An 83,993-nucleotide genomic window follows, 5' to 3' on the forward strand; every position below is an offset into this window, starting at 1 on the left:
GCAGCTCTACATCGCCGCCGGCATCTCGGGCGCCATCCAGCACCTGGCGGGCATGAAGGACTCCAAGGTGATCGTGGCCATCAACAAGGACCCCGAGGCCCCCATCTTCAGCGTGGCCGACTACGGCCTGGAGGCCGACCTCTTCGAGGCCGTGCCCGAGCTGGTCAAGGCGCTCTGACACCGGGGCCCGCCATGAAGGTCTTCATCGTTCACGCCCACCCCGAGCCCCGCTCCTTCGGGCAGGCCTTGCTGCAGCGCGCGGTGCAGACCCTGCGCGAGACCGGCCACCAGGTGGTGGTGTCCGACCTCTACGCCATGGGCTTCCAGCCCGTGGCCACGGGCGATGATTTCAGCGAGCGCCGCTTTCCCGACGCGCTGCAGTACGACCGCGAGCAGAAGCAGGCTTCGCAGCGCCAGACCTTCCGCGCGGACATCCAGGCCGAGCTCGACAAGCTCATGGCCTGCGATCTGCTGATCCTGCAGTTTCCGCTCTGGTGGTTCTCGGTGCCCGCGATCATGAAGGGCTGGATCGACCGCGTGTTCGCCAACGGCACGGTGTACGGCGCGGGCGGCAAGCGCTTCGACCAGGGCGGACTGAAGGGCCGCAAGGCCATGCTGGCCTTCACGACCGGCTGCTTCCCCGAGATGATGGCGCCCGACGGCCTGCTGGGCCAGCGCGACGTGATCCTCTGGCACCTGCAGCACGGCACCTTCGGCTACTCGGGGCTGCAGGTGCTGCAGCCCTTCGTGGGCTGGTCCATCCAGTACACCGACCCCGGGCAGCGCGGGGCCTACCTCGACGCCTACGCGGCGCGCTTGCGCGGCATCGAGCACGAGGCGGCGATGCCCTCGCACCCGCTGTCGGACTTCGGGCCCGACTGGCGCCTCAAGCCCGGAATCGCCCCGCGCACCGCGGGCCACCGGCGGCCCGGAGACGGGGCCTGAGCGCGGCGCCGCCAACGGCGCCTGGGCTCTTGGGCGCTAGTCGGTCCAGCTCACCAGGCAGTCCTGGGTGGCGGTGGCGACGTGCCGCTCGGCTTCGTCGTGGTAGTGCGCGAGCGCCAGGCCGCGGCCCTGGGCCGCGTGCGCGCTGTGCGTCTGCACATGGACCCACCGGTCGGCGCGCAGCGGCGCGTGCAGCCACAGGGCGTGGTTGAGGCTGGAGATGTACATGCCGCGCTCGCCGGCGCGCGCCAGGTGTGGCCGCAGGATGCAGAAGTTGAGCCACCAGTCGGACAGGTAGGCGAAGGCGGCGGCGTGCAGGGGCGCTTCGTCGGGCAGGGCCTGCGGCACCTTCATCCAGTAGCGGAACCCGCGCCCGGCGTCCACGCCGCCGAGCTGGCGCTCCACGTCGGGAATGCGGAAGTGAATCGCGGCATTGCAGTCGCGGCCGTAGCCGCCCATGAGCGCGATGCGCTCGCGCCAGGGCCCGGGCACCTCGTTCAGCGTGGGCAGGTCCTCGGGCCGCTCGCCAGGAGGCACCGGCGAGGCCTCGGCGTGCGAGGGACCCGACAAGGGCAAGGCACAGCTCACCTGGGCGTCGAGCACGGTGCGTTCGCCCTGCACGCCACGCACCTGGCGCGAGCTGAAGCGCTTGCCCTCCTGCAAGCGCCGCACCTCGAACACGATGGGCTGGTCTGGCATGGCGCCTTGCAGGAACAGGAACTGCATCATGGTCGGCGCGCGCGCGTCGGGCACGTCCATCAGCGCGGCCCGCATGGCCTGGCCCAGCAACTGACCGCCGTAGGAGCGGCCGTTCTGGTTGGCGTCGCCGTGCAGGCTGCGCCAGCGGCCCGGGCCGGCGGGTTGCAGTTGCAGGCGCTCGGTCAGCGGGGTGTCGGTCGGGGTCAGGGGCATCGGGTCTCCCGTTCAGGCGCGCCGGTCCCGGGGGCCAGCGCGGATGGCCCCAATAATAAACCGTCTCGTCGGTTTGTTATTTGAATCCCCCACCCGCCGGTGCGCGGGACGCGGCATGCCAGCGGTCGACGTCCCATAATCGGCGCGACCTCACGCGGCCCCGACCAGACCCCCATGACGCTTCAGCAACTGCGCACCTTCCTGGCCATCGTCGAGTTCGGCAGCTTCCGCCGCGCGGCGCGGGAGCTGGAGGTGTCGCAGGCGGGCCTCACGAGCAGCATCCAGGCGCTGGAGAACGCGCTCAAGCTGCGCCTCATCGAACGCTCCACGAGCGGCATCAGCCTCACGGCGGAGGGCCGCCAGATCTACGAGCGCGCCCAGCTCATCGACCGCGAATCCCGCCAGATCCTGATCGACGCCGAGCAGCTGCGCGGCGCGGGCGTCAGCAGCCTGAGCATCGGGCTGGGCCCGACGCCGACGGCCACGCTGCTCCACCTGGTGGTGCCCGACTTCCACAAGCGCTTTCCGGACGTGCGGCTGAACCTCATCAGCGGCGTGTTCGAGCACCTGGAGTCGGCGCTGCAGCAGGGCAAGATTGAACTGGCGATCACCGCGATTCCCCCGAAGGGCCTCGCGTCCAACCTGGCCTGCGTCGAGCTGTTCAGCTCGAACCTGACGGTGGTCGCGCGCGAGGGCCATCCGCTGGCGGGCGTGGCCTCGCTGGCCGACCTGCGCCACACGGAATGGGTGCTGCTCGGCTCGCCCGGCGGCCCGGGCGGCACCGTGGCGCGCTACTTCACCGACCACGGCTTCGCCGCGCCGCCGGTGGCGGCCACCTGCGAGGCCATCACGCAGATGGTGGCGCTGGTGCGCAGCACGGACTGGATGTGCATGATCCCCGCCGTCCTCATCGAGAAAGACCTGATGGGCCGCGGGCTGGTGACGCTGAAGCTGCGCGAGGCGATGCCGCAGTACGTCAATACCGTGCTGCACCGGCGCGAGCCCCAGCTGTCGTCGGCGGCGCAGGCCTTCCTGGCCATGAGCCAGTCCTGCGCGCGCGTGCTGTCGCGCGGCAGCCGGCGGCTGTAGCCGCCGGGCCGCGGTTCCGCGGCGCCCGGCCTACTCCTTGATGCCCCGGGCCTTGACGACCGCGCCGTAGCGCTCGCTGTCGCGCTGGATCTGGGCGGCGAAGGCCGCCGGCGCCATCGGCGTCGGCTCGGCGCCCTGCGCCTGGATGCCCGCCGCCACCGGCGCCGTCTTCAGCAGGCGGTTGATCTCCGCGTTCAGCCGCGCGACCACCGGCGGGGGCGTGCCCGCCGGGCCATACAGCCCGTGCGTCGTGCCGCCGTCGAAGTCCTTGACACCGAGTTCCCTCAGGGTGGGCGCGTCGGGGAACAGCGGCGAGCGCTCGTTCGAGGCCACCGCCAGCAGGTGGAGCCTGCCGGCCCGCACGTGCTCGAAGGCAATGCCCGGGTCGAACAGCACGTCGACCGATCCGCCCAGCAGGTCCTGCAAGGCCGGGGCCGCGCCCCGGTAAGGGATGTGCACGGCCGTGAGGCCGGTCTGCGCTTTCAGCATTTCCATCGCCACGTGCGGCGCGCTGCCATTGCCGGGCGAACCGTAGGTCAGGCGGCCGGGGTGCTGCCTGGCGTAGGCCTGCAGGTCCGAAAACGTCTTGAACGGCAGCTTGGCGTTGCCCACCAGGAACAACGAAACGCGCGCGAACGCCGCGATGGGCACCAGGTCGGTCCTGGGGTTGAGCGGCAGCCGCTCGAGCGTGTGGACCGAGATCGACATCGAGCTGCCGGTGGTCATCAGGAAGGTGTGGCCATCCGCGGATTTCGCCACCGCGTCGGCGGCCAGCATGCCGGTCACACCGGACTTGTTCTCGATCACCACCGCTTGGCCCAGCGCTTCCGACAGGCCCGGGGCGAGGCTGCGCACCATCACGTCGGGCCCGCCCCCCGCGGGAAAGCCCACGATGATGCGGACGGGTCGGGTCGGCCAGGCGCTGGCCTGCGCGGCGGCGCCGCCCGAGGCCAGGGCCAGCAGCCCGCCCAGGGCCGCCGTCAGCGCCCGCCGGCGCGTGGCGCGGTGACTGCGCGGGTCTTTGGTCGTCATGGCTGGTCTCCTTGCGCCGTGGAAGGCAACAGCGATTGCGATGTGATGGGGGCGAGCTGCACGTTCACCACGGCGCTGCGGCCCCCGCGCACGGCCTCCAGGGCCGAGCGCAGCGTCGACGCCAGCTCGGCCCGGTCCTGCACGGCGAAGCCGAGCGCGGCGCCCGTGGCCTCGGCCAGGGCTTCGAACTTCACGCCCTGCCCGGACGCCACCCAGTAGCGGTCGTGCCGTTCGGCCGGGCCGTCGGGGTGCACGAGCGCCGTCGAGTGCCGCGGCGATTTCCAGCCGCCGTTGTTGTAGACCACGGTCAGCGTGGCGGCCCCGCAGGCCCCCGCGACCCAGAAGGCGCTGCCCGGCACGCCGAACAGGTAGCAGCCGTCGCCGACCAGGGCGATGACCTCCGACTCGGGCGACGCGAGCTTCACGCCGATGGCGGCGTTGATGCCCCAGCCCAGCCCGGCGCCATGGTTCAGGTAGCAGCCGCCCGGCCGGTCGGTCTTGAGCACGGACGCGATCAGCGTGGCGTGCGACGGCGCCTCGACCAGCACCACGGTCTTGTCGTTCACCAGCTCGCGCACGGCCCGGGTCAGCTCGGCCGGCGTGATCGGCCCTTGCGTGGGCGCCGGCGGGATCCGCAAGGCGACCCGCTCTTTCGCCGCCGCGACCCATTCGAGGCGCTGCGCCCGCCCCGCCAGGGCCGGCGCGGCGTCCAGGGACAGCAGCTGCGCCAGCACCTGCGCCGCGCTGGCCTGGAAGCGGCCCTGCGCGGGGAAGTGCCAGTAGCCCAGGTCCGTCTTGAGTGGGTCGACGTCGATGTGGAACAGCGTGGCGTCCGCGTGCGGCGTGACCTGCGAGGCCAGCCAGGGCACGTCCACGTCGAGCAGCAGGATGAGGTCCGCCTCGTCGACGAGGACGTTGCGCTGGTAGCCCAGGTGGCAGGGGTGGCTGCCCGGAAAGCTCACGTATTGCGGGCCGAGCTCCAGCACGCCCAGGCCATAGCGGTCCGCCGCGTCCACCAAGCGGGGCGGCACGCCCGGGTCCATGCCCGCGTAGCTGGTGATCACCAGCGGCCGCTTCGCGCGGCACAGCGCCTCGTGCAGGGCCAGCGCCTCGGCGGGTGGCAGCCCGCCCAGCGCCGACGGCCGCCAGTGGTCGGGCTGCTCGCGCACCGCGGGCGCGGGCGCGTCCCAGACCTCGCGCGCGCCCGTCAGATAGACGGGACCGCGCGGCGACGAGGACGCGATCTGCAGCGCCCGCCGCACCACGGGCTCGACCATGTCGGGCGCGCGCAGCTCGTACATCCATTTCATGTACGGCGCGACGATGTCGCTCTGGCGGCTGGTGTCCTGCGTGTAGTGGATGTACTCGTTGCGGTGGCCGAGCACGGACGGGTCGCAGGAGACGGGCGACAGGCCGGCGACCACGATGGCCGGGATGCGGCCGCGCGCCGCGTTGTGCACGCTGGCGCCCAGGTTCTGCGTGCCCACGTCGACGTGGACCAGCACCAGCTGGGGCTGGCGGGTGACCATCGCGTAGCCGTCGGCCGCGCTCAGGGTCGTCATCTCGTGCGGGCAGACGACCACCTCGGGCATGGGCAGGCCGGCCTGCTGGAGCCGCGCGAACGCGCTGATGAAGGCCGGGTGGTCGCTGCCGAGGTTGCTGAAGATGTACCTGACGCCAGCGTCGGCGCACAGGCGCAGCAACTGCTCGGCCACGGTGGGCGCCGGGACCAGGGGGGATTCGGTGTTCATGCCTTGTGGAGCCAGCCCGCGGGGGCGGAGATGCTGTGGGGGGAGAGGAAGCCTTCGATGCCCTGGAAGCCCAGGTTGCGGCCGAAGCCGCTGTCCTTGAAGCCGCCGAAAGGCGCGCGGTTGTCCTGCGCCAGCGGTCCGTGGCCGTTGAGGTAGGTGTAGCCAGCCTCCAGCTGACGGGCGACCGCCATCGCGCGCTCGGGGTCGGCCGTCCAGACCGAGGAACACAGCGCGAAGCGCGAGTCGTTCGCCAGCGCGATCCCCTGCTCCTGCGTGTCGACGGGAAGGATCGGCAGCACCGGACCGAATTGCTCTTCGCGGACCACGTCGAGCGAGGGGTCGGGGTCGAGCACCAGGGTCGGCCGCTGGAAGTGGCCCTGGCGGTACAGCGCCGGGTCGGGCACCGCGCCGAATTCCCGCACGTCCGCGCCGCGCTCGCGGGCCTGCTGGATCATGTCCCGCACGACCTGGAGCTGACGCGGGTTGTTCAACGGTCCCATGGTGGTGTCCGGCAGGAGGCCGTCGCCCACGACCTGTTCGGCGGCAACGGCCGACAGCCCCTGCACCAGCTCGTCGTAGCGCGAGCGGTGGACGTAGAGCCGCTTCATCGCCATGCAGATCTGGCCCGCCGTCATGAACGCCCCCTGGTACAGCCGCCGCAAGGCGGCCGCGTCCAGTTCCGCGTCCTGCAGCACCAGGGCCGCGTCGTTGCCGCCCAGCTCCAGGGTCACCGGGGTCAGCCGCTCGGCGGCCAGGCGCATGACGTGCTTGCCCACGCCGACGCTGCCCGTGAAGTTGATCGCGGCGGCCAGCGGGTGCGTGAGCATGGCGTCGCCGATTTCAGCGGCCTCGCCGGTGATGAGGTTGACCACGCCCGGCGGGAGCATCTCCGCGATCATCGCGACGGTCTGCGCCGGCGCGATGGCCGACTGCTGCGGCAGTTTGATGACCACCGTGCTGCCCGCCAGCAGCGCCTGTGGCAGCTTGGCGCCGAGGATCGACAGCGGCCAGTTCCACGGGACGATGAGCAGCGCCACGCCGCGCGGCTTGCGCGCGATGACGGTGTCGAACGGCGGGCCGGACAGGCGCTCGTCGGCCATCAGCCGCGGCGCGTTGTCCGCCACGTCGGTGAACCGCGAGCCCAGGCGACCCATTTCGGTGGCGGCCTCCTTCAGGACCTTGCCGTGCTCGCGGGTGAACAGGCGCGTGCGGCGCTCCAGGTCGACGGCATCGGCCGTCAGGTGCTCGGCCACGCGGCGCAGCAGCGCCGCGCGCTCGGCGGGGCTGCGCGCCGACCAGGCGGGAAAGGCCCGGTGCGCGGCCTGGAACGCGCGGTCCACGTCCTCGACCGAGGCCAGCGCGGCCTGGCCCACGCGCTCGGCGGGACGCGCCGGGTTGTGGATCGGGTAGCGGCGGCCGCCGCTGGCCTCGACCCGCTGGCCATCGATGTACAAGCCCGATTGGGCGGTGTCGGTCATGGCGGCTCCCGGCTTCAGAAAACGTGGCGCATGCCCACCTGGAAGCCGCGCACGTCGGCACCGGCGGCGGGGCCGCCGCCGGCTTCCGTGCGCGAGGGCCACAGGCCGAAGGCCGCGTTGCCCTTGTTGCTCTGGTGGCCCACGCTGGTGTAGACCGAGGTGCGCTTGGACAGCGGGTGCATGTACTGCACCGCGAACAGGCGCGCGTCCGAGTTGGCCGCATCGTCCACGTTGCGCACCTGGTAGACGGCGTTGATCTCGCCGACGCCCGCGGGCACCTTGACGCCCAGGTAGCCGCCACGCATGCCGGGCGCGCCGTCCACATCGGCCTTGACCAGGTAGCCGTACAGCTTCACCACCTTCAGGTCGTAGCTCGCGCCCAGGCTGGTCACCTGGTTCTTCACCGACGCGAGCGCGGGCTGGCCGGCGGCGGCGCCGGTGGAGTTCAGGCGGTCGTGGACGAGCCCGAGGTAGAGCGCCTTGTTGCTGTACTCCAGCGCCAGGCTGGAGGGGTTGCCGAAGGGCGAGGCGCCTTCGTTGCTGGCCACCATCAGCTTGCCGACGACACCGCCGAAGCTGGGCGAGATGTACTGGACCGCGTTGTTGTGCATCGCCGGGTAGCCCAGCAGGCCGGCCGCGCCGCCGCGCTGGAACAGCGTGAGGCTGGCGCCCATGCCCGAGCGCTGGAACGGGTCCACGCGCAGCGACATGGCGATGTTGGGCGTGAACTGGCTGCCCAGGATCAGCGTGCCGTAGCGCTGATCGCGCAGGCCGACCACGGTTTCGCGGTTGAAGTACGCGGCCGGGTTGGACTGGGCACCGGTGTCGACGTTGAAGCCGCTCTCCAGCTTGAAGAAGGCCTGCAGGCCGGCGCCCAGGTCTTCGCTGCCGCGGATGCCCCAGCGCGAGGTGTCGCTCGACAGGAAGCTGTTCTGCCGCGAGGGCGCCGCGCCGGTGGCCGAGTAGCGCACCGAGTTGATGGACGCGTCCAGGCGCCCGTACAGCTGCACGGACGAGGCCGCCGGGGCGCCGCCTTGCGCCAGGGCCAGGGCGGGCGCCAGCAGGCCGGCGCCGATCAGGCTGATCTTCTTCATCTTGCTTGTCTCCTTCTGTTGTTCGCTCGGGGGCGAGCGGTTGGGGTGGCGGCGGGTGCCGCCTCGCTTACAGGTCCAGCACCACCTCCCCGTCCGCCTGCGCGGCGCGGGAGCAGCACAACACCATCCGGGACTTGCGCTGTTCCTTGCTGAGCACGAAGTCGCGGTGATCGACGTCGCCTTCGAGGTAGGAAACCGCGCACACGCCGCACAGCCCGTCGCTGCACTTGACGTCCACCTGCAGGCCGCCAGCGGCCAGGGCCTGCACCGCCGACTGGTCGGCGGCCACGGCGATGCATTGGCCCGAGCGGGCCAGCTTGAGCCGAAAGGGCAGGCGCTCGCGCGCCTCGGTCTCGGGCACGGAGAAGTACTCGCGGTGCAGGGCCTCCTCCGGCCAGCCGAAGCCCGTGGCGGTGTCGAACACCGCGTCCATGAAGGCCGCGGGACCGCAGGTGTACACGTGGTGGCCGTCGCGGTAGTCGCGCAGCACGTCGGCGATGTCGAGCCGGCGCTCGTCGCTGAAGTGGAAGTGCACCCTGTCGGCCCAGGGCATGGCCTGCAGCTCGGGGATGAAGGCGGCCTGGGCGCGCGTGCGCGACTTGTAGTACAGATCAAAGTCCGCGCCCGCGGCGTGCAGCTCGTGGGCCATGGCGATCAGCGGGGTGACGCCGATGCCACCGGCCAGCAGCACGTGCCGCTTCGCCGTGGCGATCACGGGGAAGTGGTTGCGCGGCTGGGAGATCACCACCTGCGCGTCCTGGCGCAGCATCTGGTGGATCTTCAGCGAGCCGCCGCGGCCCTGGTCCTCGCGCAGGATGCCGAGCAGGTAGCGGCCGCGGTCGGCCGGGTCACCGGCCAGGCTGAACTGGCGGATGAACTCGGGCGTGATGGTGATGTCGATGTGCGCGCCCGCCTGCCAGGCCGGCAGCGGCTGGCCGTCGCTGGCCACGATCTCGAACAGGTCGATCTTGCCGTCGGCCGAGCTGGTCCAGCGGCGGCCGATGCGGGCCACCCGCACCGGCGGCTCGTCCGTCAGGCGGCGCAGGGGCGGCACCAGGTTCTCCGTCTGGCCCTCGCGGATGCGCGCCTGGTACTGCGCCGGGCTCAGCAGGTTCCGGTAGGCCTCGATGCCGGCCTCGCGGTCCACCGGGCTGGGCATGGGCAGCGGCAGCGGCGCCAGCGGCGCGGGGTAGGCCGCGAGCGTCTGGTCCTCGTGCTTGATCTTGATGTGCTTGTTGAGGCCGCGCGTGTTCACCTCCTTGGCCGCCACCACCTTGCCGGTGCCGTCGTTGGTGATGTCCCACCACCACTTCTTGCGCGGGTTGATGACGCCGCGGTTGAGCGCGTCGTCCAGGCGCGCGAGCCACTGCGCGGCCACGGGCAGGTTCATCGCGGCCCAGCGGAAGGGCTTCTCCTGCACCAGGCCCGGCAGGTTCCAGGGGCAGGCCTTCATGCAGCGCCCGCACATGGAGCCGCCGAGGTTGGTCATGCGGTAGCGCGTGCATTTCTCGACGTCGGCCTTCCAGATCTCGTAGCCGTTGAACATCACTTTGGGGCCGGCAGAGATCGCGCCCGATGGGCATTCGCGCGCGCACTTGTTGCACGACTCGCAGAAGTTCTGCAGGCCGAAGTCGATGGGCTTGTCGGGCTGGATCGGGAAGTCCGTGGTCATCACCCCGGTCTTGCTGCGCGGGCCCAGGAAGGGGTTGAGGATGGTCTCGCCGATGCGGCTGACCTCGCCCAGCCCCGCGAGCAGCACCAGCGGCGTCTGGATGACGTCGCTGTCGGCGGCGGAGTGGGCGGTGGCGCTGAAGCCCAGGCCGCGCAGGTGGTCGCCCAGCACACCGCAGACCAGGCCGGCGCGCATGTAGGTGCGCATCGACTGGGCGCTGGAGATCCAGTCGTCGCCCGAGGTGCCCTCCATGGTGTCGAAGCCCTGGTCGATCATCACCGTGGCCGCGAAGGGGTGGGCCACCGGCATCTCCGTGCCGTCCTGCCGATGCGAATACCAGACCCAGGCCGGCGCGCGCGACAGACCGGCGATGTCGGCGCCCAGGTAGTGCAACGTGGCCTTCACCAGGTCGGCGTTGCGGGCCGGGTCGGCGTAGCTGGCCTTGTGCGCCGCGGGCTCGCCCCGCTGCAGCACGGAATAGACGTTCAGGGCCAGGCGCAGCGCGGCGGCCAGCGGGGCCTTGGCCACCGAGTAGCCGTCCTTGGAGGCCTCCTGCGGCGCCTTGCCCAGGTCGCCGAAGGCCGCGCGCAGGAAGAACTCGCTGCTCTTGGGCACGCGCGGGATGCGGTCCTCGTCGATGAAGGTCGTGGTCTCGTCGACCCGCTTGAGCGTTTCCACCGGGTGCAGGCTGTCGCGGTAGTGGCGCTTGGCGAAGTCCACCGCATTGGAGGCGTTCTTCTGGCTGGACGCGCCCAGCCACCAGCTCGGCCCGCGCGCGCGCCAGCGCTCGTTCAGGGTGGCCGGTGCCAGGGCTTCGTCGGGCTTGAGCGCGAGCGTGGTGGTGACCACGGCCAGGCCGAAGCGCGTGCCCACGAAGGGGTTGGTGAGCGCGCCGTCCTCCAGCCGCGCCAGTCCGGCGGAGACGGCCAGGCGGTTGAGGTGCACGTCGGTGGTGGTGGCCGTGTGGCTGCGCGCCTCGTGGCCCAGGATGCGCAGGTAGTTGGCCAGCACGGCCGCGGTCTCGGCGGCGCGCAGCGCGGCGCGCCAGTCCTGCATGCCGACGATCCACTCCGCGCCCGGTTCGTCCGCGGAGGGGTCGCGCGGGTGGGCCACCATCAGCACCAGGGCGTGGGTGTGGTGCTCGACGCCGCGCGCGCACAGGTCCATGGAGCGCTTCATCTGGCGCAGCACCGCGTTCGGGTTGAAGCGCAGGCGCAGCTTGGTCTCCGACTGCTCGTAGGTGGCGGTGCGAAAGGCCGGGTGCTCCACGCGCTCGGCCAGCCGGTGGTCCGGCCCCAGCGCGCAGACGCCGGCGATGGAGGTGTCGAGGAAGTAGGCCGCCGACTTCAGGTGCTCGCTGCGCAGGCCCGGGCTGCCCGGGATCTCGGCGAGGTGGGGGTTGTGGTCGCCTTCGCGCACCTGGTCGAGCGCGCACATGAAGCGGCTGATGGAGCGCGCCAGCGTGGGCGCGGCGCCTTCGTCCGCGGGCGGACGCAGCACGCCGGTGTCGACGATGCGGGACAGGTCCGGCTCGCCGGACAGGCGGCGCAGGCGCTCACTGGGGAAGGCGCCCAGGTGCACCGGGCGGTCGTGGTGGGTAAAAAGGCGCATGGCGGGTCCTCGGCCGCGCCCGGGCGCGGCCGTTCTGGGGAGACGGAAGGGCTTACTCTTTGATGCCGCGTTCGCGGACGATCGCGCCGTAGCGCGCGCTGTCGCGGCGGATCAGGGCGCCGAACTCGGCCGCGCTCATGGGCGTGGCCTCGGCGCCGATGGCGGTGAACTGCTGCGCCACCTGGGGCTGGGCCAGCAGCTTGTTGATCTCGGCGTTCAGCCGGTTGACGATGGCCGGCGGGGTGCCGGCCGCCGCGTAGATGCCGTGCGTGGTGCCGGCGTCGAAGTCGGCCAGGCCCAGCTCCTGGATGGTGGGCGTGTCGGGAAACAGGGGCGAGCGCTTGGTGCTGCCCACAGCCAGCAGGCGCAGCCGGCCGGCGCGCACATGCTCCAGGGCGATGCCGGGGTCGAACAGGAACTGCGTGGTGCCGCCAAGCAGGTCCTGCAGGGCCGGCGAGGCGCCGCGGTAGGGCACGTGCACCACGTTGATGCCGCTCTGCGCGCGCAGCATCTCGGTGGCCACATGCGGTGCGCTGCCGGTGCCGGGCGAGCCGTAGGTCAGCTTGCCCGGGTTCGCCTTGGCGAACGCCATGAACTCGCTGAAGTTGCGAAAGCCCTGGCGCGCGTCGGACACCAGGAACAGCTCGATGCGCGCGGCGGCGGCCACCGGCACCAGCTCCTTGTCGGGGTTGATGGGCACGCGCGGCAGCGTGTGCACCGAGATCGACATGGAGCTGCCCGAGGTCACCAGGAAGGTGTAGCCGTCGTTGGGCGCGCGCGCCACGGCCTCGGCCGCGATCATGCCGGTGACCCCGGCCCGGTTCTCCACCACCACGGGCTGGCGCAGGGCCTGCGTGAGGCCGGGCGACAGCGCGCGGGCCACCACGTCGGGCGAGCTGCCGGGCGGAAAGCCGACGATGAAGCGGATGGGCTTGGCCGGCCAGTCGCCCTGCGCCAGGGCCGAGGCCATCGCGGCGCAGCCCAGCAGGGCGGCCGCGGCGAGCTGACGGCCCAGGCGGCGCAGGAGCCCGTGTCGGGCGCGCGGCGCGGTGGGGGGATTCGTTGGCAGCATGTCTTGTCTCCTTGTTTGTTCGTGGGGTCCGCGGGAGGGCGGGCGTCTAGGTGGCGGGCGCTGGCGCGCGCTGCGCGTCCTCCAGCACCAGCAGGCCGTAGGCCGTGTTCGAGGCGGGCACGTGGTAGAAGCGGTGCACCACCTCGACCTGCGGGCGCAGGGCGCCGCGCATCACCAGCCACATCACGCACTCCAGGCCCTCCGAGCCCGCTTCGCGCAGCAGTTCCAGGTGGTCGTGGGCCGCGGCCTGGTCGGGCGCGTCGACGAATTCGTCGAGCCAGCGGTTGTCGAACTCGGCGTTGATGAGGCCCGCGCGCTCGCCCTGCAGCTGGTGCGACAGGCCGCCGGTGCCGATGACCGCCACGCGCAGGTTTCCAGGGAAGGACTCGACCGCGCGGCGGATGGCCTGGCCCAGCTTGAGGCAGCGCCGACCGGTGGGCGGTGGGTACTGGATGACGTTCACGCACAGCGGGATGACGCGGCAGGGCCAGGCCTCGGGCTGGCCGAACAGCACCGACAGCGGCACCGTCAGGCCGTGGTCCACCGTCATGTTCGAGGCGATGGTGATGTCGAACTCGTCCAGGATCAGCGACTCGGCCAGGTGCCAGGACAGCTCGGGCGCGCCCTCCACGCGCGGCACCGGCCGCGGGCCGTAGCCCTCGTCGTGCGGCTCGTAGTGCGGGGCCACGCCCAGCGCGAAGGTGGGCGTGAGCTCCAGCGAGAAGCAGGAGGCGTGGTCGTTGTAGACCACGATGCAGACGTCGGGCCTGGCGCGCGCGATCCAGTCCCTGGCCGCCTGCATGCCGTCAAAGACGGGCTTCCAGTAGGCGTCCTGCGTCCTGCCGTGGTCGACCGCGGCGCCGATCGCGGGCACGTGCGAGGTGCCCACGCCACCGATGAGCTCAGCCATGGCCCACCTCCGCGTTCTGGCGCAGGCTGCGCATGCCCTCGGCCGGGCGGCCGCCGGAGACCATCATGCGGCGGAAGTCCTCCACCGTCATGCCGGTGCCCGACATCGCGGCACCCACGTGCTGCATGCTCAGGCCGTCGAAGATGGCGAGCTTGAAGGTGTAGTAGATGTTGCCGCCCAGGCGCAGCAGGCCGAGCCAGTCGCGCATCAGCACGGCCTCGCGCTGGGCCTCGCTCATGGGGAAGCGCGCCAGGTAGTCGTTGGGGTGGGCGCGGAACTGGTCGCGGTGGGCCGCCACGTCCAGCGACTTGCAAAACATATTGAGCCAGTAGCCCTTGCGCTGGTGGGCGCCGTCGAACACGTAGGTGCCGGGAATGTCGTGGTAATCGCGCGTGGCGGGGGTCATCAGGTCTGCTCCAGGGGAAGGCCGGCGTACTGTTCGGCGAGCGCCACTTGCGCGCTGTGCGAGGACTTCAGGAATTCGAGCTCGTACTCCTGGGTGCGCTGGTCGAAGGCGGTGGTGCTCGGGAAGCGGTGCAGCAGGTTGGTGAGGTACCAGGAGGTGCGCACCGAGTGCCAGACGCGCCGCAGGGCGGTGTCGCTGTAGCGCTCCAGCAGGTCCGAGCGGCCCGTCTCGTAGCGGCTGGCCAGGGCCCGACTGAGGTAGTGCACGTCGGAGAAGGCCAGGTTCAGGCCCTTGGCGCCGGTGGGCGGCACGATGTGCGCGGCGTCGCCGGCCAGGAACAGGCGACCGTGGCTCATGGGCTCGGCCACGTAGCTGCGCAGCGGCGCGATGGACTTCTCGATCGAGGGGCCTTCCACGATCGCGGCGGCCAGGTCGGCGGGGTAACGCGCCTTGAGCTCTTCCCAGAAGCGCTCGTCGGACCAGTCCTCGATCCGGGTGTCCAGCGGCACCTGGATGTAGTAGCGGCTCATGGTCGGGCTGCGCATGGACGCCAGCGCGAAGCCGCGCGGGTGGTTGGCGTAGACGATGTCGGGCAGCGGCGGGCGCGGCGTGAGGATGCCCAGCCAGCCGAAGGGATAGACCTTCTCGAACTCCTTGAGCACGGTGGCCGGAATGGCCTTGCGCGACACGCCATGGAAGCCGTCGCAGCCGGCGATGTAGTCGCACTCGATGGTGGTGGTCTGGCCGTCGGCTTCGAAGCTCACGCGTGGCCGGTCGGTGTCGATGCCGTGCAGGGCCACGTTGGCCGCGCCGAAGACGAGGCGGGCCTGGCGGCGGTCGGCGGCCGCAAACAGGTCTTCCTGGATGCTGGTCTGGCCATAGGCCACGAAGCGTTTGCCGACGTGCTGGCGCACGTCGATGAAAAAGCTGCTGCGGCCGGCCCAGACGATCTTCATGCCGTCGTGCGCGTGGCCCTCGCGCTCCATGCGATCGGCCAGGCCGTACTGGCGCAGCATGTCCACGGTGGTCTGTTCCAGCACGCCGGCGCGGATGCGCGACTGCACGTACTGGCGGGTCTGGCGTTCCACGACGATGCTGTCGATGCCGTGGTGGTGAAGGATCTCGGAAAGCAGCATGCCCGCCGGGCCTGCCCCGACGATGGCGACTTGGGTTTTCATGAACGGTGGTGGGTGCCCTGTTGAAGTCGGCGGATGGTAGGAAGGCCCCCATGCCCCAACAAGGCAGCGCCAAGCGATAGCAATCGCTTGGCGCGATCACCCCGGCGCCCGTGGCGGGCCGCGGGGCTCAGCGGACGGCGTCGCTCAGGCCGGGTCCGGCCGGCGCAGCAGGCCTTCGAGCATGCGGCGAAAGCCCGCCACGGCCTTCTTCGACGCCGCCTCGGGATCGGGCGAGCTGGCGATCCAGATCGCGGCGTGGCTGCTGGCGCCGTTGATCAGCCGGGCCATCGCCTCCGGGTCGGCGTCGATGAGCACACCGTCTTCCTTGAGCGCCGCCAGGCTGGCCGTCAGGGCCTCGATGCAGCTTTGGGCGCTGGGGCATTGCGACTGATCTCCCAGCACGGCGGGCGCGTCGCGGAAAAGGATGCGCTGGATCTCGGGCTCCAGCGCCATCTCGATGTAGGCGATCCACTCGTCCACCACGGCCTGCCAGCGGTTGGGCGCGCGCGCGGCGATGGCCTTCAGCCGCACCGACATCTCGGCGTCGATCTGGTCCACCACGGCCTGCAGCAGGCCCTTCTTGTCGCCGAAGTGGTGGTACAGCGCGCCGCGCGTGAGGCCCACGGCGGAGGTGAAATCGTCCATGGACGCCTGGGCGTAGCCCACGCTGCCGAAGGCCTGGCGCGCGGCGGCGATCAGCTTGCCGCGGGTCTCGGCAATCATGTCCTGGCGGGCTCTTCGCATGGCTGGCTCCAATCAAACACATACAGAACGTACGTGAATTGACGTACGCAGCGTACGTCAATAACATGCATACGCCACGTATCTTATTGCCGTTCACCCCCGATCCAGGAGCTTTCCCGTGTCCAACCCCTATGCAAGGATATTCAGCGAGCCCGGCGCCAAGGGCTTTTCCATCGCCGCCTTCTTCGGCCGGCTGCCGCTGGCCATGGCGCCCATCGGCATCGTCGCCATGCTGTCCCAGACCCTGGGCGAGTACTGGCTGGCGGGCGCCGTCGCGGCCACGTACGGCCTGGGCAATGCCTTCCTGGCGCCGCAGATTTCGCGCTGGATCGACCGCTACGGCCAGACCGCGGTGGCGGCGCCGGCCGCTGCCGTGTCGGCCGCCGCCTTCGTGCTGCTGATCCTGGCCAGCCACTGGAACTGGCCGGCCTGGACGCTGTTCGCCACCGCCCTCGGCGCGGCCACGCTGCCCAGCATGTCGGCCATGGTGCGCGCCCGCTGGAGCGAGCTGTTCCGAGACCGGCCCGAGCTCAACACCGCCTTTGCCTTCGAATCCGCGGCCGACGAGCTGATCTACATCTCGGGGGCCTCGCTCTCGGTCGGCCTGGCCGCGGCCTGGTTCCCCGAGGCCGGCATGCTGGCCTCGACCCTGTTCATGGTCGGCGGCACGGCGGCCTTCCTGCTGCAGCGCAAGACCGAGCCCGCGGTGCGCGCGCCGCAGGCCGACGGCCCCGCGGGCTCGGCGATCCGCCAGCGCCCGGTGCAGATCATCACCCTCGCCCTGGTCTTCGTCGGCGCCACCTTCGCCACGGCCGAGGTCAGCGCCATCGCCATCACCACGGCGCTGGGCCAGCCCGGCGCCGCCAGCCTGGTGATCGGCGTCTACGCGGTCGGCTCCTTCGTCTTGGGGCTGGTGCTGGGCGCGCTCAACCCGCGCCTGGCCCTGCACCGCCAATTGCTCATCGCCGTGGGCGTGCTGGCCCTGACCTCGCTGCCGCTGCTGGTGGCGGGCTCGTCGGTCGCCCTGCTCGCGGCCGCCGTGTTCCTCAGTGGCGTGGCGATCTCGCCCACCTTCATCACCGCCTTCGGCCTGATCGAGCGCCGCGTGCCGGCGTCCATGCTGACCGAGGGCGTGACCTGGGTGATGACGGGCATCGGCATCGGCATGTCCCTGGGCGCGTTCGTGTCGGGCTGGGTGGTCGACCACTTCGGCCCGCAGAACGGCTTTTGGGTGTCGGTGGTCGCCAGCCTCGCCGCGGCCCTGACCATCGCGCTGGGGCAGCGCGCGCTGGCGGGCGAGCGCGCGGCGCCCGGGCGGCTCGCGGTGTCTTGACCCACGCGCCCTTCACTCCATGCGCTCGCGGATCCACCGCGCCAGCTGGCGCACGTCGTCGCGCAGGCGCTCGTGCGGCGCGATCCACAGGTTGAGCGTGTACGGGCTCTGGATGAAACCGAAGGGCGCCACCAGCTGGCCCGACTCAAGCTCCTTCTCCACCAGGTAGCGCGGCACGAGCGCCACGCCCAGCTGGGACACCGCCGCCTCGATCACCAGGTAGAAGTGCTCGTAGCGCTCGTGCGGCGTGAGGCCGATGTCCTCGCAGTTCATCAGCGCCACCCACTCCTTCCAGGCGTAGGTGCGCGTCGCGGTTTCCAGGATGCGGGCGCGCGCCAGCGACGCGATGGAGGAGATGCCGATGCGCGCCAGGTACTCGGGATGGCACACCGGGCCGATCTGCTCGTGCTGCAGCGGCTCGATCACCACGTCCTGCGGCGGGCGGTTCATGCTGGTGCGGATCGCCAGGCTGATCTGGTCCTGGATGAAGTCCACCTCGCCGTGGCTCATGTTGAGCCGGATTTCCACGCTGGGGTTGGCGCGCTTGAATTCGCTCAGCCGCGGGATCAGCCACTTCATCATGATGGTGGCGGAGCACGACAGCGTGAGCGGCCCGGGCGCCAGCCGCGCCACGGCCTCGCGCATCAGGCGAAAGGCCTCCGTCAGCTGCCCCGCCAGGGCCGCGCCCTCCGGCGTGGGCGCCACGGAGCGCGGCAGGCGCACCAGCAGGGGCACACCGAACTGGTCTTCGAGCAGGTGCACGTGCCGGCTGATCGCGCCGTGCGTGACGAACAGCTCGTCCGCCGCGGCCGTCATGGAGCCCAGGCGGGCCGCCGCCTCGAAGGCGCGCAGGGAGGTCAAGGGCAGGCGCTGGCGGGCATCGCCCCCGGCCGCAAGCGGTTGAGCTGTCATAAAAACTCACAGGTAGGGACGAACAAATGGAAGGTCAGCCGCGGCGAGTCTGACTAGACTGCCGTCAATTTCCCAGCATTTGCCGTTAACGCAATGGGAAATCTCAGGGTTTACCCTGAACATCGAGCGCGCAGCTGTCAGATTTTGACCGCAGAAACCCGGCGCCCGGGCCGCGCGTGTGCATCCCATTCCGCAGGCCATCCGGCCTCAACGACCAGGAGACAAAACATGAACATCCACCGCCGTCACGCCAGCGCCCTCGTCGCGGCCCTGGGCCTCGCGCTCGCCCTGCCCGCCAGCGCGGACGTTCTGGCCAACATCAACAGCCGCAAGAAGCTGCGCGTCGCCACCGACATGGGCATCCCGCCCTTCGGCATGCTCGACGGGTCGCTGCAACCCACCGGTTCCGACGTCGAGGTGGCGCGTGCGCTGGCCGCCGACTGGGGCGTGGAGGTGGAATTCATCAACACCACCGGCCCCACGCGCATTCCCAACGTCAACACCGACAAGGCCGATGTGGTGATCTCCTCGCTCTCCGTGACCGAAGAGCGCGCCAAGGTGGTGGACTTCACCAAGCCGTATTCCTTCATCCGCACCACGGTGATCGCGCCGGTGGCCGACAAGAGCGTGAGGGACTGGGGCGACCTGAAGGGCAAGTCCATCGCGGTGGTGCGCAGCACCATGCAGGACGTGGAGCTGACCGCCCGTGCCTCGGCCCTGGGCATCAACGTGGTGCGTTTCGACGACGATGCCACCGTCATCACGGCGGCCCTGTCGGGCCAGGCCACCTACGTGGGCCTGGGCGACCCGCAGATGAAGGCCATCAACCAGCGCGCGGGCGCCAAGCCCTTCGAGGCCAAGCTGGTGATCAAGCAGTTCCCGATCGCCATGGGCGTGAAGAAGGGCGAGCCCGCGCTGCTGGCCAAGCTCAACGAGTGGATCGCGGTCAACGCCAAGAGCGGCAAGCTCAACGCGCTCTACCGCAAGCACCACGGCGTCGACGTGCCCGCCGAGCTCCTGCAGCCCTGAGCCACGCGCCCGTGTGCGGGCCGGGCCCCGCACACGCCCCGCCGATTCTTCCTTGTTCCTGGCGCCCGCGCACGCACGCGCGGGCGCGCCATGGGCCTTCGCCCGGCACGCCATCCGACCCACCCCTGGAAACGCCATGCAGCAGCACCGTATTGAAGCGGACTACCTCCTCGAGACACCGGACGACCCGGAGCGCGTGGCGGCCACCATCGCCGGGGAGCAGTCCAGCGGCACCTTCGTCCGCGTGCCGGGCGAAACGCCCGAGCTGCTCGAGCGCGCGGCGGCGCGGGTGGAGAAGCTGGAGGTCATCGAGCGCTTCACCGGCGCGCGCGCGCTGCCCACCTCGACACCGACGCCCGCGGGCGAGTCCCTGGTCCGCGCCCGGCTCACGCTTTCCTGGCCGCTGGCCACGCTGGGGCCTTCCCTGCCCAACCTGATGGCCACGGTGGCGGGCAACCTGTTCGAGCTGCGCCAGGTGAGCGGCCTGCGCCTGCTCGACATCCGCCTGCCCCAGCCCTTCGCCGCCGCTTACCCGGGGCCCAAGTTCGGCGCCGAGGGCACGCGCCGGCTGACCGGGGTGAAGGGGCGCCCCCTCATCGGTACCATCATCAAGCCCAGTGTCGGCTTCTCCGCCGAGGACACGGCGGCCCTGGTGGCCCAGCTCTGCGCCGCCGGCATCGATTTCATCAAGGACGACGAACTGCAGGCCGACGGACCCAACTGCCCGTTCAACGAGCGCGTGGCCGCGGTGATGCGCGAGGTGAACGCCAGCGCGGACCGCACCGGCAAAAAGCCCATGTACGCCTTCAACCTCACCGGCGACGTCGAGGAGATGAAGCGCCGCCACGACGTGCTGCTCGCGCACGGCGCGACCTGCCTGATGGCCAGCATCAACTCCGTGGGCCTGGCGGGCATGATCGAATTGGCGAAGTTCTCGCAGCTGCCCATCCACGCGCACCGCAACGGCTGGGGCTACCTGTCGCGCCACCCGCTGCTGGGCTGGTCGTTCACCGCGTGGAGCAAGATCTGGCGCCTGGCCGGCGCCGACCACATGCACGTCAACGGCCTGGCCAACAAGTTCTCCGAGCCCGACGACAGCGTGATCGCGTCGGCGCGCGCCTGCCTCGAACCGCTGTTCGCGGACAAGCCCTGCACCGTGATGCCCGTGTTCTCCTCGGGCCAGGGCGTCACGCAGGTGCCGGGCACCTACGCGGCCGTCAACACCACCGACCTGATCGTCACCGCTGGCGGCGGCATCCTGGCCCACCCGCAAGGCCCGGGCGCCGGCGTGAGCGCCCTGCGCGAAGCCTGGGACGCGGCGCTGCAGGGCGTGCCGCAGGCCGACTACGCGCGCACCCACCCGGCGCTGCAATCGGCGATGGAGGCCGCTGCGTGAGCGGCGCCCGTCCGCTCCCCCCGGGGCCGCTGATCGCCTTCTATGGCGACGACTTCACGGGCTCGTCGGCGGCCATGGAGGTGCTGGCCTTCGCCGGGCTCGAGACCATCCTGTTCCTCGCGCCGCCCACGCCCGAGCGCCTGGCCCGTTTCGCGCACTACCGCGCCATCGGCGTGGCGGGCGTGGCGCGCTCGCGACCGCCCGAGTGGATGGAGCAGCACCTGCCCGCGGTCTTCGAGCAGCTCGCCGGCATCGGCGCGCCCGTCGTCCACTACAAGGTGTGCTCGACCTTCGACTCGGCGCCCCACATCGGCAACATCGGCCGCGCGGCCGAGATCGCCCGGCGGCGCTTCGCGGGGTGGATCCCGCTCGTGGTGTCGGACCCCGGCATGGGCCGTTTCCAGGCCTTCGGCAACCTGTTCGCGCACGCCAACGGCGTGGGCTACCGGCTCGACCGCCACCCCACCATGGCGGCCCACCCCACCACGCCCATGCACGAGGCCGACCTGGGCCGCCACCTGGCCGCGCAGACCGATCTGCGCGTGGGCCTGGTGGATTTCGCCAGCATGAAACGCGGCCGGGCCGATGCGCTGCTGGCGCAGGAGATCGAACGCGGCGCGGCCATCGTCTCGGTGGACGTGCTGGACCCGGAAACCCTGCGCGAGGCCGGTCGTCTGATCTGGGAACGGGGCGCGGCGCCGCAGTTTGTCCTGGGCTCGCAAGGCGTCGAGCAGGCGCTGGTGGCGCACTGGCGCGCGGCCGGGCTGATGCCGTCCGCCTCCGCCAGCGCCGGCTGCGCCCGCGCGGAGCGCCTCGCGGCCGTGTCGGGCTCGGTGTCGCCGATCACGGCGGCGCAGATCGAGCACGCCTGCGCGCGGGGCTTCGAGCCCATCGTGCTGGACGCGCGGCTGGCGGTCCACGAGGACCTGCTGGCCGCCGAGGTGCGGCGCGTGAGCGCGCTCGGCCGCGAGGCCATCGCGCGGGGTCGCGACCCGCTGGTCTTCACCGCCACCGGCCCCGACGATCCGCGCGTGGCCGCGTTCCGCGACGCCGTGCGGGCCAGCGGCACGCCGATCGCCACCGTCAACGACCGGCTCGGTGCCGCCCTCGGCGACGTCCTCAACGCCCTGGTGCGCCAGTGCGGCCTGCGGCGCGCCGTCATCTCCGGCGGCGACACCTCCAGCCACGCGGCCTCGCGCCTGGGCATCGACGCGCTGACCGCCATCGCGCCGCTGTCGCCGGGCGTGCCGCTGTGCCGCGCCCATTCGACCGACCCCGCCATCGACGGCCTGGAGATCGCCCTCAAGGGCGGCCAGACCGGCGCCCCCGACTTTTTCACGGCGGTCAGAGACCCACACTGAACCGCCGCACGCCCTCACCACCACAGGACCCTTCATGAGACTGCAAGCAAAGATCGCCCTCATCACCGGCGGTGCCCGCGGCATCGGCTTCGCCATCGCCACGGCCCTCGCGCGCCAGGGCGCCGTCATCGCCATCGCCGACATCAACCCCCAGGGCGCCAACGCGGCGGCCGCCAAACTGCGCGAGGCCGGCGCCCAGGCGCACGGCTTCGTGGTCGACGTGGCCGATCCGCGCTCGGTGGAGACGCTGCTCAAGGACGTCACCACCCAGCTCGGCCGGCTCGACATCCTCATCAACAACGCCGGCATCGGCGGCAACACCCCGTTCCTGGACATCACGCTGGAGAACTGGAACCGCACCATCGCCATCAACCTCACCGGCGCCTTCATCGTGGCGCAGGCCTGCGCCCGGCGCATGGTGGCGCAGGGCCACGGCGGCAAGATCATCAACATCGCCTCGCTCTCGGGCCAGCGCGGCGGCAACGGCCGCGGCGCCTACGGCGCGGCCAAGGCCGGCCTGGAGCTGCTCACCAAGGTGATGGCGGTCGAGCTGTCGCCGCACGGCATCAACGTGAACAACATCGCGCCCGGCGCCATCGAGACCGAGATGGCCGCGACCGCACACGACGCCGCCACGCGCAGCGCCTACAACTACCTCGTGCCCATGGTGCGCTATGGCACGCCCGAGGAAATCGGCGACGCGGCCGTGTTCCTCTGCTCGGACGAAGCGCGCTACGTGCAGGGCCACACGCTCAACGTCGACGGCGGCTTCCGTGCCGCCGGCCTGATGTTCGGCGACCGCAAGGCGCCCCCAGTCTCGGCTTGATCCCGCGCGCGCGGGCAACCCCATCGGAGGCACGACGGTGACCCTGGACTTCACTCCCATCCTCGAACGATGGCCGATGCTGCTGGACGGTGCGCTGGTGACGCTGCAGCTGGCCGCCGCCGCCACCCTGCTGGGGTTCGTGATCGGCACGCTCTGCGCCATCGGCCGCAATTCGAGCGTGCGCTGGCTGTCGGCGCTGTGCGCGGGCTACGTGGAAGGCATCCGCAATACCCCGTTCCTGGTGCAGATCTTCCTCGTCTTCTTCGGCCTGTCCTCGATCGGCATCACGATGAGCGCCTTCTCGGTGGCCATCATCGCGCTCACCATCAACGTGGGCGCGTACACGGGCGAGATCATGCGCGCCGGCTTCAACTCGGTACATGCCGGCCAATGGGAAGCGGCCGAGTGCCTGGGCCTGTCGCGCGCCCAGGTGTACTGGCACGTGGTGCTGCGCCCGGCCGTGGAGCGCGTCTACCCCTCGCTCACCAGCCAGTTCATCCTGCTGATGCTGGCCTCCTCCATCACCTCGCAGATCTCGGTGGCCGAGCTCACCGGCAACGCCAACTACATCCAGGGCGTCTCGTTCCGGCCAATGGAGACCTACATCACGATCGGCTTCATGTACTTCGGCCTGGCGCTGGTCATGCGGCTGGGGTTCTGGCTGCTCGGCCTGGTGATCTTTCCGCGCCGCCGCCGCCTCGGCACGCCGCTTTGAAGGGAGAGCGAACGATGCCCACCTTTGGTCTTGTCCACGTTCAATTCCTGCTCCAGGGCGCCCTGTGGACGGTCGCGCTGTCGGCCTGCGCCTTCATCGGCGGTGGCCTGATGGGGCTGCTGATCGCGCTGTGCCGCGTCTCTCGCTTCGCCTGGCTGCGCGCCATCGCGGCGGCCTACATCCAGGTGGTCCAGGGCGTGCCGCTGCTGGTCATCATGTTCGCGGGCTACTTCGGCCTGCCGGCGCTGGGCCTGGCGGTGTCGCCGCTGATGGCGGCGACGCTGTCCATGACGATCTGGGTCGGCGCCTACCTCGGCGAGTTCTGGCGCGGCAGCATCCAGTCGGTGCCCAAGGCGCAGTGGGAGGCGGCCGAGTGCCTGGCGCTGAGCCGCACGCAGCGCATGTTCAAGGTGATCATTCCGCAGGCCATCCGCAACGCCACGCCGGGCACCGTCGGCTTCATGGTGCAGATCGTCAAGAACACCTCGCTGGCGTCGGCGGTGAGCTTCGTCGACCTGACGCGGGCGGGCCAGCTGATCAACAACTCCACCTTCCAGCCCTTCATCACCTTCGTGGTCGTGGCGCTGATCTACTTTCTGCTCTGCTATCCGCTGTCGGCCCTGAGCCGGCGGCTGGAGCAACGCATGGCGCGCGGCATGCGCAGCGCGTGAGCCTCTCCATGAAAGAAGACCTTATGAATGACCTTGTCCCGACCGCCGCCGGCACCGCCGATTCCGCGAACGACATCGTGGTGCTGCGCGATGTGCACAAGAGCTTCGGCCAGATCGAAGTCCTCAAGGGCGTGAGCTTTCAGGTCAAGCGCGGCGAGGTCACGGTGCTCATCGGCAAGTCCGGCTCCGGCAAGAGCACCGCGCTGCGCTGCATCGACCGGCTCGAGAAGGTGAACCGCGGCCACATCCAGGTGTGCGGCCACGTGCTCACCGACCCCACGCTGGACCTGCGGCAGCTGCGCCTGGACGTGGGCATCGTGTTCCAGAGCTACAACCTGTTCCCGCACCTGACGATCGGCGAGAACATCATGCTCGCGCCGCGCAGCGTGAAAAAGCTGGGCAAGGCGCAGGCCATCGCGCTGGCCCAGCAGTGCCTGAGTCAGGTGGGCCTGTCGGAGAAGTTCGACGCCTACCCCGAGCAGCTGTCGGGCGGCCAGCAGCAGCGCGCGGCCATCGCCCGCTCGCTCGCGATGCAACCCAAGGTGATGCTGTTCGATGAAGTGACCTCCGCGCTCGACCCGCAGCTCACCGGCGAGGTGCTGCGCGTCATCGAAGGCCTGGCGGACCAGGGCATGACCATGGTGATGGTCACGCACGAGATGAACTTCGCCCGCAAGATCGCGGACCAGCTCGTCTTCATGCACCAGGGCAAGGTCTGGGAGGTGGGCCCGGCGGACGTGCTCGACCACCCCCAGACCGAGGAGCTGCGGGACTTCCTGGGGCACGACCTCTGAGCCGGCGGCGTTCGCCCGCGTCCCTGGACGCGGTGGCCGACGCGGTCCGCCGCGGTGGCGTGGTCGCCTACCCCACCGAAGCGGTGTTCGGCCTGGGCTGCGACCCCTTCAACGCGGCGGCGGTGCAGCGCATCTACCGGCTCAAGCGACGCCCCACCACGCAGGGCTTCCTGCTCATCGCCGCGAGCGAGGCGCAGCTCGACCCCTTCGTGGACTGGGCGCGGCTGGCCCCCGAGGCGCTGGCCGAGGTGCGCGCCAGCTGGCCCGGCCCCCACACCTGGGTGCTGCCGCGCGCGGCGAGCGCGCCCGCGGTGGTGGCGGGTGCGCACCAGGGCATCGCGGTGCGCGTCACCGCCCATGGCCCGGCGGCCGGGCTGTGCCGGGCCGCCGGCGGCGCGCTGGTGTCCACCAGCGCGAACCGGCACGGCCAGCCCGCGGCCCGCAGCGTGGCCGAGCTGTGGCAACAGTTCGCCGGCGCGGACCTCGACGCCCTTCTCGACCTCCCCCTGGGTGGCCTCGAGCGGCCCACCCCGATCCGCGACGCCCTGAGCGGACGCAGCCTGCGCGGCGCCTAGCGCCAGCGGCCCGCCGCCTTGGCGCTGCTCGGCCATCCGGCCCCGCGCCCGGGTAGAGGACAATGCGGGGCGCTCGCGCCCCCATTCATCCGCCTGTTGACCCCCGCGCCCCCGAAGGCGCCACCGACCGTTTTGCGCAGCCGATCCCACCGCTCCGCCCTGGTGCGCCAGCTCGCCGGGTACCTGCCCGCGCCGGCCGAGGCCCCCCGGCGGGACCTTGCCGAGCGCCTGGCCGAATGGCTGGACGTGCGCGACGCCATCGCCTTGCACGCCACCCACCAGGCCTTGCCGTCGGCGGCTGCACCACGGCAGCCGACCGGCCGGTCCCACGCCGCCCAGCTGCGGGCCGGGCTGCAGGGCCTGCGCGCCACGCTGGAGCAGGGCATCGCCACGCCGCCCCGGCAGCCGATCGGCGCGGACGACAGCCACTTCGGCGCCATCCACCAGCGCTGCCTCGACCAGCAGCGCCGCATGGACACCGCCATCGGCGCCTTTCGCGCCCACGTTCGCCAGGCGCTGGCCGCCACCTCGCCCCGGCTGGCGCAGCTGGCCGCGCTGGACGCCACCCTGGACCAGCTGATCGGCGGGCGCGAGCAGCGGCTGCTGTCCGGCGTGCCCGCCTTCCTCAAGGCGCGCTTCGAGCAGCTGCGCCAGACCCCGTCCGACGCCTGGCCCGAGGTGTTCGAGCAGGAGCTGCGGCAGGCCCTGCTCGCCGAACTCGATCTGCGCCTGCAGCCGGTGACCGGCATGATCGAAGCGCTGGGCCCGTCCCATGCTTCCCCCTCCATCGACACCCCGTGAACCGCCTTTCCGTGAACCGACTGTTCTTCGTCTCCGCCTTCGTCCTTGGCCTGCTGTCCGTCGTCTGGATCGGCGCGGGCTTCGTGGGGTCCAGCGGCCTGGCCCTGGCCATGACCGCGCTCATCGGCGGCGTGTACCTCATGGGCGCGCAGGAGATCCGGCGCTACCGGCAGGCCAGCGCGGCGCTGTCCCAGGCGCTGGCCCAGGTGCCCCAGCCCCTGGCCGCGCTCGAGGACTGGCTGGCCAGCGTGCCGCCCCCCCTGCGCGACGCGGTGCGCCAGCGCATCGAAAGCGAGCGCGGCGCCCTGCCCGGCCTGGCGCTCACGCCCTACCTCATCGGCCTGCTGGTGATGCTGGGCATGCTCGGCACCTTCCTCGGCATGGTCCTCACCTTCAAGGGCGTGGTGTTCACGCTCGAGGGCTCGGCCGACCTGCAGGCCATCCGCTCGGCGCTGGCCGCGCCCATCAAGGGCCTGGGCCTGGCCTTCGGCACCTCGGTGGTGGGCGTGGCCACCTCGGCCATGCTGGGCCTGATGTCGGCCATCGCCCGGCGCGAGCGCGCCGAGGCGGCGCGCCAGCTCGACGCGCGCGTGGCCACGGTGTTCCGCCCGTTCTCGCTCGCGCACCAGCGCCAGGCCACGGTCGACGCCCTGCAGCAGCAGGCCAGCGCCCTGCCCGCGGTGGCGGACCGGCTGCAGGTGCTCATGGAGCGGATCGAGCAGCGCAGCCAGCAGCTCGACGAGCAGCTGCTGGCGCGGCAGGCCCAGTTCCTGTCGGCGTCGGGCGACGCCTATGGCGGGCTGGCCCGCTCGGTGGAGCAATCGCTGCAGCACAGCCTGGACGCCAGCGCGCGGGCCGCGGGCGAAGGCCTGCAGGCTGCGGTGGACAAGGCCATGAATGCCCTCACCCAGGAAGCCACGCGGCAACACGAGCGCGTCGACGCCCTGGTGCGCACGCAGCTGCAGGGCCTGGACCAGGCGCTGGTCGCCTTCACCACCACCTTCGAGCAGCGCAGTGGCGCCCTGCTCGCCCAGGTGCAGGACACGCTGGGCCGCTCGCAGGCCGAGCACAGCGCGGCAGAACGCGAGCGCCAGGCCGCCTGGGCCGCCGCCCTGCAGGACACGGCCGCGGCCCTGCAGGACGAATGGCGCCGGCTCGGGGCGCAGACCCTGGCGCAGCAGCAGGCCGTGGCGCAGACCCTGCAGGACACGGCGACCCGCTGGCGCGAGGAACTCGCCGGCCTGCGCGGCGAAGAGGCGGCGCGCGGCGAGGCCGCCGTGCAGCGGCTGGGCGAACTGCAGGCCTCGCTGAACCAGCAGCTGTCCACGCAACTCGCCAGCCTGGCCCTCGCGCTCGAAGCCCCCATGGCGCGCCTGATCGAGACGGCCGCCGAAGCGCCCCGGGCCGCCGCCGAGGTGATCGCGCGGCTGCGCCAGGACATGAGCCAGCTCACCGAGCGCGACAACAGCGCCCTGCAGGAGCGCGCCACGCTGATGCAGCACATCGACGCCCTCCTGCAGTCCGTTCAGCAGGCCACCGCCGAGCAGCGCGCGGCCATCGAATCGCTGGTCGGCTCGGCCGGCGCCGTGCTCGACCGGGTGGGCCGCCAGTTCGCCGACACCGTAGGCGCGCAGGCCGTGCGCGCCGACGAAGTGGCCGCGCAGGTCGGCGCCAGCGCCATCGAACTGGCCAGCCTGGGCGAGGCCTTCAACCACGGCGTGGCGCTGTTCAGCCGCTCGCAGGAGGCGCTCATCGACAGCCTGCAGCGCGTCGAAGGCGCCGTCACGCAATCGGTCGCGCGCAGCGACGAACAGCTCGCCTACTACGTGGCCCAGGCCCGAGAGGTGATCGACCTCAGCATCAGCTCGCAGCAGGGCATCGTGGAAGACCTGCGCCGCCTGCGCGCGCCGCCCGGGGGGACGGCCGCATGATGGCCGGCCTGGACGAACGCCCCGACGACACCGAGGGCGGCGGGCACGGCGCGCCGGTGTGGGCGGTGTTCGGCGACCTGATGTCCGGCCTCGTGGGCGCCTTTGTGCTCATCCTCGTCGGCGTGCTCGTGGTGCAGATGGACCTGGTGAACAGCCTGCAGGCCGAGGTGCGCAAGCGCGAACAGGAGGAGCAGCGCCGCATGGCCCTGGAGAAGGCCCTGGCCATTCCGCTGCAGAACGGCCGCGTGACCCTGGACAACGGCCGCATCGGCATCAGCGGCAGCGTGCTGTTCGCGCTCAACTCCGACGAACTGCGGCCCGAGGGACGGCAGATCCTGCAAAGCCTGGTGCCGCCGCTGCAGGTCTACCTGGGCGAGCGCGACGAGATGCTGATGGTCAGCGGCTTCACCGACGACCGGCCGGTGCAGTCGGGCAACCAGCGCTTCGCCGACAACCTGGAGCTCTCGGCGCAGCGCGCGCTCACGGTCACGCGCGCCCTCATCCAGGAAGGCATGCCGCCGCAGCGCGTGTTCAGCGCCGCCTTCGGCGCCGAACAACCCGTGGCCTCCAACGCCGACGAGAAGGGCCGCGCGCTCAACCGCCGCGTGGAAATGGCGCCGGTGCCCAAGGCCGGCCATGGCGCCCGGGGGGCCCAGCGTGACTGACGCCGAGGCCGTGCGCGCCCACTACCGGGCGGCGCTGGCGCGCCGCATGCAGACCGCGCCCGAGGCCGTGCAGCGCCGGCTGATGGCGACGCTGGCCTCGCTGCCACCGGCCGAGGCCGCGGCGAGCGAGCCGGCGCCGGTCGAGCGCGCGCTTCGCCCGCGGTCGAAGCCGCCGCTCACGCCCCTGGCCCAGCTCAACCAGCACATCGGGCAACGCACCCAGCCGGCCGGCACGGCACGGCCCGAGCTGCGCAGCGCGCAGGCCTTCCACGACAGCTGGGCGCGCCTCTGCGCCGAAGACGAAGTGGCGCAGGCCGTGCAACGCGGCCCCGAGGCCGCCGGCCCGCTCAATTCGCACATGCTCGTGCTGCGCACCCTGAGCCTGCTGAGCGAACTCTCGCCCGACTACCTGCACCGCTTCATGGTGCACACCGACACGCTGTTGTGGCTCGACGAAGCGAGCGCCCGGCCCAAGCCCGCTGCCGCGGCCAAGGCCAGGAAGGCCCGTTGAAGCGGGGGGTATCGAGCGGCGCTGCGAGGCGGCCCGGGTGGGTTCGGCCGCGGCGCGACCACCACCGTTCTTGACCAGCGTCAAGGCGCGCCGGTCACCACCGGCCAAGAATGCCCCGAGCGCCAGGCGACTCCCTTGCCATCCGGCAGGGCACACATGGGCGCACAAGGAGGCAACACCATGGCCAACCAGGCAGAGCCCATCGCGGGCGCGGCCCCCGTCCCCCTGCCCTCCGCGCAGGACCGGTTCCCCACCGCCTACACCATCCTGTTCGCGCTGATCGTGCTGATGGCCGCGCTCACCTGGCTGCTGCCGGCGGGCCAGTACGAACGCGTGGCCAATGAGGCCCTGGGCAAGGACACCCCGGTGCCGGGCACGTACCAGGTCGTCGACGCCGCGCCGCAAGGCGCGCTCGACGTGCTGATGGCCCCCATCACGGGCTTCTACAACCAGGCCACGGGCGTGGCCAACGCCATCGACGTCTCCCTGTTCGTGCTCGTGGTCGGCGGCTTCCTGGGCGTGGTCAACGCCAGCGGCGCCATCAACACCGGCATCGAACGCGTCATGCTGCGCATGCAGGGCCGCGAGAAATGGATGATTCCGGTGCTGATGCTGCTGTTCGCCGCGGGCGGCACCACCTACGGCATGGCGGAAGAGACCCTCGCCTTCTATGTGCTGCTGCTGCCGCTGATGATCGCGGTGGGCTACGACGCGCTCACGGGCGTGGCCGTGATCATGGTGGGGGCCGGGGTCGGCGTGCTCGGCTCCACCATCAACCCCTTCTCGACCGCCATCGCCTCCAACGCCGCCGGCATCCCCTTCACCCAGGGCATGGCCTTGCGGCTGGTGATCCTGGCGCTGGGTTGGCTGATCTGCGTGGCCTACGTGATGCGCTACGCGGAGCGCGTCCGCCAGGACCCGTCCCGCTCGCTGGTGGCCGATCTCAAGGCGTCCAACGAAGCCCACTTCCTGCGCCACCGCGAGAGCCACCGCGACCAGGTGCTCACCGGACGGCAACAGATCATCCTGGTCCTGTTCGGCGCGACCTTCGTCGCCATGGTCTGGGGCGTGGCGCTGCGCGGCTGGTGGATGGCCGAGATGTCGGCGCTCTTCCTGGCGTCGGCCATCGCCGTGGGCCTGGTGGCCTGGATGGGGGAGAAGCCGTTCACCAACGCCTTCGTCGACGGCGCGCGTGACTTGCTCGGTGTGGCCCTGGTGATCGGCCTGGCGCGCGGCATCGTGGTGATCATGGACCAGGGAAAAATCACCGACACCATCCTGCACGCGCTGGAGGGCTGGATCGGCGGCATGTCCAACGTGGCCTTCGTGAACGCGCTCTTTGCCACCGAGGGTCTGCTGAGCCTGCTGGTGCCGTCCACCTCGGGGCTGGCGGTGCTGAGCATGCCGATCCTGGCGCCCCTGTCGGATTTCGCCGGCGTGCCGCGCGACCTCGCCGTCACCGCGTTCCAGACCGCGATCGGCATCACCAACCTGGTCACGCCCACCTACGCGGTGGTGGTCGGCGCGCTGGCCATCGGGCGCGTGCCCTACCAGCGCTGGCTGCGCTTCATCTGGCCGCTGATGCTGATGCTGGCCTTGCTCAGCATGGCCTCGCTGAGCGCGGCGGTCCTGCTGTGAACGCGCCCCCTTCGCCCGTGTCGAGCCCGGCCCGCTTCGGCGTGCATTCCGAGGTCGGCAAGCTGCGCCGCGTGCTGGTCGGCTCGCCCGGGCTGGCCCACGAACGCCTCACCCCCGCCAACCGCGAGGCGATGCTGTTCGACGACGTCTTCTGGGTGCAGCAGGCGCGCACCGACCACTTCGACTTCGTCACCAAGATGCAGGACCGCGGCGTCGAGGTGCTGGAGATGGGCCAGCTCCTGAGCGAGACCCTGGCCATCCCCAGCGCGCGCGACTGGGTGCTGCAGCGCCGGATCACGCCGAACCACGTGGGCGTGGGCATGCTCGACGAACTCAGGGGCTGGCTGTGGGAACTGCCCCCCGCGCAGCTGGCGCGCCACCTGGTGGGCGGCCTTGCGGTGCACGAGCTGCCCTTCAAGCCCGAAGGCATGTTCGGCCCCTACCTCGGCCCCGACGGTTTCGTGCTGCCGCCGCTGCCCAACCTGATGTTCACCCGCGACACCAGCGCGTGGATCTGCGGTGGCGTGAGCCTCAACCCCATGCACTGGCCGGCCCGCCGCCAGGAAACGCTGCTGACGGCCGCCGTGTACCGATTCCACCCCCTGTTCGCGCAGGCCGGCTTCCCCGTGTGGTGGGGCGACCCCGATACCGACCACGGACCGGCCACGCTGGAAGGCGGCGACATCATGCCCATCGGCCACGGGGTGGTGCTGGTGGGCATGGGCGAGCGCAGCACCCCGCAGGCCGTGGGGCAACTGGCCCAGGCCCTGTTCGCCGCCGGCGCCGTGCAGCGCGTGGTGGCCTGCCAGATGCCGCGCTCGCGCGCGGCCATGCACCTGGACACCGTGTTCTCGTTCTGCGACCGCGACACCGTGACCAGCTTCGTTGAGGTGGCGATGCAGATCGTCTGCCACAGCCTTTACCCGAACGACCGCGGCGGCATTCAATGCCGCACCGAGAAGCAGCCGCTGTTCGACGTGGTGGCGCAATGCCTGGGTCTGAAGGCGCTGCGCGTCATTCCCACCGGGGGAGACGGCTACGAGCAGGCGCGCGAGCAATGGGACGACGGCAACAACGTGGTCGCCCTCGAACCCGGCGTGGTCATCGGCTACGACCGCAACACCCACACCAACACCCTGCTGCGCAAGGCGGGCATCGAGGTCATCACCATCCGCGGCGGCGAACTCGGCCGGGGCCGCGGCGGGGCGCACTGCATGACCTGCCCGCTGTGGCGTGAGGCCTGAGGCCGCCGCCGCGACAGCCCGACACCACCGAAAGGCGCGCCATGGCCATCAACCTGCGCAACCGCAGCTTCCTCACGCTGAGCGACTATTCGGCGGCCGAGATCGGCTTTCTGCTCAAGCTCGCCGCCGACCTGAAGACGGCCAAGTACGCTGGCACCGAACAGGCCCTGCTGCGCGGCAAGGAGATCGCCCTGATCTTCGAGAAGGACTCGACGCGCACGCGCGTCGGCTTCGAAGTGGCGGCGCACGACCAGGGCGCCACGGTGACCTATCTTGGCCCCTCGGGCAGCCACATCGGCCACAAGGAATCCATCAAGGACACCGCGCGGGTGCTGGGCCGCGTCTACGACGCGATCGAGTACCGCGGCCATGGGCAGTCGGTCGTCGAGACGCTGGCGAAGTGGTCGGGCGTGCCCGTGTACAACGGGCTCACCGACCAGTTCCACCCGACGCAGATCCTGGCCGACTTCATGACCATGCGCGAACACTGCGACAAACCCCTGCGCGACGTGGCCTTCTGCTTCCTCGGCGACACCGGCAACAACATGGGCAACTCGCTGCTGACGGGCGCTGCCAAGCTCGGCATGGACGTGCGCCTGTGCGGGCCGCGCAGCCTGTGGCCCGACGCGGCCGTGGTCGACGAAGCGAAGGCGCTGTCGCGGGACAGCGGCGCCCGCGTGCGGCTGACCGAGGACCTGGCCGAGGGCGTGAAGGGCTGCGACTTTCTCTACACCGATGTCTGGGTGTCGATGGGCGAGCCCGAATCCGTGTGGGCGGAACGCATCCGCCTGCTGCTGCCCTACCAGGTCAACGCGCGCGCGATGGCCTTGACCGGCAATCCGCGCGTGCGCTTCATGCATTGCCTGCCCGCCTTTCACAACAACGAAACGGAAGTGGGCGCGCAGATGGAGAAGCTGTATGGCATCGGTGCCATGGAAGTCGACGACGAGGTCTTCGAAAGCCCGGCCTCCATCGTGTTCGACCAGGCCGAAAACCGCATGCACACCATCAAGGCGGTTCTGGTGGCCACCCTGGGCGGTTGACATGGCCCGCGTGGTGGTGGCCCTGGGTGGCAACGCACTGCTGCGGCGCGGCGAGCCGGTGAGCGCCGCCACGCAGCGCGACAACATCCGCCGCGCCGCGACGGCGCTCGCGCGGCTCATGGAGGATGGGCACCGCCTGGTCGTCACCCACGGCAACGGGCCGCAGGTGGGCCTGCTGGCGCTGCAGGGCGAGACCGCCGGCCAGGGCCGTTTTCCGCTCGACGTGCTGGGCGCCGAGACCGAGGGAATGATCGGCTACGTGTTGCAGCAGGAGCTGGACAACGCCTGCCCCGGGCCGGCGCGCTTCGCCACACTGCTGACGCAGGTGGAGGTGGACCCGCGCGACGCCGCTTTCGGCGCACCGGACAAGCCCGTGGGCCCGGTCTACAGCGAAGCGCAGGCGCGCTCACTGCAGCAGCAGCGCGGGTGGGCCATTGCCCCCGATGGCCCGGCCTGGCGACGCGTGGTGCCCTCGCCCAGGCCCCTGCGCATCCTCGAGATCGAGGTCATCCGCCTGCTGGTCGACCAGGGCGTGACGGTGATCTGCGCGGGCGGTGGCGGCATCCCGGTGGTGCGCCGCCCAGACGGCACCCACATCGGCGTGGAGGCCGTGATCGACAAGGACCACGCCAGCGGCCTGCTCGCCGCCGAGCTGCAGGCGGATGCGTTTCTCATGCTCACCGACGTGCCCGCCGTGTTCACCGGCTGGGGCACGCCCGACCAGCGCGCGCTCGGCGACGTGACGCCGCTGGAACTGAGCGGCATGGACTTCGCCGCGGGGTCCATGGGCCCGAAGGTGCGTGCCGCTTGCGACTTCGTGGACCGCACCGGCGCCCTGGCCGGCATCGGCGCGCTGGACGATGCGGCCGCCATCCTGGCACGGCAGGCGGGCACGCGGATTGACCCTGTCCCAGGATTTCGAACCGTTCCGTTACAGAGAAGCCCGGCATGATGAACGCCCCTCAGGGGCAGGAGCACACGCCAAGCATTTTGGCCAGGGAATCGCAAAGGTGGGCCTTGCTCACACCCGGAGGTCCGAAGAACAGCAATGGCGGCAGACGCACCGGCGGTTTGATCTCTTCTCCGACTGGTACTCCCTTGTCCACGCCGGCCGTCTTGGGCTCACCATTCCCTGCCCGGCCCTTCCTTTTCGAGGCGCCGGCTTGGACACCGTTTTCACGCTTTGCGCTCTCATGCCCTGGCGCCTCTCCAACAACGAGCTATTGCGCAAGATGCTCGATCGCCTGCGCGCTGAAGGCTACCTAGTGGTCTCCAACGCCTCCACGGAGACCTACCAGATAACGGGCAAGGTCGATCATCTGCATGCCGTCATGCAGTACCTAGTTGAGAACGTTCCCGAACTCACCGACACCGCTCTGCCCGATGCGGATGCCGCCGAAGACGACGACCAGGATGGCCAGGTGGATCTGCTTCGCGCCGCCGCGGCAGATGGCGGCCTCAAGGGAGCCTCGGGTGAGTGAGCCGCTCAACCCGATCCAGCAGCTGCTCAAGGCGCTGTCGGACCACAGCGACCTGGTGAGTGAGGCAATCCGCGGCCCAGTCTCCACCGGTGGCAAGCGCAACAAGGGAATTGAGACCCTCATCCGCATGCGCGCGCTCATGCCGGTGGACGAGGACACGTACTACCTCAACCCATTGCTTCGCGAGTTCATCGGCGACTACGTCGTCAGCAGCTACGGAGCGTTCCGTCAGCTCGCGCAACTGGATCCGCCCATCCGGCAGCTGCGCCAAGACTTCGACAGCCTGCGCGACTTCCGTCGTGAAGGATCGGTTCGCGATGCGGATCGGGCCATGGACAGGCTGGACCAGGCGGTGGTGCGAATCGGCTTCCTCATGGACCAGAACCTGCTGATGCTGGGCGCCAAGGTGACGACGAACTTCGGTGACGTCGAGTCCGTCGCGGGCAAGATCCGGGAGAACGGTTTCTACTACAAGGAGATCGGCCGCTTCAGTCGTCAGATCGTGACCTTGGACGCGCGGGTTCAGGAGATGGCGAACGAAGCGATCGGCCTGCACCTGCCTGAGGTGCGTCGCCTGCTCAACGTGCGCGTCCTCTCCCGTCTGGCCGACTGGACCGCACGTATCGGCGACATCCAGCGCGTGGTGTCTAAGAACCTGTTCTCACTGCGCCAGATGGAGCAGCCCCAGCGAAACCTGGCCAACGTGGCTTTGTGGCTGTCCAAGAACCGGATGAGCGAGGGTTTCGAGCTTGATGTGAAGCCGGAGGTCGCTGCCAAGCTGGCCACCCCGGAAGGTCTGCTCACCACCTGGAACGTGGACGTCGCAGACAACGACCCCGTAGTCACCGAAGGCGTGCTCTCCGCGGCCAAGCGCCTTCCTCCCATCACCAGAGCGCCCAAGCCCGAGGTCATCGAGTCGCCCGAGGTCCTCGCCACCTCGCAGGAGACGGTCGAGCCCGTCGTCGAGCCGATCGATGAACTCATCGATGCATACGTTGACTTCATACGGGCCAACCCTGCAATCAACGACCCGCAAACCGCGTCCCTCCTGCAATGGCGTGAGCGCCACGGGGAGGCCTATGACCTGGAAGACTCGGTGACTGACGAGGAATGGTTGCTCTACGCCTGCGCGCAGATCGCCTCCGCCGGGCTGCAGGTCGAAGTCCTCGCTCGGGCTCGTGCACCCGGCGAGTTCAACGACTTCTTCACGGATGCCTACGCCCAAATCCCGACCAATCGTCACGCAACCACCCCCCTGACTTCAGGCGTGGCGTCGCTGAACTCATGAGCTACACCGCCCACGAGATCGCCTTCCTGCAGGACTTGGTGGCCAAGGGCTCGGGGCAGAAGGCGGCCTCCTCTACCTCGAGGTCACTCGGCCAGCACTACGGCATGGGTCAGCACATTGGAAACCGGTTCATCTTCACCGAGGCAGACGCCGCCCGGGCGCGCCACATGCTGGTCAACGCCAATATCGCGATCGAGCCGCCGAGCACTGGACTGCGGCGAGCAGAGGCCGCGCAGAACAATCCGGCCAGGGAAAAGGCCGGCACGCTGCCCCCCCACGAGGACTCCATCGCCGTAAAGGCCGCCCACGGCCACTGCGACCTCGACGGTCTTCCCGTGGCCACCCAGGGTCATAAGTACTGGTCAAAGTTTGCGGAGTCCACGCAGCGGGAAATTGAGGAGAAGGCTAGCTTTTTGCATGAAACCCTGTTCGAGCCCGAGGTAACTCGTCCGGTGAAGACGCTTGACCTACCGCTCGGTGGCCCGCGCGGTGTTCGGACTGCGCTTGAGGCGCTCATCGAACTGAACCTGATCGCGACGAGGGACCACCTCGGTACGCCAAAATCGATTGACAAGACGAAGGACGACACAACGGGAGCCGAGACGCTAAGGACATTAAACAAGACGCTGTCTCTCATGCAGCGGCTAACAGGAAATGACAAGGGCAGCCTCGGATTGCACCCTGCCGTCTACTTCTATGGCCCAACCGGCAGACATTCGAGCCCCATGTTTATGGGCACGGTAGGCCTCTTTGCTCAAAAGCTCGCCAACAACGATTCCGGCTACTTTGGAAAGTTCACAAAGGTGCGCTCAGAACTGGAGCGCGTGCTGGTCGACAACAAAGATCTAATCTCGATCATTCTCCAGCGGGTTCAGAGCTACCGTCGAACTGACCGCTTTCAGTCACTGCTAGATTCGCTAGTCAGTGGCCTTCTCGAAGGTGAACCTATCACAGAAGACTACATCGTTACTGCAACAGGCTTCACTGGGAAGATCCTAACTGGCACTGCCACGAAGTCAGTCAAAGAGTTCACTGACGATACGAAGAGTGGAGTCTTCATCCGCTCGGCGCTCTCAAGCGCACTCAAGTGCCCAATCTGTCGAGGCTACCTTGACGTCGCCAAGTCGGTCTCTTATGACCACGGAACTCGCGTGCGAGAAGGCGGCGTCGGAAGCGCAGAGAACTGTGCGCTCACTCATCCGTACTGCAATCAATCAGTCAAGAACTAGTCTCCGCCCGGCGCAGTCAGGCCTAACACGTCTCTCGAGCCGACTCGCACTAGCGTGGCACTTGGTCTGCTTCTCGGTGTGGTCCATCATCCATCAAGCGGGCTAAGCACCACAACCGCCGCGTTTGGCATCCTGCCACCACAAATGAGCACCACATAGAGATGAACCAGGAAGTCAGCCGCATCATCAACAGCATTGCCAACTGGGACGACCTTAAGCAGTTCGAATCCAACGCTCGTGAGCGCGGCCGACTCGACGACGAGGTCGCTGAGGCGATCAAGGTGAAGGGCACCGAGCTTGGTCGCGCCCTGATCGCAGAGAAGACAGGGCTTGACGTGTCGGAACTGTCCCCGGCCGAAGGAAAGATCATCCAGGCCGTCAGCGAGTACGTAGCCGTGATGCGGCGACATCCGATCATCGCGTTCTTCCCTCCCGTCAATTGCACAACTACCTCCAGTCACACGCCGCCACTCGCGGCATCAACGCTACCGCGTTTCGAATCTCGGTTCCGGCGGGAGAACCAGCTGGATCAGTGCTTGCGTGAAGGGGTTGACCAACTCCACGCTCGTATCCCCCAAGCGATCCACGACGAACCCCTGACCGGCTGCCTGACCCTTGCGCAGGGTGGCCAAACTCCCATCGCTCCATTGGGCCAACACCGACGTCGAACCATCGGGTGCTCTCATGCGGCCAACAAATGTGAGACTGGGCAATGCAGCCGGAGGAGCCGTTGGCGCCATGGCCACTGCCGGCACGGGCGGCGGCGGTGGTGGCGCAGGCGCGACCACGGGCGCAAATGGGTCACGCGCAGCCTTCATCAGATTGGGACGAGCCACCGCCTCAGCGGGCGGCTCCAGCAACATGGCCCATGTCATGCGCGCCTCGATGCGCGCGTCGTAACCTTCGCCGCCTACCAATGGCCGAATTTGCAGCCTCTGTAAGGCCATCCCGGCATCTGCATGTTGAACCTGGGCCTGCCAGCGTCGAAACACGAGGTACGGCCCCTGCGCCAGCCAGTCGACTTGCAAGGGGGATTGTTCGGCACCAAACCCTACTTCACGCCTTACCGCAAAGGTTCGCAAATGCAGCCCTTGCGCGGTCGCCATGCGCAACAGCCCGTCTATGCGTTGTTCTGGGGTCCCGATAGAGGTCGTGTTGAGCGGCTCGGTCTCGGCAACCTCAGGGGCATATTGCGGTTCCGTGCGGGCTTGCAACAATTGGAGCTGCTCCACTAATGCACGCTGGCGCTGCTGCCCGACCACGCCAAGAACCAATAGCATTGCACCGACCGGCATAAGTGCGATCAACACAGCTCTGCGCGAGGCAAAATTACGCAAATTCGGCAATGCAATCACAGCAACAGGGACTTGGTGATAGCCGGCCTTTGGATCGACGGGCGTGTTTCGAAACGGTCCAAGCAGCATGCAACCTTATGCGGCGAATTAAATTTAAGTCTCGCATCAAATGTCCGATGACTCGGGCTACTTCATTTCCTAAAGCGACGGGAGCGATTAACGGCTGGGGTGGTGCTAGTAAATGGGCACGGCTGACTGGTGCTTGGCCTTGACTCTGTGTGGAAATGAAAGAGGCAAAGCCGTGGCTATGAAAGCACTGGCCCAAGCGAAATCTTGTGAGAATGTCGGCGAGGCCATTTCGACTATAGCGTGAATAGGAGAATCAACAGCGCCAGCGAAACCCCATCGCAGTAGTGAATGCTTTCCCGAAGATCGTCAGCAGGCACCGAACACAACCCCAAAGCTGAGCGTCTTGCAAGTAACCTCATGCCAAAGTAAAGCGCGATGAAGAAGCATAGTGCAATGGCAATAACTCGACCCATCTTTTCCAAACTAGAGAAAAACACTAGATTAACGAGAACTACCGCGGAAAACAATGAGCAAAAGTACTTGAAAACTCGGATCAACCTATTTTGGAGGTGCATGAGGATTCCTTTGTTCTCCATATGGAGGAAACCAAGATCTTGCAGCGGTGGCCTTCTCAACCAACCAACCTGAGTATGCCCCAACTCGTCCAGAGTTCGATGCAGCTTCAATAGCCTGGCTAGACAGAAAGCCTGCACCTGTGGTCAGTGCGTCGTCGTACCTCTCACTTCGAGCCCCTTCAACAATCGTGATGCCATCCATCAACGTCAATACCCCTCTTCCCAATGGGTTGGACATGGCAATCAACTTAATTCCCTCTACATTGCGCGCATTCTCTTCGGGAGTTAAGGGGTCGCGATAAAGTCCATGGCGAGAATCATCGAAAGTTTCTACGCCCGAATAAAATTTGCCCGAGCTCTTAAATGTTGTACCTTTTTTGGTGGAAAGCATTTCATTGAATAGGTATCCATAAGCCGCCGTCATCGCGCCATTGGCGAACTTGCCGCCGGCAAGTTCGGCAGCCACGCCGCCGGCTACTGTAGTGGCAATGCCTTGTAGCAGCGGATCGAGCCCCGCAGTGTTGACCGTTACCCATTTGCCAAAGAGCCCACTGCTGGCGCCCACACCACAGTCACCCTCGCTGATTACTGCACTCACACAGCCCACTAGGGCATGCCCGGCGTAGAGACTCCAGCCTCGGAGCTCGAGCCCCCCCACAAAGCCGAACATCGCCCCGGTGAGCCCGCCCGCCACGGCTGCGTGAAGGTTGCCGCGCGTGGCCGTGAGGCTGCCGCTGAAGCCGCCGATGGCGCCCGCGGCCACTGGGCCAACCTCCAGCGCCAACGCCCATTGCCCGGTGACGAATCCCACGCCCAAGCCCTGCAGAAGGCGGGTGACATCTGCGTCCCACAAGCCAAGCTGCTCGCCCAGTTCGGGCAACACAAGCGCGGTGAGGATATTGAGGAAAACGGATTCGAAGAAGAAGTGCCCGCTGGGATCGGTATACGCCAGCGGGTTGTTGAGCACATACGCGTAGCGGTTGTGGCTCTGCAGGTTGCCCGGGCTCTGGATGAACGGGTCCCCACTCATGAAGCGCCCGATCAGCGGATCGTACAGCCGCCCGTTCATGTGGATGACGCCCACCTCGTCGAGGTGTTCGTGCATGGTGTAGCCACGCTCGCTGTTTACGCCGTACTCGGTATCCCGTTTATTGCGGGCACGCCTGCCCTAGCGCCGCAGCCGCAGGTGGTGGGCGTCTTCGCTCTTTCGCACCTCGACCATCGCCTCCAGGGCCTTGAGCATTTCGCCGAATCCGGCGTAGCCGAAGTCTTTAGGGTCGAAGGTGGGGTCGAGCCGCTTGATCAGTGGCAGCACGTTGGCTTTGTTCACCCAGGGTTCACCCGTGGATTCGGACAGCAGGTGAAGGGCACGGCGTAGCAGGTCGGCGGCGGGGTTAGCCGGAGGTGTGGTGGCAGCTTCGGGAGCATCGCCCTTCTTGCTGTCGACCAGGGTCTCCGGCTCGATGAGGCTGTCGTAGAAGCGGAATTCGTGGCAGCTCTTGGCCCAGTGCTTGTTGGTGTTCTTGCGGTTGCCGATGCCGATCAGTGTGCGGCCAGCGGCCTTAATCTTCTGCGCAACGGGCATGTAGTCGCTGTCTCCGCCCACGACGATGACTGTCCTGATGTGAGCGAAACGGCTGAGATCCTCGGTGGCATCGAGGCAGAGCTTGATGTCGGCGCCATTTTTTGCGGAAGCCCCCGGCGGAAATAGCTGGATCAGCTCGACCGAGCCCTGAAGCAAGGCATCGCGGTACCGACCGAAGTACTGCCAGTTGCCGTAAGCGCGGTTGATGGCGACCGGCCCGAACGAGGCGCCGAGTTCAACCAAGGCCTGGACATCGATTAAAGGCTCTTGAACCTTGAAGCGGTTGTCTTGCTTCGCATACGCACCTTCGCCGTATTTGGCCTCAATGAGGCCGGCGTGGAGATTCTCGAAGTCCCAGTACAGGGCAACTGACCCGCTTTCGCCGTTGTCGTTGGTTCGCACAGTTTTCCCCCCCCAGTCGTGATGCAGTCATCGTAATGCCCGTGGGTAGAGATAATTAACCAGGGAGGGGGAATACCACCGCGACGTCCGGAGCCATGGCACCAGCACATCAAAAGAAGGAATTCGTCGGGCCGGGATGTTCACGCCACTGGTCGCTGAAAAACCGCAACTGAAGTGAAGTGACAGGCCAGCGCGGAGGACGTGGTAGGTCCTGACTTCTGCCCGAGCATCGCGAGGACGGTCTTCGACAAAACGGTGGTTCTCCCAGCCTGTAACGCTCTAAGGCGACCACCTAGGCCTGCCTCTTGGGCTAAAGAGCGATGGTCGTTCCCCGAGGAAAAACCACAGCACGCGGATTCCGCTGGGCCAGCAGTGGGCCAGTTGCGGGCCACAGCAAACCGCGCAGCAGCCCGAAGACCATCACCTCAATGCCCAAGCTGGCCCACGAACAGCGCGCTGCCAGGGAGAACGCGCCTCAACTACATGTTCGACCCACGCTTGGACGAGCGTAAGTCATTGATTTGGCGCGGCTGGCGGGGATCGAACCCACGACCCTCGGCTTCGGAGCCCATGCAATCGCTGCGTAGATACAGCGATATCGAGATGCATTAATCAGGATTCGTCAGTGCTGATCAATCAGATCAATAACTTAGCACATCTCTCTTGTGACGTCAGATGGTGCCTGCCAATGACTACAACACTTCGCTTGTCACAAACTCGCTGCAAAAACCCTGAGAGCTGACCCAGCGATACATGTACTTGCGGCGACCATAACCCACCGTGAAGCTTCGGGCTCACCACTCCATATTACCCACATCGCCTTAAGGGTTTTTGACGTCATCGCCAATGCCGTTCGTCGCCTCGCCCAGGTTCTAGTTTCAGAAAGGACAGGAACCTGCACATTCACCCATGGAAATAATAAAAATGGCTAAGGGCCTGATTCATTCCCGGGCAAAAACTAAACTCACACGCAAGTTGTTGATTGTGAAAGAGATATCGTAATTACAATTTCGGCTGAGTACGACCCATGGAACCTTTGGCGACAACCCCACTTCTCGCATATCTTGTATGGAGCTGACGCGCAAAGCTCCTCATCAGGACGGCCAGACTGGAATGTGATGGATTTCACGCGGCAGCTATTGAGTAGTCGCAGTTCGAATCTTCTGATGGGCAGGGATTAGGTAAGCGACAAACAAGAGTCGCGAGATCCCAACGTGTCACACCCTGGATTCCTGAAATCTGTCCCAAGTCCACAAGACGAATTCTTTACCGGCCTACCGCCCGAACTCAAGGGGTTTTCCCAACAGCTGCTTGGCTGCATTGATGTGCCGTCCGATCAGCCCAGTTTCGGCCGGGTAATTCACGCCATGAGCGGCGCGTTGGTGGCCTTCGCTCGCGAGCATGAATTCTATCGAGACACGGAGGTTCGCCAATTCGAACTGGCCTGCCAATTAGCCGCATACGCCAAGCTCCAGATCCCATTGGATGGCACACCGCTCGCGCACATGACCGGGCGCCTGGGCACTCACGGGGGTTGGGCGCTGTGCACAGAGCTGGATCCTCGCTGCCTTGAGATCCCTGTGGCGCTTGGCGCGGAGCTCGCCTTGGCACTGGCGCAAGGCCGACGCCTGCAGGTGGACTACCTGAAGCTGCTGCGTCGCGACCTCAAGAAGATACCCGCGCCGGGTCACGAAGAACCAGAGACGGCAACCGATCTCCGCGCACTGGGCGTCGGGAAGTACTGGCGCAAGGCCTTCGCAGGAAAGGTCAAGCGGCTAGAAGCCATCGTGGCACAAGCGTATGTCATTGTCCACCGCCATCGACGTTCACAACACCTACGCCGACTTCACCGCCATGGCTCTGAGCTTCTTGCTGGGTCTGCGCTCGTCAACCCAGTACGAACTGAACGCTGACTCGGCATTGCCAGACGGCGAGATGCTCACGCTGACAGACAAGTCAGATCCGGACAAGACCGGAAGCCGTTTCGCCGTCCTGACTCCGTTGGTGCGCGATCTGCTCGCGAACTGGTACGCCCACTGCGCTGCATTACTCGGCCGCTACCAGCGAGATCCCCAGGCAGGCAAGACCACCGTCGGCGTCGAAGTGATGGCGCACCTTGCCGAGGTGGTTCAGCACAAACCCGTCCCCGCGCTGTTTCGCATCTACAAGAATGGTGTAAGGCCTGCCAACAGCAAAACCACCTGGGACGTTCTGCCGCCCTTGTTGCGCTGCGAGGACAACGTCGGCCGCCACTACTGGTGTAGCCAACTGCACCGCGCGGGCTGCTCGGACAAGGCGATCGATCTGTTCATGCGCCACATCGTCGCCGGCAACAGCCCAATGTCGGTTTATGCCGGCGTCAGCATTGCACAGCTAACGAATGAGGTGGGGACGCTGCAGATGCAGCAAATCGCGAAGCTGGGGTTGGGCATGGCCACCGGGCTGCGCAAGGCCTGATCAGGTGTACGCCATGAGCACAAACAACAAGCGACACCAGCGCAGCCATTTGAATGCCTCAACGGTCTTGGGTTCACCACGGCCCCTGAAGCACTTCCAAGCCTTTCTGCTGGATGCCTCTCCCCTGCTATCCCCGAGCGCGCTCGCGCTGGGCTGCCTTGTGGGCTTCGACATGGTGGTTCGACCGGAGGACGTTCCGCATGCGTACGCCGCTTTGCAGAGAATCCATCGATATCAGGATCGACCATCAATCCGTTGGGTTGTTCCACAACCGACCGACGAATCCGCAGGCGATGCGAAAGCTCCCAGCGTCGCAACCCGGCCCGTTTACGACGAGCGCACGATCAGCGACTTCACCCACATCGCTACCAGCGAAGTGGTCGCATGGCAGTCCCTGGAGGAGTCCATTGCCGAACTGCTATCGGCAATGGATCAGCACCCCGAAAAGCGAAACCTGCCCAGGCACTGGGAGGGACTGCTTGCGAGTGCGCAGGTCCATGCCGTCACCTGCTTGCCTGGTGCGCTGCGCGGACATGTTGTCGGTCAGATCAGGATGTCGGCGCTCGATCCGAGCGCGGCTGCCCGAGAAGCAACGCAGCTCGCACTCGTAACACGGGATATCGACCTGGAGACCGAGGAGGCCCTGGCGATCAGCGAGACGAAGCTTGCGCAAGCTCGCCTACGACACCCGCTGCATGCCAAAGGCTTGGCAAGTGGATCGACCACAGAACGGGATCGCGCCGCCGATCTGGTGGATGACATCGTACGGGCCACCCACGCGGGCAGCGGCACAGCCGAAGCTCGCACCGCCGTCACACGTGAACTCAGGGCCCTGCACCTTCGGATGGCTGATTCACACCACTGGCCAAGGACGCTGCACCTGGTGGCATTGAACTGGGTACATGAGCAACACCTGGCCATGTCCAGCATCAGCCGATATTTTTCGGGTGCAGCCAAGAGGCTGTTCGTCGCTGTGCAGGACATGGATCTTGTGAACCTCGACGTCAAGGAACTGGTTCGGCGCATCGAGGACGTACACGCCAGCGTCGAGGATTCGAACAAACCCTCTGTGCGCGCGGTGGGTCAAGCGATCCTTGACCTGCTCGTTCTTCAGGAGGTCATTGAGCCCGCGCAGCTGCAGCGAGTTCAGAAGCGATCTGGCTCCATCGCGGTGCGTGCACAAGTCATCTTCCCGCACGAATGCAGTCGCGCAATGGACTGGGTGGACGAGCACATCAGCCGGGGCGAGCAGGGCCCGGCGCTCACGATGACACGCCTGCTGATTGGTCTCGCCAAAGAGTGTGGCTTTCGCATGGGCGAAGCGTTGCGCTTGCGCCTTGAAAACTTCCACTTCACTGGGGACCGGCTGCAGGTAGCCGTGAATCCGACGCGCTCAGACCCCAGGGTCAAAACCAAGGAAGGCCGTCGACTCACGTACACGGAAGACCCGCGTGTGATCCGCTACTTGATGGAGTACCTTGCCAGCCGCCATGGCCTGACCATGATCTTGCGGGCCGAAGACCCAGCACGACTGCTGGAGTTGCCTCCAGACGAACGACAACAGCTCAATTCGCAGCTGGCCGAGCGTAACGATCTGCTGTTCGCCGACCCGCACCAGCCGTACGCGATCTGGTACGAGAGCGAAATCCGCATGTGGACATCAGTTCTTCTGAAGTGCGCCACCGGTGATTCGCGATCGGTGCCCCACGACCTGCGCCACTCCTGGGTCACCTTCGGCAACGACACAGACTTCTGCACCCTTGGCTCACTGCAGGAAAACCCGTTCGACAAGCGAGCCAACGAGCTCGGCCACGCGGCCAACGATTTGATGTTCACAACCTACACGCACCAGTTCGGCCAAGGCATTCGGGTGCGGGTTGACCAGCAGCTACGCGAAGATGGCCTGATTTGCACGCAGTCGGCCGCCGCATGGACCTCTCGCAGCCACGCATCGGTGAAGTCGCTTCTCCTGAAGTCGGATGCCAGTCTGAGAAAGAAGCTCTCGCGTGCTGGCGCGAAGGCTCGTGATGCAGAAGGCCAGCGTCTGCTCTTGAAGGAAGTTCAGGGATACGCCACGCAGTTGCCACTACGAGGTGCCGACGAGGTGTTCGGCGTTTCGCTTCAGGAACCGATATCGCCCCTGGGCGGCTATCGCCCGCGTGAGCTGACAACGCGGGTTCTCCTGCAATGCTTGGTGATGTTGGCGAGCTCAAACCAGAACGCGGATCAGCGTGCAATGGACATCGCGAGGCTGGCCGGTATCGGCGCCGCAGACTGGGCTCGTGTACTTCAGGAGCTCTGGCTGGTGAGTCGTTCTGCTCATGCGGTGGTGTCACCCCGCAGGCTGGAGAAGAACAAGGCGGCATGGCTCGTGGCAAATCACTGGGAGCCGGTAATACGGGCGGCGCTTTCCGAAAAGTGGCAACGCTTGATGGCCTACCTGGATCGCCATGCGAGCGATGATGACGTTGTGAACGCAGGCGACTACGTTCTTGAATCCATGGGTTGCGACACCTACCTGCCTGTGGACGTCGCGGATCCAGCCTTCATCGCCTTGGTACGCGTCATACGCGCGAGCGGCATGAACCTGTCATCGTTGCATCTTCACTACGTGAGCGACACCGCCGACACCCAGCACAACGCCAGGCACGCGCTCGCCAAAATTCGTCATGAGCTTGGCATCGATGTGCAGCTTCGCGCGATGACATCGCGCGGTGGCCGACCACCCATGTACTTGTCGGTTCGTTCAAGGGGTGCCCAAGGCTCTGTGGATGCCGATCACGATGGCAGCGCCCATTCGATGCAGGGATTTGCCGGGTTGTTCCTTGGGGCGTATCTCAAGGCGGAACTGTTGCGGGAGCAGCGCAATGTCGCGTGAAATGAAGCGCGCGCTTCGCAATGAGACGATTGCGGTGCATCGGCCCCTCTACGACTCCGAGATCGTGACAGGCTCAACTGCGGAGCAACAGGCGCATGCCGCAAGACTGTGGGTGGATCAGGTGTCCGTCATGCTCCAGGAGCAAGGTGCGCTGTTCTTCACCTGTCTCGATTTCCGCTTCACCACTCAGGAAGGAGCCCTAAGCGTGGAGCTGGTCTGCCGAGAAGTCGCACAGCAATCCTTGATGCCCATGCTCCTCGAGGGCAATGTTTGCCTATTGGGGGACGAGGTCTTCGAGAAAGACGTGGCGGAGTGGCGGAATCGTTTGCGTGCGATATGTCAGGACCACGAGATCGCAATCATTGATCGTCCCGTACTTTCCACAGCCGCGAGGCGCATGACCAACGATCCGACGAGGGGACTCGTGCCGATCGCGACGGCAGACGAGATCTCGCGAGCGACAGAAGCGGTACTGCCGCCTTCCATGGAGAAGGTGGAAATTGACGGCGAGCGCTTCGAACTGGCGGATCATGGAGCATCTGACATCCCAGTCTGGAGCCAGCCCTGCGTGGTCCGCGGAATACCTAATCTGAACAGCATGGGGTTCATGCTTCAACTGATCATGTCGACCCCCATGCAACCCAGCGGAGGAAAGCTGCTTCTTCGCTTAATGGATCTGACCCGCGATGAAGCCGCCCGCCTGGTTCAGCACGCACATTCGAGAACACCACTCGAGATGCTTGTCGCCATTGCCAGGGGGAAGGGTCGAACGCTGCTTGGCGCTCCCGTACGAGAATTGCCGTCGACCTGAGGTGGATACAGATTTGGTGGGGGCAGACAGGGCCGCAATTGCGTGCTTCTCGCGAGGGCGTCTGAGCCCAGCAAGGGGCCGCGTAGGTATCGCCCTTTTATACAAGGCAGATCAGTGGTAGTCGCTCTCGCGCTGATGTCGTACCGCGCCAATGATGACGGCGGCTTCCGTGACCTTGTAGTAAGCAACATAGCCCGTGCGCCCGAACGAGATCACGATCTCGCGCTCGAACTGGCTGCGGACCTTACGGCCCATGAACGGATTCAACGCCAACGCGTGCAACGCGCTGGCGATCGCTGCCACGGCGCGTTCCGGCACGTCGAAGTTTGGCGTTGCGCTCTGCATCTCGCGCTCGAGTGCAAAGTCGTACAAACGTTCGAGGTCTTCACTGGCCTCGGGCGAGAGGATGACCGTTCTCACCGGCGAGTGCGGCTCTCTTTTGCGCGTCGCAGCTTCGCCTCGAGTTTGCCGAGCACATCCTCTGCAGTGAGGTACATGCCGCCGGCCTCGACTCGTTCAATCGCCTCCATCCCGCGCCGGTGGAATTCACCCTCCATGACGCGGCGCTCGATCTCCCCCCGCACAGCGCGCTCGACCAAGGCACTGACGGTCTCTCCATCGGCGAGCACATCCTCCAGCTGTTGCTTCAGCTCAGGCGTGATTCGGACGGCAGGAAGTGCGGCGGATCGCATGCCAGCAATGTATCACGTTCGTGCTACAAGAATCAATTCCCCCACGTTTGAGCGCCTCACGTGTCAACGCAACCGACAGCAGCCCACAGGGCCTCGTCCGCTCTGGTGCGAGCTGTTTCTCGCAGGATCGTGACCACCTGTCCTTGAGTGAATCGCCGCTTCTTCATGGGCCCCTCGCTAGTTGGAAGCCATCTTCTTAAAGTCTATTGGGCCAAAGAAACCGGGCAGTTCACCGACAGCCGCGGCAGCGGTCAGCCCGGCTCTGCCAAGGCCTGGAGTGCATCGCCCTCAGTGCGATAGACGTGCAAACGCTCACTTTCGCCCAGATGACCCGCCTGGCGCAGCACCGATTCCACCGGCAGCTTGATGCCCACCAGGTGCAGGTGAATGCGTCGGTCGTCGAGTTGCTCGCGCACGCGGCCGAAGGCCTCGGCGCCAGTGGCATCGATCCAGTTGATCGGGTGGGCGATCAGCATCACGCCTTCGGTGTCGGGGTGGGCCTGCAGGTGCTCGGCGATGGCGCGCTCGAAGCCGCTGGCGGTGGCGAAGTCGAGCGCGGCGTCCATGCGCAGGGCGTAGAGCTTCGGCGACAGTGGCGGCAGCTCCCACAGGTGGCGGTCGCGCAGGCTGCCGTCGGGGTGCAGGCCGACCTCGATGATGCGCGGGTGCAGCCGCAGGTAGAGGAAATGGCTCAGTGCCATCACCACGCCCGCGAGCACGCCCCAGTACAGACGCGGTGCTGCCAGCAGTGTGATGACGAAGGTGCTGGCCGCAATGACCGCCTCCACGCGCGACAGACGCCACAAGCGCGTGAAGCTGCGCGGCTGCAGCAGCCCCCAGATGGGCAGCACCACGATGGCCGCCAGCACCGCCAGCGGCACGTGGTAGAGCAGCGGCATGGCCACCAGCAGCGCGATCAGCACCACGGCCACCGAGAACACTGTGGCCCAGCCGGTGCGCGCACCCGCGTACAGGTTGAGCGCCGAGCGCGAGAACGAGGAGCTGGTGGGCATGGCACCGGTGAGGCCCGAGGCCAGCTTGGCCAGGCCCTGGCCGATCAGATCCTGGTCCTGGTCCCAGCGCACGCCACGCCGGCCGTTGTCCACCTTGGCACTGCTGGCGGTCTCCAGGAAGCTCACCAGCGTGATCATCAACGTGGGCAACAGCAGTGCACTGAAACGGTCCCAGCCGGGCCACGCGGGCAGGTAGAGCGCCGGCAGGCCCTGTGGCAGCGCGCCGATGACGGCGCCGCCCCCGGCCTCGAAGCCGATCGCGTGGCTGATGCCGGCGCTGATCAGCACCACCGCCAGCACCGAGGGCAGGCCCGGACGCAACCGACGAGCCGCCACCAACGCGGCCAGCGCGGCCAGACCGAAGCCCAGACCCGGTGCATGCCAGCCCGCCCCTTCGGCAATGGCATGCCAGCTGCGGAATCCCGTGAGCGCAGGCACCTGCGAGGCGAGGATGAGCACCGCTGCCGCCTGCGTGAAGGCCATGAGCACCGGCGAATTGACGAGGTTGAGCAGCCAGCCGAAACGCACCGCCCCCAGCAGCACCTGCAGCGCACCCGACAGCAGTGCCAGCCACATCGCGAGTTGCACCCACTCGGCGCTGCCGGGCGTGGCCAGGGGCGTGAGCGAGGCGCTCACCAGCAGGCAGGTCAGCGCCGTGGGGCCCACCGCCAGGCGCGGCGAGGCCGAGAACAGCACCGCGATCAGCGCCGGCAGCAGCGCCGCGTAGATGCCCGTGATCAGCGGCATGCCCGCGAGCGCGGCGTAAGCCACGCCCTGCGGAATCACCATCAGACCCACCGTGAGGCCGGCCAGGGCTTCGCCGCGCAGCAAGGCCGCGTCCGGGCGCGGCCATTGCAGGAAGGGGAACAGGCGCTGCCAGCGGGTCATGGGTATCGAGGCAAATTGAAACAGATCAGTTTGCAGTGGGCCGAGCGAAGGGTTCGCTCGGCTTCGACAGATAGCCATTGGCTGAAATGGCGCCGATGGCGCGCTGGCCCCGGATCGCATAAGTAACGAACCGCTGGCCAATATCGACATCCCAAGCCTGGCCTTATTAGTTCTCGGGGATCTCGGCGGCCTCGGGTAAATCATGGTCGATCGCAAACGAGCCTTGGTAGTAAAGCTCGCAATGCGCTACGGACACGCCATGGATCATCGACTTCAGCAAGGCTCGGATTGTGCGCACTGTTCTGGGTAAGCTTGCAACATACTGGCGTGTTTCTCGCGGACCTTACGTGAAACGTAGTCCACGAAGGCACTGGGGATCCGCTCCCGTGACGGCTTGTGGAATGCGCCCGCAGAGACCGCTTGTGCCTCAAATGCCGAACCGGGCGGCAGTGCAAGCAGCCGTTCGCGGTGCTTGCGCGGCAGCCTCTGCCAGGCCTTGAGAGGCAGCTTGAGCGATGCCTGATCCAGCTTGTAGCGCACTGCCAGCGGCAGCCAGGTCAACGCCTGGGCCTCGCAAGGCTCAAATGGCAGACGGACGGTCGGTTGGAGGTCAGCGCTCATTTTGAACTGCATATAGTTAGCGCCGAATTGGCGGTACGCATATTCCTGCTTTCGCTAACACGCAAAATCGATCACTTCCGTGGCGGCTGTTCACCCGACGGCATCTGGGAAACTGGAGCTACGACGCTTCGGCACTCACAGAGGAAACCCGTCGCACGAGCAACCACAAGAATGCCAGGTTGATCTTTGAAGGGGGAAGACCCGCGATGAGGTCTGCCCGCAGCACCTCCCTTTGCTGTCACATTGGGATCCACCGGGTGAACGGCAGCATCGATTTCACGACACGGCCTGGTAGTAGATGTTCTGTGGGTGGCGTGCCTGCGCAAAAAAGAACCAGCGCTCGAGCAGCAACCCTGCGGCCTGCGAAACAAACGCCAAAGGCCAGATGGGCGGGGAGCTGGTGGCCCATGCCCACCCCAGCAGCAACAACGGAATGCCGAAGGCCAGCGCCTGGAAGGCCAGGGGCGTTTTGCGCATGACCTGCGCTGTGGCGCCATGAAAGAACTCGCGGGTGTTGAACGAGCCACCGGTCATGCCCATCGACTTCTGCACAACGCGCGCCGCCTGGATGCCCGTGGCGGACTGTGGCGTGGACTTTGGCTTGAGACGAGCGTTGCGGCGCAGCGAAAGCCCCCGGGTGAACCAGGCCAGTGCAGTCGTGGCGATGGACCAGCCCGTCACGCTGGATGCAAATGCGCTGTCGCCTGCCAGCGCGCCCAGCGTACCCGACGCTACCAGGCCCGAGGCCAGGCCCAGCAGCGTGTAATTCACAACGGTGAGTGGATGAGCCCATTCCTGCACGAACCGGATGCAGGCGTAGATCATCGCGGTGCAGTACCACAGCAACAAGGCACCCGGAATGACTAGCGCCGCCAGCCACGGTGCGGCGGCCGCGGCAGTGGGAGGCTCCGCCAGCGTCGCCCACACAGCCCAGCCGCCCGCCAGCGCCATGAACGCCGGCAGCACGATGACCTCCCTGGACATCCATGAGGTGCGCCACATCAGGACCGCGCGCCAGGCGCGCATCGGATGGCCGAGATGGAAGAAGGAGGCAACGAGCGCCAGCACCAGCATGCATGTGGCCGTCCACAGCATGGGCAGCAGCGCTTCGACTGGCGGCTGGTTGGCCAGGGTAGTCACTGCCAGCACCACCATAAGCCCCTGGGCGGTGCCGGCGATGGTGGTGAACAGGATGATGGACAGCGCCGGCTTCACAGTCGATCCTTTTCCGCGCGAATGGCATCGGGCGCGGGCTGCTTTGTCACCCGCCGGGGCAGGTACTGGTTGGCGGGCTGGGTCTCCCATTCGGGCATGAGGGCGTAGCCACCGCGCTCCCGGATCGCCTGTGACACCTCTGAATCCGGGTCCTTCACATCGCCGAACAGCCGCGCGCCGGTGGGGCAGGCCTTCACGCAGGCGGGCTTTCGGTCCTGCGGCGGGAGCAGTTCGTCGTAGATGCGGTCCACGCACAGGGTGCACTTGGTCATCACCTTGCGCTCTTCATCGAACTCGCGGGCGCCGTAAGGGCAGGCCCAGCTGCAGTACTTGCAGCCAATGCACTTGTCGTAGTCCACCAGCACGATGCCGTCGCTCTTGCGCTTATAGCTGGCACCGGTGGGACACACCGGCACGCAGGGGGGCTCTTCGCAATGCAGGCAGCTCTTCGGGAAGTGCACCGTCTGCGTGTTGGGATAGCTGTCGGCCTCGAAGGTTTGCACCCGGTTGAAGAATGTACCGGTCGGCTGCTCACCGTAGGCGCCCTGGTCGGTCATCGGACCCGCAGCCCCCGAGGTGTTCCATTCCTTGCACGAGGTCACGCAGGCATGGCAGCCCACGCACACGTTGAGGTCGATGACCAAGGCGAGCTGAATCGCCAGCGTCTGGGGTTCGTTCGGGTGTTGGCTCATGGCTTTTTCGACAGGATGTGGGTCATGACCCGGCGGCCACTGCGCAGCAGACCCGGAACGCTTGGCACCGTCCGCACCTGTGGAAAGCTCGCGGCCGGTTCTTCGGGCTGGGCGGGCCGGAGGTTGACGCGAACGTCGTACCAGCCGGCCTGACCGGTGACCGGGTCCGAATTGCTGATCTGGCCGCCTGCGAACGGCAACTCCTCCGTGATGAGGTGGTTCATCAGAAATCCCTTGCGCGACTCATCGGCTCCAGGCGCCAGTTGCCACGCGCCAGACGCCTTGCCGATCGCGTTCCAGGTCCACACAGTTCCGGGTTCCACTGCGTCGCTGTGGCGCACCATGCAGCGCAGTTCGCCCCAGGCGCTTGTGACCCAGGCCCAGCCGCCGTCTTCCACGCCGGCCGCTCTGGCCGTCACGGGGTTCACGTGCAGGTAGTTGTGGCTGTGGATCTGGCGCAGCCAGGCGTTCTGTGAATCCCAGGAGTGGTACATCGCCATGGGCCGCTGGGTGATGGCGGCCAACGGAAACTGCTGGGTGTCCACACACGCGTTTTCCAGCGGTTCGTACCAGAACGGCAGCGGGTCGAAATAAGTGGCGATGCGTTCGCGCAGGTGGTCTGGCGGCTGTCGGCCTTTGCTTTTGCCTTGCGCGGCCAGCCGGAACGTTTGCAGCGTGTCGGAATAGATGGCCAGCTGCACCGGGTCGTTCTTCTGGCGCCAGCCCTTCTCCTTGGCGAAGTCCAGATAAGGCCGGTTCCAGTTGCGCATGTACTGCTGGTCCTTGGGCATGTGGTGCTGGAACACGCAGTTGTTCTTCGCGTACATCTCCCACTGGTTTGGGTTGGGCTCGCCGCGCAGATGCTGGGTGCCGTCCTTGCCCCGCCATCCCATGAGGAAGCCCACACCGGGCTGGGCCTGGAAATTGACCACGAAATCGGGGTAGTCCTTGAACTTGCGCGAGCCGTCTTCGTTCGTGAAGGCCGGAAATTTCAGGCGCGAAGCCAGCTCGATGAGCACTTCCTGAAATGGCTTGCACTCGCCGGTGGGCTCCACCACGGGAACGCGTACCGAGTCCACCGGTCCGTCGAACTCGGAAATCGGTCGGTCGAGCATGCTCATCACGTCGTGCCGCTCCAGATAGGTGGTGTCGGGCAGCACGAGGTCGGCAAAGGCCACGGTCTCACTCTGGAAGGCATCGCACACCACCAGGAACGGAATCAGGTACTCGCCGTCTTCGCCGCGCGCGTTGAGCTTCTTGCGCACCTCCATGGTGTTCATGGTGGAGTTCCAGGCCATGTTCGCCATGAAGATCAATAGCGTGTCGATCTTGTAGGGATCCCCCCGGACGGCATTGGTGATCACGTTGTGCATCAGTCCGTGGGCCGACAGTGGATGCTCCCAGGAAAAGGCGTGATCGATGCGCAGGGGCGTTCCGTCGGCGCGCACCGCCAGTTCTTCGGGGTTTGCTGGAAACCCGAGCGGCGCGGCGTTGAGCGGCGTGTTCGGCTTGATCATGTCCGGGTCGTTGAAGGCCCGGTAATTGGGAACGATGTGCCGCGGATAGGGCGCCTTGTGGCGGAAGCCGCCAGGGGCGTCGATGGTGCCGAGCAAGCTCATCAGCACCGCCAGTGAACGCACCGTCTGGAAGCCGTTGGAATGCGCGGCGAGCCCGCGCATGGCGTGGAACGCCACGGGCCTGGCCTGGGTGGTTGGGTGCTGCTTGCCCCAGGCGTCGGTCCAGGGAATCGGCAGCTCAAAGGCCTGATGCAGCGCGGTCTCACCCATCTCGCGCGCCAGCTGGCGAATGCGCTCAGCTGCAATGCCGGTGATGGCCTCGGCCCACTCGGGTGTGTGCTGGCTCACCCGTTCGCGCAGCAACTGAAACGCCGGCGCCACCCGGGTGCCGTCCGGCAAGGTGTAGTGGCCTTCCAGGGCCAGCGATCGGCCCTCTTCCACGCCTTCGGGGTAGGCCTGAATCGCGCGCCCGCTGGTCAGGTCCCATGCGAGCTTGTTGTGCGGGTTGCGCCCATCGCCCGGCACACCGGCGGCAGGATCGAAGGCAAACAGACCTTCTCGCTCTCCTTCGTCCAGCACCACCAGCTGCGGGGCGTTGGTGAAGCGTTGCAAGAAAGGCCGGTCAACCAGATCGTGCGCGATCAGTTCGTGCAGCAGCGCCATGAACAGCGCGCCATCGGTACCCGGTCGAATCGGAATCCACTCGTCTGCTATGGCTGAATAGCCGGTGCGAACGGGGTTGATGGAAATGAAGCGACCACCCGCGCGCTTGAACTTTCCCAGCGCCATCTTCATCGGGTTGCTGTGGTGGTCTTCGGCGGTGCCGATCATCACGAACAGCTTGGCGTGGTCCAGGTCCGGGCCTCCGAACTCCCAGAAGCTGCCTCCTACCGAATAGATCATGCCGGCGGCCATGTTCACCGAACAGAAGCCGCCGTGCGCAGCGTAGTTGGGGGTGCCGAATTGGCGCGCAAACAGGCCGGTGAGCGCTTGCATCTGATCGCGACCTGTGAACAGCGCGAATTTCTTGGGGTCGGTGGCGCGCAGGTGGGACAGCCGTTTCTCCAGAATGTCGAAAGCGCGCTCCCACGAAATCGGCTCGAACACGCCTTCGCCGCGCTCGCTGCCCGGCTTGCGCAGCAGTGGCTGGGTGAGTCGGGCCGGCGACACCTGCTTCATGATGCCCGAGCTGCCCTTGGCGCAGATCACCCCCTTGTTTAGCGGGTGGTCGGGATTGCCATCGATGTACCGGACCTGCCCGTCGCGCAGGTGCACCCGGATGCCGCAGCGACACGCGCACATGTAGCAGGTCGTCGTCTTCACCTCGGTATCGGCCGTGCTGCTGGCCGCTGGGTTGTGCACCGGATCGCTTGAGAGGAACTTGAACATCGGCTTATGCTAGGCAGCCTGCAAATTCGCGTATCGGATAATTTCGCTCGCCGTGAACCAAAAAATCGATCAACGACTGAGGCTTACGCTGCGCCAGCTGGAGGTTTTTGCGGCCGTTGCACGGGGTGGCACCACGCGAGCCGCCGCTGACGAAATCTCCCGATCCCAATCGGCCGCGAGCAACGCGCTGGGCGAGCTGGAGTCGGCGCTGGGGGTGCAGTTGTTCGACCGTGTGGGCAAGAAGCTGGTGATCAACGAGAACGGGCGTGCCTTGCTGCCACGTGCGGCCACGGTGCTGGAACAGGCGGCGGACACCGAGATGCTGTTCACGGCCGAGCACGCCGCACCGCTAAGGCTTGCTTCCAGCTACACCGTTGGCGAATACCTGCTGCCGGAACTCATTGCGCGGTGGAAAAGCGATCACCCCCACTGCCGGGTGCTGGTGGATATCGCCAACACGCACGACGTGTTCGAACGCTTGGTGTCGTTTCGCGCCGACATGGGCTTCATCGAGGGAACCCACAGCCATCCCGAACTCACGGTGCGCAAGTGGCGCAGCGACGAAATCGTGGTGGTTGCCGCTCCCGACCACCCGTTGGCGGGGCGTCGGGTCAGTGCGCGACAGCTGGCCCAGGCCACGTGGGTACTGCGTGAACCTGGTTCAGGAACGCGTGAGGCCTCTGACCGCTGGCTGATTCCCCATTTGACGCAAATGGAGGTCGAGCTTGAGTTGGGCAGCAACGAAGCGGTCAAGCGTGTGGTGGCTGCGGGGCTGGGTCTGGGCTGCCTGTCGCGCCTGGCCGTGCAGGAAGCGATTGCCGAAGGGTGGCTGGTCGAACTGCACACCACGCTCCCGGCGATGCAGCGCACCTTATCCATTGTGCTGCACCGGGCGAAGAAGCTGGGCGATACCGCCAATGGCTTCTTGCGCCATTGCATGCGCGCTTGAACAGGCACGCCGCAACGGGGAAGCACAGTCCATCGCGCCGGCATGCAAAGCCCCTTGGGCCGTCGCGGCAGAGCGTTCCGCGATGCTTCTCAAGGCATCGGCCGAGCGCGCTGGACAGACACCATTTTGGTGTCGAAAGTCGCCGAAAACACCGGGTCTCGAAATTGCAAGGGTTTGGGTTGACGTTTTTCTCAGTATGCAGAAAACGAAAAATAAGAGTCGAAAAATCGATTGGACCCCCTCTTATTCCGGGCACATCATCTTTCAAAAGCATCAAATTTTGAAAGTTAACGATGGACCTCTCCCTCTTCCCGCGCATCCGTCTGGGGCATTTCCCCACCCCCCTGGAGCCCATGGGCAACCTCTCGGCGCTGCTCGGCGGGCCGCGCCTGTGGGTCAAGCGTGACGACTGCACCGGCCTCTCCACCGGCGGCAACAAAACTCGCAAGCTGGAATACCTCATGGCCGAAGCCGTGGCGGCCCGCGCCACCGTGGTCATCACCCAGGGGGCTACCCAGTCCAACCATGCTCGGCAGACTGCTGCGGCGGCTGCCCGGCTAGGCATGAAGTGCCACATCCTGCTGGAGGACCGCACCGGCAGCACCGACCCGGACTACACCGACAACGGCAACGTGCTGCTGGATCGCCTGCACGGCGCCACGGTGGAACGGCGTCCGGGCGGTGCCGACATGCAACGCGAAATGGAACAGGTGGCCGAGAAACTGCGTGCCGACGGGTTGCGACCGTATGTCATCCCTGGTGGCGGGTCAAACCCGGTGGGGGCGCTGGGCTACGTGAATGCAGCCTTCGAGCTGGTGGCACAAGCGGCTTCGCAGGGCATGAAGATCGACTATCTGGTGCACGCCACCGGCAGCTCGGGCACCCAGGCCGGGCTGGTGGCGGGGCTGCATGCCATCAACAGCGACATCAAGCTGCTGGGCATCGGCGTGCGCGCACCGCGGGAAAAGCAGGAGTCGATGGTGCACGACCTGGCCTGCCGCACGGCCGAGCACATGGGCATGCGCGGTGGCGTTCCACGCGAGTTGGTGGTGGCCAATTGCGACTACGTTGGCCCGGGCTACGGCCTTCCCACGCCAGGCATGCAGGAAGCGGTCGAAGTGCTGGCGCGCACCGAGGGGCTCCTGCTGGACCCCGTGTATTCCGGCAAAGGCATGGCGGGGCTGATCGATCTGATCCGCAAGGGATATTTCCAGCCGAAACACAACGTGGTCTTCTTGCACACCGGAGGGTCGGTTGCACTGTTCGGCTACGGTGAGTCGCTGGGGCTCAAGCCAGCGCAGGTCAGCTGATCGGCCGCTCCCCCGAGGGGTGCAGACGATCGGGTTCGGGGTTTGTTCATGGTTCATCAACAGGAGACATCTAAATGAAAAAGACCACGGTTCGCACGCTGCTGCGTTATTCCCTTTTGGCGGGTGCCGCCGCCGTCATGGCCACCACTGCCCATGCACAAACCACGTTGCGCTTGTCCACCTATGTGAACGAAGTTGACGTCCGATACGAGGGTTTCAAGAAATTTGCCGAGCTGGTGAATGCCAAGACCTCTGGCCGGGTCAAGGTGCAGATCTTTGGCTCCTCCACCCTGCACGGCTGGAGCGAGGGCGTGGACGCCATGCAGGGCGGTGTTGCCGACATCAGCTGGGTGTCGGCCGACAAGCGACTGCCGTGCTACCGGGTCACCTCGCTCTACCCGATGGCGGTGGACATGAAGAAGCAGATCGAGCTGGACGCTGCCTACGCCGCCTTGATGGCGCCCGAAGCCAACAAGGCGGGACTGGTGCCGCTCATCAACTCCAACTATTCCTACGACCAGGAGTGGTGGTTCAAGAATCCCAACACCGACCTGGCCAAGCTCGACGGCAAGCTCGTGCGCTCCATAGGCCCGATGGTGTCGATGATGATCGAGACCTGGGGTGGCAAGCCGGTGTTCATTGCGCCCAAGGAAGTGTTCCAGTCGGCCGAGCGCGGCGTGGTGGACGGCATCAACATGGGTGTGGCCACCTACAGCGCCTGGAAGCTCTGGGGCGTGATGCCGCACATGGTCCAGTCCAACCTGTTCTACGGCAACATCCAGTACATGATGAATAAGCGCAAGTTCGATGCGCTGTCGCCTGCCGACCAGAAGGCGCTCCAGGCGGCCGCCACCGAGTCCGAGGTGTGGCTCAAGCCGCGCTACGAAGCCTGGGTGGACGCGAGCATGGCTGACGCTGTGAAGCAGGGCGGCACCGTGACCAAGATCACCGCCGAGAAGCGCAAGGCCCTGCTGGACAGCGTGGTCGGCAAGTGGACGGGCGAGGTGGACACCGGTTGCGGGCCTGAGTTGGCTGGCAAGGTGCGCGCCCTGTTCAAGCAGTATTCGCTCTGAAGCCCATGTTGGCAACGATTGAACGGGGCCTGGAGCGGCTGGCCGGTTGGCTGGCCGCCGCAGGCGCCATCATCATCGTGGTGCAGACCGTCTGGATTTCCTACGGCGTTTTCATGCGTTACGTCGTCGGCAAGCCTGACGGCACGGTGACAGAAGCCACTGCCTTGCTGCTGTTTCCCGCCGCCTTGCTGGGGCTGGCGTTTGCCCTGCGGGAGGACGCCTACCCCAAGGTGTCGTTCCTGATCGATGCGCTGGGGCCGCGCGGTCGACAGCTCCTGACGGCGGTCAATTTGGTGCTCATGATCGCCGTGGGGACCTTCTTCTCCATCGCCGGTATAGAAGCCACTTTCCGAGCCTACGAGTCTGGCACCGCGTCCGAGATTCTGCTTTGGCCGCGCTACCTCTTCTGGGCGCCTGGCGCTCTCGCACTGGTGGTGTTCACTGTGTATGCCTGCGTGCGCCTTGTGTCGGTGCTCTCCAGCCCGCCGCAGCCCGCTCCTCAACAACGGTAGAGGTTTTTCATGGAGTGGTACCACGTCGGACTGGGGCTGTTGGCTCTGCTGGTTGTCTTCATCGGGATTGGATTGCCCATTCCCTTTGCGCTGGCATTGGCCTCCATGCCTTTCCTACTGCACATCCAGGGTTGGTCCACCGCCCTGGTCAGTACGGAGCTCAAACTGTGGGGTGTCTGGATCGACTACGTCTTGCTGGCCGTCCCACTGTTTGTTTTCCTGGGTGAATTGATCGGGCGGTCCAACATCGGGGCCAACCTTTACCAGCTCATGCACCGGGGTGTGCGGGTGAAGGGCTCAGCCGCGTATGGCAGCATCGCGGCGTGCGCCGGTTTCGGCGCGGTGTGTGGCTCGTCGATGGTGGGCTCGCTGACCATCGGCGGTGTGGCCCTGCCCGAGATGACCAAGCTCGGCTACAACAAGCGGCTGTCGAGTGGTGTGCTGGCTGCGGGGGGCACCCTCAGCGTGCTGATTCCGCCCAGCCTGATCCTGCTGTTCTACGGTATCGTCACCGACACCTCGATCGGCGAGCTGTTCATCGCGGGCGTCATCCCTGGTCTGCTGCTGACGCTGTTGTTCGCCGTGACCGTTTTCATCTGGGGGCGCATGTACCCCAGCCACATCCCCGGCGCGGACAACGCACCACGCCCCTCGGTGCGCGAATTCCTGATTGCTTTCGGCCCGATTTTTCTCATCGGACTGGTCATCACCGTTTCGATCTACGCCGGCATTGCCACCCCCACGGAAGCCGCGGCGGTGTCGGCGCTGCTGACCACGATCCTCGCGTTTGCCGTAGGGGGCCTGACCGTGCGAGGCTTCAACGAAGCCTTGTTTGCCACCATGCGCACCATGGGCTACCTGGGCTTGCTCTTGTCGGCGGGCATCCTTTTCGGCTTCGTGCTGACGTACTACCGGGTGCCGCAGGAAGTCAGCGAACTGTTCCTGTCCTACAACCTCAGCCCCGTCATGGTGCTGGCCATGGTGATCGTGTTCTACGTCATCCTGGGCATGTTCCTGGAACCGGTGTCGATGACCTTCATCACCTTGCCCACCATCTACCCGCTGATGCAAGCAGCGGGTTATGACCTGATCTGGTTTGGCATTGTCTACACCATCACCATGGAAATCGCGGTGCTCACACCGCCGGTGGGCTTGAACCTGTATGTCATTCAGGGGATCAGCCGAGGCACCATTCCCATCGGTGACGTGATCAAGGGCTGCCTGCCGTTCCTGGCCTGCATGGTGTTGCTGATCGCCATGGTGATCGCCATTCCCGGCATTGCCCTGTGGCTGCCCTCGATCATGAAATGACAGCGAACGCGATGGCTTCTGAAGTGCTGCATGTGGCGCGGGCCGGCAAAGGCGAGCCGCTGGTGCTGGTGCATGGGTATCTGGGTGGGTCCAGCCAGTGGGCTGCCGAGCTGCAGGCCCTGGGCCAGCAGCTGGACGTGATCGCGCCCGACCTGCCGGGCTTTGGCAAAAGCCGACACCTGACCTCGCCCGACCGGATCGAGGGGTACGCCAGTGCGGTGCTGCAAGCCCTGGACCACCTGGGCGTGCAGCGCTTCCATCTGCTCGGCCACTCCATGGGCGGCATGATCGTGCAGGAGATGGTTCGCCTGGCGCCAACGCGTGTGGACCGCCTGGTGCTTTATGGCACCGGCCCGCTGGGCTTGCTGCCGGGCCGCTTCGAGACCATGGCGCGGTCGCGCGAACGATTGGCCGAAGATGGCGTGGACGCCACCGCACGCCGCATCAGCGCCACCTGGCTGTTGCACCGCGAACAATCGCCCCACGCCGCAGCGCTGGGCGATCTGGCGGCGCAGGCCAGCGCTCAGGCGGCCGAAGCCGGTCTTTGGGCCATGGAGCGTTGGGACGGGCGGCCGAACCTGCCCCACATCACCCAGCCAACCCTGATCGTCTGGGGCGACCACGACCGCAGCTACCAGTGGCCGCAAGTGGAGCAGTTGTGGCGGCAGATTCCCAACGCATCGCTCGCGGTGCTTCCGCATTGTTCGCATGCACTCCACCTGGAATATCCCGAGTTGTTCCATCGGTTGGTGGCGGACTTCCTGCTCGGGCCTGCCAACCAGCCCATGCAGACAGGGCCGGGCAGGTGAGGGCCTTGCCCCGGCGCTCGACCGCGAAGCTGCCTAAACTCGTGCCATCTGTTTGCAGCGCGCGGGGGCTTGCATGGAACTGAAGTGGCTGGACGACTACCTTGCCTTGATAGAGACAGGCTCCTTCTCGGCAGCAGCCGAGAAGCGGCATGTCTCCCAACCCGCGTTTTCGAGGCGCATCCAGCAGCTGGAAGACTGGGCGGGGGTTTCGCTGATCGACCGCTCACGCAAGCCGTTGCGCTTCACGCCGTTGGCTGCAAAGCACGAGGCGGCCTTCCGTAGCCTCGCCACGCAGATCTACGAGTTTCAGGCCACGTTGCGCTCCGACGCCAATCAGACACCCGGTCTTGTGATGGCCGCCCAACACAGCCTGGCCGCCTGGTACCTGCCCACCTTTCTGGAAGAGCTTCGTTCCTTGATGCCCGACCAGCGCTTCAGGATCCGTTCCGAGAATCGTGACGAAAGCGTGGCGCTGCTGGCGCGTGGCCATGCCGACATCCTGCTGACCTACGAAACACGGCAGACCCAAAGCGACGTTCCGCCGCAGCTCGCCACATGCTGCCAACTGGGCGAGGACGCGCTGGTGCTGGTGGCCAGCGCCAGGCTGTGCAAATCGGAAGACTTCACGAACCCGAAGCGGCCCCTGCCGTTACTGTGCTTTCCCCCGGAGAGCTTCTTCGGGCAAGCCATCCGTACCCATGCACTGCCCGAATTGATGCACGCCCGGTTGATCACCATTCAGTGTGTGAGCGAATTCAGTCTGGGTCTTCGGGAAATGGCGCTGATTCATCAGGGCGCTGCGTGGCTGCCACGAAACCTGATCGCGCAAGACCTTCAGGAGGGGAAGCTGCGGGAGGTTCAATCGGTGGGCAGCGAGGTACCGCTAAAGATTGTGGCCTATTTTTCGAACCACAGCGGGCGAGCACTGCAAGGCCTGCTGGCGCAACTCCTTGCCCGGCGAGGCGCCCACAGTAAAGCAAACCCGCCCACGCAAGCAGAGGCCTCACTAGCACCGGAATGAACGCCCGCAGAGCAAGCAGAAAGGTCCAGAAGTGGCCCGGTGCCTTAGTAGTCGGGCAGATACGTCGCCGACATCGCGATCAACGCACACACGAGCGCTCCAAGCTCAACAGGCGCGATGCCTGCCAAACTGGCTTGGCACTGGGCGAACTTCTCTTCAACTCTCGAAAAGAGATAAGGACAATGGAAAAAACCGCCCTTCTCCGGGGAGTCCAGGCCGACGACGTTGAGCTACCGCGAAAGGGCTAAATGCTCCGCAGCCGTCGCGAGAGGTAAAGCAGCAGCAACGCCCCTACACAAGCGGCACCACCTGCCAAGCCGAATGAAGCGGCGTAGCCGCCGCTCATGTCGCGCACCAACCCTCCCGACCAGCTACCTATCCCTGCGGCCAGGAAGGCGAAGAAATAGATCTCGGCAATCCGGCGACCCGCCTCGGAAGCCGGAAACAACTCTCGCACCAATACCGCGTATGCGGGGACATAGCCACCGAATCCCAGGCCTATCAGGACGACCGCTGCGAAAGTCGACGCAGGGCCAGTGGAGCCGGCCAACAGGATCACACCGGTGAGGTGCAGCACAGACACTGCAACCAACATTCGGTAGTGACCGAACCGGTTGGAAAGCTGCCCCATTGACAGACGGGACAGCAACGTCACGCCCAGCATGACCGACACAAAGACAGCCGCCGTGGCGGGCGCAAGGCCGATCTCTTCGCCGAAGGCAGTCAAGTGGCCGATCGCAATGAAGGTTGCGAGGTTAAAGAGTGCCATGCACAGTCCCAGGAGTGCGAATCCCGCACGGTCGATTTTGACGACACCTTTTTCTGCGGTCCTGCCATGCGAGGCGGGTTGCGGCGGTGCCCGGCGGAATGCGAACGCACAGGCCAGGAGGATCACCCCAGCAACAATCCCATAGCCCTCGATGGCCTGGCGCCATCCGTACTGCTCCGCACTCCAGCGCAGCAGAGGCGGCAGTGTCAGCCCGCCGACACTCTGACCAGATGCGGCGATCGCAATCGACAGCGCCCGGTGTCGGTCAAACCATTGGCTCACTGCAGCCGCCAGAGGACTGAAGAAGGCGCCCTGCCCGATACCACCTACGAGCAGGCCATAGGCCAGATGAAGTGTCAGTAGGTTTTCAGCCCGTGCGGCGACCACCAAGCCTATCCCGGTGGCCAGCGCAGCCACCACCGCGATGCAGAAGAAGCCGAACCGATCCAACATGCGCCCGAGCAGCAGACTGCCCGCACCTGCACCGAACATCGCAGAGGTGTGGATCAGTGCGATCGTGCTGGCCCCTGCCTGCCAGTCACTCGAGAGCGGTTTGAGCAGAACCGGAATGCTGGTCACCGCACCGAAACTGATCGAAGCGATGACGAGCGTAACGAAGGCAACCCACCACCCATATGCACTCTGGATAGAGGGTTCCTCTACCGCCTTGACGGACAAACCAGGAAGCGGCTCTTCGCTACGTGTCAGCTGCACGAGGAGTCGCCGAAGCGCTTGAGTTTCTGGACATTGACAACGTACTTACCCGCCTCCAGACGAACTGGGGCGACCTGAAGCGGCATTTCTGCGAGCCCGACCGGTTCGCCACTGAGAAGGTTCCACTGCCAAAGGTGCTTGGAACATGTAAGAACGTTGCCGTCCACGATGCCGTGGGCGAGCCGCTCCTCCATGTGCGGACAGATCGCGGGGCACGCGACCACGCCGACTTCGGTGCGAACCAACAGGATCTGCTGGCCGCCCGAGTGGCATTCGAGCAACTCCTCGCCTTCGAACTCGTCGGCATCGCAGGCAACCTGCCAGTCCTCTTGTGTGCTATCTGGTTCCATGATTTGGGATTAGGAGAAACTGTCATATCGGATCTTGGTCGGACTCAGCTTTGCGCGTAGGAGCAACATGCGCATGCTGGCTTCGACCATGGGAGGCGGCCCGGCGACGAAGACGGCGCGTTTCTTCCACTCTTCGGTGCTCAGAAGCTCAGACGCCAGCTCGTGTACAAAACCACGTTCGTAGGTCAGCCCCGGAATCGCCTGAGGCAAGTCCGCGTCCGCCGGCTCATCTGATAGCGCCACCACGACGCGCAAGTTCTCAGAAGCACTTTTCGCTGCTTCGACCAGCCTCTCGATCACTTGCTGGGAACGCAGCGTCCGCAGGCCACACACCACGTCCAAGCGGTGCCGCGAAAGATGCCCTGTGGCTTTCGCCCAATCGAGCAGCGACAACGCGACGCCCGCGCCGGATCCACCGACAAGGACAGCCATGTCATGGTCCTGCGCGGGATGAACGTGCGCCGTTCCAAGCGGCCCGAAGACCGTAACCTGTGTGCCCACCTGCTGCTGCCCGCAGAGAAGTGGCGATACGCCTCCCCCTGGCTTCTCACGCACGAGCAGGGCGAGCTCGACAACGTCTGCGCCGTCATGAGCTGGCGAATACGCCCGGAAGCCCTCCACGCCTGGAATCGAAACGAGCACGAACTGGCCCGCCAGGAAGCGCATGGGCCTCTGCAACTTAAGCACGACCCAGGCGAGCCCATCCTCATCGCGGGCTACCGAGGACACGGAAGCTTGGTGCGTCATCGGGGTGTCCCGCTGATGCCTAGAGTCTCCCGCTCTTGCCTCCAGGACACAATTCCTCAGCGGCGTCGACTGGCAAAGCAGGATCTCCCCTTCCTTCTTCAGTGCACGACTGCCGGGAGCCTCTTTCCACAAGGTTTCGACCTCCCCCGACAGCAGCGTTGCCCTGCAGTTCCCACAGGTGCCAGTAGCACAACCGTAGGGCAGGTCGGCCCCGCCGCTCAACCCCGCGTACAGCAGCCGTTCACCCGAAACGCAGGTGAACAATTGCGAGCCGCTGTCGTTGCGAATCTCCACCGTGTGTCCCATCGCGGCCGTACCTCGGGGAAATCACGCGGCCTTGCGGATGCCGTGGGCGAGCCGCTGGGCTTCCTCGATCACCACGTCCTCCTGGGCCGCGACCACCTTGCGCTCGCCCAGACGCAGGACCAGCTTTCGTGGATCGCATCCGTAACGCTCCGCCGCGTGCTTGACCGGGTGGATGTAGCCGCCGTAAACGTTGGCATAACCCATGAGGATCGAATCATTGTCGATCACGGGCATCGGCTGCGGCGCCACCTGCTTGCTGAAGACGTCGGCCGCATCCATGATGCCGAAGATGTCGGCCCCGACCTCGTGACCGGCACGCTTTAGCGCAGTGATCGCCACCTCGGTCTGCGCGTTGCCAGCGCCACCGCCAAACCCTTTGAGGCTTCCATCGATGAAGCTGGCACCCTCCTCCACCGCGGCAAGAATGTTTCCGATGGCGAGGCCCAGGTTGTTGTGTGGGTGAAAGCCGATGGGAATCTTGACCGCGCCGCGCACGGCGCGCACCCGGGCAGCGACCTCGGTCGGCACCAGGTGGCCCTGCGACTCCGCAAGGTTCACGTAGTCGGCGCCGTAAGACTCAAGCTTGCGTGCCTCTTCGGCGAGTTGCTCAGGCGACGCCATCCCGGCGGAAATGAGGTAGCCGACTGTGAACATTCCCAGGTCTTTCGCCCGTCGAAGATGCTGCTCGGTGATATCGGCTTCGGTGCAATGAGTGGCTACGCGAGCGACCTTCACGCCAGCGTCTGCCGCCATTTCCAAGTCATTGAAGAGGCCGAAGCCCGGAACCAGCAGAATCGCGATCCTCGCCCTTTTCACCACTCGGCAGGCCGCACGAAGCAGCTCCTCGTCGCTCGCTGCTGCCCGGCCCACATGCAGGCTGCTGCCACCCAGGCCATCGCCGTGGCCAACTTCGATGATGTCGACGCCTGCCCGATCCAGTGCCGCCGCCGTCGCCGCGACGATCTCCGGCGTGAATTGGTGTCGATAGGTATGGTTGCCGTCGCGAAGCGTGACGTCAACAAATGTGATCTTGGCCAACTACATCTCCTCAGTTCAAAGTCGCCGCGAAGCGTTCCGCGACAGCTACGGCCGCCGCGTTGATGATGTCCAGGTTGCCGGCGTAGGCCGGCAGGAAGTCGCCAGCGCCTTCGACCTCAACGCCGATCATGAAGTGATCACCACGGCGGAAAGGTTCCACGGTGAGACGGTAGCCGGGCACATACTTCTGCACTGCCTTGACCATCTCCAACACGGAGTTCGTCACAGCCTGCTCGTCCACGTCACCGTCCACCATGGTGTAGACGGTGTTACGCATCATGAGCGGCGGATCGGCAGGATTGACCACGACCAGGGCCTTGCCCCTACCTGCTCCACCCACTTCAGCAAGCGCCTTCTGCGTGGTCAGGGTGAACTCCTCGATGTTCTGCCGGGTCCCCGGTCCGATGCTTCGGCTCGAAACTGTGGCGACGATCTCAGCGTACTTCACGTTCGCAACGCGGTTGACGCCGTGCACGATCGGAATGGTGGCCTGCGCTGCGCACGAGATCAGGTTGACGTTGTGCGCGTCGAAGCGGCTGTCCCCGTTGACGCAGGGGACCACACTTGGCCCGACTTTGGCGGGTGTCAAGTCGATCGCGAAGATGCCCGCCTCCTTGTACCGCGGTGCATTGGCGATATGCGCTCGCGCTGAAGTGGCTTCGAAGACAATCTGCACACCCTCCTCTTCGAAGATCGCCTCGACACCATCCGTAGACGTCCGGCAGCCGAGTTCACGGGCTCGCGCAAGGCCTTCGGATTCAGGATCGATGCCAGCCAGCAGGCGCAGGTCGAACGCCTTGTTACGGCAGATCTTGTACATCAGGTCGGTGCCGATGTTGCCCGAGCCCAGGATGGCGACGGGAATGCGTTGGCGAACATTGCGCGTTTGACTTTCACTCATTGGTTACTCCAATTCAACGGTTCGGCAGGAAAGACAGCGTGAGTGCCGGAAAGGACACAATGGCAGCCCAGGCGATCAGCAGCGGCACCAGGAAGATCAAGATGCGTTTGACAAGCTGACCGTAAGGAATGCCCATAGTGGCTGACGTGACGAAGAGATTGAGACCGTACGGTGGCGTGATGAAACCAATGGAAGTGCCGACGACAAACGCAACGCCCCATTGAATCGGGTCCATGCCCAAGCTCAGAGCGACAGGACCGAGAATCGGCGCCAGGATCAGGACAACTGCGACGGACTCCGTAATGCACCCAACCACCAACACGATTGCCATCATGGCGACCATGGTCATGGCCGGCCCATGGCTCGCGGCCAGCCCTGAGAGGAGTTCCTGCACGGCACTCTGGATCTCGAGTACCGAGAGGATCTGCTGGAACTGCAGCGAGAAGGCCACCATAGGCGCGATGATTCCTGTGACGGCGGCACTGGCCTGCAGAATTCTCGGAATGTTGCGCCAGCCGATCTTGCGCGTCACGAACAGGCCCACCAGCAGGCAGTAGATGGTGGCTACCCCCGCCGCCTCGGTGGAGCTGAACCAGCCTAGATACAGTCCGAAGAAGAGCAGCGCGACGGCCACCAAGCCTAGCGAAGCGCCTGCCGCTTCGCGGCCGATGTTGCGCAACAAGGTCAGGGGCACGAAGCGGTCTGCGAGTTCATTTCGGCGTGTGAGCCATACGCAGAAAACCATCATGAGTACCATCATGAGAACACCGGGGAGCAAGCCCCCAAGGTTGAGATCAACCGGCGATACGCCCATGGTGATGCCATAGATGATGAAGATGGTGCTTGGCGGGATGACCACGCCCAGGGTCCCGCCGGCTGCCACGATCGCCCCCGCCAGACCAGGCGCGACACCAGCCTTCTTCATCTCCGGCCCAACCAGTTGACCCATGGTTGCGGCTGTGGCCGCATTGGATCCGCTCACCGCGGCAAACATGCCGCTGGCAAGTACGGCAGTGGCAGCGGTGCGCCCTGGCAGGAACGCAACCAAGCTTTTGGACAATCCGACAAGGCGCTGCGAAAGACCGCCCGCGGTTAGGAAATCACCAGTGCAGATGAATAGCGGGACCGCTAGGAACGCGAAGCTTTTCAGTGAGTCGAGTGCCGAGAGCCCCATGTTGGTTAGCGGGAAGTCGATCACCCAGTAGGATGTTGCAGCAACCCAAAGCGCAATTAGCAACACTATTGGCGTTCCCAGTGCGAACATCAGGACCGCGGCGAGCGAGATTAGGGTGAGAGTCATGGTTTTGTCCTGCCAAGTCCTACAGGTTCAAAAAGCCACCACGCTCAGCCTTGAGTCGGTCCCATGCGAATAGGACCATGGCTGCTCGCTGGAGGATGCGAACCATCGAGAAAGCCCAGCCAACCGGTACAGCGAGGCTTGCCACCGCGAGCGGAATCGGCGTGCCAAATACCGTCTGCCCCATATTGATCTGATTCTCAACCACACCCCATGAGGTCACGATAATGATCACCCCGATTGCGACCCAGAGCGCGCAGTCGATGAGCTCGAGCGCCCGCTGCCCGTTCTTCGGCAAGCGTTGCCGAAGCTCTGAGAATGACAGGTGTGTCCCATATCGCCCATGCTTGGCCATGGAAAACCAGGAGAGCCAAACGAATGCATAGAGCGCGATCTCCGGGCCCCATACCTCTTGTGCGCCAATGAGCGCACGCCGCAATGTCTCGACGCCGACAATGACGATCAGTGTCGCGTAGCTCACTAGGATGACTCCACTCTCCGCTTGCCCGAGCACGCGATCGATTCGTGAAATCACGCCTGCCAAGCCCCTTCCCTCTTGCTGACCTTCGGCCGGAGGAGCCACTGTCGTCGCGGCGGCTTCTGCAATGGGCGCCATGGGAGTCAAACCCACCACTTGTTCGGCTGAAGGGGCTTGCCAGCAAGTTTTGCTGCTGATTCCTTCATCGCGCCGTAGACATCAAGACCAGCAATTTGATCCAACTTTTTGCGCGTGGCGTCGTAGATCTGCGGGTTCTTGTCGACGCTTCCGATGGCACGAAACTCCTCGCGCTGTGCCTCCGTTAGCCGGGAATGCTTGATGTTGCTCTTGGCATAGACAGTATCCGCTGATGGATTCGCGCCATTACCCACCAGCTTGTTCTGCGCTTCCGTGACACCGTCGTAAGCGGTTCGCATGGTCTCGTGCGCCGCCTCCATGAACACGGTCTTGATCTTGTCTGGAAACTTGTCGAACGTGCTGGCGGAGATAAACACCATCTCGAAACCTGGAGAAAACTCCACCCCGACGTCCTGCGCCAGGACGCTCTGCATGCCGAAACCCACCGCCGCGCCAGGCCATGTCTCCGCCGCATCCACAACCCCGGACTTCAAGCCCTCGAGGAGCTCTGTCCACGCCAAGGGGATAGGATTCATCTTCATGCTCTGCGCGAAGCCCGAGATCATCTCGCTGTTGGTGATGCGGATCTTGGCGCCCTGCAACGCGGCGGGGCTGACGATGTTTGGCTTGCCCGAGTACTTCAATCCCATCATCACGTTACGCATCTCTCCGCTTCCATACAGCGGGACGACGTTGTAGGCCTTGCGGAGAACGTCGCGGTAGAGTCGATTCGACTCCTTGCTGAACAGGAAGTTGAGGTACTCCGTACGGTCGCGCCACAGGAAGGGCCAGTCGAGTGCGATTGAGTACGGCATCACTGAACCGAGGTTCTGCGGCGATGAAGACCCGATGTGCAGGACGTTGTTGATCACGCGTTCGCCGCAGGTGGTCTCGGCGCATCCCTGCGACTTGTCAATGACTTGGATAGCCACCTCGCCGTTCGACTTCTCCTCCACGAGCTTGACGAAGTCATAAACACCAGTGCGTAGATAGGCCTCGTTGGTCGGCGAAATTACGCTTGCACCAAAGCGCAATCGATACTTGGCCTTTTCTTGCGCATTGGCCTCCTTCATTACGAAGTTCGAAAGGCCCGGCACAATTCCGCCGGTCACACCCGCGGCAGTTGCAAACAGGGCGGCCTTCAGTCCGAAGCGTCGAGCGATGTTGACCTGATCAGCTCTGGAAAGGGGTTGGGTCTGGCGCATGCTTGTCTCCTAAGAACGTTGGTGTGATGATTCGCACGCGCACACGAACGCGCGCGGGGAGGAAGAGGCGGAACGGGGGCTTCCCTAGACAGGCACGTGCACGCCCGGTCCGAGGTTTCGGGTTTCTAAGCGGACGACACGCTCGAGAATGCGGGGTGTATCTCCTGCAGTGTCGATAAGGTCCTCGTATTGCCCTGCAGCGAAGAGCTTGGAGTTGCCTTCCATATCGGTATGCACGAGCAGAACGCTAGAGTGCGCACGGGCATGGCGGTCATCATCCCTATCGACGGAGTAGACGCTTACATGACGCTTGAATCGCCCTGTCATACGAACATGCTTTGGCAGCATGGCGAAGAGGTCCTGCATCCCCTTTCGATCGTGCTCGAGCCAGACCATCTCCTGACCGAGCTCCGGGCTATAACTACGAATCGAGTATCTAAAATCGTCGCCGCACTGGCGCATGAACCCCTTGAAGTCCTCGGCGTCCAGCTTGATTGCGGCACCATAGATCATTCGTGCAATTGCTTCACTGTTCATTTGGTCTTCATCTCTCAGGCGCGGCGCGCCACAGGCACTGCTTGTCCTTCGCGTGCGCCCAACGGGTTTGATGCTTCGCGCTCCATATAGCGACCCCAGGTTCGGTAGTACGCGCGCATGATTTCATCGTCCTGCGACTTCAATTCTTCGTGTCGGGCGATGATTCCGAAACGCGCACCACCGTGCCGGTTCGCTCGCTCTACCGCTTCTACGAAGATCACGTCTTCGGCCAGGTTGCGTCCGAAGGGGCCCCAGAACTGGTTGTGGTGGTGCTGGCGGTGCGCCCTGTCTTGTGCCGACTCGCCCTTTACACCCAGTCCACGCTGTTCGAGAAGAGTGATGCCGGGGGCAATTGGGATACTGGTGTCGATTCGGATCGTTGTCGCTCGGACGATCACGGTGGTGTTCGGGAACAGGTCTACCACGCGGAACTCTCCAGGTGACAGACCCGGGAGCGTCAGGTTCTCGCGCTGATCCCAGCCTTTGTAGTTGCTGTACTGCACCTTTAGCGGCTCCAGAGAGCCATGGCCGCTGGGATGGATCTTCCACTTGCGATCGTGGTAACCCGGAACCGCCACACTGGTCGTGCGGTTTACTACGTGGCCCCACTCGTGGTAAAGCTCCATATTGGTCTCGTGCCACTGCTTCCAGTTGGCATGCATAAGCACGCGGTGAAAATGGAAGACCTCCATTGGTTGGGTACCCATCGGCTCCAATAGGTCGTCCATGGCATTGCCAACGTGGGTGTCGAAATCCTCGGCCTGGTCATCCATGTTGATGAACACCATCCCGAGCTTGATTTCCGTACGAACTTTTCGCAGCCCGCAATCGTCCTTGGTCAAGCCGCACTGCTTGTAGCCTTCTTCGCGAGTGATCTCGATACAGCGCCCACCCGTGTCGTACGACCAGAGATGGAAGAAGCAGGTGAAGTGCTTCGTATTGCCTCGCGGCTCATTCACCAGCTTCGCGCCACGATGCGAACATGCGTTGACGAAGGTGCGCACCGTGCCGTCCGGTCCGCGCACCACGACTAGCGGGATACCAACATGCTCCACAGATCTGAAGTCTCCCGGGTTGGGTAACTCGCTCTCGTGGCAGATGAACTTCCAAGTGCGCGCGAAGATCTTTTCGCGCTCTTCGTCAAATATCTCCTGGCTCGTATATACCTGCGAGTCGATGTAGTGGTCCGCAGGCAGCTGGGGGGGACTGGTCCACTGAACGGCGTTGCGTGTCATATCGTGCTTTCTAACGAGAAGGGGTTAAGCCAGAGTGGCGGAGCCTCGTCGGATACCTCGCGCCGTCCACTGGCGAAATACCTGCATCGTCGGCGCTCCGTTCATAAGCAGCGTGGTCGCGGCACGAAGTTGCTCTGAAACCTTCGGCTCGGCTTCAGGGCCCAGAGAGCTGCTTGCTGCGGAGATGACAAGGCAGCCAATCGGTTGCGCATCGCGCTGAAAGGCCAGCGGGACGCCTAGCGCGACTAAGCTCTCGTAAGCATCCTCACGCGCAACCGCATACCCCCTCTGGCGCACCAGCTTCAGGTCGCCCTCGAGCTCTTCTGGTGACGTGATGGTCTTAGCTGTATGCGCCGGGTAGGGCCCTGGGCCCAACAACTCCGCTCTTTCGGCTTCTTGCATCCATGCCAACAACAGCTTTCCCGAAGCCGAACCGTGCAGCGGGCTCTTCAGCCACGTGTCGTAGTACGGCGACAGCGGATGACTACCGCGCACGAAGTCGACTACCAGACGTTCCTGGCCGAGGAAAAGCACGAACGCACAGGTCTCTCCGATCTGCGACTGGAGGAACTCCAAGACAGGCAAGGCTTCGCGACGAAGCTGCGTTAATGGGTGGAAGAGCGAAAGGGGCGACAGAGTGCGAGGGCCCGGCAGGTAGCGTTTGAGAGCGTCGTCTCGTACGGCATGGCCGCTCTCGATCAGCGTTTGGAGCAGTCGATGCGCAGTACTGGCGTCAAGGCCCGTCTCTGCAGCGATGTCGGAAAGCGAGAGCCAACCGGGCGCTTGAGTGAGGACGTCCAGGATCTGGAGCCCCCGAGACAGTGACCCAACTGCAGCGCCCTCTTCTCGATCCGATCGCCCGCCCTGTCTCTTTCGCTCTGATCCACCTGATTTCTCGATGTCTTGCACAAAAAGCCTCGCTTCACTATTCATTGCGTCCAATGTACGTTCGCGTTTCGATATGTGCAAGCTTATTTTCGATATATCACCTAAGGATTTTACTTAGTAGAAAAGATTTATTATTTTGGTTGCTGTGAAGGCCGGTACGGTATGTCGCTCGCTCGGCTTGAAGCGCTGTCTGGGGCGATGCAGCACGAGCAAACAGGAGTGCAGGGCTTCTCAGACACGAGCGAACAAGCTGATCGAGCCCATCGTTTCTCAAGAGCTTTGGGAAAGGGGGCAGCGCAGCCTGTGCTCGCGGGGACGGCTGCATCGGGACAAGGAACAACTTCTGCTGGTTCTGCGTAAGAAGCTGGCCATCTAGCGCGCGCGCAGCGCGAGTGCACGCGGGTCAAGTAAAGAAAGAGCGGGGACCGGCTGCAACGCGACATCAGCAAGCTGCTGACCAGGGCCGGTGTCCCCTACCAAATTTACCCGCGCAGTCGGATCCTGGTCCTTGGCGACTCGCTGCGCCTTCGACTCCAGTTGATATGGCACAGAACGATTCGGGGTGAGCACCGATGGCATTTGCTGAAGAACCGGCGTCCACCCGCAGACGCCATGCTTTCGGTGCAGACGGACGAAGGGCTGGTAGCCAACGCCTTCGTCTTGCTGCGTCCGTCCGCGTTCCGGAGTACGACGCCTTGGTTCACTAGAGAGCTTCCAGACTAGTTGCACCCAATCAGGACTCCCGGTGATCTCGTGTGCGCACTAACAGAACTGGTATCTGAAGCATCGCGCTGATCGCTGTGGATTCAACTTGGTAGGGCTCGCCCCCAGTTATGTATTCTCGCGTTCCAGAGCGGATGTCGTCAGATCAATGAATAGACGCCTTGCCACTGTTGTTGCCGCCACGGCCTGTCTCATCAGATTCAGCTAGCACCGCCGCAGGCAGGTGCTCTAGTCGCACCGCGGTGTATCCCTTGGCGGCCGCCCTGCCCGCCGCCATCACTGTGACCTGAAAAATCTCCCGCGCACTGAGGTGCGCCAGCGCTACCACGATTCGCCGATCCGGCTCTCCTATCCCGAACCCCGCCGCCGTCAGCGCGTTCTTCACCACGCTTCGTGCGAGCTGAATCGCCTGCTCCGCATCTGGCGGCATGATGAAGAACTCCCTGAAACGCGATCGCAATGTGGCCGGCACCCACCAGGGATAGTTGGCCGTGGCGATCCAGGCGATCTGGCTCGCATCGAGCTCCAGATCCAGACTGATGTCCCGCACCTGGGCTGCCGAGACCGGCTCCAGCAGCGAGTGCAGCACCCCGGTCGGCGATGAGAACCCGCCCGAGGTCTTGCCCATGGTCTGCGCCTTGTCCAACTCGTCCAGGATCACGAGTGGGTTGGCGTACTCACCCAGGCCCAGCAGATCGAAGACCAGCCCATAGCGCGAGTTGCCCCAGACAGCGTCCGAGCCAAGCAGCGCCCCGGAGGTTTCAGCCTGATCCATCGGGTGGCGGCGCACCGGCACCCCGAGCACCTTGGCCAGGGATTCGCAGAAGTGGGTCTTGCCGACACCGGGCGGGCCATAGAGCAGCAAGGGCGGCAAGCGCACCGGTGGCTTCACCTGGTCTGCCGTCTCGGGATGTGCGCCGCCCCTGGTGCTCGCGCCCTTCCCTGCCCTGACCTTCTTCCCCTTCGCCGGCACTTTGTCGGTCTCGGCGTTCCCGGCCCCGAAGCGCATCTTCTGCAGCGCCACGTGGTTCGCCACGAACTGGATGACTTCACCGAAGTGCGGGTGATCCTCCTGCAGCGCCAGGATCGCCTCCACCGATTCCGGCGTTCCAATCCTCCGCCAGGGGCCTTTGGCCTTGAGCAGGTAGCCCAGCGGCTCGTTCCGCTTCCTCGCGTCCGAGTCCACGCTCTGCGCCGAGGCCGCCACGCGCTGCACGTCCTCTTCCCGGTACACCTGAAGGCGCTGGGTCGGGGGCAATTTCTCGATCTGGGCCCGAAGCTCACTTTGATCCGGGTTCACACCCATGCGCCGCAGTTCGGCCTCCAGCTTCTCCCGGGCTTGCTGCTCCTCTCGCTCAGCCGCCTTGGCAGCAAGCGCCTGTCGCTCTCGCTCTCGCTCTTGTTCTCGCGCTCTCTCTCGTTGCGCCGGATCATCCTGCTGACCCACATGCTTGCCGTGTTCGTCGGTCTCGGGCGAGTCAGCGGCCTCCTTCCCCAGGCGCTGCTTGAGCTTCTTGAACTGCTCGGCCACGCCAGGAGGCAGCAGGAGCTCGTGCTCGTAGTTGTCGGCGAAGTGGGGTAGGCCCACGAAGTTGCCATCCTGCAGCAGCCGCGAGCGGCCTTGCGCAGGAGGTGCGGTGAAGCTGGGCGGTCGGCGCCTGGCCTGCGGGGCCAGCACCCAACCCGGCTTGGGGCGCAAGTACGGGCTCACCGCGTCAACCATGGACACGCCTGGTCCGATCGGGTCGGGGGTCTCGGGATCGGTCTTCTTGGGATCGGTCATGTCTGCTCTCCCCGGCCTCACTTCAACGCGCGCAGCTTGTTGTAGTGGCTGATGCGGATCTGCTCGATCGAGGGTGGCACGCCCCTCCCCCCGAAACGCCGACCCACCTGCCCTTTCTCGATGAAGGAGAGGGCCACCTCGGCCTCCGGGCGCTTGCGTACCAGGTGCGCTGCCAGGCGCTGCAGCACCAGCACGGCTTTGGGGCCGGAGTACATCAAGGCGTAGACCTGCCGGTTGTGGCCGATGCGGCGCTTCACCTCATGAATCGGCCCTGGCACGCCCACGCACACCCGGAAGTGCTTCAGGGTCTGCAGGCAGTTCTGCGTCACTTGAACCACCAGGCGGTAGGTGCTGACGCGGTTCGGGTACGTCTGCTTCACGATGGCCACGCACCCGTCGCCGTCGAGCATGCCGGCCGCCCAGGCCAGGCTCGGGCGGGGCCAGGGGATGGAGCGGTTCTCATAGGCACGGCGCTCGTGGTCGGGAATGCGCACTGGCGTCGAGGCCCGGGCCAAGCCGGAGAACATGGCCAGGGACGACAGCCGCACGGAATCGTCGACGTCGCTGTCGTCGATCTCGGGCATCTCGGTGAGCGGGCCTTCGTCCAGGTCGAGCGCGAGCTGGTCTTCGTCGGTGTCTGCGTCGGTCTGTTCGCTGGCGCCTTCGGCATCGGCCTGGGCACAAGATTCAGCCGATTCGACCGGCGCATCCGGCACCCTCACCAGCGCCGCCGTGACCAGCGTCGGCACGGGCTCCAGCGGCAGCGGCTGCTGGGTTTCGCCATCTACATCGCGCAGCCGGGCATACGCTTCGCGGCGCGCAAGCCGCATGGCATCGCCGAAGGTCTGTGCCATGAGCGCAAACCTCGGGTTCACTGGGTTCTTGCCAAGCGGGCCGTATTTGCTGCCGATGCGGTACTGCTGGTGCACGGCATCGGAGAGAAGCAACTGCAGCCAGACGCCATCGTTGACTGCTTGTTTCATGCCACCTTGGCCATCGACCTCATCGCTCTTGGGCTCAAGGTTGATGAAGCGTGTGAGCAGCCCACGCAGCGTGAGTTGGGTCAGCGGGTGCGCGGGGCGCTCGGCCTCGCGTTCTCGGACCAGGGCCTCGCTGGACGAATAGCCACCGCCGGACACCAGGTCTGGTGCAGCGTGCAACGCTCCCAGTTCGGCGATCAGGCAGGCCAGGCGAACCAGCGAGGTTTCGTCGCGGGTCAGTTCAGGGGAGTTGACTTGCTCGGCCGCAACCACACCGAGGGCCAGCGGGTGAACCACGCTGCGCGCTCGCACCTCGGGCAACAGGGCCACGAGCGCCTGCTCGATGTCGGCCCGAGCAATCGCGGACATGAAGAACGCCTGGTGAGCGGGCTTCAGACTCAGGATGGCGTGACTCAGGTCGGCGGTGATGCCCTCGGACAAGCCCAGGTGGTCGAGCAGCCAGGGGCCCGAGCCGCGGCCAGAGCGCGGCTGATCGATACCCGTGACCAGCAGCGCATCACCCGGCACACCAGGCACGCGGGTCTTGATGGCGCGGATCCAGCGTACGCAGGGAGAGGAGACCTGGGCGATGCCGGCCTGCTCCGAGGGCGTGGGCAGCACCAGCGTCTGATCACCGCTACCGAGCAGGGCAATCGAGACACTGCCCTCGCGGCGCGGGCAGATCTGGCCCTGCTGGTTCATGTACGGGCCCACGGGACCGAACGGGAAAGCCGCGCTCAGCAGCGTGTTCACGCGAAACACCGAGCCGGGCTCGGCGAGTTCACCCAGCACGTTGGGCATCTCCTCGCCGGGGGAGACGGCGTAAGGCGCAAAGCCACCGGTGTCCGCGCCAGTGTTCGCGTCGGAAAGAGACGAGTTCTCCGGATGGGCCTTGTCGTTGGCCGCCTGCTTGTTCAGGCGCGCCGAGAGCTGGCTGCGCACGTCCTTCTCGAACTCGCCCATGTTCTTGGAGAGTTCCTTCAGGATGGTCGGCATGCCCAGGGCGTGTGCCACCGGATCGGTGTGCGGCTGGATATGGCCGGTGATGCCGTGGGCTGCTTGGTCAACGGCCGGGTTGTTGATCTGGGCGCTGGTCTTGAGATTCGAGTTCATAGTCTTGGTCCTTGGTGATGAAGGGATAAGTCGGGTGTCGGGTGTCGGGTTCGGAGATCGGGCTGTTCCGGGCGGCGGTTTCGACGTGTTCTTGTTGTCTTGGGGCTGTTTCAGGCAAGGCTTCGCCCCACCGGTGCAGCGGACACATCGGTCCGGCCGGTCAACCAGTCAGCTGGTAAGGGCTCTTGGGTCGAGAAAAGCGCCTGGGCGCTCAGCGCTGCGCTATGAGCCGTGCCTCAGGAACGGCGGCAGCGGGGGTGGCCTGAGCAAGGCGGCAAGCTCCGCATCGCCCGGATCGGTGACGGTTCGATTCCGGCCTTCGGCACCCGATGCAGCTTTGCGGCGTCGCGGCGCAGGCAGCACCTCGAAGGCTTGCGCCTCGTTGGCTGCCGGTGCCGAGCTGGCTTGCCCGCCCTGAAGCGGCGCGCCAGGCTGAGACAGGAGAGCCGCCGGATCGAGCGCATCGTTGGCCGCGGTCTCGGCCGATGCAGCATGCGCCCCTGCCTGATGGGCCGCTGGCAACATGGCCGCCTCTTCCGGCAGGCGCACCACCAGACCCTGCACCGGGGCGACAGAGATGTGTTGCTTCAAGAGCCGCTCCATCGCCGAGCCGTCACGGCGAGTCAAGTTGGGCACGTAGCGGCTGTACACCCGAAACAGCATCTCGGTGCTGGTGTGGCCGAGCTGGCGCGCGATCCACTCCGGCGCTTCGCCCGCGGCGAGCCACAGGGTGGCAGCCGTGTGCCGCATCTGGTACGCCCTGCGGTGAGGGATATTGAGGTGGCGCAACAGCGGTGACCAGACCCGATTCAGAAAATTCTGGTTGTCGATCGGCTCACCCTTGCGGTTGCAGAAGACGAACTCGGAGAGTCTTCCGGTGACCTTGAACTGCGCCTGTAGAGCGTCGAACACCAGGTCCGTCATCTGGATGTCGCGTACGCTGCCATCGGTCTTGAGCTCATCCTCCTCCTTCATCACGATGGCCTCGCGAACCAGGATCAGGCGACGCTCGAAGTCGATGTACTTCCACTTCAGGCCGTGCACTTCCCCCGTACGCATGCCGGTGAAGAAGCGCACGGTGAAGTAGTTGCGGAAGTCGGCCCGCACGGTCGTGAGGATCTGCTGGACCTCCTCGAGCGTGAAGGGCATGACGTCGCTTCGCTTCATCTTCAGCGGCTTGATGTTGCGAAACGCGGACGTAAACTCCAGCCGGTCGGCCGCCTCGTTGAGGATCTGGCGCAGCGGCTTCATCACGGAGTTGATGCGACGGTTGGACAGCGTGGAGAGGCTTTTTCGGGCGGGTACTTTGGCGAGTGATGCCCGAAAAGCCAGAACGTCTGCCTTGGTGATGTGGCCGACCTCTTTGTCCCCGAAATACGGGATCAGGTACTGGTCTAGCGATCCCCGCTGCGTCACGCGGTAGCTGCGGCGCCAGGACACTTCACACTCGGCGAACCACATGTCGGCGAAGTCCTTGAACAGGGGGGTGCCAGAGCGCGTGGTGGGCTGAGTGAGTTCAGCGTCTTTGCTCGAAGCTTCGGAGTCCGTCTGGCCAGACTTGGCTGGAAGTGGCTTTCCGAAGGTCTTCTCGTAGTCGAACGTGCCGAGGGCGATTTCGCCTTCGATGCGCTCAAGGGCCTTTTGTAGGCGCTTGCGGTTGGGCTCCGTATCCGGCAGCGCGGTCTGCTCGCGCAGGCGTTGGCCGAGGTACTTGAAGTCCAAGAACAGGAGCCCAGACTCGGGGCGGCGGCGAATACTACCCACGGAGCGCACCTCCGTTGGTCATCGGGATGCCGGAACTCATCACCTGCGAGTGGCGGGCCATGTCCTCTTGGATGTGCTCCCAGATATAGAGGGTCTTGCGGCCGCCAAAGGGACGGATGTAGTGCCGGCCTTCGATGAGCACGCTGTCCTTCAGCCGATCGCGGATCGTTCGGCTGTCGTACTTGATCAGCGCAGACAACTCATCGGTCGTCAGGTAGGTTTGGTGCGGCCCAGCCGCGATAGGGACTTGCATGGTTGGCTCTCCTTTCTTGAGCAGTTACACTGGGAGACCAGTTTGCAAAGCATCAGGTGTTTTTGATCTCCTGTAGGTCACTATATCCCACACTTTGACCCAGAACAACACTTTTTGATCTTCTACAGATCATTTTCTGACGAACGGCATCATGATCCGCTGTCACTTCGCCCGCTTGATGGGGGAGCGCAAGCTCAAGATCGCGGACGTCGCACGCGATACGGGGATCAATCGGGGGACGCTGACCAGGCTGTACTACGAGACAGCGGAGCGGATCGAACTGGAGGTACTCGATCAGCTATGCGAGTACTTTCAGATTGACATCAGCGATCTGCTTGAACGAGTCAACTCTGGCGAAGGTCCTTGAAGGGACGTACTAAGCGATGCATCCCCGCACTGGTAGTGCATCGCATTGCTCTGAGATTGAAGAAGAGGCCAACTCACGGTCGGCTTGAGATCGCCAGTACGCGTGCTCAGAACGACAGCCACGGAACACAGTGATTCAGCCTACAAGCCGTGCCGTGACTGGGGATGCAAGCAAGTTGAGGCATATTGCCTACCCTTGTGAACTCGTATCCGACCTGAATACGAGTTGGTGCCACTTGACCTCGTACGAGTGGCGGTCACTGCGATTTGCTGTGACCTTGCGAGGTGAACTACGTACAGGGAAAAATCTGCGATGAACGATAGCGGCTTGAAATGGCTTGACCCCGACGACATCACAACCATAGTCCCAGACGCAGCTGGGATATCGCTTAGTGCATTAGAGCCATTCACCTCAAGGCTGTTTAGCGATTCTTTGGTTGCTCAACGACTCATCACGGTAGGCGAGCTAAAAATTTCTGAGGAGTCTGCCCTGCCAGGCAGTCCAAGCACGGGCTGGGGGCACTCAGTGGCTTCGATTGTTGCCGTCTTACTGTCGGGCAGCCTTGCCAACAACACGCCGCAAGAGCGACGCACGATCCGACGGTCTCAAGAGCAACTACTTAGAGCTCAGGACGCTTGGCCGGACTTGGCATCCACTTCAGACAGAGCCTTTTTAGTTTGCGCAGACCACCTTCCCTCTGAATATGGCCTGCCGAGACAGCTCTATCCTTCCGAGGGCCCCGATGTACTACTAAGTCAGTCTGGCTTTGCCCAACTCGTTGATCGCCTTATCGATGTAGTAAGTCCAGTGCCAAGTTCAGTTTGGATGTCAGCCAGAGTGGGGCTGCGTGAAGCACTAGTGACAATTCTTGCGGAGACATTCAAGAATACTCATGACCATGCTCGTCGCGATATCGACAATTCGGACATAGCACCGTCAGTGCGGGGGATCTTCGCGCGATATTGCAGCCTTCAGCAGATCCAAAAACTCTTGGTCGCGGAAAGACGGGGCACTCTGACGCCTGCGCAAGACTTCGCAAGCGGATTCTTCCCGCGGAAGGTACCCGAGGGTGTGAGACCGCCCAATGCCCCGAAAGCAGACGGGATACTGGAGTTGAGTGTCTTCGACTCGGGCCCGGGAATGGCTGCCAACTGGCTCGGACGCAGTGTCAATGGCGTTCCAGTGAACGAGCAGCTCGATGCTGTGTTGTCATGCTTCGCGAAAGGGCAGAGTTCCACAGACACTCTAGGGCGCGGATATGGTCTTGCAAAGGTCCTGCTTCGACTAAGAGAACTGCGCGGATTCATTGGTGTCCGGACTAATCAGATTCATATCTATCGACAGTTCGGTTCGAGAATAGAGTTAGCACATCGCGAGTTGTCCGACGGTACCAGAGTGCCCAAGGAGATTCTGTTCGACTGGAACAGGCCCTTCACGCAATCAGCAACTCAACAAACTGCCGTCAAGGGAACGGTAGTGACGTTCCTCCTCCCCATGGGGGGCGAATGAAAGCCTGGCTATTCAACGCCTATCAGACGAGAGACTGTGGAGTGGTCCGCCAGATCCTCAGCATCTTCCTCGCAGAGCACACTCTTGACGGAGATGCACTCGAGAATGATCTCGTCAGCGAGCTGGAGAAGCTTGGGCCGATACATGCGATTCACTTTGTCGGCTTCCCCGATTCAGTTGGCAACCTAAGGAAGTTGCTAGCGCAGCCTGCCAGTTTGTTGATGGACAGGCTCTACAGTGTCGTCGGCAACTCAGGAGATAGTCTGACGTTTGTGTCGATTGACCCAGCGACTGGCGAACACACCTGCAATGCCATTCAAGGGGGTACACATAGCGGGTCGGGCCTGCTCGACATAGAACGACAGCATAGTTTGCTGGAGGTCTTCTGCCGCGCTGGTGGGGAAGAGCGCGCTCCGACCGGGACACACTACTCAAAGACCTCTGAGAGGCATAGCGATAGATTTCTGCGTGTGGCAAACGTCCTTGAGGATAGTCGCCACGTCAAGTTGCTTGCTTTCTGGCTGGTCCCTTACATTTGGAAGGCCAAAGCTCAGCATGTCGTAGTAGACACCTCTGGCATCTACTCTGTTGCCTTAACGGCCCTGAGTGAGATCATGAGACTCGGCGGGCTCCCCGCCTACCCTGCGGTTTGGTCGCACAGATCCCATGAAGGCGTCAACCAAGTGACCGCGGAAGTCGCCGGCAAAGCACTTTTCCTCGTTTCCGCGTCAACGTCGAACGGCTTAGTTCGGCGATTGATGGAGCGAGGAGCCACTCCGAGCAAGTTAATTACGCTGTTCTCGTTATGCCAAGACCCATGCGATGAGCATATTGTTCTCTGTAACTTGAACGGCCTCAATGGAGACGGCCTAGAGTTCATAGAGAACCAGGACAGTAGCAATTGCAGGTGGTGCAAGCAGCACTTTCATGTCATAGGCATCCGCGGCGATCAGTTCAGTGTGTCTCCGCCGCGTGTAACTTCGGTCGAAATCGTTGCAACAGATCTTCCATCTTCGGCCAAGAGCACACTGTCTTCGCTAACAGGGCTCGGGGTCTTCTACGCTTACAGACGCATCGATAACGGTCGACTGTGCTCTCTCGGGGCAGACGTCACCCCGTTGTTATCGGGAAAGCCGCCCGAAAAGTCCAAGGCCCTTGTTGACAAAGTGCGGAGCAAATGGGCTGCAATGACTCGTCGAAGCCAAACAATTTCCTTGCGCCGGATTGTTGCAGCAGCCTATCCAGGCTCTGCTTCTCTATCAGAAGAGTTGCTTGAGTCAACTCAGGGGAAGTTGACCGATCACATGCAGGTTCAGATTGTTTCCTCCTCCAAGCTTAGACACGAAGCCCCAACTCCAGGTACGTCCACTGTAGTTGTCTCCGCATGCGTGGACGAGATTCAAGAACTGCTAAGTATTTCTAGGAATCTCAGAGACATTCAGGATGGAGGTACAACTACTTACCTCGCAGTGCTTCAAATGCTCGCTCCCAAGAAGGTTGCAGAGCGACTCAAGTCAAACCTCACCTACGGTGCGCTTGGGGCTGACACGTTTAGCTCGTTTAGCGCTTTAGATCTAGAGGTCCACTGCTACGAGGACGAGCCCAGTTGGGCCACCGAGCTTACTGTCCTGAGAAGGATGATCTCTTGGGCCGACAACAAGGGGATTGACGTACCGGTCGAGGTCGAACTGCGTGTTCAAAGACTGACAAGAGCAGTGGCCACTGGTCTTTCTAGGGACCTGTACTGGCCAGATATGAACGGCAATCCGTTAGGACTTCGTTCAGATTTCGCCCTGCTCAGCGGGGCACTGCAGACGCCGGTCGCGACACAAGCAGACTTGTTCGCGGCAATATGCACGCTACTCACGAGACTGCGCGGGCATACTGACGGCAGCAAGCGCCTTGCCAACAATTCATACGAACGCAGCGTATTGTCCCCGTTGAACTTTTCTCGCTTCAACGACGGGGTACTTCAGGCAAGTTTTCTGCGTGCATGCAGAAGCAAGGAACTCGCATATGGCGCCTGCGATGAAGAAACTAGTCGGCAGATGCTAGGTGTTCTATTGGATGCACTTCCAAATGCGACCCGCCCGGAGAAGTCCGAGGCGCTTATCGAGTTCTTGCTTGCCTTGCTCACTCAAAGAATGACTCTGCAGAACAACGATCTCCGCGAGTTCATAACGAGCGTCGTAAACTCGACCGAGAGCACTTGGCCAGTAGCATGGCTCTTTGCGCGATTCATCCAAGATGAGCTGAAGGCTGGCTAGTTGTACACCCCTTCACGGCGTGACCAAGCGCTCAACGAACACAAGCATGTCGCGCTTCACAGCCTCAACCTCCGCTGCAGAGAAATGAATGAATTCACCGAGCGTGAGCTCCTTTTTGGGGTCTCCTCGTTTTCAGTGCAATAAGTGACGGTACGAAAAGCTAGCACTGGCGCGGAGGTGGTGTTGGTAGATCGTTGATTTCATTGACTT

General features: G+C 65.3%; 73 protein-coding genes and 2 pseudogenes. 36 read left to right on the forward strand and 39 right to left on the reverse strand.

Annotated elements, in window-relative coordinates; all coding sequences use genetic code 11:
* Positions 1–178 (forward strand): FAD-binding protein (locus DY262_RS20240; RefSeq protein ID WP_220377576.1); only part of this gene is annotated, 178 nt, incomplete at its 5' end.
* Positions 179–192: 14 nt separating this feature from the next.
* A complete protein-coding gene (locus tag DY262_RS20245) occupies positions 193–945 on the forward strand; it encodes an NAD(P)H-dependent oxidoreductase (RefSeq protein WP_116960879.1) in 753 nt (250 codons plus the stop codon).
* Between the two features lie 36 nt (positions 946–981).
* On the opposite strand, the gene DY262_RS20250 is transcribed toward DY262_RS20245, so the two are convergent.
* Positions 982–1,857, reverse strand: a complete 876-nt coding sequence (locus DY262_RS20250; protein WP_116960880.1) for an acyl-CoA thioesterase — start codon at positions 1,855–1,857, stop codon at positions 982–984.
* Positions 1,858–2,031: 174 nt separating this feature from the next.
* On the opposite strand from DY262_RS20250, the gene DY262_RS20255 reads away from it, so the two are divergent.
* Complete coding sequence (locus tag DY262_RS20255) at positions 2,032–2,946, forward strand: LysR family transcriptional regulator (RefSeq protein WP_116960881.1); 915 nt, start codon at positions 2,032–2,034, stop codon at positions 2,944–2,946.
* 30 nt (positions 2,947–2,976) lie between these two features.
* Here DY262_RS20255 and DY262_RS20260 read toward each other — a convergent pair whose 3' ends face one another.
* The 10 genes from DY262_RS20260 to DY262_RS20305 all read right to left on the reverse strand — a co-directional run bounded on the left by DY262_RS20260 (position 2,977) and on the right by DY262_RS20305 (position 15,894).
* Positions 2,977–3,978 carry a Bug family tripartite tricarboxylate transporter substrate binding protein gene (locus DY262_RS20260; RefSeq protein ID WP_116960882.1) on the reverse strand — a complete coding sequence of 334 codons (1,002 nt, stop codon included), beginning with the start codon at positions 3,976–3,978 and terminating at the stop codon, positions 2,977–2,979.
* Positions 3,975–5,729, reverse strand: a complete 1,755-nt coding sequence (locus tag DY262_RS20265) for a thiamine pyrophosphate-requiring protein (RefSeq protein WP_116960883.1) — start codon at positions 5,727–5,729, stop codon at positions 3,975–3,977. Before DY262_RS20265 ends, DY262_RS20260 begins: the two co-directional genes overlap by 4 nt.
* A complete protein-coding gene (locus DY262_RS20270) occupies positions 5,726–7,207 on the reverse strand; it encodes an aldehyde dehydrogenase family protein (RefSeq protein WP_116960884.1) in 1,482 nt (493 codons plus the stop codon). Before DY262_RS20270 ends, DY262_RS20265 begins: the two co-directional genes overlap by 4 nt.
* Positions 7,208–7,221: 14 nt before the next feature.
* A complete protein-coding gene (locus DY262_RS20275; RefSeq protein WP_116960885.1) occupies positions 7,222–8,301 on the reverse strand; it encodes a porin in 1,080 nt (359 codons plus the stop codon).
* Positions 8,302–8,368: 67 nt separating this feature from the next.
* Positions 8,369–11,584: a 4Fe-4S dicluster domain-containing protein gene (locus tag DY262_RS20280; protein ID WP_116960886.1), complete on the reverse strand. Its 3,216-nt coding sequence runs from the start codon at positions 11,582–11,584 to the stop codon at positions 8,369–8,371.
* Between the two features lie 52 nt (positions 11,585–11,636).
* Positions 11,637–12,656, reverse strand: coding sequence for a Bug family tripartite tricarboxylate transporter substrate binding protein (locus DY262_RS20285; protein ID WP_245981130.1), 1,020 nt, complete (start codon positions 12,654–12,656; stop codon positions 11,637–11,639).
* Between the two features lie 46 nt (positions 12,657–12,702).
* On the reverse strand, positions 12,703–13,566 hold the full coding sequence (locus DY262_RS20290) for a class III extradiol dioxygenase subunit beta (RefSeq protein WP_116960887.1): 864 nt from the start codon (positions 13,564–13,566) through the stop codon (positions 12,703–12,705).
* On the reverse strand, positions 13,559–13,972 hold the full coding sequence (gene ligA, locus DY262_RS20295) for a protocatechuate 4,5-dioxygenase subunit alpha (protein ID WP_116960888.1): 414 nt from the start codon (positions 13,970–13,972) through the stop codon (positions 13,559–13,561). The genes DY262_RS20290 and ligA overlap by 8 nt, the downstream gene beginning before the upstream one ends.
* Positions 13,972–15,150: a 4-hydroxybenzoate 3-monooxygenase gene (pobA, locus tag DY262_RS20300; RefSeq protein ID WP_116960889.1), complete on the reverse strand. Its 1,179-nt coding sequence runs from the start codon at positions 15,148–15,150 to the stop codon at positions 13,972–13,974. The genes ligA and pobA overlap by 1 nt, the downstream gene beginning before the upstream one ends.
* 144 nt (positions 15,151–15,294) lie before the next feature.
* On the reverse strand, positions 15,295–15,894 hold the full coding sequence (locus DY262_RS20305) for a TetR/AcrR family transcriptional regulator (protein ID WP_116960890.1): 600 nt from the start codon (positions 15,892–15,894) through the stop codon (positions 15,295–15,297).
* Positions 15,895–16,012: 118 nt separating this feature from the next.
* Between DY262_RS20305 and DY262_RS20310 the strand changes: the two genes are divergently transcribed.
* Positions 16,013–17,227 carry an MFS transporter gene (locus DY262_RS20310; protein ID WP_116960891.1) on the forward strand — a complete coding sequence of 405 codons (1,215 nt, stop codon included), beginning with the start codon at positions 16,013–16,015 and terminating at the stop codon, positions 17,225–17,227.
* Between the two features lie 12 nt (positions 17,228–17,239).
* Here DY262_RS20310 and DY262_RS20315 read toward each other — a convergent pair whose 3' ends face one another.
* Entirely contained in the window at positions 17,240–18,139 is a 900-nt protein-coding gene (locus tag DY262_RS20315; RefSeq protein WP_116960892.1) for a LysR substrate-binding domain-containing protein, read from the reverse strand.
* 228 nt (positions 18,140–18,367) lie between these two features.
* On the opposite strand from DY262_RS20315, the gene DY262_RS20320 reads away from it, so the two are divergent.
* The 19 genes from DY262_RS20320 (at position 18,368) to DY262_RS20405 (ending at position 37,337) form a co-directional block, all read left to right on the forward strand.
* Entirely contained in the window at positions 18,368–19,168 is an 801-nt protein-coding gene (locus tag DY262_RS20320; RefSeq protein ID WP_116960893.1) for a transporter substrate-binding domain-containing protein, read from the forward strand.
* 136 nt (positions 19,169–19,304) lie between these two features.
* A complete protein-coding gene (locus tag DY262_RS20325) occupies positions 19,305–20,564 on the forward strand; it encodes a ribulose-bisphosphate carboxylase large subunit family protein (RefSeq protein ID WP_116960894.1) in 1,260 nt (419 codons plus the stop codon).
* On the forward strand, positions 20,561–21,925 hold the full coding sequence (locus DY262_RS20330) for a four-carbon acid sugar kinase family protein (RefSeq protein WP_116960895.1): 1,365 nt from the start codon (positions 20,561–20,563) through the stop codon (positions 21,923–21,925). Before DY262_RS20325 ends, DY262_RS20330 begins: the two co-directional genes overlap by 4 nt.
* 34 nt (positions 21,926–21,959) lie before the next feature.
* The gene (locus DY262_RS20335; protein ID WP_116960896.1) at positions 21,960–22,751 is read left to right on the forward strand and encodes an SDR family NAD(P)-dependent oxidoreductase; all 792 of its coding nucleotides are present in this window, start codon (positions 21,960–21,962) and stop codon (positions 22,749–22,751) included.
* A gap of 76 nt (positions 22,752–22,827) precedes the next feature.
* Positions 22,828–23,466 carry an amino acid ABC transporter permease gene (locus DY262_RS20340; RefSeq protein ID WP_116960897.1) on the forward strand — a complete coding sequence of 213 codons (639 nt, stop codon included), beginning with the start codon at positions 22,828–22,830 and terminating at the stop codon, positions 23,464–23,466.
* 14 nt (positions 23,467–23,480) lie between these two features.
* Positions 23,481–24,137, forward strand: a complete 657-nt coding sequence (locus DY262_RS20345) for an amino acid ABC transporter permease (RefSeq protein WP_116960898.1) — start codon at positions 23,481–23,483, stop codon at positions 24,135–24,137.
* A gap of 23 nt (positions 24,138–24,160) precedes the next feature.
* Positions 24,161–24,931 carry an amino acid ABC transporter ATP-binding protein gene (locus tag DY262_RS20350; RefSeq protein WP_116960899.1) on the forward strand — a complete coding sequence of 257 codons (771 nt, stop codon included), beginning with the start codon at positions 24,161–24,163 and terminating at the stop codon, positions 24,929–24,931.
* Positions 24,932–24,963: 32 nt separating this feature from the next.
* Complete coding sequence (gene tsaC / locus DY262_RS20355) at positions 24,964–25,506, forward strand: L-threonylcarbamoyladenylate synthase type 1 TsaC (protein ID WP_220377580.1); 543 nt, start codon at positions 24,964–24,966, stop codon at positions 25,504–25,506.
* Between the two features lie 132 nt (positions 25,507–25,638).
* Positions 25,639–26,307 (forward strand): DUF3348 family protein, encoded by a 669-nt coding sequence (locus tag DY262_RS20360; RefSeq protein ID WP_181936580.1) that lies wholly within the window; start codon positions 25,639–25,641, stop codon positions 26,305–26,307.
* Positions 26,304–28,238 carry a hypothetical protein gene (locus DY262_RS21880; RefSeq protein WP_245981132.1) on the forward strand — a complete coding sequence of 645 codons (1,935 nt, stop codon included), beginning with the start codon at positions 26,304–26,306 and terminating at the stop codon, positions 28,236–28,238. The genes DY262_RS20360 and DY262_RS21880 overlap by 4 nt, the downstream gene beginning before the upstream one ends.
* Positions 28,238–28,903 carry an OmpA family protein gene (locus DY262_RS20365; protein ID WP_181936588.1) on the forward strand — a complete coding sequence of 222 codons (666 nt, stop codon included), beginning with the start codon at positions 28,238–28,240 and terminating at the stop codon, positions 28,901–28,903. The genes DY262_RS21880 and DY262_RS20365 overlap by 1 nt, the downstream gene beginning before the upstream one ends.
* Entirely contained in the window at positions 28,896–29,414 is a 519-nt protein-coding gene (locus DY262_RS20370) for a DUF2894 domain-containing protein (RefSeq protein ID WP_181936581.1), read from the forward strand. The genes DY262_RS20365 and DY262_RS20370 overlap by 8 nt, the downstream gene beginning before the upstream one ends.
* 180 nt (positions 29,415–29,594) lie before the next feature.
* Entirely contained in the window at positions 29,595–31,052 is a 1,458-nt protein-coding gene (locus DY262_RS20375) for a YfcC family protein (protein ID WP_116960903.1), read from the forward strand.
* Positions 31,053–31,069: 17 nt separating this feature from the next.
* Positions 31,070–32,296, forward strand: coding sequence for an arginine deiminase (locus DY262_RS20380; protein ID WP_245981134.1), 1,227 nt, complete (start codon positions 31,070–31,072; stop codon positions 32,294–32,296).
* A 41-nt stretch (positions 32,297–32,337) separates the two neighbouring features.
* Complete coding sequence (gene argF / locus DY262_RS20385; RefSeq protein ID WP_116960905.1) at positions 32,338–33,339, forward strand: ornithine carbamoyltransferase; 1,002 nt, start codon at positions 32,338–32,340, stop codon at positions 33,337–33,339.
* A 1-nt stretch (position 33,340) separates the two neighbouring features.
* Entirely contained in the window at positions 33,341–34,291 is a 951-nt protein-coding gene (arcC, locus tag DY262_RS20390) for a carbamate kinase (protein ID WP_116960906.1), read from the forward strand.
* 211 nt (positions 34,292–34,502) lie between these two features.
* Positions 34,503–34,820: a hypothetical protein gene (locus tag DY262_RS20395; RefSeq protein ID WP_116960907.1), complete on the forward strand. Its 318-nt coding sequence runs from the start codon at positions 34,503–34,505 to the stop codon at positions 34,818–34,820.
* Complete coding sequence (locus DY262_RS20400; RefSeq protein ID WP_147326289.1) at positions 34,813–36,108, forward strand: hypothetical protein; 1,296 nt, start codon at positions 34,813–34,815, stop codon at positions 36,106–36,108. Before DY262_RS20395 ends, DY262_RS20400 begins: the two co-directional genes overlap by 8 nt.
* Positions 36,105–37,337, forward strand: a complete 1,233-nt coding sequence (locus tag DY262_RS20405) for a hypothetical protein (RefSeq protein WP_116960909.1) — start codon at positions 36,105–36,107, stop codon at positions 37,335–37,337. Before DY262_RS20400 ends, DY262_RS20405 begins: the two co-directional genes overlap by 4 nt.
* Before the next feature lie 86 nt (positions 37,338–37,423).
* On the opposite strand, the gene DY262_RS21690 is transcribed toward DY262_RS20405, so the two are convergent.
* The 4 genes and pseudogenes from DY262_RS21690 to DY262_RS20415 form a co-directional block, all read right to left on the reverse strand.
* Positions 37,424–37,747, reverse strand: coding sequence for a hypothetical protein (locus DY262_RS21690; protein WP_147326290.1), 324 nt, complete (start codon positions 37,745–37,747; stop codon positions 37,424–37,426).
* A gap of 75 nt (positions 37,748–37,822) precedes the next feature.
* On the reverse strand, positions 37,823–38,761 hold the full coding sequence (locus tag DY262_RS21695; RefSeq protein WP_147326291.1) for a hypothetical protein: 939 nt from the start codon (positions 38,759–38,761) through the stop codon (positions 37,823–37,825).
* Positions 38,762–39,259: 498 nt separating this feature from the next.
* Positions 39,260–40,402 (reverse strand): annotated as a pseudogene (locus tag DY262_RS20410) (RHS repeat-associated core domain-containing protein); the annotation flags it as partial.
* Between the two features lie 42 nt (positions 40,403–40,444).
* Positions 40,445–41,263 (reverse strand): NYN domain-containing protein, encoded by an 819-nt coding sequence (locus DY262_RS20415; protein ID WP_116960911.1) that lies wholly within the window; start codon positions 41,261–41,263, stop codon positions 40,445–40,447.
* Between the two features lie 1,214 nt (positions 41,264–42,477).
* On the opposite strand from DY262_RS20415, the gene DY262_RS21700 reads away from it, so the two are divergent.
* The 4 genes from DY262_RS21700 to DY262_RS20435 are packed head-to-tail and all read left to right on the forward strand — an operon-like array spanning position 42,478 to position 47,409.
* Positions 42,478–43,176: a hypothetical protein gene (locus DY262_RS21700; RefSeq protein WP_147326292.1), complete on the forward strand. Its 699-nt coding sequence runs from the start codon at positions 42,478–42,480 to the stop codon at positions 43,174–43,176.
* A complete protein-coding gene (locus tag DY262_RS20425) occupies positions 43,118–43,720 on the forward strand; it encodes a hypothetical protein (protein WP_147326293.1) in 603 nt (200 codons plus the stop codon). Before DY262_RS21700 ends, DY262_RS20425 begins: the two co-directional genes overlap by 59 nt.
* A gap of 13 nt (positions 43,721–43,733) precedes the next feature.
* Positions 43,734–46,598 carry a site-specific integrase gene (locus tag DY262_RS20430; protein ID WP_181936582.1) on the forward strand — a complete coding sequence of 955 codons (2,865 nt, stop codon included), beginning with the start codon at positions 43,734–43,736 and terminating at the stop codon, positions 46,596–46,598.
* The gene (locus DY262_RS20435) at positions 46,588–47,409 is read left to right on the forward strand and encodes a hypothetical protein (protein ID WP_147326294.1); all 822 of its coding nucleotides are present in this window, start codon (positions 46,588–46,590) and stop codon (positions 47,407–47,409) included. The genes DY262_RS20430 and DY262_RS20435 overlap by 11 nt, the downstream gene beginning before the upstream one ends.
* 111 nt (positions 47,410–47,520) lie before the next feature.
* Here the strand turns inward: DY262_RS20435 and DY262_RS20440 are convergent, their stop codons facing one another.
* From DY262_RS20440 to DY262_RS20475, 8 genes and pseudogenes are all read right to left on the reverse strand, one after another.
* Positions 47,521–47,829, reverse strand: coding sequence for a type II toxin-antitoxin system RelE/ParE family toxin (locus DY262_RS20440; protein WP_245981137.1), 309 nt, complete (start codon positions 47,827–47,829; stop codon positions 47,521–47,523).
* Complete coding sequence (locus DY262_RS20445) at positions 47,826–48,101, reverse strand: YlcI/YnfO family protein (RefSeq protein WP_009520589.1); 276 nt, start codon at positions 48,099–48,101, stop codon at positions 47,826–47,828. The genes DY262_RS20440 and DY262_RS20445 overlap by 4 nt, the downstream gene beginning before the upstream one ends.
* A 251-nt stretch (positions 48,102–48,352) precedes the next feature.
* On the reverse strand, positions 48,353–50,002 hold the full coding sequence (locus tag DY262_RS20450) for a SulP family inorganic anion transporter (protein ID WP_116960916.1): 1,650 nt from the start codon (positions 50,000–50,002) through the stop codon (positions 48,353–48,355).
* A gap of 73 nt (positions 50,003–50,075) precedes the next feature.
* Positions 50,076–50,270: pseudogene (locus tag DY262_RS20455) on the reverse strand (aspartate 1-decarboxylase); the annotation flags it as partial.
* 5 nt (positions 50,271–50,275) lie between these two features.
* The gene (locus DY262_RS20460) at positions 50,276–50,623 is read right to left on the reverse strand and encodes a nitrate reductase associated protein (protein ID WP_181936583.1); all 348 of its coding nucleotides are present in this window, start codon (positions 50,621–50,623) and stop codon (positions 50,276–50,278) included.
* Positions 50,624–50,899: 276 nt separating this feature from the next.
* Positions 50,900–51,838, reverse strand: a complete 939-nt coding sequence (locus DY262_RS20465; protein WP_116960917.1) for a dimethyl sulfoxide reductase anchor subunit family protein — start codon at positions 51,836–51,838, stop codon at positions 50,900–50,902.
* Entirely contained in the window at positions 51,835–52,530 is a 696-nt protein-coding gene (locus tag DY262_RS20470; RefSeq protein WP_116960918.1) for a 4Fe-4S dicluster domain-containing protein, read from the reverse strand. The genes DY262_RS20465 and DY262_RS20470 overlap by 4 nt, the downstream gene beginning before the upstream one ends.
* Positions 52,527–55,436 (reverse strand): molybdopterin oxidoreductase family protein, encoded by a 2,910-nt coding sequence (locus DY262_RS20475; RefSeq protein WP_116960919.1) that lies wholly within the window; start codon positions 55,434–55,436, stop codon positions 52,527–52,529. Before DY262_RS20475 ends, DY262_RS20470 begins: the two co-directional genes overlap by 4 nt.
* A 52-nt stretch (positions 55,437–55,488) precedes the next feature.
* Here DY262_RS20475 and DY262_RS20480 point away from each other — a divergent pair, with 52 nt between their 5' ends.
* The 7 genes from DY262_RS20480 to DY262_RS20510 all read left to right on the forward strand — a co-directional run bounded on the left by DY262_RS20480 (position 55,489) and on the right by DY262_RS20510 (position 62,421).
* Positions 55,489–56,385: a LysR family transcriptional regulator gene (locus tag DY262_RS20480; RefSeq protein ID WP_116960920.1), complete on the forward strand. Its 897-nt coding sequence runs from the start codon at positions 55,489–55,491 to the stop codon at positions 56,383–56,385.
* A gap of 293 nt (positions 56,386–56,678) precedes the next feature.
* The gene (gene cuyA, locus DY262_RS20485; protein WP_116960921.1) at positions 56,679–57,695 is read left to right on the forward strand and encodes a D-cysteate sulfo-lyase; all 1,017 of its coding nucleotides are present in this window, start codon (positions 56,679–56,681) and stop codon (positions 57,693–57,695) included.
* Positions 57,696–57,769: 74 nt separating this feature from the next.
* Positions 57,770–58,768 carry a TRAP transporter substrate-binding protein DctP gene (gene dctP / locus DY262_RS20490; protein ID WP_116960922.1) on the forward strand — a complete coding sequence of 333 codons (999 nt, stop codon included), beginning with the start codon at positions 57,770–57,772 and terminating at the stop codon, positions 58,766–58,768.
* Between the two features lie 8 nt (positions 58,769–58,776).
* Positions 58,777–59,280 carry a TRAP transporter small permease gene (locus tag DY262_RS20495; protein ID WP_220377581.1) on the forward strand — a complete coding sequence of 168 codons (504 nt, stop codon included), beginning with the start codon at positions 58,777–58,779 and terminating at the stop codon, positions 59,278–59,280.
* A gap of 9 nt (positions 59,281–59,289) precedes the next feature.
* Positions 59,290–60,591 (forward strand): TRAP transporter large permease, encoded by a 1,302-nt coding sequence (locus DY262_RS20500; RefSeq protein ID WP_116960924.1) that lies wholly within the window; start codon positions 59,290–59,292, stop codon positions 60,589–60,591.
* Positions 60,567–61,400: an alpha/beta fold hydrolase gene (locus tag DY262_RS20505; RefSeq protein ID WP_220377582.1), complete on the forward strand. Its 834-nt coding sequence runs from the start codon at positions 60,567–60,569 to the stop codon at positions 61,398–61,400. The genes DY262_RS20500 and DY262_RS20505 overlap by 25 nt, the downstream gene beginning before the upstream one ends.
* 73 nt (positions 61,401–61,473) lie before the next feature.
* Positions 61,474–62,421, forward strand: a complete 948-nt coding sequence (locus DY262_RS20510; protein WP_116960926.1) for a LysR family transcriptional regulator — start codon at positions 61,474–61,476, stop codon at positions 62,419–62,421.
* A 244-nt stretch (positions 62,422–62,665) separates the two neighbouring features.
* Here the strand turns inward: DY262_RS20510 and DY262_RS20515 are convergent, their stop codons facing one another.
* The 15 genes from DY262_RS20515 to DY262_RS20585 form a co-directional block, all read right to left on the reverse strand.
* The gene (locus DY262_RS20515; RefSeq protein WP_116960927.1) at positions 62,666–63,904 is read right to left on the reverse strand and encodes an MFS transporter; all 1,239 of its coding nucleotides are present in this window, start codon (positions 63,902–63,904) and stop codon (positions 62,666–62,668) included.
* Positions 63,895–64,254, reverse strand: a complete 360-nt coding sequence (locus DY262_RS20520; protein ID WP_116960928.1) for a Rieske 2Fe-2S domain-containing protein — start codon at positions 64,252–64,254, stop codon at positions 63,895–63,897. The genes DY262_RS20515 and DY262_RS20520 overlap by 10 nt, the downstream gene beginning before the upstream one ends.
* A 9-nt stretch (positions 64,255–64,263) precedes the next feature.
* Entirely contained in the window at positions 64,264–65,295 is a 1,032-nt protein-coding gene (locus DY262_RS20525) for a 2Fe-2S iron-sulfur cluster-binding protein (protein WP_181936584.1), read from the reverse strand.
* Positions 65,296–65,328: 33 nt separating this feature from the next.
* Complete coding sequence (gene dmpG, locus DY262_RS20530) at positions 65,329–66,345, reverse strand: 4-hydroxy-2-oxovalerate aldolase (RefSeq protein ID WP_116960930.1); 1,017 nt, start codon at positions 66,343–66,345, stop codon at positions 65,329–65,331.
* A 10-nt stretch (positions 66,346–66,355) separates the two neighbouring features.
* Positions 66,356–67,246: an acetaldehyde dehydrogenase (acetylating) gene (locus tag DY262_RS20535; protein ID WP_116960931.1), complete on the reverse strand. Its 891-nt coding sequence runs from the start codon at positions 67,244–67,246 to the stop codon at positions 66,356–66,358.
* 13 nt (positions 67,247–67,259) lie between these two features.
* Complete coding sequence (locus DY262_RS20540; RefSeq protein WP_425459307.1) at positions 67,260–68,486, reverse strand: TRAP transporter large permease; 1,227 nt, start codon at positions 68,484–68,486, stop codon at positions 67,260–67,262.
* A 79-nt stretch (positions 68,487–68,565) separates the two neighbouring features.
* Positions 68,566–69,159 (reverse strand): TRAP transporter small permease, encoded by a 594-nt coding sequence (locus tag DY262_RS20545; protein ID WP_116960933.1) that lies wholly within the window; start codon positions 69,157–69,159, stop codon positions 68,566–68,568.
* 5 nt (positions 69,160–69,164) lie between these two features.
* Complete coding sequence (locus DY262_RS20550; protein WP_116960934.1) at positions 69,165–70,364, reverse strand: TRAP transporter substrate-binding protein; 1,200 nt, start codon at positions 70,362–70,364, stop codon at positions 69,165–69,167.
* A gap of 84 nt (positions 70,365–70,448) precedes the next feature.
* Entirely contained in the window at positions 70,449–70,901 is a 453-nt protein-coding gene (locus tag DY262_RS20555) for an aromatic-ring-hydroxylating dioxygenase subunit beta (RefSeq protein ID WP_116960935.1), read from the reverse strand.
* A gap of 14 nt (positions 70,902–70,915) precedes the next feature.
* On the reverse strand, positions 70,916–72,136 hold the full coding sequence (locus DY262_RS20560) for an aromatic ring-hydroxylating oxygenase subunit alpha (protein WP_116960936.1): 1,221 nt from the start codon (positions 72,134–72,136) through the stop codon (positions 70,916–70,918).
* 24 nt (positions 72,137–72,160) lie between these two features.
* Entirely contained in the window at positions 72,161–73,069 is a 909-nt protein-coding gene (locus DY262_RS22240) for an IclR family transcriptional regulator (RefSeq protein WP_116960937.1), read from the reverse strand.
* 823 nt (positions 73,070–73,892) lie between these two features.
* The gene (locus tag DY262_RS20570; RefSeq protein ID WP_116960938.1) at positions 73,893–75,530 is read right to left on the reverse strand and encodes an AAA family ATPase; all 1,638 of its coding nucleotides are present in this window, start codon (positions 75,528–75,530) and stop codon (positions 73,893–73,895) included.
* 17 nt (positions 75,531–75,547) lie between these two features.
* Positions 75,548–77,623 (reverse strand): hypothetical protein, encoded by a 2,076-nt coding sequence (locus DY262_RS20575; protein ID WP_116960939.1) that lies wholly within the window; start codon positions 77,621–77,623, stop codon positions 75,548–75,550.
* Positions 77,624–77,845: 222 nt separating this feature from the next.
* Positions 77,846–79,345 carry a site-specific integrase gene (locus DY262_RS20580; protein ID WP_245981141.1) on the reverse strand — a complete coding sequence of 500 codons (1,500 nt, stop codon included), beginning with the start codon at positions 79,343–79,345 and terminating at the stop codon, positions 77,846–77,848.
* Positions 79,346–79,379: 34 nt separating this feature from the next.
* Positions 79,380–79,640: a hypothetical protein gene (locus tag DY262_RS20585; protein WP_116960940.1), complete on the reverse strand. Its 261-nt coding sequence runs from the start codon at positions 79,638–79,640 to the stop codon at positions 79,380–79,382.
* Between the two features lie 151 nt (positions 79,641–79,791).
* Here DY262_RS20585 and DY262_RS20590 point away from each other — a divergent pair, with 151 nt between their 5' ends.
* Together DY262_RS20590 and DY262_RS21705 are read left to right on the forward strand one after the other, a co-directional pair.
* Complete coding sequence (locus tag DY262_RS20590) at positions 79,792–80,007, forward strand: helix-turn-helix domain-containing protein (RefSeq protein ID WP_116960941.1); 216 nt, start codon at positions 79,792–79,794, stop codon at positions 80,005–80,007.
* 1,505 nt (positions 80,008–81,512) lie between these two features.
* Complete coding sequence (locus DY262_RS21705; protein WP_147326295.1) at positions 81,513–83,783, forward strand: hypothetical protein; 2,271 nt, start codon at positions 81,513–81,515, stop codon at positions 83,781–83,783.
* Positions 83,784–83,993 lie beyond the last annotated feature (210 nt).

Origin of the sequence: Hydrogenophaga borbori, from assembly GCF_003417535.1 — a bacterium.
Classification (GTDB): Bacteria; Pseudomonadota; Gammaproteobacteria; order Burkholderiales; family Burkholderiaceae_C; genus Hydrogenophaga; species Hydrogenophaga borbori.

Excerpts from the sequence above, each read along its gene's own strand:
- DY262_RS20340 (WP_116960897.1), top strand. The coding sequence starts at position 22,828 with ATGCTGCTGGACGGTGCGCTGGTGACGCTGCAGCTGGCCGCCGCCGCC.
- DY262_RS20500 (WP_116960924.1), top strand. The coding sequence starts at position 59,290 with ATGGAGTGGTACCACGTCGGACTGGGGCTGTTGGCTCTGCTGGTTGTC.
- DY262_RS22240 (WP_116960937.1), bottom strand. The coding sequence starts at position 73,069 with ATGAATAGTGAAGCGAGGCTTTTTGTGCAAGACATCGAGAAATCAGGT.
- argF (WP_116960905.1), top strand. The coding sequence starts at position 32,338 with ATGGCCATCAACCTGCGCAACCGCAGCTTCCTCACGCTGAGCGACTAT.
- DY262_RS20590 (WP_116960941.1), top strand. The coding sequence starts at position 79,792 with ATGATCCGCTGTCACTTCGCCCGCTTGATGGGGGAGCGCAAGCTCAAG.
- DY262_RS20260 (WP_116960882.1), bottom strand. The coding sequence starts at position 3,978 with ATGACGACCAAAGACCCGCGCAGTCACCGCGCCACGCGCCGGCGGGCG.
- DY262_RS20460 (WP_181936583.1), bottom strand. The coding sequence starts at position 50,623 with ATGAGCGCTGACCTCCAACCGACCGTCCGTCTGCCATTTGAGCCTTGC.
- DY262_RS20255 (WP_116960881.1), top strand. The coding sequence starts at position 2,032 with ATGACGCTTCAGCAACTGCGCACCTTCCTGGCCATCGTCGAGTTCGGC.
- DY262_RS20275 (WP_116960885.1), bottom strand. The coding sequence starts at position 8,301 with ATGAAGAAGATCAGCCTGATCGGCGCCGGCCTGCTGGCGCCCGCCCTG.
- DY262_RS20285 (WP_245981130.1), bottom strand. The coding sequence starts at position 12,656 with ATGCTGCCAACGAATCCCCCCACCGCGCCGCGCGCCCGACACGGGCTC.
- DY262_RS20520 (WP_116960928.1), bottom strand. The coding sequence starts at position 64,254 with ATGGAACCAGATAGCACACAAGAGGACTGGCAGGTTGCCTGCGATGCC.
- DY262_RS20435 (WP_147326294.1), top strand. The coding sequence starts at position 46,588 with ATGTCGCGTGAAATGAAGCGCGCGCTTCGCAATGAGACGATTGCGGTG.
- DY262_RS20425 (WP_147326293.1), top strand. The coding sequence starts at position 43,118 with ATGGCTCTGAGCTTCTTGCTGGGTCTGCGCTCGTCAACCCAGTACGAA.
- DY262_RS20445 (WP_009520589.1), bottom strand. The coding sequence starts at position 48,101 with ATGCGATCCGCCGCACTTCCTGCCGTCCGAATCACGCCTGAGCTGAAG.
- DY262_RS20545 (WP_116960933.1), bottom strand. The coding sequence starts at position 69,159 with ATGGCGCCCATTGCAGAAGCCGCCGCGACGACAGTGGCTCCTCCGGCC.
- pobA (WP_116960889.1), bottom strand. The coding sequence starts at position 15,150 with ATGAAAACCCAAGTCGCCATCGTCGGGGCAGGCCCGGCGGGCATGCTG.
- DY262_RS20570 (WP_116960938.1), bottom strand. The coding sequence starts at position 75,530 with ATGACCGATCCCAAGAAGACCGATCCCGAGACCCCCGACCCGATCGGA.
- DY262_RS20350 (WP_116960899.1), top strand. The coding sequence starts at position 24,161 with ATGAATGACCTTGTCCCGACCGCCGCCGGCACCGCCGATTCCGCGAAC.
- DY262_RS21690 (WP_147326290.1), bottom strand. The coding sequence starts at position 37,747 with ATGTCGCCGCATCACGGCTACGTACTCGCTGACGGCCTGGATGATCTT.
- DY262_RS20245 (WP_116960879.1), top strand. The coding sequence starts at position 193 with ATGAAGGTCTTCATCGTTCACGCCCACCCCGAGCCCCGCTCCTTCGGG.
- DY262_RS20320 (WP_116960893.1), top strand. The coding sequence starts at position 18,368 with ATGAACATCCACCGCCGTCACGCCAGCGCCCTCGTCGCGGCCCTGGGC.
- DY262_RS20345 (WP_116960898.1), top strand. The coding sequence starts at position 23,481 with ATGCCCACCTTTGGTCTTGTCCACGTTCAATTCCTGCTCCAGGGCGCC.
- DY262_RS20325 (WP_116960894.1), top strand. The coding sequence starts at position 19,305 with ATGCAGCAGCACCGTATTGAAGCGGACTACCTCCTCGAGACACCGGAC.
- dctP (WP_116960922.1), top strand. The coding sequence starts at position 57,770 with ATGAAAAAGACCACGGTTCGCACGCTGCTGCGTTATTCCCTTTTGGCG.
- DY262_RS20365 (WP_181936588.1), top strand. The coding sequence starts at position 28,238 with ATGGCCGGCCTGGACGAACGCCCCGACGACACCGAGGGCGGCGGGCAC.
- DY262_RS20305 (WP_116960890.1), bottom strand. The coding sequence starts at position 15,894 with ATGCGAAGAGCCCGCCAGGACATGATTGCCGAGACCCGCGGCAAGCTG.
- DY262_RS20535 (WP_116960931.1), bottom strand. The coding sequence starts at position 67,246 with ATGAGTGAAAGTCAAACGCGCAATGTTCGCCAACGCATTCCCGTCGCC.
- DY262_RS20335 (WP_116960896.1), top strand. The coding sequence starts at position 21,960 with ATGAGACTGCAAGCAAAGATCGCCCTCATCACCGGCGGTGCCCGCGGC.
- DY262_RS20470 (WP_116960918.1), bottom strand. The coding sequence starts at position 52,530 with ATGAGCCAACACCCGAACGAACCCCAGACGCTGGCGATTCAGCTCGCC.
- DY262_RS20405 (WP_116960909.1), top strand. The coding sequence starts at position 36,105 with ATGAGCTACACCGCCCACGAGATCGCCTTCCTGCAGGACTTGGTGGCC.
- DY262_RS20270 (WP_116960884.1), bottom strand. The coding sequence starts at position 7,207 with ATGACCGACACCGCCCAATCGGGCTTGTACATCGATGGCCAGCGGGTC.
- DY262_RS20560 (WP_116960936.1), bottom strand. The coding sequence starts at position 72,136 with ATGACACGCAACGCCGTTCAGTGGACCAGTCCCCCCCAGCTGCCTGCG.
- DY262_RS21695 (WP_147326291.1), bottom strand. The coding sequence starts at position 38,761 with ATGCTGCTTGGACCGTTTCGAAACACGCCCGTCGATCCAAAGGCCGGC.
- DY262_RS20575 (WP_116960939.1), bottom strand. The coding sequence starts at position 77,623 with ATGAACTCGAATCTCAAGACCAGCGCCCAGATCAACAACCCGGCCGTT.
- DY262_RS20280 (WP_116960886.1), bottom strand. The coding sequence starts at position 11,584 with ATGCGCCTTTTTACCCACCACGACCGCCCGGTGCACCTGGGCGCCTTC.
- DY262_RS20265 (WP_116960883.1), bottom strand. The coding sequence starts at position 5,729 with ATGAACACCGAATCCCCCCTGGTCCCGGCGCCCACCGTGGCCGAGCAG.
- DY262_RS21705 (WP_147326295.1), top strand. The coding sequence starts at position 81,513 with ATGAAAGCCTGGCTATTCAACGCCTATCAGACGAGAGACTGTGGAGTG.
- DY262_RS20250 (WP_116960880.1), bottom strand. The coding sequence starts at position 1,857 with ATGCCCCTGACCCCGACCGACACCCCGCTGACCGAGCGCCTGCAACTG.
- DY262_RS20550 (WP_116960934.1), bottom strand. The coding sequence starts at position 70,364 with ATGCGCCAGACCCAACCCCTTTCCAGAGCTGATCAGGTCAACATCGCT.
- DY262_RS20555 (WP_116960935.1), bottom strand. The coding sequence starts at position 70,901 with ATGAACAGTGAAGCAATTGCACGAATGATCTATGGTGCCGCAATCAAG.
- DY262_RS20510 (WP_116960926.1), top strand. The coding sequence starts at position 61,474 with ATGGAACTGAAGTGGCTGGACGACTACCTTGCCTTGATAGAGACAGGC.
- cuyA (WP_116960921.1), top strand. The coding sequence starts at position 56,679 with ATGGACCTCTCCCTCTTCCCGCGCATCCGTCTGGGGCATTTCCCCACC.
- DY262_RS20290 (WP_116960887.1), bottom strand. The coding sequence starts at position 13,566 with ATGGCTGAGCTCATCGGTGGCGTGGGCACCTCGCACGTGCCCGCGATC.
- DY262_RS20475 (WP_116960919.1), bottom strand. The coding sequence starts at position 55,436 with ATGTTCAAGTTCCTCTCAAGCGATCCGGTGCACAACCCAGCGGCCAGC.
- DY262_RS20585 (WP_116960940.1), bottom strand. The coding sequence starts at position 79,640 with ATGCAAGTCCCTATCGCGGCTGGGCCGCACCAAACCTACCTGACGACC.
- DY262_RS20375 (WP_116960903.1), top strand. The coding sequence starts at position 29,595 with ATGGCCAACCAGGCAGAGCCCATCGCGGGCGCGGCCCCCGTCCCCCTG.
- ligA (WP_116960888.1), bottom strand. The coding sequence starts at position 13,972 with ATGACCCCCGCCACGCGCGATTACCACGACATTCCCGGCACCTACGTG.
- DY262_RS20430 (WP_181936582.1), top strand. The coding sequence starts at position 43,734 with ATGAGCACAAACAACAAGCGACACCAGCGCAGCCATTTGAATGCCTCA.
- arcC (WP_116960906.1), top strand. The coding sequence starts at position 33,341 with ATGGCCCGCGTGGTGGTGGCCCTGGGTGGCAACGCACTGCTGCGGCGC.
- DY262_RS20450 (WP_116960916.1), bottom strand. The coding sequence starts at position 50,002 with ATGACCCGCTGGCAGCGCCTGTTCCCCTTCCTGCAATGGCCGCGCCCG.
- DY262_RS20315 (WP_116960892.1), bottom strand. The coding sequence starts at position 18,139 with ATGACAGCTCAACCGCTTGCGGCCGGGGGCGATGCCCGCCAGCGCCTG.